Source organism: Shewanella sp. T24-MNA-CIBAN-0130 (assembly GCF_040310185.1).
Classification (GTDB): domain Bacteria; phylum Pseudomonadota; class Gammaproteobacteria; order Enterobacterales; family Shewanellaceae; genus Shewanella; species Shewanella psychromarinicola.
Map to the genome: position 1 here is coordinate 1 of NZ_JBEOPP010000003.1, position 115,343 is coordinate 115,343.

The 115,343-nt window shown below is 42.1% G+C and carries 97 protein-coding genes and 2 pseudogenes (1 of these 99 running past the window's edge); 66 read left to right on the top strand and 33 right to left on the bottom strand.

What is annotated here, in order from left to right:
• Window positions 1–75 precede the first annotated feature (75 nt).
• Window positions 76–294, bottom strand: a pseudogene (arfB, locus tag AAEZ02_RS01775) (alternative ribosome rescue aminoacyl-tRNA hydrolase ArfB); the annotation flags it as partial.
• A 373-nt stretch (window positions 295–667) separates the two neighbouring features.
• On the opposite strand from arfB, the gene AAEZ02_RS01780 reads away from it, so the two are divergent.
• The 11 genes from AAEZ02_RS01780 (at window position 668) to AAEZ02_RS01830 (ending at window position 12,233) form a co-directional block, all read left to right on the top strand.
• Window positions 668–1,033 carry a SpoIIAA family protein gene (locus AAEZ02_RS01780; protein ID WP_101033952.1) on the top strand — a complete coding sequence of 122 codons (366 nt, stop codon included), beginning with the start codon at window positions 668–670 and terminating at the stop codon, window positions 1,031–1,033.
• Between the two features lie 33 nt (window positions 1,034–1,066).
• Window positions 1,067–1,243, top strand: coding sequence for a DUF3012 domain-containing protein (locus AAEZ02_RS01785; RefSeq protein WP_124012584.1), 177 nt, complete (start codon window positions 1,067–1,069; stop codon window positions 1,241–1,243).
• Between the two features lie 537 nt (window positions 1,244–1,780).
• The gene (locus AAEZ02_RS01790) at window positions 1,781–2,854 is read left to right on the top strand and encodes a CsgG/HfaB family protein (protein WP_124012583.1); all 1,074 of its coding nucleotides are present in this window, start codon (window positions 1,781–1,783) and stop codon (window positions 2,852–2,854) included.
• 227 nt (window positions 2,855–3,081) lie between these two features.
• Window positions 3,082–3,708 (top strand): hypothetical protein, encoded by a 627-nt coding sequence (locus AAEZ02_RS01795; RefSeq protein ID WP_124012582.1) that lies wholly within the window; start codon window positions 3,082–3,084, stop codon window positions 3,706–3,708.
• Window positions 3,705–4,514 carry an ETEC_3214 domain-containing protein gene (locus AAEZ02_RS01800; protein WP_351074530.1) on the top strand — a complete coding sequence of 270 codons (810 nt, stop codon included), beginning with the start codon at window positions 3,705–3,707 and terminating at the stop codon, window positions 4,512–4,514. The genes AAEZ02_RS01795 and AAEZ02_RS01800 overlap by 4 nt, the downstream gene beginning before the upstream one ends.
• Window positions 4,515–4,536: 22 nt before the next feature.
• Entirely contained in the window at window positions 4,537–5,895 is a 1,359-nt protein-coding gene (locus AAEZ02_RS01805) for a transglycosylase SLT domain-containing protein (RefSeq protein ID WP_351074528.1), read from the top strand.
• A 10-nt stretch (window positions 5,896–5,905) separates the two neighbouring features.
• Window positions 5,906–6,481, top strand: a complete 576-nt coding sequence (locus AAEZ02_RS01810; protein WP_124012579.1) for a hypothetical protein — start codon at window positions 5,906–5,908, stop codon at window positions 6,479–6,481.
• A gap of 266 nt (window positions 6,482–6,747) precedes the next feature.
• Window positions 6,748–6,936 carry a transposase gene (locus AAEZ02_RS01815; protein WP_351121727.1) on the top strand — a complete coding sequence of 63 codons (189 nt, stop codon included), beginning with the start codon at window positions 6,748–6,750 and terminating at the stop codon, window positions 6,934–6,936.
• Between the two features lie 199 nt (window positions 6,937–7,135).
• A complete protein-coding gene (locus tag AAEZ02_RS01820) occupies window positions 7,136–7,546 on the top strand; it encodes a hypothetical protein (RefSeq protein ID WP_124012691.1) in 411 nt (136 codons plus the stop codon).
• A 180-nt stretch (window positions 7,547–7,726) separates the two neighbouring features.
• Entirely contained in the window at window positions 7,727–9,025 is a 1,299-nt protein-coding gene (locus AAEZ02_RS01825) for an efflux RND transporter periplasmic adaptor subunit (RefSeq protein ID WP_351121730.1), read from the top strand.
• A gap of 16 nt (window positions 9,026–9,041) precedes the next feature.
• Entirely contained in the window at window positions 9,042–12,233 is a 3,192-nt protein-coding gene (locus tag AAEZ02_RS01830; RefSeq protein ID WP_124012578.1) for an efflux RND transporter permease subunit, read from the top strand.
• Window positions 12,234–12,312: 79 nt separating this feature from the next.
• Here AAEZ02_RS01830 and AAEZ02_RS01835 read toward each other — a convergent pair whose 3' ends face one another.
• Window positions 12,313–13,539, bottom strand: a complete 1,227-nt coding sequence (locus AAEZ02_RS01835) for a potassium/proton antiporter (protein ID WP_124012577.1) — start codon at window positions 13,537–13,539, stop codon at window positions 12,313–12,315.
• Between the two features lie 296 nt (window positions 13,540–13,835).
• On the opposite strand from AAEZ02_RS01835, the gene AAEZ02_RS01840 reads away from it, so the two are divergent.
• The 7 genes from AAEZ02_RS01840 to AAEZ02_RS01870 all read left to right on the top strand — a co-directional run bounded on the left by AAEZ02_RS01840 (window position 13,836) and on the right by AAEZ02_RS01870 (window position 24,589).
• On the top strand, window positions 13,836–14,210 hold the full coding sequence (locus AAEZ02_RS01840) for a hypothetical protein (RefSeq protein ID WP_101033957.1): 375 nt from the start codon (window positions 13,836–13,838) through the stop codon (window positions 14,208–14,210).
• 228 nt (window positions 14,211–14,438) lie between these two features.
• Entirely contained in the window at window positions 14,439–17,273 is a 2,835-nt protein-coding gene (locus AAEZ02_RS01845; protein ID WP_351074522.1) for a beta-helix domain-containing protein, read from the top strand.
• Between the two features lie 84 nt (window positions 17,274–17,357).
• A complete protein-coding gene (locus tag AAEZ02_RS01850) occupies window positions 17,358–20,042 on the top strand; it encodes a TonB-dependent receptor domain-containing protein (protein WP_351074520.1) in 2,685 nt (894 codons plus the stop codon).
• 475 nt (window positions 20,043–20,517) lie between these two features.
• Window positions 20,518–21,150, top strand: coding sequence for a DUF6795 domain-containing protein (locus tag AAEZ02_RS01855; RefSeq protein ID WP_351074518.1), 633 nt, complete (start codon window positions 20,518–20,520; stop codon window positions 21,148–21,150).
• Window positions 21,147–22,298 carry a lipase family protein gene (locus AAEZ02_RS01860; RefSeq protein ID WP_101085091.1) on the top strand — a complete coding sequence of 384 codons (1,152 nt, stop codon included), beginning with the start codon at window positions 21,147–21,149 and terminating at the stop codon, window positions 22,296–22,298. The genes AAEZ02_RS01855 and AAEZ02_RS01860 overlap by 4 nt, the downstream gene beginning before the upstream one ends.
• A gap of 673 nt (window positions 22,299–22,971) precedes the next feature.
• Entirely contained in the window at window positions 22,972–23,505 is a 534-nt protein-coding gene (locus AAEZ02_RS01865; RefSeq protein WP_351074516.1) for a hypothetical protein, read from the top strand.
• Window positions 23,506–23,695: 190 nt separating this feature from the next.
• Window positions 23,696–24,589: a hypothetical protein gene (locus tag AAEZ02_RS01870; RefSeq protein WP_124012571.1), complete on the top strand. Its 894-nt coding sequence runs from the start codon at window positions 23,696–23,698 to the stop codon at window positions 24,587–24,589.
• A 601-nt stretch (window positions 24,590–25,190) separates the two neighbouring features.
• Here AAEZ02_RS01870 and AAEZ02_RS01875 read toward each other — a convergent pair.
• Window positions 25,191–25,829, bottom strand: coding sequence for a protein tyrosine phosphatase family protein (locus AAEZ02_RS01875; RefSeq protein ID WP_124012570.1), 639 nt, complete (start codon window positions 25,827–25,829; stop codon window positions 25,191–25,193).
• Between the two features lie 723 nt (window positions 25,830–26,552).
• On the opposite strand from AAEZ02_RS01875, the gene AAEZ02_RS01880 reads away from it, so the two are divergent.
• Complete coding sequence (locus AAEZ02_RS01880; protein ID WP_351088886.1) at window positions 26,553–27,122, top strand: hypothetical protein; 570 nt, start codon at window positions 26,553–26,555, stop codon at window positions 27,120–27,122.
• A 303-nt stretch (window positions 27,123–27,425) separates the two neighbouring features.
• On the opposite strand, the gene AAEZ02_RS01885 is transcribed toward AAEZ02_RS01880, so the two are convergent.
• The 3 genes from AAEZ02_RS01885 to AAEZ02_RS01895 form a co-directional block, all read right to left on the bottom strand.
• Window positions 27,426–29,360, bottom strand: a complete 1,935-nt coding sequence (locus AAEZ02_RS01885) for a B12-binding domain-containing radical SAM protein (protein ID WP_335687249.1) — start codon at window positions 29,358–29,360, stop codon at window positions 27,426–27,428.
• A 316-nt stretch (window positions 29,361–29,676) separates the two neighbouring features.
• The gene (gene mtgA / locus AAEZ02_RS01890) at window positions 29,677–30,354 is read right to left on the bottom strand and encodes a monofunctional biosynthetic peptidoglycan transglycosylase (protein ID WP_124012568.1); all 678 of its coding nucleotides are present in this window, start codon (window positions 30,352–30,354) and stop codon (window positions 29,677–29,679) included.
• A 441-nt stretch (window positions 30,355–30,795) separates the two neighbouring features.
• Entirely contained in the window at window positions 30,796–31,437 is a 642-nt protein-coding gene (locus AAEZ02_RS01895) for a DsbA family protein (RefSeq protein WP_124012567.1), read from the bottom strand.
• Window positions 31,438–31,615: 178 nt separating this feature from the next.
• On the opposite strand from AAEZ02_RS01895, the gene AAEZ02_RS01900 reads away from it, so the two are divergent.
• From AAEZ02_RS01900 to AAEZ02_RS01915, 4 genes are all read left to right on the top strand, one after another.
• Window positions 31,616–32,893 (top strand): glycerophosphodiester phosphodiesterase family protein, encoded by a 1,278-nt coding sequence (locus tag AAEZ02_RS01900; RefSeq protein WP_351121734.1) that lies wholly within the window; start codon window positions 31,616–31,618, stop codon window positions 32,891–32,893.
• 332 nt (window positions 32,894–33,225) lie between these two features.
• Complete coding sequence (locus AAEZ02_RS01905) at window positions 33,226–34,179, top strand: TAXI family TRAP transporter solute-binding subunit (RefSeq protein WP_101033967.1); 954 nt, start codon at window positions 33,226–33,228, stop codon at window positions 34,177–34,179.
• A 103-nt stretch (window positions 34,180–34,282) separates the two neighbouring features.
• Window positions 34,283–36,340 carry a TRAP transporter permease gene (locus AAEZ02_RS01910; protein ID WP_206191829.1) on the top strand — a complete coding sequence of 686 codons (2,058 nt, stop codon included), beginning with the start codon at window positions 34,283–34,285 and terminating at the stop codon, window positions 36,338–36,340.
• A complete protein-coding gene (locus AAEZ02_RS01915) occupies window positions 36,340–36,741 on the top strand; it encodes a DUF1850 domain-containing protein (protein WP_101033968.1) in 402 nt (133 codons plus the stop codon). Before AAEZ02_RS01910 ends, AAEZ02_RS01915 begins: the two co-directional genes overlap by 1 nt.
• Window positions 36,742–36,854: 113 nt before the next feature.
• Here AAEZ02_RS01915 and AAEZ02_RS01920 read toward each other — a convergent pair whose 3' ends face one another.
• Together AAEZ02_RS01920 and AAEZ02_RS01925 are read right to left on the bottom strand one after the other, a co-directional pair.
• Entirely contained in the window at window positions 36,855–37,778 is a 924-nt protein-coding gene (locus tag AAEZ02_RS01920; RefSeq protein ID WP_101033969.1) for a manganese-dependent inorganic pyrophosphatase, read from the bottom strand.
• A gap of 361 nt (window positions 37,779–38,139) precedes the next feature.
• Window positions 38,140–38,601 carry a NanQ anomerase/TabA/YiaL family protein gene (locus AAEZ02_RS01925; RefSeq protein ID WP_124012565.1) on the bottom strand — a complete coding sequence of 154 codons (462 nt, stop codon included), beginning with the start codon at window positions 38,599–38,601 and terminating at the stop codon, window positions 38,140–38,142.
• Between the two features lie 635 nt (window positions 38,602–39,236).
• Here AAEZ02_RS01925 and AAEZ02_RS01930 point away from each other — a divergent pair.
• Both AAEZ02_RS01930 and AAEZ02_RS01935 read left to right on the top strand, forming a co-directional pair.
• Window positions 39,237–39,815, top strand: coding sequence for an LON peptidase substrate-binding domain-containing protein (locus AAEZ02_RS01930; RefSeq protein ID WP_101033971.1), 579 nt, complete (start codon window positions 39,237–39,239; stop codon window positions 39,813–39,815).
• Window positions 39,816–39,929: 114 nt separating this feature from the next.
• Entirely contained in the window at window positions 39,930–40,910 is a 981-nt protein-coding gene (locus AAEZ02_RS01935) for a pseudouridine synthase (protein ID WP_124012564.1), read from the top strand.
• Between the two features lie 84 nt (window positions 40,911–40,994).
• On the opposite strand, the gene AAEZ02_RS01940 is transcribed toward AAEZ02_RS01935, so the two are convergent.
• The 5 genes from AAEZ02_RS01940 to metJ all read right to left on the bottom strand — a co-directional run bounded on the left by AAEZ02_RS01940 (window position 40,995) and on the right by metJ (window position 46,092).
• Entirely contained in the window at window positions 40,995–42,389 is a 1,395-nt protein-coding gene (locus tag AAEZ02_RS01940) for a tetrathionate reductase family octaheme c-type cytochrome (protein ID WP_124012563.1), read from the bottom strand.
• Window positions 42,390–42,445: 56 nt separating this feature from the next.
• The gene (locus tag AAEZ02_RS01945) at window positions 42,446–44,158 is read right to left on the bottom strand and encodes a DUF3373 domain-containing protein (RefSeq protein WP_124012562.1); all 1,713 of its coding nucleotides are present in this window, start codon (window positions 44,156–44,158) and stop codon (window positions 42,446–42,448) included.
• 150 nt (window positions 44,159–44,308) lie between these two features.
• Entirely contained in the window at window positions 44,309–44,638 is a 330-nt protein-coding gene (locus AAEZ02_RS01950; protein WP_124012561.1) for a c-type cytochrome, read from the bottom strand.
• A gap of 317 nt (window positions 44,639–44,955) precedes the next feature.
• Window positions 44,956–45,702, bottom strand: a complete 747-nt coding sequence (locus tag AAEZ02_RS01955) for a sulfite exporter TauE/SafE family protein (protein ID WP_124012560.1) — start codon at window positions 45,700–45,702, stop codon at window positions 44,956–44,958.
• 75 nt (window positions 45,703–45,777) lie between these two features.
• Window positions 45,778–46,092 carry a met regulon transcriptional regulator MetJ gene (gene metJ / locus AAEZ02_RS01960; RefSeq protein WP_101033977.1) on the bottom strand — a complete coding sequence of 105 codons (315 nt, stop codon included), beginning with the start codon at window positions 46,090–46,092 and terminating at the stop codon, window positions 45,778–45,780.
• 209 nt (window positions 46,093–46,301) lie between these two features.
• On the opposite strand from metJ, the gene metB reads away from it, so the two are divergent.
• From metB to AAEZ02_RS02020, 12 genes are all read left to right on the top strand, one after another.
• Window positions 46,302–47,471: a cystathionine gamma-synthase gene (metB, locus tag AAEZ02_RS01965; RefSeq protein WP_124012559.1), complete on the top strand. Its 1,170-nt coding sequence runs from the start codon at window positions 46,302–46,304 to the stop codon at window positions 47,469–47,471.
• A 152-nt stretch (window positions 47,472–47,623) separates the two neighbouring features.
• Window positions 47,624–50,017: a bifunctional aspartate kinase/homoserine dehydrogenase II gene (locus AAEZ02_RS01970; RefSeq protein ID WP_124012558.1), complete on the top strand. Its 2,394-nt coding sequence runs from the start codon at window positions 47,624–47,626 to the stop codon at window positions 50,015–50,017.
• Between the two features lie 538 nt (window positions 50,018–50,555).
• Entirely contained in the window at window positions 50,556–51,143 is a 588-nt protein-coding gene (locus AAEZ02_RS01975; protein ID WP_124012557.1) for a 3'-5' exonuclease, read from the top strand.
• Between the two features lie 402 nt (window positions 51,144–51,545).
• Window positions 51,546–52,031, top strand: a complete 486-nt coding sequence (locus AAEZ02_RS01980) for a VOC family protein (RefSeq protein ID WP_101033981.1) — start codon at window positions 51,546–51,548, stop codon at window positions 52,029–52,031.
• Between the two features lie 497 nt (window positions 52,032–52,528).
• Complete coding sequence (gene metF, locus AAEZ02_RS01985; protein ID WP_101033982.1) at window positions 52,529–53,413, top strand: methylenetetrahydrofolate reductase; 885 nt, start codon at window positions 52,529–52,531, stop codon at window positions 53,411–53,413.
• A gap of 214 nt (window positions 53,414–53,627) precedes the next feature.
• Window positions 53,628–54,215, top strand: a complete 588-nt coding sequence (locus AAEZ02_RS01990; RefSeq protein ID WP_164839541.1) for a c-type cytochrome — start codon at window positions 53,628–53,630, stop codon at window positions 54,213–54,215.
• A gap of 10 nt (window positions 54,216–54,225) precedes the next feature.
• Entirely contained in the window at window positions 54,226–55,344 is a 1,119-nt protein-coding gene (locus AAEZ02_RS01995) for a c-type cytochrome (RefSeq protein WP_124012556.1), read from the top strand.
• A gap of 252 nt (window positions 55,345–55,596) precedes the next feature.
• Window positions 55,597–55,875: a cysteine-rich CWC family protein gene (locus tag AAEZ02_RS02000; protein WP_206191828.1), complete on the top strand. Its 279-nt coding sequence runs from the start codon at window positions 55,597–55,599 to the stop codon at window positions 55,873–55,875.
• Between the two features lie 19 nt (window positions 55,876–55,894).
• On the top strand, window positions 55,895–56,260 hold the full coding sequence (locus AAEZ02_RS02005; RefSeq protein WP_351079173.1) for a cupin domain-containing protein: 366 nt from the start codon (window positions 55,895–55,897) through the stop codon (window positions 56,258–56,260).
• A gap of 221 nt (window positions 56,261–56,481) precedes the next feature.
• Entirely contained in the window at window positions 56,482–56,655 is a 174-nt protein-coding gene (locus AAEZ02_RS02010) for a hypothetical protein (RefSeq protein WP_233768616.1), read from the top strand.
• Window positions 56,656–57,217: 562 nt separating this feature from the next.
• Window positions 57,218–58,582: an alanine/glycine:cation symporter family protein gene (locus AAEZ02_RS02015; protein WP_101033986.1), complete on the top strand. Its 1,365-nt coding sequence runs from the start codon at window positions 57,218–57,220 to the stop codon at window positions 58,580–58,582.
• 120 nt (window positions 58,583–58,702) lie between these two features.
• Window positions 58,703–59,101 carry a hypothetical protein gene (locus AAEZ02_RS02020; RefSeq protein ID WP_101033987.1) on the top strand — a complete coding sequence of 133 codons (399 nt, stop codon included), beginning with the start codon at window positions 58,703–58,705 and terminating at the stop codon, window positions 59,099–59,101.
• Between the two features lie 127 nt (window positions 59,102–59,228).
• On the opposite strand, the gene AAEZ02_RS02025 is transcribed toward AAEZ02_RS02020, so the two are convergent.
• A complete protein-coding gene (locus tag AAEZ02_RS02025) occupies window positions 59,229–60,581 on the bottom strand; it encodes a flavohemoglobin expression-modulating QEGLA motif protein (protein WP_101033988.1) in 1,353 nt (450 codons plus the stop codon).
• 235 nt (window positions 60,582–60,816) lie between these two features.
• On the opposite strand from AAEZ02_RS02025, the gene AAEZ02_RS02030 reads away from it, so the two are divergent.
• The gene (locus tag AAEZ02_RS02030) at window positions 60,817–61,794 is read left to right on the top strand and encodes a PDC sensor domain-containing protein (protein WP_351079180.1); all 978 of its coding nucleotides are present in this window, start codon (window positions 60,817–60,819) and stop codon (window positions 61,792–61,794) included.
• A gap of 92 nt (window positions 61,795–61,886) precedes the next feature.
• Here the strand turns inward: AAEZ02_RS02030 and AAEZ02_RS02035 are convergent, their stop codons facing one another.
• The 5 genes from AAEZ02_RS02035 to AAEZ02_RS02055 all read right to left on the bottom strand — a co-directional run bounded on the left by AAEZ02_RS02035 (window position 61,887) and on the right by AAEZ02_RS02055 (window position 65,248).
• Window positions 61,887–62,063, bottom strand: a complete 177-nt coding sequence (locus tag AAEZ02_RS02035; RefSeq protein WP_164839435.1) for a PA3496 family putative envelope integrity protein — start codon at window positions 62,061–62,063, stop codon at window positions 61,887–61,889.
• Window positions 62,064–62,408: 345 nt separating this feature from the next.
• Window positions 62,409–63,095 carry a TorF family putative porin gene (locus AAEZ02_RS02040; protein WP_101033990.1) on the bottom strand — a complete coding sequence of 229 codons (687 nt, stop codon included), beginning with the start codon at window positions 63,093–63,095 and terminating at the stop codon, window positions 62,409–62,411.
• A 388-nt stretch (window positions 63,096–63,483) separates the two neighbouring features.
• The gene (locus AAEZ02_RS02045) at window positions 63,484–63,756 is read right to left on the bottom strand and encodes an HU family DNA-binding protein (protein ID WP_101033991.1); all 273 of its coding nucleotides are present in this window, start codon (window positions 63,754–63,756) and stop codon (window positions 63,484–63,486) included.
• Between the two features lie 157 nt (window positions 63,757–63,913).
• The gene (locus AAEZ02_RS02050) at window positions 63,914–64,711 is read right to left on the bottom strand and encodes a response regulator (RefSeq protein WP_101033992.1); all 798 of its coding nucleotides are present in this window, start codon (window positions 64,709–64,711) and stop codon (window positions 63,914–63,916) included.
• Between the two features lie 138 nt (window positions 64,712–64,849).
• Complete coding sequence (locus AAEZ02_RS02055; protein ID WP_232772135.1) at window positions 64,850–65,248, bottom strand: hypothetical protein; 399 nt, start codon at window positions 65,246–65,248, stop codon at window positions 64,850–64,852.
• 66 nt (window positions 65,249–65,314) lie between these two features.
• On the opposite strand from AAEZ02_RS02055, the gene AAEZ02_RS02060 reads away from it, so the two are divergent.
• Together AAEZ02_RS02060 and AAEZ02_RS02065 are read left to right on the top strand one after the other, a co-directional pair.
• Window positions 65,315–65,824, top strand: a complete 510-nt coding sequence (locus AAEZ02_RS02060) for a DUF4240 domain-containing protein (RefSeq protein WP_124012550.1) — start codon at window positions 65,315–65,317, stop codon at window positions 65,822–65,824.
• A 228-nt stretch (window positions 65,825–66,052) separates the two neighbouring features.
• A complete protein-coding gene (locus AAEZ02_RS02065) occupies window positions 66,053–66,577 on the top strand; it encodes a DUF3016 domain-containing protein (RefSeq protein WP_351079186.1) in 525 nt (174 codons plus the stop codon).
• A gap of 232 nt (window positions 66,578–66,809) precedes the next feature.
• Here AAEZ02_RS02065 and AAEZ02_RS02070 read toward each other — a convergent pair whose 3' ends face one another.
• Window positions 66,810–67,118, bottom strand: a complete 309-nt coding sequence (locus tag AAEZ02_RS02070; RefSeq protein WP_351079189.1) for a prephenate dehydrogenase — start codon at window positions 67,116–67,118, stop codon at window positions 66,810–66,812.
• A 52-nt stretch (window positions 67,119–67,170) separates the two neighbouring features.
• Between AAEZ02_RS02070 and AAEZ02_RS02075 the strand changes: the two genes are divergently transcribed.
• Both AAEZ02_RS02075 and AAEZ02_RS02080 read left to right on the top strand, forming a co-directional pair.
• The gene (locus AAEZ02_RS02075; RefSeq protein ID WP_124012548.1) at window positions 67,171–68,079 is read left to right on the top strand and encodes a TraB/GumN family protein; all 909 of its coding nucleotides are present in this window, start codon (window positions 67,171–67,173) and stop codon (window positions 68,077–68,079) included.
• A 304-nt stretch (window positions 68,080–68,383) separates the two neighbouring features.
• Window positions 68,384–69,217 (top strand): MaoC family dehydratase, encoded by an 834-nt coding sequence (locus AAEZ02_RS02080; RefSeq protein WP_198554835.1) that lies wholly within the window; start codon window positions 68,384–68,386, stop codon window positions 69,215–69,217.
• 99 nt (window positions 69,218–69,316) lie between these two features.
• Here the strand turns inward: AAEZ02_RS02080 and AAEZ02_RS02085 are convergent, their stop codons facing one another.
• Window positions 69,317–70,207 carry an aldo/keto reductase gene (locus tag AAEZ02_RS02085; protein WP_124012547.1) on the bottom strand — a complete coding sequence of 297 codons (891 nt, stop codon included), beginning with the start codon at window positions 70,205–70,207 and terminating at the stop codon, window positions 69,317–69,319.
• 315 nt (window positions 70,208–70,522) lie between these two features.
• Window positions 70,523–72,163 (bottom strand): mechanosensitive ion channel family protein, encoded by a 1,641-nt coding sequence (locus tag AAEZ02_RS02090; protein WP_124012546.1) that lies wholly within the window; start codon window positions 72,161–72,163, stop codon window positions 70,523–70,525.
• A 124-nt stretch (window positions 72,164–72,287) separates the two neighbouring features.
• Here AAEZ02_RS02090 and AAEZ02_RS02095 point away from each other — a divergent pair, with 124 nt between their 5' ends.
• A complete protein-coding gene (locus tag AAEZ02_RS02095; protein WP_198554782.1) occupies window positions 72,288–72,617 on the top strand; it encodes a hypothetical protein in 330 nt (109 codons plus the stop codon).
• A gap of 5 nt (window positions 72,618–72,622) precedes the next feature.
• Here AAEZ02_RS02095 and AAEZ02_RS02100 read toward each other — a convergent pair whose 3' ends face one another.
• Window positions 72,623–72,748: a hypothetical protein gene (locus tag AAEZ02_RS02100; protein ID WP_267898634.1), complete on the bottom strand. Its 126-nt coding sequence runs from the start codon at window positions 72,746–72,748 to the stop codon at window positions 72,623–72,625.
• A gap of 228 nt (window positions 72,749–72,976) precedes the next feature.
• Between AAEZ02_RS02100 and AAEZ02_RS02105 the strand changes: the two genes are divergently transcribed.
• The 6 genes from AAEZ02_RS02105 to rraB all read left to right on the top strand — a co-directional run bounded on the left by AAEZ02_RS02105 (window position 72,977) and on the right by rraB (window position 77,629).
• A complete protein-coding gene (locus AAEZ02_RS02105) occupies window positions 72,977–73,267 on the top strand; it encodes an ABC-type zinc uptake system zinc chaperone (protein ID WP_124012545.1) in 291 nt (96 codons plus the stop codon).
• Between the two features lie 87 nt (window positions 73,268–73,354).
• A complete protein-coding gene (locus AAEZ02_RS02110) occupies window positions 73,355–74,551 on the top strand; it encodes a porin family protein (protein WP_124012544.1) in 1,197 nt (398 codons plus the stop codon).
• Window positions 74,535–75,440: a metal ABC transporter solute-binding protein, Zn/Mn family gene (locus AAEZ02_RS02115; RefSeq protein WP_164839436.1), complete on the top strand. Its 906-nt coding sequence runs from the start codon at window positions 74,535–74,537 to the stop codon at window positions 75,438–75,440. Before AAEZ02_RS02110 ends, AAEZ02_RS02115 begins: the two co-directional genes overlap by 17 nt.
• A gap of 4 nt (window positions 75,441–75,444) precedes the next feature.
• On the top strand, window positions 75,445–76,233 hold the full coding sequence (locus AAEZ02_RS02120; protein ID WP_124012543.1) for a metal ABC transporter permease: 789 nt from the start codon (window positions 75,445–75,447) through the stop codon (window positions 76,231–76,233).
• 140 nt (window positions 76,234–76,373) lie between these two features.
• Complete coding sequence (locus tag AAEZ02_RS02125) at window positions 76,374–77,108, top strand: 1-acylglycerol-3-phosphate O-acyltransferase (protein ID WP_101034004.1); 735 nt, start codon at window positions 76,374–76,376, stop codon at window positions 77,106–77,108.
• Between the two features lie 101 nt (window positions 77,109–77,209).
• Window positions 77,210–77,629, top strand: coding sequence for a ribonuclease E inhibitor RraB (rraB, locus tag AAEZ02_RS02130; RefSeq protein ID WP_351121739.1), 420 nt, complete (start codon window positions 77,210–77,212; stop codon window positions 77,627–77,629).
• Between the two features lie 83 nt (window positions 77,630–77,712).
• Here rraB and AAEZ02_RS02135 read toward each other — a convergent pair whose 3' ends face one another.
• Together AAEZ02_RS02135 and AAEZ02_RS02140 are read right to left on the bottom strand one after the other, a co-directional pair.
• Window positions 77,713–78,669, bottom strand: a complete 957-nt coding sequence (locus AAEZ02_RS02135; protein ID WP_124012541.1) for a GGDEF domain-containing protein — start codon at window positions 78,667–78,669, stop codon at window positions 77,713–77,715.
• A gap of 15 nt (window positions 78,670–78,684) precedes the next feature.
• Entirely contained in the window at window positions 78,685–79,680 is a 996-nt protein-coding gene (locus tag AAEZ02_RS02140) for a response regulator (protein WP_101034007.1), read from the bottom strand.
• A gap of 670 nt (window positions 79,681–80,350) precedes the next feature.
• Between AAEZ02_RS02140 and AAEZ02_RS02145 the strand changes: the two genes are divergently transcribed.
• Window positions 80,351–81,157 (top strand): crotonase/enoyl-CoA hydratase family protein, encoded by an 807-nt coding sequence (locus AAEZ02_RS02145; RefSeq protein ID WP_124012540.1) that lies wholly within the window; start codon window positions 80,351–80,353, stop codon window positions 81,155–81,157.
• A 34-nt stretch (window positions 81,158–81,191) separates the two neighbouring features.
• Here AAEZ02_RS02145 and AAEZ02_RS02150 read toward each other — a convergent pair whose 3' ends face one another.
• Together AAEZ02_RS02150 and rapA are read right to left on the bottom strand one after the other, a co-directional pair.
• A complete protein-coding gene (locus tag AAEZ02_RS02150) occupies window positions 81,192–82,064 on the bottom strand; it encodes a DUF3530 family protein (protein ID WP_351121742.1) in 873 nt (290 codons plus the stop codon).
• A gap of 165 nt (window positions 82,065–82,229) precedes the next feature.
• Complete coding sequence (rapA, locus tag AAEZ02_RS02155; RefSeq protein ID WP_124012538.1) at window positions 82,230–85,136, bottom strand: RNA polymerase-associated protein RapA; 2,907 nt, start codon at window positions 85,134–85,136, stop codon at window positions 82,230–82,232.
• Window positions 85,137–85,462: 326 nt separating this feature from the next.
• On the opposite strand from rapA, the gene AAEZ02_RS02160 reads away from it, so the two are divergent.
• The 3 genes from AAEZ02_RS02160 to AAEZ02_RS02170 all read left to right on the top strand — a co-directional run bounded on the left by AAEZ02_RS02160 (window position 85,463) and on the right by AAEZ02_RS02170 (window position 93,640).
• The gene (locus AAEZ02_RS02160) at window positions 85,463–86,857 is read left to right on the top strand and encodes a PhoH family protein (RefSeq protein WP_351088404.1); all 1,395 of its coding nucleotides are present in this window, start codon (window positions 85,463–85,465) and stop codon (window positions 86,855–86,857) included.
• Between the two features lie 634 nt (window positions 86,858–87,491).
• Window positions 87,492–91,202 carry a response regulator gene (locus AAEZ02_RS02165; RefSeq protein ID WP_351121745.1) on the top strand — a complete coding sequence of 1,237 codons (3,711 nt, stop codon included), beginning with the start codon at window positions 87,492–87,494 and terminating at the stop codon, window positions 91,200–91,202.
• 41 nt (window positions 91,203–91,243) lie between these two features.
• Window positions 91,244–93,640 (top strand): zinc-dependent metalloprotease, encoded by a 2,397-nt coding sequence (locus AAEZ02_RS02170; protein WP_351121747.1) that lies wholly within the window; start codon window positions 91,244–91,246, stop codon window positions 93,638–93,640.
• 99 nt (window positions 93,641–93,739) lie between these two features.
• Here AAEZ02_RS02170 and AAEZ02_RS02175 read toward each other — a convergent pair whose 3' ends face one another.
• Window positions 93,740–95,584, bottom strand: coding sequence for a serine/threonine protein kinase (locus AAEZ02_RS02175; RefSeq protein WP_124012534.1), 1,845 nt, complete (start codon window positions 95,582–95,584; stop codon window positions 93,740–93,742).
• A 298-nt stretch (window positions 95,585–95,882) separates the two neighbouring features.
• Between AAEZ02_RS02175 and AAEZ02_RS02180 the strand changes: the two genes are divergently transcribed.
• Entirely contained in the window at window positions 95,883–96,230 is a 348-nt protein-coding gene (locus tag AAEZ02_RS02180) for a hypothetical protein (RefSeq protein WP_124012533.1), read from the top strand.
• A 98-nt stretch (window positions 96,231–96,328) separates the two neighbouring features.
• Window positions 96,329–96,988, top strand: a complete 660-nt coding sequence (locus AAEZ02_RS02185) for a thiopurine S-methyltransferase (RefSeq protein ID WP_351075083.1) — start codon at window positions 96,329–96,331, stop codon at window positions 96,986–96,988.
• An 82-nt stretch (window positions 96,989–97,070) separates the two neighbouring features.
• Here the strand turns inward: AAEZ02_RS02185 and AAEZ02_RS02190 are convergent, their stop codons facing one another.
• Window positions 97,071–97,319 (bottom strand): hypothetical protein, encoded by a 249-nt coding sequence (locus AAEZ02_RS02190; protein ID WP_101034017.1) that lies wholly within the window; start codon window positions 97,317–97,319, stop codon window positions 97,071–97,073.
• A gap of 156 nt (window positions 97,320–97,475) precedes the next feature.
• On the opposite strand from AAEZ02_RS02190, the gene AAEZ02_RS02195 reads away from it, so the two are divergent.
• Window positions 97,476–98,354 carry a radical SAM protein gene (locus tag AAEZ02_RS02195; RefSeq protein ID WP_351075085.1) on the top strand — a complete coding sequence of 293 codons (879 nt, stop codon included), beginning with the start codon at window positions 97,476–97,478 and terminating at the stop codon, window positions 98,352–98,354.
• A gap of 82 nt (window positions 98,355–98,436) precedes the next feature.
• On the opposite strand, the pseudogene AAEZ02_RS02200 reads toward AAEZ02_RS02195, so the two are convergent.
• Window positions 98,437–98,544: pseudogene (locus AAEZ02_RS02200) on the bottom strand (helix-turn-helix transcriptional regulator); the annotation flags it as partial.
• 271 nt (window positions 98,545–98,815) lie between these two features.
• Here AAEZ02_RS02200 and AAEZ02_RS02205 point away from each other — a divergent pair.
• Window positions 98,816–99,790 (top strand): nucleoside hydrolase, encoded by a 975-nt coding sequence (locus AAEZ02_RS02205; RefSeq protein WP_124012517.1) that lies wholly within the window; start codon window positions 98,816–98,818, stop codon window positions 99,788–99,790.
• Window positions 99,791–100,212: 422 nt separating this feature from the next.
• Here AAEZ02_RS02205 and AAEZ02_RS02210 read toward each other — a convergent pair whose 3' ends face one another.
• On the bottom strand, window positions 100,213–101,046 hold the full coding sequence (locus AAEZ02_RS02210) for a mechanosensitive ion channel family protein (RefSeq protein ID WP_124012516.1): 834 nt from the start codon (window positions 101,044–101,046) through the stop codon (window positions 100,213–100,215).
• Window positions 101,047–101,404: 358 nt separating this feature from the next.
• Between AAEZ02_RS02210 and AAEZ02_RS02215 the strand changes: the two genes are divergently transcribed.
• Window positions 101,405–102,580: a type III PLP-dependent enzyme gene (locus AAEZ02_RS02215; RefSeq protein ID WP_124012515.1), complete on the top strand. Its 1,176-nt coding sequence runs from the start codon at window positions 101,405–101,407 to the stop codon at window positions 102,578–102,580.
• A 744-nt stretch (window positions 102,581–103,324) separates the two neighbouring features.
• Complete coding sequence (gene udp, locus AAEZ02_RS02220) at window positions 103,325–104,083, top strand: uridine phosphorylase (protein ID WP_101034022.1); 759 nt, start codon at window positions 103,325–103,327, stop codon at window positions 104,081–104,083.
• A 126-nt stretch (window positions 104,084–104,209) separates the two neighbouring features.
• On the opposite strand, the gene AAEZ02_RS02225 is transcribed toward udp, so the two are convergent.
• The gene (locus AAEZ02_RS02225) at window positions 104,210–104,962 is read right to left on the bottom strand and encodes an outer membrane protein OmpK (protein WP_101034023.1); all 753 of its coding nucleotides are present in this window, start codon (window positions 104,960–104,962) and stop codon (window positions 104,210–104,212) included.
• Window positions 104,963–105,434: 472 nt separating this feature from the next.
• Here AAEZ02_RS02225 and AAEZ02_RS02230 point away from each other — a divergent pair, with 472 nt between their 5' ends.
• The 6 genes from AAEZ02_RS02230 to AAEZ02_RS02255 all read left to right on the top strand — a co-directional run bounded on the left by AAEZ02_RS02230 (window position 105,435) and on the right by AAEZ02_RS02255 (window position 112,065).
• Window positions 105,435–105,896: an NfeD family protein gene (locus tag AAEZ02_RS02230; RefSeq protein ID WP_124012514.1), complete on the top strand. Its 462-nt coding sequence runs from the start codon at window positions 105,435–105,437 to the stop codon at window positions 105,894–105,896.
• 102 nt (window positions 105,897–105,998) lie between these two features.
• On the top strand, window positions 105,999–106,928 hold the full coding sequence (locus tag AAEZ02_RS02235) for an SPFH domain-containing protein (RefSeq protein ID WP_124012513.1): 930 nt from the start codon (window positions 105,999–106,001) through the stop codon (window positions 106,926–106,928).
• Window positions 106,928–107,866: an SPFH domain-containing protein gene (locus AAEZ02_RS02240; RefSeq protein WP_124012512.1), complete on the top strand. Its 939-nt coding sequence runs from the start codon at window positions 106,928–106,930 to the stop codon at window positions 107,864–107,866. The genes AAEZ02_RS02235 and AAEZ02_RS02240 overlap by 1 nt, the downstream gene beginning before the upstream one ends.
• Window positions 107,867–107,971: 105 nt before the next feature.
• Window positions 107,972–109,021, top strand: coding sequence for a glycosyltransferase family 4 protein (locus AAEZ02_RS02245; protein ID WP_124012511.1), 1,050 nt, complete (start codon window positions 107,972–107,974; stop codon window positions 109,019–109,021).
• 213 nt (window positions 109,022–109,234) lie between these two features.
• Window positions 109,235–111,409: an LruC domain-containing protein gene (locus tag AAEZ02_RS02250; protein WP_233768617.1), complete on the top strand. Its 2,175-nt coding sequence runs from the start codon at window positions 109,235–109,237 to the stop codon at window positions 111,407–111,409.
• Between the two features lie 71 nt (window positions 111,410–111,480).
• Window positions 111,481–112,065 carry a hypothetical protein gene (locus AAEZ02_RS02255; RefSeq protein ID WP_233768618.1) on the top strand — a complete coding sequence of 195 codons (585 nt, stop codon included), beginning with the start codon at window positions 111,481–111,483 and terminating at the stop codon, window positions 112,063–112,065.
• A 38-nt stretch (window positions 112,066–112,103) separates the two neighbouring features.
• Here the strand turns inward: AAEZ02_RS02255 and AAEZ02_RS02260 are convergent, their stop codons facing one another.
• On the bottom strand, window positions 112,104–112,985 hold the full coding sequence (locus tag AAEZ02_RS02260; protein ID WP_124012510.1) for a LysR family transcriptional regulator: 882 nt from the start codon (window positions 112,983–112,985) through the stop codon (window positions 112,104–112,106).
• A 433-nt stretch (window positions 112,986–113,418) separates the two neighbouring features.
• Here AAEZ02_RS02260 and uvrD point away from each other — a divergent pair, with 433 nt between their 5' ends.
• Window positions 113,419–115,343: the 5' portion of a DNA helicase II gene (uvrD, locus tag AAEZ02_RS02265; RefSeq protein WP_124012509.1), read on the top strand. It continues 259 nt past the right edge of the window; only the first 1,925 of its 2,184 coding nucleotides appear in the window; it begins with the start codon at window positions 113,419–113,421; its stop codon lies off the right edge, out of view.

Here is a 115,343-nt window from a genome sequence, read left to right on the forward strand (position 1 = left end):
TCATAGCAAATCTCACTTCTAGTCTTGATTTATACTATAAGAATAAGCCAAAACTGACTCAGATGCATAGGCATGTTTTATAATGACTTTGCCGCTTTTAGTAATGCGATGATCGGCTTTTTCAAGCAGCTTTTGTTGATAAAATTCGGGTAACGATGATGAGGCAATATCAAAGCTGAGTTGAGCGGCGGTCGACACTTTATTGATATGTTGGCCACCCGCACCACTTGAGCGGACAAAGTGCCATTCAATTTCATTGTCTTGCAATATGACTCGTTGAGTAATTTGTATCATTGGGTTGTGATAGCCCCCTTCATTGACTGTCGATAAACCTATCGTTGTGCTTAAATGTCGCTAAGGCATGAGTGTTGATGTTGGGTGATGTAGGACTATTCTACCGCAGACGCGGAAAATTTTCAGAGTTGTCTTATGGTGATATCTGTGTTGATGTTTCAATGACCCGTTAGCCTTTAGCCGCGGGGGCGTTAACCCTTGGTCTTTAACTATGGGCTTTGAACTAAAAAGCCTGACTGGCCTCTGAGTTATTACATATTTAATGAAATGAATAGAATAGTTTTGCTATCATAAGCGCCATTGTCGCTTTACACGATAACATCACCGTATAAAGTCTGTTCTATGGCCTGATTATAAGGCTGGAGTTGCCGTTATGTTATGTCAAATCCCCGATATTACCAAGGGTGTCATTAGTTTATTTGTCAGCGGCCGTTTATCGGCCCAAGATTACCGAAGCCGTTTACAGCCCGCCATTAAGAGTTATCGTAAAGACTGGGATCAAGTGTGTCTTTACATTGAAGCGGATGTGTTATTAGAAGGCTGGGAATTTGCTTCATTAACCGGCAGTGGTGAAGTACAGTTACCTGCGTTTGATGCCTTAGTGTTTGTGGGCGGCCCTGATTGGGTCGGTAATGCTGTTAGGTTAATGGGGCCGTTTATGCAAGGTGAAGTCGCCTGGTTTCCATTAGAACGTAAACAAGATGCGGTTACTTGGATCACCAAACGATCGCAATGTTAGTATTGATGTTATTACTTTAGAACAGGATAGCTTATGTCATTATCAAAATTATTTGCCGTATCAAGTGCGTTATTGTTAACCCTTAGTTTAACGGCATGTGCACCAGAAGTCGGTAGCGAAGCATGGTGTAAGCAGATGAAAGAAAAACAAAGTGGTGATTGGACTGCCAATGAAGCAGCCGATTATGCCAAATACTGCGTCTTTAAATAAATTTATATCTGGTTTTATTTAAAACAGGGGCATTTGTTATTAAAATGCCCTATTTTAATTTTCAGTTTTTTGCAATAGTACTAAATTAATATAAAGAAAAATAATCCTTAAAGTATACACCCTCTCGAGATTTTCCTTTGTTAGCACTTGTACATAACCCTTCTAATTAATTTAATGTTCATCTTTAAATATGATAAGCAGTACATTCTGGCTAATTAAGCTAATTAAGCTAATTAAGCTATTTAAGCTATTTAAATGAATATTATTTTATTCTAATAACTTTTTGGTTGTTATTTATTGATTTTAATATTTTTAAGTAATATAAACACAAAAAATTGAATAAACATTGATCAGTTTGTTTGATATTTATTCTATTTTTTAGTGCCACCAAATTCATTGGATAATAAGTGATGTTAATGTGAGCCAAACCACTTCTCATTAATAATAATTAATGTATATTGAGCGAATCGCTAGAAACAAATCTCTGTTATATCTTTATGTATTTTAAAGGTTTATAAACTATTTAGGATGGAATTTATGAAGAAAGGACTCTTTGCGGCAACTGTCGCATGTGCAATATTATCTGGTTGCGTTAGTATCGAAAAAACCATTAATGATAGCATGAAGACTTTAACTAACGCATTTAGTACACCTCAAATTCCAGTATCTGAATTAAAACCAGCACGAGAATCTAGCGCAAAAAACATGAAGCGTATTGCGGTGATTCATGATCAACGCAGGCCTACGGGTGGTTCAATTCTAGAGACCAACCTTACCAACATTAAACTTAATAACTCCCCATACTTCACTTTAGTCGAGCGTTCTCAAATTGATGCTATTGTTAAAGAACAAAAGTTGAATGATGGCATATTAACTAATTCAGCGACTCGTATTAAATTAGGTAAGTTAACGGGTGCTGATACATTAATCAATGCAGGTTACTCTACTACAGTTGATTCATCTCGTTATTCAGAAAAAAGAAGTGAATGTACGGAAAAAGGTGATAATTGGTATAAGTGTAAAAAAAGTCGAAAATATACCGTTAGTTGTACCAAAAAAACTGCTGTTGTTATCTTGGAACCGAAAGCGGTTTCTGTAGAGTCTGGTCAAATTATATTTTCAAACCATTATAGCGAAATTGCTGAGAGTAAGGTGTGTAATGATTCTAACGATGCACAACCAACAGATGAAGAATTAGTTGGCAGAGCTTTGGCTCGAGTTACTCATGAATTAAAAATTGATTTAGCGCCATTTACATTAACAACTGATGTCGACCTTATGGATGACGACAATTCTGACATGCCTGATGATGCTGAAAAAATGTTTGATATGGGCATTGAATTTACACAAGAAGGTATGTATAAAAATGCCTGTCAAATGTTTGCTAAAGCACAAACTAAATATTCATCATCTATTGCAATCACCTATAACAATGCAGTTTGTGCAGAGTTTCTAGCGGATGTTGAAATGGCTGACGCTTTCTATTCTAAAGCAACAACTATGACTGATGAAATTGATGAATTGAAATTAGTTATGGAAGGTGAAACCCGTATTAAACAACGCTTAATTGATACGGAAGTGTTGAATAAGATAATCACAGAGCGTTTGTAATAATGGTTTCCTTTATTAATAAAGCACGACATCGTCGTGCTTTAAGTCTATCTATATTAACATTGGTTTTGGTTTGGCCGACGTCAGTAGTCGCTTGCAGCTGTGCTCAATATTATGCAGAACGCCCTCAGCCTGATTGGGTTACCTCCCAAACAGCTGATGGAATAACCTATATTGCAGCTGGGTCATCATTGTGTACGGGCCTCAAAAATTTAGATGAACGAAGAGTGGATAATGACGCTAGAGCGTCACTGACCAAAATGTTAAACACTTCGGTATCTACTCGCGAGAAAACATCTATTGGTGCAGTTGGTGATGCGGGTTACTCACGATATAAATCAAATACTGAATTAACAAGTGAACACATCTTAAAAAATGCCACTATTTTTGAGCGTTGGACTGATAATCAAAACTGTATTGTTTATGCAGGGATTATGTTAAAACAAGCTGATCTCGATAAAGGTAAAACTGAACAACTAGAGGCACAGCAACAGCAGTTGGTGGCCCAAAATGCTTGTGTTGAAAGTTCTGGTGAGAATCGAGTCCATGTTAAAGAATGGATGATTGAACGCTTGTTACAGCAAGGGTTCGCATTTAATCCAGACAAAACTTGTCAGGTAAAATATAGGCTTACGAGTAAGATTGTCAGTGCGCGTATCGATATGGTTAAAAATAATCTTATCGTTAAAGTGAGCAGAAATAATCAACCTATTTGGCATAAGACCTATTCAGGTAAAGCCATGAGTTACAGTCAAAGAAGCCGAAGTGAATTAACTCAATTAGCAATAAGCGACAGTTTAGATAGTTTCTTTGTTGATTTATCTTCGCTAAAACATAAAAAAATTACTCCATGACCAAGATGAAAAAAGCGGTAGCGCAGTTACTTACGGGTTCGACCATAGAAGAAGATGAAGGCCAAGTTGGTTTTTTTGCCAAAATGTCTCGTTTATTTATCTATATTGCATTTATTTTAATGGGGTTAGGTAATTGGTCTGATACTAAAGAGTTACTCACCGAAGGTTATCAAGGGTTTATTACTCATTTTACTGACAGAGTAGAACAAAAATCGCTTAATACCATCAGAGTGGGTAATTATCTAGCACATGTTGAAGCCAACATTGGTATGCCAACGATAATAAAAAGCTCAAGCATCAATAGCGCTTTAAAGTATCGATACTATAAACAAGATAAGTACTTACTAACTTTAATTACAGAGCAGCAAAGAGTCTCTGGCGTTGTGGTTCATAGTTTATTTAATGACAGCGTAATATTAGATCGCTTTGCGCCGCAAATCCCCTTTACGGACTTACATTTGCTAACCGATAGTATTGAATCAATTACGCAGCGAAGTAATGACTTTTTCTTTGATAGTAATAATTTAATTTACTTTATGACCACCACAGGTCTTGGTGCTGCTGGGATGCAGTTACAACTAGCGGCTGGTTTTACAGAGTATGACGGACAACAAGATCATTTCAAATCTACTTTAGATGAATTAGGCCAGGTGTTGATGTTAGATGAAACTGAAAAGGTAGCACCGTTAGCTAAAAAACTCACAGTACAAGCCGCTAATTTTTATGCTGTATATGAGATAGATGAGCAAATTATTGCCGACAGTTTATTAACTCGCTATGAATTTAATGCTTATTTCAAGGATTGATGTTTTCAAAGGATGAAGAAACATGGGCAAACGTGTGATATTAAATAAAGCCAAACCGATTCTAATAAGCCTTTGCTTTATTGGTGTTGGCTTATCTGTCGGCTCACTGGTTGATGCTGCAGATAGTGATTTTGAGAAATTTAAACAACAGCGTAAAGCTGAGGTTTCACAATTTAATCAATCTAAAAAAGCGGAATTTAAAAAATTCCGTGATGAGTACTTAGCTGAGTATGACGCCTACCGTGGTGAATTGCTGAAATTTTGGAGTGTACCAGAACAAAGCTCTTCCGAAGTAGAAGTTATTTATACACAAGATAAACAGACGCGCGTTAAAATTGATGCGTTAACTCAACAAGTGGTCATCGAAAATCTAACTGATGAAGTTATAGATCAAGACGTTATTATTAGTAAGTTGAAAGCCGACCCTAATACTCGCGTTTTATTAACCAATATAAATAACCAAGCTTCGCTAACAGATGAAAAAAATATTGTTAATACGTTAATTGACCAACCTTCAGAAGTCGTGGCAGAAAAAGTCATTAACGAACAAATTGATACGCAACAGCAACAAATGCTGTCACAGCTTGATGCGCAACAAAGTATTGAAGAAATAGAGATAGAAATTGCGGCTAAAGTTACCCCTAGCAAGGCTAAATCTCTTGAGATAAAAAGTAAACTCAAGCAAGTTAACGAGATTAATAAGCAATCTCAAAAACGTAAAAAAATAGCCGATAAGCAAGTTGAGGCATTAGTTAAAATCAATCCTACGTATAAAAAAATTCAAGTAAATACCATGCGTTTACCTGAAGATTATTTGTACAAATTATCCAAGGATTATTTAAGTTTCTATCAAAAGCAATCTTCAGAAATGAATATTCCCTTATCGTTATTACTTGCTATTTCATATGCTGAATCAACTTTTGACCCAAAAGCAAAATCTCATATTCCTGCATTTGGATTAATGCAAATTGTGCCAAGATCTGCAGGTATGGATGTTGCTAGAAAGTTTTATCGTAAAAATCAAGCTCCAACTTCGATAGAGCTGTATCAGCCTAATATTAACATTCGTTACGGCGCGGGTTATTTGTCCATTTTAAATGAACAATACCTTGATGGTATTGACGATCCAACAAGCAGGCAATATTGCGTTATAGCCGCTTACAATACTGGCGCAGGTAATATTGCAAAAACCTTTAATGGTGGAAATAATCGCTCTATAAAGCAGGCTTATAGCAAGATTAATGCGTTATCGCCCGATCAAGTCTATAGCAAATTAATGAAGCGTTTACCTTACCCCGAAACTCAAAAGTATTTAGCCAAAGTGTCTAAACTTGAAGCTAAATATCAACATCAAATTAATCAATGGAATTTATCCGAATAAGGGAATAATGATGAAAAAAGTGCTACTAATTTCTGCATCTGTTTTAATGCTAGCGGCTTGTAACAGTACGCCTCAATCACAATCTACATCTCTTGCGGACAATGATTCAGTGCCAAGTTGGGTATTTATGCCAACAAGTGAAAAAGGCTTAGCTTCTTCAAGTTGTGTTGCTTGGGGTGGGAATATGTCGGCAGCAAGAGCTCAAGCCATTGCCAATGCTAAAGCGGACCTTGCGCTACAAATTGAAACTCGTGCAAAAGTCATGGATAAAACCATGAACTCACAATCTCAACAAGGTACTGAAGTTCAGAATAAATCGACGTTTAGTCAAGTGAGTAAACAAGTAGCCGAGCAAAGTTTAATTGGTGCCATTCCAAAAGAAGTGGCTTTTGCCTTAATCGATAATCAGAAACAACTTTGTGCATTGGTTGAGATGGAAAATACCCAACCCTTATTTGATAACTTATTGGCTTCCGCTGGTGTGTCGCTAGACCCGTCTTTAGAAGCGAATTTATACAAAGATTTTCGCACTACAAAAATTACTGAAGAGCTACAGGCTGAGTTGTCTGGAAAAGAATTTGACTAAAATTATCTGTTAAATAGGCCTGTAAATCAGTTAATTTATTGTTTTATACCTTTATAAATTAGGGGGCTGTTGATCTTTGTTTGAATTTTGTGCGAAGAAGGTAATCTCGTATAGTTCACTTCGCCAAAAACAAATACAACGAGATTACCATGCCCCGATTAATGCTTGCTGATGAGATGTGGTCGAAGCTAAAAGCTATTCTGCTTGACGATAGCGTTTATAACAAGCGAGAGCATAGATATACGATGGAAGGGAGCCTCTATTGATTGCGTGTCGGCTGTCCTTGGCGCGATTTACCTGAATATTTTGGCTTATGGAATACGGTTTACCGTCGTTTTTTACTGTGGTCAAGAAAAGGTATTTTACTCAGATTGTTCAAGGCATTATCGACTGATAGCGATACAGCGTGGGAATGTCTTGAGGGGAGATATATTAAAGCACATCAACACAGATAGCAGAACAACGAGCAGTTTGATAAACGTTTATTATTTCAAGTTGAGGTTTCTTAGCAAAGAATAGGTTACAGGGGCAAAATCTTGTGTAAACTATTCTAGATTTTAATAAAAAGTGTGTATCATTACACTTTGTTGTTGTGGATTTCTCGTTGCTCAGGATTCTTTTATATTGTTGTCCAATTTACTTTCTCGCTTTTCAATGGCTGGGATATCAAGATTACTAATTGCTATTGTGTTACTGCAATTTATGGGCGCCAATATGGGGGCGCATCAACTGCATGTGGGCAACAGCAACGAAGAGCAAAATAATCATTCACATCTGCAATTTACTACCGAAGTGATTACCCTTGCTGAATGTGTAGACTGTGCTTGTGCGCTAGACGGTTCACGTATTCATTCAGCTAATGATGATCATCAGCATGCTAATAACATCACCGAGATTGAGCAAGTTGATATCTGCTTAGATTGTCAGTGTCATGGTGGCCATGTGGCACTGGTGACGCTTGGTGATAATGTTATCCGTGAACATTTTCATGATGCTTATGGCAATGTTAGCTTGCACTATATGGCGCCAGCGCCTTTCCCTGCTTATCGTCCTCCTACCGTTTAATCCTTTTAAACACTTTTTTACTGTTTAGAACCCCCTCTTGATCCGCTCACATTGCGCCAATGAGTGCTGCTTTTGCATTCTATTATGACGTTATGTGAAGCTTTTAATGGCGGTGGCTAAACTTATTACCGTTGATGTCATATGTGGCTATCGACGGTCTAGATTGTTTTAGGATTAACCATGAACACCAAATTAGTACCGCCTCTGTCTTTGCTGGCAGCATTAAATGCCAAATCTCTTGTGAATAATGCCGTGAGTCGTGTCGTGAGTAATACAGACACTCATGCTCAGTTAACAAGCCTGTTAAATCCCCTATTAAATGCTCGTAGCAATGCTCGTAGAAATAACCAAAGTAACTTAACTGTTTCTCGAGGATTATTGTTCGGCTCAGCGTTACTCGGTTCATTATTAATGTTATCTAGTTTGCCTGCTCAGGCAAGTAGTCAGCCAGCCGAAACTGACCACCAACAGTCGTTACTAAGCTTAAATACTGAGCAGCGCCAATTAGCGGGGATAGAGGTGTCACAATTGAGTCTGCAAGCTTTTAATTTACAGGCTGTCGCTACCGCGCAATTAATCGTTGATAAAGATAAAACCATTACCATTGCACCGCAATTAGATATGCAGGTACTTAAGCGTCATGTGGTGCCTGGAGAGCAGGTGACAAAAGGCCAACCTTTGTTAACCATAGGCGGAGCGGAGATTGCTGCCGCCCAAGCGAACTACATTAATGCGGCGACGGAATGGGACCGAATAAAGCGCATGAGTCCTGGCACCATCAGTGCTAGCCAACGCATGCAAATCGAAGTGAATGCTGAGTTAAAACGGGCCATTTTAGAATCAATCATGATGACCCCAGCGCAAATTGCTGCGTTAGCCAAATCGCCGAGTTCGATTGGCCAGTTTCAGTTATTAGCTTCCATTAATGGCCGGGTACAACAAGATGTCGCGACCTTAGGCCAAGTGCTAATAGCGGGTACGCCTTTGATGCAACTGACAGATGAATCGTATTTATGGGTGGAGGCTGAGGTTACGCCTATGCAAGCGGATCAAGTCAATATGGGCAGCAATGTGTTGGTTCATGTTGGCAGTCGTACTCGTAATGGGGTCATTATTGGCCGCTCTCATGAAATTAATCCGCAAACCCGCACAGAACAAGTATTGGTGAGGATGGCTAATCCAGGCCATGAATTACATGCAGGTGAGTTTGCCGAATTATACCTAGCAGACGATCAGCAGGCGAAGTCTGCTGGTTTTATTGTGCCTGATGCGGCCTTAACTCGCGGTGGTGATGGCGACTGGCAAGTGTTTGTTGAGCAAGAGGGTGGATTTAGCGCAGTAGAGGTCACTGTGGTTGAACGCCAACGTGGGTTGAGCTTTATTCGCGGTTTAGCTCCCCAAACACGAGTGGTTATTTCTGGGGCTTTTTTCTTAGCCTCAGAGCAAGCCAAAGCTGGTTTTGACATCCATAACCACTAAGCGCTAGGACATCATCATGTTATATAAATTAATTGAGATTGCCGTTGAAAAGCGGTTATTGGTTTTACTTGGCTTACTCGCGACAGTGGTGGCTTCAATATTAATGCTGCCAAAGCTAAACTTAGATGCGTTTCCAGATGTGACTAACGTGCAGGTGAGCATCAACACAGAAGCCGAGGGCTTGGCGGCTGAAGAGGTTGAGAAGCTGATCAGTTATCCGGTTGAATCAGCCATGTATGCCTTGCCTGCTGTGACTGAAGTGCGTTCATTATCGCGCACGGGTTTGTCGTTGGTGACCGTAGTGTTTGCCGAAGGTACCGACATTTACTTTGCTCGCCAGCAAGTATTTGAACAACTACAAGCGGCAAAAGAGTCTATTCCCGCAGGTGTTGGTACGCCTGAAATTGGCCCGAATACCTCTGGTTTAGGGCAAATTTATCAATACATTTTGCGCGCCGATCCCGAAACCAATATCAGTGCTTCTGAACTGCGTAGCTTAAATGACTACTTGGTGAAGTTGATATTAATGCCGGTGAGCGGCGTGACTGAGGTGTTGTCATTTGGCGGCGAAGTGTTGCAGTACCAAGTGCAAGTCGACCCCAATAAACTGCGCAGTTATGGCTTGTCGATGACCCAGGTTAGCCAAGCACTGGAAAGTAATAACCGCAATGCGGGCGGCTGGTTTATGGACCAAGGCCAAGAACAATTAGTGGTCCGTGGTTACGGTTTATTGCCAGCAGGTGACGCTGGCTTGCAAGCCATTGCCGACATTCCGTTAACCGAAATCAATGGCACGCCAATCCGCGTGGCCGATATTGCTAACGTGGTATTTGGTAGCGAAATAAGAGTGGGCGCGGTGACCATGTCTCGCAGGCAGGCATCTGCTGATACTGACTCATCATCCGATGTACAAGCATTGGGTGAGGTCGTTGCCGGCGTGGTGCTTAAGCGCATGGGCGCTAATACCAAAGCCACCATTGATGACATCAATTCACGAGTGAGTTTAATTGAACAATCCTTGCCAAAAGGCGTGTCATTTGAAGTGTTTTACGACCAGGCGGAGTTAGTTGAAAAAGCCGTGACCACGGTCATTGATGCGTTATTAATGGCATTTGGTTTTATTGTAATTATTCTGGCGCTGTTTTTGGTCAATATACGGGCGACATTGTTGGTATTGTTGTCGATCCCGGTGTCGATCGGTTTGGCGTTATTGATCATGTCTTACTATGGTATGTCGGCTAATTTAATGTCGTTGGGTGGTCTTGCGGTTGCGATTGGTATGTTGGTTGATGGCTCGGTGGTGATGGTTGAAAACATCTTTAAGCATGTCAGCGGGCAATCTGTGGCAAGTCAGCAGCAAGATGTCAACGCTAGCGATACGAGTGAGCCCAGCAGCATTGCGATTAGGATCATGCTGGCGGCAAAAGAAGTTTGCAACCCGATCTTTTTTGCCACGGCGATTATTATCGTGGTGTTTATGCCGTTATTTGCCCTTGAAGGCGTAGAAGGCAAGTTATTTCAGCCAATGGCGATCAGTATTATTTTAGCCATGATGGCGGCATTGGTGGTGGCGTTATTTGCGGTACCTGCATTAGCGGTATTCTTATTTAAACGCGGTATTGTGGTACGTCAAAGCAAAGTGCTAGCGCCCATTGATGCGGTTTATCGACGTATTCTTACGCTGGCGTTATCAAGCCCAAAATGGGTGATGATAGCCGCGGTGTGTTTGTTTGGGTTAAGCATGTTATTGCTGCCCAAGTTAGGTACTGAATTTGTGCCGGAACTCGAAGAAGGCACCATCAATTTGCGAGTCACTCTTGCGCCCACGGCAAGCTTGGCTACTTCTATCAGCATTGCGCCTAAAATTGAAGCCATGTTGCTGGAGTTTCCTGAAGTGGAATATGCCTTAAGCCGAATTGGCGCGCCAGAGCTTGGCGGCGATCCTGAACCTGTGAGTAATATTGAAATCTATATAGGTCTTAAACCGATAGAACAATGGACGTCGGCAAGTTCGCGTTATGAACTACAACGCTTGATGGAGCAACGTTTAGCAATATTCCCAGGACTGTTGCTGACTTTCTCACAGCCCATTGCCACCCGTGTCGATGAACTGTTATCAGGGGTTAAGGCGCAGTTAGCGATTAAGATATTTGGTCCAGATCTGACGATATTGTCTGAAAAAGGTCAGCGGTTAACGGACTTAGTCGCTGCCATCCCCGGGGCGGTTGATGTGTCGTTAGAGCAAGTCAGCGGTGAGGCACAATTAGTGGTTCGGCCTAAGCGCGAGGTGCTTGCTCGTTATGGCATCAGCGTCGATGAAGTGATGAGTTTAGTCACCCAAGGTATTGGGGGTGCCAGTGCAGGCCAAGTGATTGATGGTAACGCCCGTTATGACATCAACCTGCGATTAGCGAAGCAGTATCGTAATGCCCCAGATGCGATTGAAGACTTGTTACTCAGTGGTGCTAATGGCGCGATTGTGAGGCTGGGGGATCTCGCCGATGTGGTGACCGAAATGGCGCCGCCGAATATTCGCCGTGATGACGTGCAACGCCGAGTCGTGGTGCAAGCTAACGTGGCGGGGCGCGATATGGGTTCGGTCGTCAGCGATATTTATGCCATAGTGCCGCAAGCTGAATTGCCCCCTGGATATACCGTGGTGGTGGGCGGTCAGTATGAAAATCAACAACGGGCACAACAAAAACTCATGTTGGTGGTGCCAATTTCCATCGCACTGATTGCGTTATTGCTGTATTTCTCGTTTGGTTCAATCAAACAAGTTACCTTGATTATGGCTAATGTGCCGTTAGCATTAATTGGCGGCGTGGTGGCCTTGTATGCCACTGGCACTTATTTGTCGGTACCCAGTTCAATTGGTTTTATTACCTTATTTGGCGTTGCTGTGCTCAATGGTGTGGTGCTGGTGGACTCGATTAATCAGCGCAGACAATCAATGGATGAAAGCCTATATAACAGTGTGTATGAAGGCACTGTTGGGCGATTACGTCCGGTGTTAATGACCGCGTTAACCTCTGCATTAGGGTTAATTCCAATCTTGATATCGTCCGGCGTTGGCAGTGAAATCCAACAACCATTAGCGATAGTGATCATCGGCGGCTTATTTAGCTCAACAGCCTTGACCTTACTGGTGTTGCCGACGGTGTATCAATGGTTGTATCGAGACAAGGTTTTAGTTAACCCGAGTTGAGGCTAACGAAATAAAACCTCATTAGCTCAATAAACCCAAAAGCCTAATCATCTGATTAGGCTTTTTTAAACCTTAAACCTTAAACCTTAGGCAGTTTAGGCGGTTTAGGTGGTTTAGGCTTTAAGTTGAGCTTGAGTTTATTGGCTAACGGCTCGATAGCTGCACCTTGAACTATGACCGAAATCAGTACAATGAAAAATACCATGTGGATCATTTCACGTGATCCCTCAACGCCGGCAGCGGCTGGAATAAGCGCAAACACGATTGGGGTGGCGCCTTTGAGGCCGATCATCGACACAAACAAGCGCTTGCGCCAATTAACTTGTTTAAAAGGCAGGTAACACAACTGTACTGCTAAAGGGCGTGCCACTAAAATCAACAAGATTGCGGGCAATAAAGACACCATCAACACAGGCAATAATTTTTGTGGGAATATCTGTAAGCCTAAAATGATAAACATCAACGATTGTGCTAACCAAGATATGCCATTGAAGAAATGTTTACTGACTTCAGCGCCTTTCTTCAAATAGTTGCCTATTATTACCCCTGCAATATACACAGCAATCAGTTCATTACCGCCCAAGATTTCGGTACTCGATACTGTGATGGCAAAGGTTGCCAAAATAAATACCGGAATAAGCCCAAATTCTGGCAACTTGATGCGATTAAGTGCCCAAACGGCCATCTTACCCATTATTAGTCCTACTACCACCCCAACACCAATTTGCTGAACTAGGCTAGAGAGTATTGACAATGTAGTGGGTGCACCGTTGGCACTATTGATAATATAGTCGGTTAACATGACAACCATCAGTAGGGCGACGGGGTCATTGGTAGCAGATTCGAATTCTAAAATAGTGCCAGTGCCATGTTTTAATTTAAGCTTTTTGGATTCTAAAATAGAAAATACTGCCGCAGCATCAGTCGATGACACTACCGCTGCAAACAGCATGCAAGTGATGAGGTTAAAATCGAGTAACGCATTCAAGATAAAGCCAAAAATAACCGTTGTAAAGATCACTCCAGCGGTGGATAACATGCCGCCTTCTTTCCAAGAAAATTGAATGTGTTTCATTGGGGTATTCAGCCCACCCACAAACACTATGGTGTTTAACGCTAGGGTACCGATAAGCGAGGTAAGCTTCAGGTCGTCGTATACAAAACCAAATTCACCATTACCAAAAGCAAGGCCTACGCCCATGAAAATGAGAAGCGAGGGTAAGCCTAATGTTTTAGAAGGATGATGGAGCAAAATGCCAATAGCAATAAGAATGGAGATCCCTAAAATAATAATATCAGATGGCATATAGGCACTCCTTGGCTAGTTTAAATTGCACTAAATGGCTATTTTAGCATTAAATTAGCCTAAACTCGTTTTATGAGTATTTATTAATATTAATTCATATCCCATCAGTGGGTTGCAATAAAGACCATGCATTATTGGCTTGTGGAAATAGAGATATAAACAGGATGAGTCTGTTTGTTTTAGCTTTAATCATAATGGATAGATCGTTTACTCGCGCAATAATAGCAGTCTAACAACATTTTTATTACATTTTAAACTGCTAATATCAGTTCATAAAAGTACATAGTGGAAACATCATGGCCATATTCATTAGTGTTTGGGGCGTTATTACCTGTGGTGTTGGGCTGTTTATGCTGCTTAAGCCCCAAGGTTTTGCTGATGCTATTGTTCTATTTAGTCGCCAAGATTATTTTCATTATGTCGAAATCATTTCTCGGTTAGTGATTGGCGCAGCATTGTTACTCGATGCGCGTAATACCTTATATCCGTTAGTGTTTGAAGTAATAGCTAAGATTTTGTTTGTAGTCGCTATTATTTTAGTTTTTATGACTGAAAAACACCATAAAACATTTGCGTTATGGGCTGTAAAACATTGCCTTAGTTGGTTTAGACCAGCAGGATTTTGCGCCTTAATATTGGGTCTTTGGACGTTATACGTCAGTATCGATTAAAGACTCAGCTTTGTTGTATAGGCAGTGAAACCGTTATTTTGGCTAATTTGTTAAAATTTTATGTCAAGCTAAACTCCCCTTAAGCCGCAGCACCATTGGACTTGCATATTTCTGTAATGTTAATGAAATGTGAGTGTCATGTTTACGCAGTCTTTTTGTCATTTTTGCAGGTTAGTTTGTAATCCAACCAACTTACTCACACGCTTACATCCGTCTTCGGAGATGACAATGGAACTGAAAAACATTTTTAAACTTACTGCACTTGCTACCGCCCTTGCTGCAACATTAGGGCTTGCTGGTTGTGGTGGTGATATTAATATCAATGCGGGTAGCGATACCGTTACCCCTACTACGCCAACAACTCCAACAACGCCAACTCAGACAGATCAAGAAAAATCATACAGTGGCTTTGCAACTAAAAGCACCACAATGACAGCCGTTGATGGTAAAGAAGTTTGGGTATTAAAAGGTACGTTAGCCCCTTCAACAGCAGCATCAACCATTACCACCGGTGGCCAAGATGGCGACAAAATAGTGTTAGGTAATGATGTTGTATGGCAGCTTGATGGCGCGGTGATTGCCGGTGGCGATAATGCCAATGCAGTTGAGTTATCGATATTACCTGGCACCAAAATCTTAGGTGGCAGCGATTCTTATTTAGTGATTAGCCGTGGTTCAACAATTATGGCTGATGGTACTGCAGCTGCACCTATCGTATTTACGTCTGTTGAGACGGCTTTAGGCCAAGAAGGTAAAGCGGGTCAGTGGGGTGGTTTAGTGTTATTGGGTAATGCGCCAGTAAACACCTGCCCAGATTTAACCAATTGTTCAGCGTCTTTTGAAGTGGGTAACCACAGCTATGGCGGTAATGACACCGAAGACAATTCAGGTTCAATCAAGTATGTACGCGTTGAGTTTGGTGGTTTCAAAATCAATGACACCCAAGAAATGAACGGTATTAGTTTTGCCGGTGTGGGTGCGGGTACTGAAATTGACCACGTACAAGTTCACATGAATAACGATGACGGTTTTGAATTCTGGGGCGGTAATGTTTCAGTAACAAATATCGTACTAACAGAAAACTTTGATGACTCGTTAGATTGGACTAACGGTTGGCAAGGTAGCGCGCAGCACGTTTATATCCGTCAAGCTGACAATGCTTCTAACCGTGGTATTGAAGCTGACAGTAACAGTGATGCCAGCGCTGTACCTATGTCAAAACCAGTGTTAGCCAACTTTACTATTCAGGTTGCTAATGGCACCAACAGTGGTGGTGACGATGCGGAAGGTATTTTATTCCGTAAAGGCACTGGCGTGAATACTTATAACATTCTTGTTAAAGGTGACGTTGATTCTGGCGAATGTTTAGAGGTTAACGACGACAATACCGTTAACAACGCCAACACCGCTGAATTGACCATGCAAAACAGCTTAATTGACTGTGTTGAACCGTTTAAAAATGCTAAGGCAGATGCTGCTGAAGGCCGTACTTTAGCGCTAGATGTTGAAGCCTGGTACACAGGGCAAGACGATAACTTAGTTGCCGCAGCTGATTTAACCGATTACATGCCTAATTCATCATCTGTTGCCTTAACGGCTGGTAAGGCTGATTTGGCTAACCTTGATGCGCGTTTAGTTAATGCTAACTATATTGGCGCGTTTGATGGATCTAATGATTGGACTAAAGGCTGGACTACAGCTATTCATGACGATGTGACGCCAACGCCAACAGCATTACCAGTATTAACCTCTTGTCCAGTAGGCACAACAGCTTCAGCAGCGGCAACAGGGTTATATAAAGATGCATCAATCACGTTAATTTGTACCCTTGAAGGCAATGTTTTAAGCAACACGACGCTTCTCGCTGGCCAAAACGTAATGTACAAAATTGATGGCGGTGCGGTAGTCGTCGGTGGTGATAACACCACGCCTGCAACATTGGCTATTCAAGCGGGTACTAAGCTATTCGCGACATCTAACAGCTTTATCGCAGTGAGTCGTGGCTCAAAAATTATGGCTCAAGGTAGTGCAACTCACCCAATTGAAATGACCTCTGAAGAAGATGTTATTGCGGGTGCAAGTGGCGAACGTGGTCAATGGGGTGGTTTGGTTATTCTAGGTAATGGTTTAACCAATACCTGTCCTGATCATAATGCTTGTTCAGCGTCGTTTGAAGTCGGTGACTTTCCATACGGTGGTAACAACAACGCTGATAACAGCGGTCAAATCAGCTACGTAGTGATTAAGTATGCTGGCTTTAAAGTGAATGATACTCAAGAAATGAACGGTATCTCATTTGCAGCAGTGGGCAGCGGAACTCAAGTAGACCATATTCAAATTCACGCTAACGGCGACGACGGTGTTGAGTTTTGGGGTGGTGCAGTTAACTTGAAATATGTGTACTTAACAGCCAACTTCGATGACAGCTTAGATTGGACTAACGGTTGGACAGGTAAAGCACAGTTTGTGTATATCACTCACGAAGACGGTAATGCTAACCGTGGTATCGAAGGTGATAGCCATAAAGGTGCTACGGATACTCCAGTGTCAGCGCCTAAATTAGCTAACTTCACTATTTTACCGGGTACAGATATTGCTAACGCAAGTGGCGATAAAGGTGAAGGTATCTTACTACGTGTGGCTACTGCTGGTGAGTTATACAACGTGTTAGTTCAAGGTCGTAAAGGCAGCACTGCTGAAACTGAGTCTGGCGAATGTTTAGAGTTAGATGGCTCTTACGCTGGTTTAGTCGACAACGTAAACAGCAAAACGCTGACGATGTCTCATTCAATTATCGACTGTAACGAGCCCTTTAAGTACAGCTCTGATAATGCAGCAACAGCAGACGCTGTCAATGTTGAAACCTGGTTCATGGGCCAAGAAGGTAACTCAACAGCTGCAGTGACTCTCACCGACGGTATGCCAGCAGCTACAGATACAACGCTACTTGGCAAAGGTAAAGACTTAAGCACAGATGATAGCTTCTTCGAATCAACCAACTTTATTGGTGCATTCGATGGCCAGAATGACTGGCGTCAAGGTTGGGCTTACTTTCCACAGTAATCACCTCGATAACATTAATCTGTGACCTATTAATAGCCGCCCGCAAGGGCGGTTATCTCTGAACCGCATACAGGATAGTTAAGTATGAAAACCAAGCCGAGTTTTACCGTTAATAAGTTAAGTCTTGCCATTATCTCTGTGATTTCTGCGGCGGCACTATTAACAGCTACCCCCGTATACTCGCAAGAACCAGCGCCTGCGCGCGATCCTGGTGAAGTGATCCCAATTGAACCGATAGAAGTGATTTCAGTTACCGGGCGTTTACGCAGCTCTGCATCAGAAGCAACTGAAGAACGTCGTGAACAAATTGCTGTAGCTGATATTATGGGCTCAGAACAAATTTCAAGAACCGGTGACAGTGATGCAGCCGCAGCGCTTCGTCGTGTGACAGGTTTAACCTTAAAAGATGGCAAATTCATTTATGTTCGTGGTTTAGGTGAGCGTTATTCAAGTACCTCACTGAATGGCGCGACAGTGCCGTCACCGGATCCAACCCGTAACGTGGTGCCTTTAGATATGTTTCCTGCATCGATCATTGAATCGTTATCGGTGCAAAAGTCAGCCTCTGCCAATTCTCCAGCCGCATTTGGTGGCGGACATGTGGATATTCGGACTAAATCTATTCCAGCAGATTTCTTTTTTAAAGCCTCTGTGGGCGGTCGTTATAACACCAATGATTCAGATGACAGCTTCACCTATAATGGTGGTGGCGATGATTGGACCGGCCAAGACGATGGCACTCGCAGCATGCCAAGCAACATTAATAACACCATTAATCAATATGGTGGAATTAGCCCAATTGATATCGTCAGCAATTCTAATGGCGCTATAAGTTACCCCGCAGCACAACAAGTTAACCGCGAATTGGCACTAGACATGTATCGCGATATGACGGTACAAAGTCAAAGTACTGATCCTGCAATGCGCGGTGATATCGCCATTGGTGATCGTTGGGACATTACTGACGACATCATCTTTGGTGCATTATCAGCGGTGTCGTACAAGCAGCAAGCCGAAAACTACACTAAACGCGAAGTTGAACTGGATGGTGATAGCAGCCAAGTACAAGTTGAAAACCAAAAAGACATCGTCGGCACCGACTCGATTGTGCAAGTGTCTGGCATGCTGAACTTAGGCTTAGAAATTGGTTACAACCATAAAATCGAAACCTTCACCACTTATCTGCAAGACACCTCTGATGATGTGTCTATAGGGCTTGAAGAAACCATCGATACTCTGGGTGAGCCTAATGCATTGCAAGTTTATGCTATTGATTACGAGGAACGTTCGTTAATCAGTAACCAAATAAAAGGTCATCATTTTATTGAGCTGTTAAATGATGCTGAAGTGAACTGGAAGTTTTCTGATGCCCGCTCAGAGCGTTATGCTCCTAATGAAGTGTCGTACACCTATAATGTGATTTTAGATGAAAACAACCAGTTATTGTCACGTAACCTCAACACTCAAGATGCGCCAAAGTATGTCTACAGCCGCTTAGAAGATGACAGCCAAAACTATGCCTGGGACTTTACTTACCCAATCAATTTAGACGGCGCATTGGTTAAACTGACAACCGGTTATGAATACTTTGAGCGTACCCGTGAAAGCTATGCCACCCGTTTAGGTTTTGATGTCGATTTAAGTCCAACTGATGCTAACGGTGGCATTTTAGCGAGTGACTTTAATGATATTTTTTCGGATAAAAACATTACCGACAATACCTTAGGACTAGAGCTGAAAGACGCGTCAACCGACACTGAAGACTACATTGCTGCAGAGAAAAACGATGCCGCCTTTGTGAGCATGGACATCGACTTTGATGATGTTTGGCGCGTATATGCTGGTATTCGCTACGAAGATTTTCGCCGCGTGACTTTACCTATCGACCCTGATGGTGAAATTTCAGATGAAGGCGGGCGTTACGACTTGACTGATTATGTGATTGCTGAAGATGGTTGGTTCCCGTCGTTGTCATTAACCTGGAAACAAACCGATACTACCCAATGGCGTTTAGGCGCGAGCAAAACCATAGTACGACCAGATCTGCGTGAAGTGTCGCCCGTTCGATTCCAAGATCCCGTTACCGGTTTTGATTTCTTCGGTAATCCAGAACTTAAAAGCTCCGACATTGTTAACCTCGACTTACGTTGGGAATACTACTCAGATTCGGGCAATAATTTCAGTATGGGCGCATTCTATAAGGATGTAGACGCACCGATTGAACCTATTCAACGTATTTCAGAAGCGGGGCGTCAGCTTAAATTTTATAACGCCGAGTCGGGTTATGTGTACGGTCTTGAAACCGAGTTTTTGCAAGAGCTTGAGTTTTTGGGTAGCGATGGCAGTATTTGGGAGGACTTCTTTGTCGCAGGTAACTTAACCCTAGGCGACTCAGAAATCGATATCGCTGCTAACGGCGAAATCGACCCAACCAATAACACGCGCCGCATGACCGGACATTCACAATGGGTGGCTAACTTACAGTTAAGTTACGACTCGCCAGACAGTTATCACAGTGCCACATTAGTTTATAACGTGTTTGGTGAACGCATTGCCTATGGTGGCCGTGGTGGTTTAGATGACGTATTTGAAAAGCCATTTCATAGCCTTGATTTTACCTATAGTTTCTTTCCGACAGATAGCGTTACGGTAAAAGTAAAAGCGAAAAATATCTTAGGTGAAACCACTGAATACGAACAGCAAGATCTTCAAGTGTACGCTAAAGACCCTGGCACAGAGTTCACTTTGCAATTTAGCTATGAGTATTAATAGGTTTAATCGTTACGTGTAATAGTGTGTTCAGAGTCACGTATAAAAGAGTACTTGTTTTTAGCGATTTTTATTCATCATTTCAATCGCTAAAAATGTGCATGGCCACTTTCTTCGGAACAAAGAAAGTGGCCTTTTTTTGTTTAAGCATATTATGAAATTTATGCCGGTAATGCGCTTATATACATCCAAAAGAGCAGGTCAACAGCATGAGTGTGCGCTTTTTACTCACAATGAATGATTTAAATATAGAATCACTTCCAATCATTCATGAAGAGAAAAAGTTATGAGCAAATGTAGTTTGAAAAATATACTGAGTCTGTTCGTAAAACGTTCGTAATCTCGCCCAGCCCAAAAGAGTCACTAATTGATAAAACCCATTCTATTGGATAATAGTAATTTGCAATCGAATGGGTAAAATAAACAGTGAGTATTTTTAAGTAAAATCGAAATTACTATTTAGCAGGGATAGCGAATGAACAATCGTTTACAGTGGCCCCGTCGTGTCATATTACTGGTTTTTTTAGCGCTTGCTTACCCTATTCTAAGTCATGGAGTTGATATGTTTGGTTGGTTTAAAAAAAAGGAAGTCTTTTTAAGCTCAGAAGTTAATGGTGTTATTACCAAAAATGGTAATCCAGTGGCTAATTTAGAGGTGACGCGTTCATTAATGTATATTGATGAAAAAGATCATCTTGATGTGGCTATTACCGATAGTAAGGGTCATTTCCATTTTCCTCAAAAAAGCATTCGTTCATCTATTCCTAATAGACTTTTCTCTGAAGACAGAGTGTCACAACAGATTACTGTAGTTTACGATAATGAGCTGCTAGCAATATGGTCTGCTAACCATATTGGTATTGAGGAAGTGCCAGAGTTTTCTAAAAAGCTATCTTTTATGAATTGTGAATTGACCGATAAGCGTGTGAGTTTTCAATTTAACAATACCAATAACGAACATCTTGATCATATGGCTTCAAGCATCTGCCGCTGGGGTGAGGATTATACTCCCGTATTAGTTTATGATGGTGACAAGGAATATATTGTTGAAGATGGTGATTTTAATAAACTAACGGATCGTTTTACCGGCAAGGAAGTCGAATTATGAGTAACACAATTTCACCTAGCACAGCAGCTAGTATAGCCTCAAGAGTATATGATACTAGGAAAAATAAAAGTTTTCAGAGTGACTTTCATCTTGATTTTATTAAAAATTTTAAAATAACTAATAGTCAGATCCAAGGCGTTAGTGGTGGCTTAGTTAACCAACTCTTGAATCGCAGTACTGGCTTTGCATTAACGGCACAAGGGATCTCGCCACAATTTAAACAGCATCATATTATTAGTGTTCGTGGCACTGTTTTTACGTCATTTGCTGACTGGTTAACTAATGGCAATATTGCTATAACAGTTGGGCCTAAAAGTCTTGAAGTACACTCAGGATTTGAAAAAGCTTTTAGCAGTATGCAGTCTGAATTTAATGATTATGTAGCACTGCATAAACCTCATTGTTTACATGTTGTGGGTCATAGTTTGGGTGGGGCTATTGCGCAATTAACAGCGCTTTGGGCAAGTGAGAAAGGGATTGACACCAAGTTATATACCTTTGGTGCGCCAAGGGTTGTTACTGAGAGATTTGTTCACCAAGCATCTACTAATATCGAGCATTATCGTGTTACGCATGGTGCGGACCCTGTACCAGCAGTTCCGGTATGGCCCTTTAGTCATACTGTCGGTGAGTACCAAACAGCAATGAACAGTGGATCTTTTTTCTCGATTGGTGCGCATTCTATGGAAAAAGCCACACCTGGTTATGTCAATACCGTTGCATCATATAAGAGCTATAGCGCGATGAATAGAGCTCTTAAAACGCTTAACCATAAGCATACGGTACTAAAATATGATCAACGTCATAATGCATCATTCTCTCAACGCTGGCAGCAAATCATTACCGATGCTTTAATCACTCTTTTGAAAAAAACAGGTCAGTATGCATTAATTGTCGCCCAAGCCTCTTTAAGTCATGGTTTGCAGTTTTATGACATATTAGCTCGCTGCCTGCATGGTATCGTTGTTAAGTCAACTGATGAAATAGCTGAGGAGTTAAGAGGTTTATTAGGTCACATGCTAGTTTTTGCTGGAAATAGAATACAAACGGTTAAAGAAATGAGTGTGAAGTTTATTCGCTGGGTTTTAGGCTTGATGATAAAAACACTATATACAACCGCAAAACAAGCTATTGAGCTGGTATCTTAAACCTAGATTGACGATGAAATTCTCAGTGAATAGATTAGTGGCCGAGTGCTCTGCGGCCTCAACGGCTGACGTGAGTCGTGGCGTTGAGGCTACACCAGATCAAAGGGGCAAAGCGTTTGTATCCCTTTTAAAATCCTCTGCACCCCAGACTAAAAATGCTGAAAAGCGCATATTTTCGATGGGGAACTATCCCGCTTTAAAGCGTATCTGTAGTCAGCTCCGGCCATTGTCGTCTAATACAACAGTACCTCATGGTTCCGACGGGCCGCCCTTGGCCTAATGAAAGCTAGCGCAGCATACATGCCAAACTCACGGAATTTTCTCGATATCCTCAATTCATATGGATCATGTAAAAAAACTAAAACTACTCACCTATGGATTTATTTCAATATTTTTGCTTTTACAATTTGCTATAAATGAAGCTAAATCGAAGAGACAAAATTTCAGGTGCAGATAAGTCAGCGAGTATCAAAAATATGAGTATCGTGGGAAATAAGGTTATAACCGTCGTGATATTATTATCGCGATAAAAAATCAAGATAATTATGAGCTTGCGTTAGGCAATAGAGAATGTATTTCATTCGATAATGAAGATAGCGGTGTTTAATCAAACTGAAACAATTGCAGTTATGTAAATGTTAAGATCTGAAATCTACTCAAAGGAGAGGTTGTTTTGGAAATCAGTCCACTATGGTTGCAAAGTAAAATGAAGATATTATCGTTTTTATTCTTTATCTTAACTACCTCATCTTCACAAATTTCAGCTGATGAGTACTTAGATTTTGGTATGAATTTATTGGGTGAGAAATTTACAGCCTTTGAAGTCAAACATAATAAATGTTTAATCATGTCAAAAAAGAATCAATTATCTGATAGCAGCATTGCCACTCTAAAACAGTTACCCATTTCAGTTGGTGAGGCTTTAGGCTATTTACATCTTAAAGCGATACGGATGTGCGTGGGTGATGAATACACTGAGTTACTCCAAGTGTTTCTAGATTTAGAAAATGAAAATAAGACAGAACAGAATACTTTTGTCACTCAAGAAATAGATAAAATCAAATTGTTAATTTTTTCTACTTCGGAGTTAAGAGCTCAGAAGCAATATGATTCTTTACCTGTTGAGTACAAAAATAAACTACAGCTAGTGGAAGGTATTCATCAGCCATTTGATATGATCAATGCATTTGAACGAGCGTGGTTATAATTAATTAGTAATCTTTATAAAGTCGATTAACATAGGTTAATCGATTTTTTATCTTTTTAGTAATAGTCTCTGATGTTGTTAGAATACACCTACCTTTTGCAAGCTGCAGTCCGAGTTAATAACCATTATGTTTAACCGTCTTTCTCTATTTTTGTATTTAATCTTAGCTATATCGATCAGCGCATGCGCCATGCCACTGGGGATGACACAAGCGGGTAGCATTACCGCCCCGTCTATTGACGAAGCCAGCGGTTTGGCGGTATCGAGGCTCAATGACAAGATATTGTGGGTACATAACGACAGTGGTGATTCGGCAAGGATTTTTGCCATTGATACCCAAGGTCATCAACTCGCGACAGTAAACATTACTGGTGTAAAGAACATTGATTGGGAAGACATAGCCTCGTTTGTTTACCAAGGTGAAGCGTACTTATTGATCGCCGATGTGGGTGATAACCAAGCGAAGCGATCGCAGTATCAATTACACCTGATCAAAGAGCCAGATTTAAGCCAACTGAATGGACAAAAAACACTGTCGGTTAAACCCAGTTGGAGCATGACATTTACCTACCCAGATGGCGCACACGATTGTGAATCCGTAGCCGTTGATGTGGCTAAGCAAAAAATACTGTTACTGACTAAACGCGATAAGCTGCCGATATTATACGAGTTACCATTAATCGCTCCTTCGGCGCAAAGCGTATCAAAGAATGTATCGGTTCAAATGATTAACAAACAAGCCAAAAGGTTGGGCGAAATAGCGCCATTACCAACCGCGATGCTCGATTATGCCAGTATCTATACTTGGGCCGGTTTTGCCGGAAAGCCCACCGCAATTGATATCTCCGCGGATGGTTTATCGGCTGTAGTATTAACCTACACTCACGCGTTCTATTTTACCCAATCACAGCCTGGCGATTGGTTAACGCTGTTTTCTACAGCGCCACAAGAGATTGCTCTGCCAGCGATAAAACAAGCTGAAGCGGTTAGTTTTAGCCAAGAGGGTAGCAGCATTTTTATTACATCAGAGATGCTGCCAGCGCCTTTGTATAAAATGGATTTGAAGGGTTTTCATACTCAATAGTAGGTTTTTTTCTTTATTTTTTAGATATGGCCTGCGGCCACTAAGGTCGTGGCGCTTCACCCACACCAGACCAAGAGGAAACCAACGGCTGTTTCCTCTTTACTTTTTATTCAAAGAATTGGCCCAGCCGCCACATCAACATTATCCCAATGTGATTTAAGCAATAGAAGCGATAATTTCGCGACGTGGTACGATCCAGCTTGTGACTTCGTTTGTAGACTGCTTCGGCCCATCTTGCAGTAAAGAGTGAAAATGCTAACGCTTCCGATGGGGATCTGATGTGAATGGATTCACGAATGTTGTGGTGGCATGGTCAATAATGTTCCCGACATCAAATGACATTCCCCATGTCCATATGGGTCAGATGCCAAAGAACGACCTTTCCCCGCGAAAGCTAGCTGGCATCTGATAGGCAGGATGCCTGAATGCCTTGGAGTATATGGATATACGTGAAAGGCCATGGTCAGCTCACGCATTCTTTTATAAAGAGTCTTCAACGGCCTCAATTTATTGGATACTGAAGGTTTCAAAGTAAAATACGCAAAAGTCGCAAACAAAAAAATTGTTAGTTTCAGCTAATGCGATAGCTGTATTTACATTACTATTGCTTGGTTTGATATTGCAGTTTTGTGTCTTCTATCAGTTGTTGCCACTGAGGGTATTCAGCAAAGCTTTGTTGTAAGTCGCCCCAAGGGGTGAGTGCTTCGGCCATCGTCGGTGCTTTGTTTTGGCGGGTTTGGTATAAATAATAAAAGGCTGACGCTCGATAATTAGCCGCGCAATGGACTAGCACAGGGGCATCGCCATTCTGGTCCATCAGGCTAAAAAATTGCTGTAGATTTTCTGGTGTAGGCTGCTGCCAGTCCACGCTAATATTGTGATAGTTCATACCGAGTTGAGTGACGATTTGCTGCTCATTTTGTAAGGCGTTTGGGTTGTCATTGGGAATGAGATTAATCACCGTTTTGATACCAGCTTGAGCGAGTTGTGCAAATTGTTGCTCTGTGGGTAAACCTGCAGTAATCACTTGCTGGTTATTAAATTTAACTGCTTTTATGTCGCCAAGTGTGTTGGTGTCAATATTCGCCATGCTGCCTGTACTGTTCACATCGGCACTATTCACTTCCGAGCTATTCACTTCCGAACTATTCACACCCGAACTAAATACTCCCGCACTAAAAAAGAAACAACACATTAATATGCTGGTGGACAGCAGGTTATAACGTTGCAGTATATTCATGTAATCCCCTTGGTTTGTGTGATACCTAATAACGTATGACGTATTTTCGCTAAGCTCAAGTTAAGCATACTATTGTTAAGTTTTCATATAAAAGTTACGTGTTGAAAGTTACATTCCGCACAGGCCAAACCCACCGTCGTTCAGGTAATGTTGTTGAGCCGGAATCCAGCGCTATTCTTTGTATTTATGGCCTGCGGCCACTAACGTCGTGGCGCGTCGCCCACACCAGACCAAGAGGAAACCAACGGCTGTTCCCTCTTGGATCTCCCAGCCGCCCCGCAACATTTTCAAACAGCGAAAAGGTCGCCATGGGGTCAAGTTTAACTTTGACCTGCATTTGTGTCTGCTTCAGCCTTATTCGAAAATGCTATCGCTTCCGATGGTACATCCTGTACCGCGAAAGCTAGCCAGACATCCATGTCTGGACCCACGTCATTTTCTTCAACGACCTCAATTCATGGAACCCTGAAAATGTTAAACCAAGCATCATAATGAGATTCTGTGATGAATGGTAAAAATCGGCTGAATGACTAAAAAATACATCTTAAAAGGTGTAATTAGAACAATCGATTAGCAGAAAGATTGTACAAAAAATAACTACCGCAAAAAAGAAAATTCCGATAGCATGTTATGTTAATAGTTACCGATTAATATGGATGTGGCATCGGCCAAGTCCAACAAGCAATTTATACTTTGCAAATAGTGCAACTTATTAGAGGTTTTATGTTTAGTTTCAATCCCCGAGGAGAAAATCTCAGAGCCTTAGAGCAAAACATATTAAAGTTTAGAGCTTTTGAAATGGTAATGATTTTATTCTATGTTGAAGAAATAAAATCTATTGCATTAAGGACTATCAAGGTTACTGATAAGTGGAATAATTTACTGTCAAATAAGGAAGAACGATTTCCTGATAACACAAAAAAAATATATAAAAAACTTTGGAAGTTATTAGTTACAGAGAATATTTTATCTACAGAAGAAAAAGATGATATTGAAAGTATTATTGATTACAGAAATGATATAGCACATTCAATTGAAGAGCTTGTTTTTGATCTGAATGTAGACTCATATTCAAAAAGTCATGTTAAATTCGCGGGTAAAAAATATGAGCATGGTGTACTTGAACGTTTAAAAAAATATAAAGAGTTAATGTATAAAAGATTCTCTGGCAAATATGTTTTTGAAATTAATATGAATAGCGTATTGTTCGCTCAAGCAGAGCGAACTTATCTAATTGAATTAGCAAAAATAGATAAAAAAATACGTCGATTACTTGAGTTAAGAAAAGTGTAAAATAAAAAAATAGAGTGTGAAGTAAAGCAGTTGAATGAGTTAGATATAACTAAGCTTCAACCATGGCATCCAAAAAACTTCAGACCTAACAGACAGTTATCACCTCAAGGTATAAAGTGTATGCATATGCTTTTTAGTTTAAATGTAAGTAATATTACAGTGAGTTATTTGATGCGTATTTCACTAAAATCAATTAGTAAAAGAAAGAGGATTTGGCTAAAATAAAATACAAGCTTTCAAATAACCTAATCTGCAATCCACTTGTCCAAAACAGCTCTCATTGAGCTGTTTTGGTTGCATCAATTATTCTTCACTGCTCAAAATAAAATTGCTAATCGCTTTTGAGATCAGGTCTTTCTTCATCGTAGTGCGTGCGAGAGGCTGGTTAAACCAAAAGCTCATTGGTTGGTCAAAGCCGATACCGTGCATATAATTGTAGAGCGCCTTACGCAGTCCTTCGCCCAGCATGTCATGATCGGTGCCGGTTGGGTCGGTGAAATCCACATCGTTTTCAGCGAATAAGATCTCTGGGCGTTCAGCAAGGGTGATACCAAACTGCTCTGGGTTCAAGCCAATAGGGCTGTGGATGGTGGCCACAAAACGATGCCAGTAGGCGGACTGGAAACAGCCTTGCTGCATCAATTGGCGCACCATTTCCAGCGAATCGATAGTCTCTTGTTCGGTTTGTGTTGGAAAGCCATACATTAAATAGGCATGCACCAAGATACCGGCATCACTAAAGGCTTTGGTGACATGGGCGACGCGCTCAACACTCACGCCTTTTTTCATTAGTTTCAATAGTCTGTCTGAAGCCACTTCAAGGCCGCCACTGACTGCGATACAACCCGAGTCTGCCAGTAACTGGCAACGCGCTGGGCTAAACGTTCTTTCAAAGCGGATATTACCCCACCAGCTGATCACTACGTTGCGTTCAATGAGGCGTTTTGCAAACGCAAATAAGGTTTTTGGCGGTAGGGCTTCATCGACAAAATGGAAACCTGTTTGTCCGGTTTCTTCAATAAGCGCTTCGATGCGGTCCACCAGAATATCCGCGCCAGCAGTATCGTAGCGGTCGATGTAGTCCAAACTGACATCGCAAAAGCTGCATTTACGCCAGTAACAGCCATGGGCTATGGTGAGTTTATTCCAGCGGCCATCACTCCAAATACGGTGCATAGGATTGAGCATTTCACATAAAGACAGGTATTCGCCCAATGGCAAGCCATCGTAAATGGGCGCGCCAACGTCGACCTGTGGAATGTCGTGTAGCAGTTCGTTTTGATTTAAGTGGACGTAGGCTTGACCATTTTCATCTTCTGCGAGGAAATAGGTTCGCACTAACTCGTCTATCTCGCGCTTGCCTTCAAAGTATTCCAGCAGGGTGATAAGTGGGCGTTCGCCGTCGTCAAGACAGATAAAGTCGACAAACTCAAATACGCGAGGGTCTTTGAGTGCGCGCAGCTCAGTATTGACAAAACCACCGCCCATGACGATGGGAAGCTCAGGATTGATGGCTTTACAGGTTTGCGCAATACGCAAAGCGCCGAGCATGTTACCGGGAAAAGGCACGGTTAACGCGACCACGCTAGGCTGAGTTTCTTCTAGATACTGCTCGACCAACTGTTCCAAAATTTCCGAGCTGAAACTAGGGTCTCCCATCAAGGTGTCGTAGAGGTTGTCAAAGCTTGGGTTGGCCGACGCTAATTTTTCGCCATAGCGGCTGACTTCAAAGTAAGGATCAACCCCCTGAGTAATCACGTTCGACAGATCATTAATAAACAGGGTGGTGAGATATTTGGCTTTATCTTGTACGCCTAAATTGCCAAAGGCCGCTTGCAACACATCGCCAGATATCTCTTCCATCTGGGCTATAGTGTCAAATGCTGGGCCTTCTGGTAAAAAACGCCGTGAGTTAATCCGCATTGCTAGGCTTGGATCTTTACCCTGCAAAAAGCGAATGGCAGGCTCAACGGCTAGATGGTAACGATCGTATTCGGCTAGAAAATTAAAGATCACATCAGGTAGCTCATTGTCTTCAAAATGCTCGAAGTTTTCTTCCACATGCTGACGGATAATCTCCAGCGCAGGCGCCGTCATCATCTCAAGGAAAAGCTCAATAGCAGGATCTCGCTGAACCGCCTCATAGCCTCGTGAGCGTAAAAAACCAGTCAAATACGCTGTTGCCGGATACGGCGTATTCAGCTGGGTCATAGGTGGAGTCATTAGAAGAACGGTCATAACCTGCCTTTAAATAGTAAAACCTGAATGCTTATTGCGAAACAGAATAATGGCAGCAAATGCCGCTGCCATAAAATAATAATGAATTCTAACAAATGACCTGTAAAAAATCCCAGTAGATTAGAAAATGGTTGATTGATCACCGGTTGATTGCGCCGTCTGGATTGATCATATGCTTCGCCATTTGAGGCGGAATAGTCGTCAGTGTCGACTTTATGCTTTTTTAACAGTGCGATCAGGACTGCGAGGCACGCTGATTAAGCGGTCGAGTAAGTCGAGTCAGATGGACTGAATTTTCATCTGACCCTGCTAATGCTTAATTAAGGATGGGCGCTAGATAACCAGTGCCAAGTTGTTGCATTTGCTGTTCAACCCAGACTACTCTCTGGCGAAAATAAGGGCTTAAATTACGAGGATCGCGATTGCGAGGGCTGGGCAATAGCACGGCTAGGCGCGCGGCTTCATTACGGGTTAGATAGCGAGCCGATTTATTAAAATAATGCTGGCTAGCCGCTTCTACGCCGTAAATCCCTTTACCAAACTCTGCCACGTTGACATACACTTCTAAGATACGTCTTTTGCCCCAAATCGCTTCAAGGCTGACGGCCAACATGGCTTCCAGACCTTTACGAACAAAGCTTTGCCCCGGCCATAGTAAGAGGTTTTTTGCGGTTTGTTGGCTGATGGTGCTGGCACCACGAAGACCTTCACCGTCGTCGTACTGGTTAAGGGCTTTACTGATGGCGGCAAAATCGACACCGAAATGCTCTGGAAACAGCTGATCTTCTGAGGCAACCATGGCTAGCGGTATCTGCGACGGCAACTCATCAATACTTATCCAGTGTTGGGTAACCGGATAAGGGCTTTGCAGCATAAATGACGTAGTCGGTGGCGCCACAAATCGAAACACCAGTAACAATAGCGCCAGTAATAGCAACAACCGCCACATAACAAACCATGTCCAACCCAAAAAACCTCGTTTACGATTTGCCATTCACTGCCTCTGGTTATGTCAGCCTTTGAGGCTTTGTCGTCTTCGATGTGCAAGAGTATAGGATATTGAGCATCAAGACCAAACGCTAATAAACGTCGTTCAAACTTTATTTCTCAAGGGAAGTTTACCTCATATCGGTATACAGATTCATTAAGCCGCAATAATGCCTAAGGTGGTCACAATGTGATACTCATTTTTCAACGCGTTAGGGTTATCATTAAGGGTTAAGTTGATTACAGTCATGCCCCCCAGGTTTGGCGATTATTTTAAATGGGCAATCCTGCGGTTATCACTTGCTCATTATTAAACGTTAATGGCGTTAATCTCGGCAAGTTTGCCACTATCTATATTGGCCATATGATTACTACTTCAGGTTAAGTTAACCAACAATAAGCTGCTCAACAGTAATCCATAGCGATAAAATCTTTTCATATAAGTTCCTCAACAAGGTTTGATATTTGACAAGATAGTGCGGATGTCTGCCAAGCTGGTTTGCCATTGATGATAATCAAGCCTAATAGAATAGGCGTTGTTATCGACCATCAATACCAATGATGGAAACCCTTGAATAGGAAGTTGACCAGCAAGGTTAATTTCTTGCAACAGTTGTTTGTCTATGTCATTAGCGGTTAATTGTTCAACGAAAGGTGCTTCAGGGATGCCAACTTGAATCGCGATAGCCACTAAAGTATCGAGATCCGATGGGTTTTTCGCATTCAAGTAATACGCCTGTTGAATCGCATTAATCATTTGTTTTTCAAGCCCATATTGACGAGCAATGATACTGGCTCGACATGCTGGATAAGTCGATCGCCTGGGTTGGCAGAGATGCCAAAAGTCATGATTAAATTTAGTGCCCAGTTGTTGAGTAATTTTTTGCCACGTTTGTTGTAACATTTGCTGCATGGGTCGTGGCATTGGGAGATCTGAATCTGGCGCCAACCCCCCGACCAAGTATTTGATGGTTAACTGTTGGCCCAATTGCTGCTGCAGTTGAGCTTGCAGCGTGTCCCATGTGGGGCGATATCCCCAACACCAACTGCACATAGGGTCGTGAACATAATAGAGTGTTGTGTTAGGCATTATGGACCTCGTTGTTAAGCGTTAAAACGCTACTGCTGTTATTCGTTTTATCTATTTAGGGTTATTATTGTCATATTAATTCTATATTTTAGTCATATTCATTGCGTAAGCTGGTGGCGATAATGAGTCAATCAACCCTGCATTACAACAGGCATGCATGACAATATGGAGCAAAAAGATGACAAGGAAAAACAGTGTCACACTGGGTATTATTTCGATTTTGACCAGTATGTTATGGGTCTCAGGCTGTAACAGTAACGATAATAATACCAGCGTAGCAACAGAATTGAATAAAAGTGTCAGCGCTCAAGTGGGCCCTAGACCGCTATTTTTAGTCGGTCAAATGCAAGACAGTGAGTTAAAAGATCAATTAGCGCAATGTGCTTCAAATTCATTTTACCGGACTGATTTCTCGATTGGCCACCGTGGTGCATCGATGCAATTCCCTGAACACACCAAAGAAGCCTATCAAGCAGCCATCGATTCCGGTGCTGGTATTGTTGAATGTGATGTGACCTTTACCGCAGATAAAGCGCTCGTGTGTCGTCATTCACAGTGTGATTTAGCCACTACCACCAATATTCTGTCCATTCCAGCCCTAGCCAATAAATGTTCAGTGCCATTTTTACCCGCCGATGCTGTTAACGGTGTCAGCGCTACGGCGACTTGTTGTACTAGCGATATCAGTTTAGCTGAATTTAACACCTTAAAAGGCAAAATGGACGGCTTTAACCCCAATGCCACCACAGTCGAAGAGTTTATGGACGGCACGCCAAATTGGCGCACCGATTTATATGCCGGTAATGGCACTTTAATGACTCATGCTGAAAGTATTGCCTTATTCAAAGCTGCTGGAGTAAAGATGACTCCAGAGCTTAAGTCGGCTAGTGTCAGCATGCCCTATGATGGCTTTACCCAACAAGATTACGCTCAGAAAATGCTAGATGAATATGCCGCAGCAGGTGTTGATGCATCGCAAGTATTTCCGCAGTCGTTTAATTTAGACGATATAAAATATTGGATAGCCAATGCGCCTGAATTTGCCGATCAAGCGGTATACCTCGATGGCCGTGACGAGCAGGCTGGATTTGACCCGCAAAATAGCGCGACTTGGTCACCGAGTATGGATACCTTGGCCGCTGATGGCGTAAAAATTATCGCGCCACCGTTATGGATGTTAGTCACTTTAGATAATAACAAGGCCATCGTACCTTCTGAATATACTAAAGCGGCTAATGCAGCTGGCTTAAAAATTATTGCATGGTCACTTGAGCGTTCAGGCCCACTGAGCCAAGGTGGTGGCGGTTGGTACTATCAAAGTATTGCCGACGTGGTTGATAACGAAGGTGACACTTTTGAGCTGTTAGATGTACTGGCAAAAGATGTTGGCGTAATCGGTGTGTTTTCCGACTGGCCCGCTACCGTGACCTATTATGCTAACTGCATGGATATGTAACGATTAACAGTATTATTGTCCCTTATTTAGCTGGGATAAACTGAACTTATCAAGAAGGTGCTGACATTGTTGGCACCTTTTTTTATTCTATTCACTATACTCGTTGTGATAGAAGACTAATTGCTCACGGCTCAACCAAGCTTCGAGCGAGTGGGCGATGATAAACGCTAATGTCACTTGTTGATGTATTATCGAAGCGACCGAAATAGTGACATAAATGAGGTTTATAGCGATGTGGCTAGCCTTTAGTCTATATAGCTCGCAGAGGATGTCAGTGGTAGTGTTATAGCACAACAAGACCTATAACCATATATAAAATAAGGATATTTAGGATGAAGTTAACCAAACGTTTTTGCATGATTGGCGCGGCAGCCGCGCTGTCTATTAGTACGGCTGTTATGGCGGCACCGACATTTATTAATATTCTTACTGGCGGCACCAGTGGTGTGTATTATCCTATCGGTGTTGCTCTTTCACAACTGTATAGTAATGGTATTGAAGGCTCTAAAACCTCTGTTCAAGCGACTAAAGCGTCTGTTGAAAACCTTAATTTATTACAAGCTGGACGTGGCGAATTAGCACTTGCGTTAGGTGATTCGGTATCGGCTGCATGGGCGGGTGATGCTGAAGCAGGTTTTAAGACACCGTTGAACAAATTACGTGTCATTGCCGCAACATATCCTAATTTTATCCAAATTGTCGCCAATAAAGATGCAGGGATTAATAGCCTTGCCGATTTAAAAGGCAAACGTATTTCTGTGGGGGCGCCTAAATCTGGTACTGAGCTAAACGCTCGCGCTATTTTTAGTGCTGCAGGCTTAAGCTATGACGATATGGGGAAAGTGGAATTTCTGCCTTATGCCGAATCAGTTGAGCTAATTAAAAACCGTCAATTGGATGCGACCTTACAATCGTCTGGCCTAGGTATGGCGGCCATTCGTGATTTAGCCGCCACCATGGCGATTAACTTTGTCGAGATCCCCGCAGATATCGTGGCTAAAATTAATAATCCCGCTTATCAAGTAGGGGTGATTACTGCCAATACCTATGAAGGTCAAACTACCGATATTAGTACGGTGTCGATTCAGAATTTATTGGTAAGCCATAGTAAGGTCTCTGATGAAATCGCCTATCAAATGACTAAACTTATGTTTGAAAACTTGGATCGTTTAGGTACGGCACACTCTGCCGCTAAGGCTATCAGTTTAGACACAGCGACCAAAAATCTGCCTATTCCAATGCATCCAGGTGCAGAGCGTTACTACAAAGAGGTGAATGCATTGTAATCTCATTTTTACTTTGCGAGCGCTTGCTTAACCTAAGCAAGCGCTTATGTGTTTTTGTCTTTCGGCATACCATTTTTAGCTGTAGTAAGGGTAGAGGTATACCATGAGCGAGCCATCCAATAACCAGACTATTATGTCGCAACAAGGCTTAAGTGCTGATACCCGAGATTGGCCAAAAGCCCTATTTTTCGTGGCACTCATTTTTTCTATTTTCCAAATTACCACCGCAGCATTTCATCCTGTTTCAACCCAAGTGTTACGCGCTGTGCACGTGGGTTTTTTATTATTAGTGGTATTTATTAGCTATCCAGGTATCGGCAAAAGCCAGCCATGGCAACCCTTAGCCTGGATACTCGGCTTAGCGGGTATGGCTACCGCGGCTTATCAATGGGTATTTGAAGCTGACTTAATTCAACGTTCCGGTGACTTAACCCAAAATGACATGATTATTGGTGTGGTATTAGTCGCTCTAGTGTTTGAAGCGGCAAGGCGAGTGATGGGCATTGCCCTGCCGATCATTTGTGGTTTATTTCTGGCTTATGGTTTGTTTGGTGAGTATTTGCCCGGAGAACTGATGCACAGAGGGTATGGTTTTGATCAAATTATTAACCAGTTAGCCTTTGGCACAGAAGGCTTATATGGCACGCCAACCTATGTATCAGCGACGTATATTTTCTTGTTTATTCTGTTTGGGGCCTTTTTAGAGCAAGCTGGGATGATCCGCTTATTTACCGATTTTGCCATGGGATTATTTGGCCATAAAGTCGGTGGACCCGCAAAAGTATCTGTGGTGTCATCGGCACTAATGGGCACCATTACTGGATCCGGTGTGGCTAATGTGGTGACCACTGGCCAGTTTACGATTCCGTTAATGAAGCGTTTTGGTTATCGATCTGCTTTTGCGGGCGGGGTTGAGGCCACGTCCAGTATGGGCAGCCAAATTATGCCGCCGATTATGGGCGCAGTAGCCTTTATTATGGCTGAAACCATTAACGTGCAATTTATTGAAATTGCAAAAGCAGCGATGATCCCCGCTGTACTGTATTTTTGCTCGGTGTTCTGGATGGTGCATTTAGAAGCTAAACGCGCCAATTTATCGGGCTTACCCAAAGATCAGTGTCCTGATCCGTGGGCAGCGATTAAGCTACGTTGGTACTTACTCATCCCGTTATTTATTTTGATTGGCTTGTTGTTCTCTGGTCGCACGCCACTGTTTTCTGGGATGGTGGGGTTAGCACTGACTGCTATTGTGATTTTAGGTTCGGCCATTATTCTCAATCTATCATCAGCTGCGATGCGGTTTGTTTTTTGGATAGCGCTAGGGGTGTTATGTGCTGGTTTCTTTCAATTAGGCATCGGGGTGATGTTTGGGGTTATTGCGCTGCTGGTGGTTATTTGTTGGTTTGTTAAAGGCGGTAAAGAAACCCTTCAACTGTGCTTACATGCCTTGGTAGAAGGTGCTCGTCATGCAGTACCCGTTGGAATAGCGTGTGCATTGGTTGGAGTGATTATTGGCATTGTGTCACTTACGGGTATTGCCTCTACCTTTGCCGGTTATATTTTGGCGGTTGGCCAAGATAACCTGTTTTTATCGTTAATACTGACCATGGTAACGTGTCTCATTTTAGGCATGGGGATCCCAACTATTCCTAACTACATTATTACCAGCTCAATTGCTGCGCCAGCGTTACTGGATTTAGGCGTGCCGTTAATTGTGTCGCATATGTTTGTGTTTTACTTTGGCATCATGGCAGACCTTACCCCGCCGGTTGCGCTAGCGTGTTTTGCGGCAGCGCCAATAGCGAAAGAGAAAGGCTTAAAAATCAGCTTGTGGGCTATTCGTATTGCTATCGCTGGGTTTATTATTCCCTTTATGGCGGTATACGAACCAGCGTTAATGCTCCAAAGTGGTGGCGTGTTGGATACCCTTTTTGTGGTGCTTAAAGCGACGGTTGCAATTGGGATTTGGGGAATTATCTTTACTGGGTATTTATTCCAAAACCTTTATTGGTGGGAGCGTATTTTAGGCTTTATTGCCGGTGGTTGTTTAATTATGGCGACGCCATTAAGTGATGAGTTAGGTTTTGGTTTGGCACTGGCGTTTATGTTACAGCACCTGTGGCGTGCACGTAAGTTACAACGTTTAGCACAGGACAAATAATGCTAGGATTATGTTTAGGCCTAGCGGGCACAATATGGGCTCAAGTACCTGCTGAGAAAATGACTTTATCGTGGACCCACACGATTGAAAAAATTCGTTGGGCAGAAGATTATCGCTTGCAGCCTGACGGGTTTATCTTAGAGCAAGCAAGGGTAAAAGGCAGTGGTGCAGGGATGGAGATACCGTTGGATGCCGTGTTAAACAATGGCAGCTGGCATTACACCCCCCATTTACCTATCTTGCCGATGCTAAAACTTGGTCGTACCCCAGAAGCAGGTGATTACCAGCTGTGTGTTTCATCTGCTCAGCGCGAGCAACAATGTCACCCAATGAGTTTTTGGGTCGGAGAGCCGACAGTTGAACAGCCATTGATAGAGTTATGGGGTTGCGATATAGGGTAGTGACATTGTGACGTCAGTTCGCATAATGCATCATGTTGTTTGCCTCGTTTTAGACATAAAAAAAGCTGAATCAAGGATCCAGCTTTTTCTTTATGAAGCGTTTTGACAAAGACTTACTTTGAAAAAATATCTTGCAGTGCGGGTACTACTTGTTTCTTACGGCTTAATACGCCGTCTAACCACACTTTACCATCGACGGTAGGCTTACCGTAAGCGCGCTCAGTTAAGTCTGCTAAGTCAGAAATTACCAACATTTCTGAGCCTTCTTTCATGATATCGGTTAGCAGTAATAATACGCTGTGACGATTACCTTCGGCTTTCAGTTTAACGATATCCGCGGCTAAATCCGCTTTGATTGAGTCAAATACAGATAAGTCGATCACTTCTAACTGACCAATACCGACCAAGTTACCGTTCATGTTAAAGTCTTTAAAATCACGCATAACTAAGTCGCGCGCCGGCGTGCCTTCAACCGCTGATTTGACTTTAAACATGTCCATGCCGAGTGCTTTAAAGTCTTCAATACCGGCGATTTTAGCTAAGGCTTCAACACAACGAATGTCTGCGGTGGTGCAGGTGGGTGATTTAAAAATGACCGTGTCACTTAAAATGGCGCACATCATAATACCAGCGATGTTGGCAGGGATTTCTACTTGGTAAAAATCGTACATCATTTTAATCACTGTGTTACTGCAACCCACGGGGCGGATCCAACACTCTAGCGGAGTCGAAGTGGTTAGGTCGCCTAATTTATGGTGATCAACAATCCCCACAATAGTCGCTTGAGCGATATCATCTGGTGCTTGAGTAACTTCTGAATGGTCAACAATATAGACTTCTTCGCCAGCATAACTGGTTTTATATTCTGGCGCTTCAAAACCAAATTTCTCTAGAATAAATGCGGTTTCTGGTGATAACTCGCCTAAACGGGCCGCAATGGCCGGTTCATCGATTTGGTTTTTTAAATATGCTAATGCGATAGCACCACAAATTGAATCTGAATCAGGGATCTTGTGACCCACTACATACATTGCCATTGAAACACTCTCCTATAAAGTTGTGATGATTTTAACAAGGATTAATCTTCATCGCATTAAAAAACAACACTTGATTGATTCAACTTACCAGATCAAGCTTATCGTTGATGATATGAGCTATCAATGGCTCAAAAAAAAGCCCCAAGCGGAGAGTCTCGGGGCCTTTCTATCTTACCAAGGGTAAATGCACATTCGTCATTAGCTCAGGTATGACACATTTGTCTCTAGCTCATATATGACAGGGATGTTGAGAGATATGGTGTGCATGGATTAACTTTAGCAGACTTTGGTTAGATAGCGATATTTTGCCATAATATCCATAGTTGGACTGAGCTGAGGCTATCTTGCTCTCGCTATTTTGTTATAGCCGAACTTTAATCACCACTTTACGGACTTTTTGTGGTGTTGCACTGGTGCCTGGCATATGTATGTCGCCGGGGAAAAACAGCGCGAACATGCCCGCTTTTAGAGGAATAAATGCCGCGTCATCTTTGTTAGATTGATAATCGTATTCAGCATAGTCATGTTTGTCAAAATAGGGCTTAGAAGGCGTTTGATTGGCCAAGGGTAAATAACCAAATTCTTCTTCACCGCTGACCACATATTGCACATCAATGTATTGTTGATGAACTTCAAACGGCTCTATTTCTTTGGGTTTGGTTTCATAATCATTGACGATAACGAAAATATTTTTGCCTTCAAGCGGGTAGGTTCCCACTTCAAGCTGACTAAAGTCTGTGTCGGCGAGATGGGTTAACGCTATGGCTAATCTCGGGTTGAGCGGTGTATAAAGGTGACGATTGGCTAAAGTATCAACAATCATAAAAAATTCCGTAAAGTAAAAGCCACAAAAACATCATAGCGTGTTAGCGCTAAAGCATACTGTTTTACAAACACAACAGCATTAAAAATATAATAAGAATTGTAAATTACCTGCACGACAGAGCTGAGTTAATATCCTCATTTTATCCATACATGAGCCTTGATTGGTTTTATACATCCCTGTTATGGCGAAAAGCCTAAGCCAACCTCAGCGCGGCAATAAGGGGTGAGTAGACTCGACAAATTAGCTTGGGAGTGAGTCTTTCAAATCAAGCTTGCTCTATGCCTTGATAGCGGGGTGAATTCATGGGTTAACAGCCGTATTGTTTATTGGCTGCAATGTGCAATAAAGCCAGATATTGTTACCTTTGGCACCATAATGGATCGTATCGAGCGTTTATAGCGCCTTAGCATATTGGATGTTTTTTGTTCTTTTTTTGTTCTTTTTTTGTTCTTTTTTGAAATACAGTCGTATTGAACAAGGTCTATTGGAGTAGAGCGTAGCGAGTTTAGTGGTGATGTCGTTAGTTCGCATTATTTAACCCGCTTAAGTTGTTGAATTATTAACCACTGCTACACTTATTTTATTGATTCGACTTTGGTTCAGTAACGTCACCTATGGTGTTGGAGGCTGTTATGCAAACAAAAGAAGTGGCATTACTCATCCAAGATGCAGTGCTGTTGCCCGGTGGGCGACTTGAAATTCGAGTCGTGACACCTAGCGATTTATGTATGGTTGCAGATGTATTAAAAGGCCACTATGACCTAGCATTTGCGCCATTGAAAGTGAATAGCGAACTTCCTTGTTATATTGCGGCAACCCAATGCAATATTATTGACTTCAATCAGTTGGAGGATAGTTCGTTAAGCATTGTTATTGAAGGTTCACAACGTCTTAAAATCTTATCCGCCGCCAAAAAACGTGATGGTTGCTGGATTGCTCGTGCGCTACCTTGCGCTAATTGGTGCGATGAGCCCATCGCGGGTGAGTTTGAAATTATCAGCGCCGCACTTGAACAATTTTATCAAGTGAATCCGGATTTGCTTGAGTTGTACTCACAAGTACATTTAGAAGATGCCACTTGGGTTAGTCAACGTTGGTTAGAAGTTTTACCTATGTATAACCGGGATAAGTTGATTTTAGTTGAACAACCTAATTGCCATAAGACCATGGATTTTGTGCTGCAATTACTCAAGTCGCATGTGGATGTATAACGCTTATATTGTGTTATTTTCCTAGCGATAATTAAGATACAATCTAGATTCGGCCTGATAAGATAACACTAACATTTTGTCTTTTATCGTTATCTTTATATAGCCAAGTTATTTATGCCTAATTCATCAAATTATATCGCGGGTCACGTTCTGTCTTCTTGCCAAACATCAAGCGCTGCCATTGCTGCTCAGCCATCCTATATTGTGTTGCCACGTACTAATGAGTTAGCAGGCAAGCAATACCACACTGTGATTGATTTTTTGATCGATCATTTTAAACAAATTGATCCCAGTGTGTGGCAACAAAGGATCGAAGCAGGCAAAGTACATTGGCAGCATGGCGGGTTAATTGGTATTAATACTGCCTATCAAGCGACCCAAAGAGTGTATTACTATCGGGAAGTGGTGGCTGAAACTAAAGTGCCGTTTGTTGAGCAAGTGCTGTATCAAGACAGCAACACTATTATTGTCTATAAACCGCATTTTTTACCTGTGACCCCAGGCGGTAATTACGTTAACGAATGCTTGGTACATCGATTACGTATCGCCACGCAAATTGACACTGTAGCACCCGCCCACCGGCTAGATAAAGATACGGCAGGGGTGATGTTAATGACGCTGGATCCGCAAACGCGGCATGCATATCACCAGTTGTTTTTAGATAACAAGATTACCAAAGATTATCAGGCCATCGCCAAGTTAACTCCACAGCTATTAGCACAGTTAGCCGATAATACTTGCACCTTGCCCATGCATTGGACCGTTAAAAATCGTATCGTTGCGGCTACCCCCAGCTTTACCATGCAGGTGGTTGAAGGTGAGGCTAACAGCCATTCTGAAATCAGTTTAGTGGCGGTAATGGGTGATTTAGGCTTGTTTACATTAAGCCCAATCACAGGTAAAACTCACCAATTACGAGTGCATATGCAGAGTTTAGGTATGCCGATTTTAAACGACCGCTTTTATCCGATATTACAGCCTAAAGGGCCTGATAATTTTGGCAAGCCGTTGCAACTATTAGCGAAACGGTTACGGTTCACCGATCCTATTAGTGGTATTGAACAAGACTTTGAGTGCCAAGGATTGGATTTTTAGCTGACTTTTTAGCTAATAAAAAACCGCCATCGTAAAAGTCGATGGCGGTTTTTTTGTTTCAGCTTATCGCATTTCTAGTCTGTTCTAGTCTGCTTTAGTGTGTTTAATACCTTTGCGGTTTTTCATTGGGTCGCCATCATAACCAAGGGCTTTCCAGTCTAAACGCTCGCCTTTGTTATGACAGTCATTACATTGTAATGCCTTGTCTTTTGGTGACACCATGTGGTTGACACGCCACCACATTACGGTTTCAACAAAACCATGATTACCACTGTACTTGAGTCCTTTCTCTATCATGGTTGGGTTAGCTTCCATTCCCAGTTTTGCGGCTAAGTCCCAATCAAATTCACTCCAGTAGCCACCTTCACCGTAAATTTTAGGCGTCAGTAAGATGTTGAGTTCAGTGTCATAAATTTGTTTGCCTGTATGCACTTTAAATGGGTAGATTTTGGCTTTAGGATCGTTAATATCACCTAATGGATAAGCTAATTTAAGCACTTTAGCTGGGTCCATTTTGTCGCCAGGCATGTAAGCATCGGCGTAGCCATTAAACCAAGCATATTGTGGTTTCACGTCTTTTTGCCAAATAAAGCTACCTTTCTTTTTCATATAGGTGTGCTTGCCGTATTGATCTGTCGTTACAGGAATATCTTGACCTGCGGTTGACCAATCCCAACGCATTTTGGTGGTTAGATTTTTAGCAAATGATGGAATATGACATGTCTGACACGCCACGGCTGCTGTATGAGTGTTCAGTCTTTTATTTTGATGTGGAGCTGCATCATGGCAGTTTTCACAACCAATATGATTTTCACCACCTGGCGATACTCCCATCGCATTACCGGTAATTTGATGATTTTCGGTGACATGACAAGTTTGGCATTGGAAATCGTTACCATCGGTGTCCATGTGCACATCGGTGGCTTTGTCTGGGTAAGACATGGAGGAGTCTAAATCGCCATGTTTAACACCATCACCGCCGCCGCCGTAAAAGTGGCAACTGCCGCAATTATCGCGCACTGGTGCACCCACATTTTGTGCTACGCGGGCTAAATTGACTCTTGCTAAGGCCTCGCCGGCACCAACAGGGTCTTTTATGTAAGTACCAGTCGTGTCGTGACAGACTAAGCAGTCCACTTTGCTCATGTCTTTAAAGTCGAATGTAGAATCTTTCCAACCATAACCCGCATGACAACTGGTGCAGCGCGGTTCATTACCCGCTATCGACACACAAAAATTGTTGATGCTGTTTTTCTTTCCTCTCTTAACGGTGCGACCAGGTAATTCTTGTTCCAATTCCCAAGTCCAATGTGAAGACTTCATAAACTCTTCAGCATGTTCTTTATGGCATGTTAAGCATTGTGTCGTCACTTCAGGGCCATTGGCAAAAGGCCCTTTCAGCGCCTCTTTATGGTCAAATGCAGCCTGCGCGCTACTGCTTAATAACAGTAATACAGCCAGTGCTGATAATAGTTTCATGATGTTTATCCTTACCCCTGAGCTTGTGCTCAGGGGGGCCAAGTTAGAGATTTAAGTTAGAAGTTAATCGTTAGTGAAGCATTAACGTCATAGGCGGTGTCGACCACTGGCAGCATGGAGTAAGCGTTACCGGCAATCACATCGTCAACTTTCAGAGGTGAACCTACTGGTGAGCCACTTCCGGTATATTCATAGTCGTAATACAAACCGGCTAACTTGATAAACATTTTTGGATTAATATCAAAGATATAATAGGCTTCGGCAACATGACCACGGGTGGCTAACTTACTGCCAATAGGGTCATCTTGAGCTTGGGTGAAGGGACTCCAGTATTTAGAACCGTAGTTATACTCCAAGCCGAATTTACCGTATGGTGCAGGTATTTGCATACCCACATAAATGCCATAGCCATCTTTGGTGTCACTATCAACCGTTTCTTTTGGTACCATAATAATTTCTGTACCCGTGCTGTTAAGTTCTGCTTCAAATACTGCATCGCTTAACATGCCACCGAACAAACCTGCATTACCGTTAGGTTCTGCACGAGTCCAACCGAGTGAAGCAAACACTTTCATGTCGTCATCGGATTCATAGGCATAACCTAATCCACCTAAATATATATCTCCAATTACACCACTAGGCTGTACTCGGGTGACGAAGTTAAAGTTGTCAAACTTTTGCATGTCTTGATACATGGTTGGGGCAAAGATACCCGCGAGTTGAGTTGGGAATGCCATGGTGCCTGTGAAGCCATCATTGACATCTTTAGCGCCGAATAAAGTGAACTGCAAGAAGTGGTTACCGTCGTTGATAACGTCGATATTAAAACCACCGAGGTGAGTGTCTTTGGTGATGATGTCACCAAACAATTCGCCATTGCCGTATTGCGACTCAAAGCCTTGACCATAGCAAAAACGCACGGTTTGGCCTTCAATGCCGGTGATATCACCCAGATTGTAACCTAAGGTTAGGCCATCGAAGTTGAAATTGACTAAGTGACCTGATGGCGTGCCGCCTCTGAGTTCATTTTCACGATAATGACTTGGTGGGCCGTACGTTGAGGGGCGACGTCCGATAGAAAGGTACGTGCCGCTACCGTTAATGTCTTTCCAGTTAAAATAGGCGCGTTCTACTTTTAATTCATCACCACTGGTGCTGCCGCTACTGGTGCCGTCCATGGTGAATGAGTTCCACGAGTCAAACACTTTAACCCCGCTAGAGTCTCCCCAGCTCTTAAACATGGTCAAGCGTCCGGCAAAGCTGACGTTATCCCATACTTTGGCATTAATGTTTAGGCGCAACCGCGTGGTATAAAATATATCGTTATCAATATCTTGTTGAGTTTTTTGACCTAACAGCATTGGCATAACGCCATTTAGCGCACCGCTTTGAAACGCGCTGGCTAAATCAGGGTTAGCCATCATCATTTGGCCTAATGGTGAAGTGGCACTATTAGGATCGCCAAATACTCCTGACATGGCTTTAGCGCCAAAGTCAGAAAAATTGACATTCATGGCTGGGTTCCAAGTGACATTTTGATAATGTAATGAATGTGCTTTGGTTCTAAAATCACCTGTGATTGCGACTCTATCTAAGGCAGTATGACGCTCGGTTTTGTCAACCCGCGAGCTTAAGTAGTCAAGATCATCGGTAACGCTAGCAAGCTGTTGTTTCAGGTCGGCAATTTTTTGTGAATCAGTGTCTGCCGCTAGACTTGCACTACTCATAAAAAGAGCGTTGGCAACTAATATTGAGATGAGAGTTCTCATGGTATTTCTCCCCGTTAATTGCCAAATGGTCAGTTCAATTTGGCAATTTTTTGGTGTAAGTTTCCCTGAGGCTAAGCCCCACTATTTTTTTCGGTTTGTTTATTGGCTGATATTTTCGCTTAGGACGAAAAGGTGCTCAGCATTGATGATTTAACCGCAGGTTGCTGGTTGGTCTGAATCAGCTGCGTGATCATACAAAAACTGTTGAATGTCTTTCAGGTCTTTTTCTGATAAGGCTTCAAAAATGGCGGGTTTAGCTTTGTGCATATCACGGGTAAAAAATCGATCCCACTGGCTCATGGTTTTTGTCATTGGAGTGAGTTCTACGCCTTCACTATTGACACTGTGGCACGCTTTACATTCTTTTTTGTACAGGTGTTTGCCTTTTTTAGGGTTACCACCATCGGCTGCCATTACTTGGCTACCGAGTGATAATGCAATGGCGATTGCGATACCAACTTTAACGTATGTGTTCATCATTTTATCCTCTATAGAGCTTTTTTATGGTTGAAGCATTAGCAACATGTGATCATTTCTTTGCTGTAAAGAATGTTACCTAAAAATAGGTATTGTTAATTTGAAGTAGATCATATTCATGAGAAAAATCTAATTGAAAAAAAGTTAATTGAAAGAAATCTAATGAACAACTGTGATGCAGATCTATTGTGCAGAGGATAAAATTTTGTTAGGTAACATGGTACTAGGTAGTGATAGATGTTCGGCCACATATAAGAATGTGTTGTTGTTTATGTCTGAATCGTATGCGATAAAAAAAAAGGGCTGTTAATAGGCAGAGATTAATTAGCAGAGATTAATGTGTTGACCGACATGATGACCAATATTGTTGCGCTAATGCTACATAATATTAATGTCGCCATACGGGTTTTTTCTTTATCGATGCGGCCAATTAATCGGCCAGCGACAAGGTAGCCCGCAATCACTGAAGGCAATAACAACAGTGATAACCATAAGTGCTTGAGCTCAACTAAGCCAACAACAGCTAGAATAGCTAGCGCAATTAATGAGCTAAAGACAAAGAAGGCTGATAATGCGGCTCGAAATTGACTGGCATCTTTGCCTGCAAGCAATATAGCCATTGGTGGACCTCCAATGGCAGCGATATTAGCAAATATGCCCGAAAATACCCCGGCGATAAATAAACTGCTGCGATTTATTGGTGCGGTAACGCGATAGGTACTCAGGATCACGGCAATAAACACAATAGCCGCAATAATTAAGCCTAATATGGGTTGGGGCGCAAACAATAATAATCCAGCACCTAAGAATCCCCCAGGAATACGGCCTAATAGCGCATATTGCAGACCATTAAACTGTAAGTGTCCGCGCTCTCGAAAAAGTGTCATGGCAGAGATAGCAAAACCCATGGCAATAATGGGCACTGGGACTAATTGAGGATTAACAATGTACAGCAGCGGGCTGGCAACAACGGCTAACCCAAAACCAATTAAGCTTTGGGTTAGTGCGCCAAAAAACACGATAACTGATGCCAGTATCAAGGTTGTTGGATCGATAAATGGCATCATAAATTCTCGTTAACAACATCACTGCTTCTTAAAAGGGCAGTTTAACAGTTTGTGAGGTAATCACTAACCAGTGAATTATTCGAGCTCTTCCCACTCGATCCCCATATCATCCATTAATTTTTTCGCTTCACTTGGAATGCTGTCAGGTTGATCTTTTGATAAATCAATATCATAAGGCAAAGGTTGACCTGTGTACGCATGCAAAAATGCTTCGCACAGCAGTTCACTGTTGGTTGCATGACGCAGATTGTTTATCTGGCGTCTGGTACGCTCATCTGTCAGTATTTTTAGTACTTTTAGAGGTATAGAAACTGTTATCTTTTTTACTTGTTCACTTTTTTTGCCGTGTTCGGCATATGGGCTGATATATTCGCCATTCCATTCAGTCATTAACTTACCCTTAACGATAAATACGGTGCAGATTTTAAACCGTTACACTCTCTAGTCAAATTATTGCGAATATTTAATCTCGATGCAAATAGATTTCTTGATGTTTAGACGTCTAAGCGTCTATTTTTGTTGACGGATGAAGATCTCTTCGGTAGATTTAGACGTCTAGACATCTCTTTGTGTGTTTGTGACATTTTTAGGAGTCAATTATGACTAAGCATCAAAGCGCCACATTGGCCGTTCGCCAGGGTATTGAAACAGACACACAGCATGGCGCCATAGTGCCCCCAATTTATTTATCAACCAATTATTCCTTCGATGGTCACAACAATCCGCGCGAGTTTGATTACAGCCGATCGGGTAATCCGACCCGCTGTATTTTAGGTGAAGCGCTGGCCAAACTTGAGCAAGGCGCTACAGGTGTAGTGACCTGTACTGGCATGGCCGCCATTACCTTAGTGACTAGCTTACTTGGTCCAGATGATTTATTAGTGGTGCCGCATGATTGTTATGGTGGTAGTTATCGCCTATTTACGCATTTGGCTAAAAAAGGTCAATTTAAGTTGTTGGTTGTTGATCAAACTGATGCACAAGCATTGAACCAAGCCATTGCCCAAAAACCGAAAATGGTCTGGTTAGAAACGCCATCGAATCCACTGCTGCGGGTGGTCGATATTAGTGCTATTAGCCGAGCCTGCCATGACGTCGGTGCGTTAGTGGCGGTAGATAACACCTTTTTATCGCCAATATTACAACAACCCTTGTTATTGGGTGCTGACATCGTTATTCACTCAACCACTAAATACATTAATGGTCACAGTGATGTGGTGGGTGGCGCTGTGGTGGCTAAAGATGCTGAAGTGGGTGAATTATTGCATTGGTGGTCAAATACGTTAGGGTTAACGGGATCTGCTTTTGACAGTTACTTAACCTTGCGTGGCTTGCGCACTTTAGCGGTGCGAATTCGTGAGCATCAGCGTAATGCGCAAAAAATTGTTGCGTTATTGAGTGCCAGTGCTGTGGTGTCCAAGGTGTATTATCCGGGATTAAAAGACCATCCTGGTCACGACATTGCGGCAAAACAACAACAAGGCTTTGGCGCGATGTTAAGCTTTGAGTTGTTCGGTGGTGAAGCTGAAGTGGAGGCATTTTTACAGGCATTATCCCTGTTTAGTATTGCGGAAAGTTTAGGCGGAGTGGAAAGCTTAGTCGCTGTTCCGGCCACGATGACCCACAGAGCTATGGACCCACAAGCAAGGAAAGAGGCTGGTATTAAAGAGACTTTATTGAGATTATCGGTTGGCATTGAAGATGCTGAGGACCTTGTGGCCGACATTAAAGCTGGCTTAGCTGCTGTTAACGCGATTAAATCAGCTTAATTTGGCTTAAATTAGCTTAATTCGAGTTTAAGTTAGCTGTGGTTTTGCCCAAATTAAGTAAAATAGTAAAAATATGCACTTGCAACACTATTCATTTCAAAATAGAAGTCTAGCAGTCGCAACACAAGTCGTAGTTGTTTAAGGAGTCAGTAATGGCGCGAAGTCATTTACACAAGTTTGGTGGTTCAAGTTTAGCGGATGCAGATTGCTATCGCCGTGTTGCACATATTCTTCTTACACATGGTCAAAGTGATGATTTAGTGGTGGTATCCGCCGCCGGAAAAACGACTAACTTTTTATACAAATTACTCAGCCTGCGTGACAGTAGTCAATTGTGGCAAGAGCAACTACAAATTCTGATTAGCTATCAACAAACGTTAATTGAACAATTATTATCCAATGAACAAGCGCGAGACTTGCGCGAACGTTTGTCTTCTGACCAATCTCAGTTAGTCAGTCTGTTATCCTTAGAGCAACGCAATGATTACCAATTTAATCAAGTGGTGAGTTTTGGTGAACGTTGGTCCGCGCGCCTGATGGCGGCTTTGTTACGAGAAATGGGGGTGGCAGCCAATCATGTTGATGCTTGCTCTATTCTTGTCGCTGAGGAAGGGGCTGTACCTAATATTTTAGTGCCGCAGTCGCGTCAGAAAGTTCAAGCCTTATTGGCGCAGCATCCACAACAACGTTTAGTTATTACCGGTTTTATATGTGCTAATCGTCAGGGTGATACCTTATTATTAGGCCGTAATGGTTCAGACTTTAGTGCGACCTTGATTGCCAGTTTAGCCGACATAGAAAGAGTGACAATTTGGACTGATGTTGAAGGGGTATTTAATGCTGACCCGAACAAAATTAATGACGCAAAATTACTAAAGAGTATGTCATTAGCGGAAGCGGATCGCTTAGCGCGATTAGGTTCGCCAGTATTGCATTCTCGTACCTTACAGCCATTGTTTAATACGGCAGTGAGTTTAGCTGTACGCTCTAGTTATGCCTCACACACAGATTTTACCTTAATTGCGCCACTGAGTTCATCAGCGAGCGCACCGGTAATCACCAACTTAAATGAAGTGCTGTTGTTTAGTTTTAAAATGAACTCAGATATTGAGCCATTACTGACGATTTTAGATAAAGCAGGCATCACGCCGTTAGCTTATTGGTCGTTGGCACAGCATAAGTTTGAACTCGCCCTTACTCTTGAAAGCCAGAAACAAGTGCAATCTTTGCTTACTCGGTACCGCAGTGAATTTGCGATTGAAGAATTGAGTACCCAAACTGATTTAGGCCTAGTGGCGTTAGTCAGTGCTGATGCTCACCACTTTAGACGCAGTTTTGCCCGACTACTGAGTCGTGATGCGAAACCTATTTATCAAGATGCGTTAAGTTTAGTGACCTTAGTGCCGCAAGCTCAAGTGAGTTTATTAACCCAGAAAATACATCGCCGTTGTGCCGGTCCAAGAATGCGCATTGGGGTGTTATTGCTTGGGGTGGGTAATATCGGTGAGGCGTGGATTGATTTATTTAAACGGGCTAGCCCAACATTAAATAGTGAACTTGAAGCCTCTGTTGAGTTAGTGGGTCTAGTGGGCTCGAAAAAAGCGTTAATCTCCAATGACGGTATTAACCTTGAACGGTGGCAACTCGATTATCAACAGCAAGGCATTGAATGGGATTATGACAAACTGTTTGAGCAGTTAGCACTATTATCATGCGATGAAATTGTTGCATTAGATATCAGTGCTAGTGCCGCCTTAACCTTACAATATCCACAGCTGTTTGCCCATGGTATCCATGTGGTGAGTGCCAATAAATTAGCCGGTTCTGGGCCATTGCCATTTTATCGTGAATTAAAGCAGCAATTAAGTAATCGTCGATTATTTTGGCGTTATAACGCCAGTTGTGGTGCAGGTTTACCTATTCAGCATGCGTTAAATGACTTACGCAATAGTGGCGACACTGTTGAGGCCGTTGGTGGTATCTTTTCTGGCACCTTGTGTTGGTTGTTTGAAAATTATGATGGCACTAAACCCTTTTCTGAATTAGTGCTTCAAGCTCGCAGTTTAGGGATTACCGAGCCGGATCCCCGTGATGACTTATCGGGCCGTGACATGCAACGGAAACTGCTTATTTTGGCCCGAGAAATAGGCTTGGCGGTAGAGTTAGACTACATTAGCCTTAGTTCTTTGGTGCCTAAAGCATTAGCTGAGTTGTCACTTGAGGATTTTTTGGATCGTATCAGCGAGTTAGATGATGATTTATTGCAACAATATGTAGCCGCTGCCGAGCAAAACAAGGTACTGCGTTATGTGGCTTCACTGGATAAGGTCGAAGGCAAACTACAAGCGGAAGTAGGCTTACAATGGGTTGATAGCAATCATCCTTACGCTAACTTAACCCCAGGTGATAATGTGTTTGTTATTCGCAGTGCATTTTATCAAGGTAACCCTTTGATTATCCGCGGTCCAGGGGCTGGGCGTGAGGTGACTGCAGCGGCGGTACAGTCGGATTTGGTGCATATTTGCAAAGACCTTTTGCAAGAGTAGGTTTGTTGAGGAAGACCATTGTTAATGGTCTTTTTTTGTCATTCTTTATGATTTAGCTTTGATGGCCTGCGGCCACTAACGTCGTGGCCCTTCGCCCTATCTTATTACAAAGAGTGAAAATGCTAACGCTTCTGATAGGCAAAATGCCTGAATGCCTTGAAGCACATGGTCAATGATGTTCCCGACATCATAATGACATTTCCAATATCCATATAGGTCAGATGTGCGAGAAAGGCCTGTCAGGCTCACGCATTCCTTTATAAAGAGTCTTCAACGGCCTCAATGTTATTGAGTCCTGCAACCTTTAGATAAAACACCTCAAAACCAGCCTTAAAAGCTCTAATCAGAACAAGCAATTAGCATAAATATTGTACAAAAAAATAACTACCTTAAAAAAGTGAATTCCTATAGCATCTTAGGTTAAGTAAAGCGTTACCTAATCATTTGGATGTGGCATCGGGCAAATCCAAGAAGCGATTTATGCCTTGCAAACAGCGCAATGGATGAATACTGACTCTGTGGAAAAGAAGGATACTCAATGGAAAGGCCAACAAAGGAGAAAATTCGAGATTTACCCATTTATGAAGGTATTAGTCTAGAGAATATAATCGTTGTCACAAACAAAGCAGACTCGATAAGTGCAATAGCGGAGTTGAGATCACACTCTTGTTTAGGGTTTGATACAGAGAGCAAACCTTGTTTTATAAAAGGTGAGGTAAGTGATGGACCTCATCTAATTCAGCTAGCCACAAAATCTAAAGTATTCTTATTTCCTACAAAATTTTATGAAAATTTTACTGCAATCTCAGAAATATTATCTGATCCAACAATAAGGAAGGTAGGTTTTGGATTGAAAGAAGATAAAAAAATTCTTTTTAGAAAATTTGGAATTAAATTAGTAAATACAGAAGAACTATCTTCAAAAGTGATGCGTTTTGCGCATGTGAAACAACGCGTTGGCGCTAGAGTTGCAGTTGCAATGTTTTTTAATCAACGGCTATCGAAGAGTGCACAACAATCAAATTGGTCAATATTTCCTCTACACGATCATCAGAAAAGATACGCAGCAAATGATGCACATACAGCACTATTAATAGAACTAGAAATAGAAAGACAGAGCCATTAATCTCCCTAAAGCATATGAGCCTCTCACCAATCAAGAGACAACATTAGCTTATTTGACCAAGTAAATATGCCTGCTGACAATTAGTTAGGTTCATCAAACTCCCTGCACTGCCTCTGCACTTACCAGCCATTTATAAAACCCGTTACTGCATTTCTACCTGATTGATCTCAAGCTTTATTGCTGTGCTGGACTTGTCTAATTGTCTCAGGCTGAGCCATTGCTTGATTAACTTCTATTTTTTCAACTAACCAAAAAATCATAAATTAAAATCATAAATTAAAATCATAATTTAAAATTATTAATTTAATAATATTTGATAATTTTTATTTATGCCTCGTTCGCCGTAAGATTACTCCATCGAAACAAATGACGAATTAATAAATAGTTTTTTAGGAGTAAGTTATGAAAATGAATCACGTAGGTTTGATGGTTGGCGACATGGATAAAGCGGTTGAGTTTTACACTAAAGCGCTGGGTCTAAAAGTGGTAATGGGTAACACTAAGGTTCAAGAAGAACGTGAAACTGCGATTGGCAGAATGTGTGTGGCCGTTTTTGGTGAAGGCTTTAAAGGCTTTAACATTGCACACTTAGTCACGACTGACGGTATTGGTGTTGAGATGTTTGAAATGAAAGATCGTCAAGAACGTCATGAAGTTGATTTCACCCGTATTGGTATCTTCCACTTTTGTTTGCAAACAGATGACTTTGAAGGTGCAATTGCACGTACTGTGCAATATGGCGGTAAAGCACGTATGGATATCACGCGCTACCACCCAGAAGACGACAACAATCTAACCCAAATGGTGTACTTAGAAGACCCGTTTGGCAACTTGTTTGAACTTTACTCGCACACCTATGAAGAAACTTACTCCACTGATTACGAGTAATTTCTTAAGGTTATCCGCACTGCTTAAAAGCTACCTAAAGGGTGGCTTTTTTATGCCTGACGATAAATTTTCTCGGCTGCGTTGGTTCATTGTCAACTTACAAACTCAGTTCATGTTAACCCATCAAACAAGTGGTAAAGCTTGATCAAGGTAATGCTTAGCTTCTCATCAATCGCATACGAAACTTCCTTGATGTTAGCCCCTTAGTATTAGTCCCTTAGTATTAGTCCCATGGTATTAGTCCCATGGTAGTTCTTCATGGTGTCATAAAGACTTGCCGACACACACCGATGTCTGCGTAACCCACTTAGTTAGCGCTATCTGTATTGCCTGCAATTTAGGCGTAGACTTAAATTGACCGCATTGATGGTTTTTTAGCTTGACTTAGAATACAGTTAAACTAGTATATGGACATACAGACGTCCAAACGGCTAAATAATGTAAGTTTGCTGATTGGTATAGACTCCGAAGTTTTACAGAAGTTGAAGGAACACATTATGGCTTTTCATCATGCACAACATGCCCAATCGTTAAACCAGAGCTTGTCTGAGCTAAATGATATTAATGTGTCTTTTGAGTTTTTTCCGCCTTCAACGCCAGCGATGGAAGAGATCTTGTGGAACTCTATTCGTCGCTTAGAACCGTTAAACCCTAAATTTGTGTCAGTAACTTATGGTGCCAATTCAGGCGTCCGCGACCGAACTCATAGCGTGATTGAGCGTATCCAGAAAGAAACCAACTTAGTTGCCGCGCCGCATTTAACTTTGGTTGATGCCAGTGATGAAGAGTTAGTTGAATTGGCGAAACATTATTGGAAATCTGGCATTAAAGATATTGTTGCCTTGCGGGGGGACTTACCTGATGGCAGTCCAAAACCAACGCGTTTTGCTAATGATTTAGTGCGCTTATTACGCTCTGTTGCAGACTTTGATATTTCGGTTGCTGCTTATCCAGAAGTGCATCCCGATGCGCGTAATGCTCAAGCTGATTTAATCCACTTAAAAAAGAAAATTGATGCTGGCGCCAACCGTGCGATTACCCAGTTTTTCTTCGATGTTGAATCTTATTTGCGTTTTCGCGATCGCTGCGTCACGGCTGGCATTGATGTGGAGATTATCCCGGGGATATTACCTGTGACTAACTTTAAGCAGACCAAGCGTTTTGCTGATATGACTAACGTGGCCATTCCGCATTGGTTACACCGCCAGTTTGAAGGCCTCGATGACGATGCTGCAACGCGTCAGCTTGTCGGGGCTAATGTTGCGATTGATATGGTGAAAGTGTTGTCTCGTGAAGGGGTTAAAGATTTTCATTTTTACACCCTAAACCGCGCTGAGTTAACTTATGCTATTTGCCATACCTTGGGTGTGCGTCCGAAGTAACAGAGTGTAGCGTTTACTCAAATTACCCCCCGTTAATGGTCTCATTAGCGGGTTTTTTGTTTAATATTAACGGTTTTTTGTTTAAATATTAGACGTTTGCCGTATTCTTTTTTCAATTTTTTTGGCCTATGGTGGTATGACAATAATTAATGACTAAAGAGGTGTGATGATGAAAACATCCTTTTACGTGCTCAGTGTGTTGGCTGGCATAACGATGGTTAATGTTATGCAAGCTCAAGCCGCAGAAACATCTTCCCCACAACAAGCTATTCCGGCAGTCGCGCAGTTGTGTGCATCCTGCCATGGCGCTCAAGGTCAAGGCATCGATATTATCGGCCCTCGTTTAGCGGGGTTGTCGGCTGAATATATTAGCAATCAACTGAAGTTATTCCACGCAAATAAACGTCAAAATCCGATCATGTTAGCCATGGCTGCGACGGTGCAGGGCGACAATATCGCCGTGGTAGCAGATTATTTTAGTCACCAGCCAGTGGATGAGATCCAGCTGCAATTTCGTGGTGATAAGGTGGCCATTAGCGATCCTTTTGAAGCAATAGCCTTTCAAGGTGATTGGTCGCGGACTATTCCGGCTTGTACCAGTTGTCATGGTCCATCGGGAGTGGGTGGCGGGCAATTCCCTCGCTTAGCCGGTCAGCAAGCCAGTTACCTTAAAACCCAGCTATTAGCCTGGCAAGATGGCACTCGCAGTGGCGATGTAGACAATATGATGGGCAATATTGCCTTGAAATTAACCGCAGCCGAAATTGATGGTTTATCTCAATATTTTGCCAATTTAAAATAAGGACATGGCTATGAAATTATTATTGCTAATGACCGTTGGTGTCCTGTTTAGTGTGCCTTTACAGGCCAATGAGCTGTCTACCGATCCTGCGCCCAAGCTGACAGTAAAAGCTACTGAGGCCACAACCACATTGCCCGATCGTCAAACTGCCTTGCCATCGGTAGACAAAAAATCGGCTGATATCTATCTACAACCTGCGCCATTAACTGATATTCCTGCAGGTGATTTTGGTGACAAAGTTCGACTGGGTTACCAATTGTTTGTTAATACTCAGCAACTGCGCGATAAGTACGTTGGCAATCAACTTAATTGTGTTAATTGTCATATGAATGCAGGGCAACAAGCTAATTCATCGCCATTATGGGCGGCCTATTTTGCGTATCCTGCTTATCGTAAGAAAAATGATAAGGTAAACAGTTTTCAAGAACGTATTCAAGGCTGTTTTACTTACTCGATGAATGGTAAAGCGCCAGCATCTGGTTCGCCCGAATTAGTGGCAATATCTGCTTATTCGTACTGGCTCGGTATGAGTGGATTAATGCAACAATATAACCTCAGTGGCCCTGTGCCTGAATTGTCTGATGCTGAGCTGGTTAAAGGCGCTAAGCGGGATGATTTTCCTATGCCAGCCTCCATCACTAAACATCTAGATATCACAGCGTTAAGCCAGCTACCTGGGCGTGGTTTTCCTAAAGCACCTCAACCAGAATTAGCTTATTCTCCAGAACGCGGCGTGGCAGTATATCAAGCACATTGCCAAGCATGTCATGGTGGCGATGGCCAAGGACAAATAATTGCAGGTGTTGCAGCATTACCACCATTATGGGGCCCTCAAAGTTTTAATTGGGGGGCCGGCATGCATAGGGTCAATACCGCTGCTGATTTTATTTATGAAAATATGCCTTTGGGTAAAAGTGTGCAACTCACTGTTCAGCAAGCTTGGGATGTAGCCGCCTATGTTAATTCGTTTGATCGGCCACAAGATCCTCGTTTTGACGGCGATGTGAGCAAAACGCAAGCTACTTACCATAAGCATCAGGGGTTTTACGGTCAATCCGTTGCAGGTAAGCCTGTTTTGGGGACTGAGTCGTATCCTGTTTTTCCGCTTAAAAAGAGTCTTACACCTTGATATTAGTTGTTCGTAAGCTTTGAGCTATATAGGCTTTAATTTATATAAGCTTTGATTTATATAAACTTTGATTTACAAACAATGAATCGCTGTAAATGATGCCCATTGAGTTAACGCTTGGTGGGTATTTTTGTAGGTATTCAATTTATTTACTCTAATGTCATGCCCATAGCGCTTATTGAGCATAATGATGCTAAATGTCATTATAGTCACTCTACCTACTCATTTATTCTCACCATCATAGGCAGGGCGATGACATTACTAATACCCACAGCGCAGACTTGTCCATTATGCCAGCAAACCAATGGCTGTGCGATGGAGCAAGGATTAGACATCAATGCTTGTTGGTGTGCTAAGCAAGCGCAGCATGTGCCATCTGTCATTGCGCAGTATAAAGCAACATCCACTTTGCCTACTTTAGCGGATAACCAATGTATTTGTCAGTCATGTATGGCTAAGCTGGTGCAACAATTCAATATCGATCCCGTCGAAACTTACTTGCCATCGCAATCGCCAGAACCAGAATCATAACTCATTAGGGGAAGCCGCTATGCAAGCAAAAGTCATCAACTTCAACGATAAGTTTAACCAGTTTAGCCAACATTGGTCGCCACGTGTTATTGCACAATTGAATGATTATCAATTTAAATTAGTCAAGGTGGCGGGTGAGTTTGTTTGGCATAAACATCTTGATACTGACGAAGTATTTATAGTGATTGAGGGGACCTTGCATATTGCTTTTCGTGACAAGGATATTACGCTTCAGGCAGGTGAGATGGTGGTTGTTCCCAAAGGTGTTGAGCATAAACCTATGGCGAATGATGAATGTAAAATCATGATTATTGAACCTCAAGGTGTGGTCAATACGGGCGAGGTTAAAAGCGATCTTACTGGGTTAAATGATCAGTGGATATAGTGGTGGCTGGCGCGGATCATTTAAGACGCTTCTTAGCCAATACAATCGCACTTTTAGTATTACTCGTTGCAGGAACTTAAGCGGCTTGTTTAATGATATAGTACTGTTAAATCGGTGTTAATTTTTGTTGTTAGCCTGCTGTTAGTCGGTATACTGAGATTATTAGTTTTTGGCGAAGCCTTAAAGACTGACCTATATCTTATGTACACCAGTGGATATTAATGCTGAGAAAAACGCTCGTTATCGCCGCGGCTATTATTGCGATACCTTTTGTTGTCGCGCTATTTATTCAAAAAGATTATTTAGTCACCCGCACTCTTACCATAGATAGGCCGATTGCTGAGGTTTTTGATTATGTTAACTATCTAAAAAACCAAGATAACGTTAGCAAGTAGGCGCAAAAGGATCTCGATATGGTGAAAAGCTATCGTGGTACGGATGCGACAGTGGTTTTTGTATCAGCCTAGGCAAGTGAAAATCCCAATGTAGGTTTGGGCGAGCAACAAATTATCGCCATAGATGAAGGTAAACGTATCGACTTTGAATGACGGTTTTTTTCACCCTTTGAAGCGACTAAACCTGCTTATATGACCACCGAAGCCGTTAACACTAATCAAACAAAAGTTAATTGGGGTTTTAGTGGTCATTGTGCTTATTCAACAAAGGTAATGTTTTTATTTGTCGACGTTGACACCTTGATAAGTGCTGATGTAAAGCAAGGTCTGGATACGTTAAACGTCGTTCTAGAACAATAAACTATTTATGTTGATCATAGCCAGATGTCGCTACAGCGTTGTTAAGTTAACGATGATTACTACCTGTGCATGCACAGTTGCTATGGTTAACTAATATAGGGGTCATCTAAAGGTTATTATATTCCAACGCAATTGAGCCGTTTAAAAAACAATAATAATGACAACTTTCGACATAAGTCGTTACTCAATAAGAGGTTTTTACATGGAAGCAGTTACACAATTTGTCAGTATGATTAATAGTATCGTATGGGGTGTTCCCATGCTGGTTATGATTTTAGGCGTCGGGTTGTTTTTGTCGATTGGGCTAAAGTTTATGCCTATTTTGAAGCTAAACCGAGGCTTTAAATTATTATGGTCGGGTCGTCAGGTCACTGATGAAACTGAAAAAGGGGATGTTAGCCCGTTTAACGCGTTAATGACGTCTTTATCTGCGACCATCGGAACCGGTAATATTGCCGGTGTGGCCACGGCCATTTTTATTGGTGGTCCAGGGGCATTATTTTGGATGTGGTGTACAGCGCTTGTCGGGATGGCGACCAAGTTTTCGGAAGCGGTACTGGCGGTGAAATTTCGTGAGACAGACGCTAATGGTAACCACGTTGGCGGTCCGATGTACTACATTAAAAATGGCTTAGGCAGTAAGTGGGCTTGGTTAGGTACTGCATTTGCCATTTTTGGATCTATTGCTGGTTTTGGTATTGGTAATACCGTACAAGCTAACTCTGTTGCCGATGCCATGAGCAGCAACTTTGGCGTACCTAATTGGGTCACAGGCGTGGTGTTGATGGTGCTGGTTGGTGCGGTGTTAATGGGCGGTATTAAGCGCATTGCTGAAGTGGCCGGTAAGCTGGTGCCCTTGATGACAGTGTTTTATATCACCGCGGGTTTAGCGGTATTGATTGTGAATGCTGATCAAGTACCGGCGGCATTTTTATTAATTATACACAGTGCGTTTAATCCAGTCGCGGCTCAAGGTGGTTTTGCGGGGGCGGCTGTGTGGGCTGCGATCCGTTTTGGTGTGGCTCGAGGCGTGTTTTCAAATGAGGCAGGCTTGGGTAGTGCGCCAATTGCTCATGCCGCTGCACAAACCAATAACCCAGTAAAGCAAGGCTTAGTGGCGATGTTAGGCACCTTTATTGACACGCTTATTGTGTGTTCAATTACCGGTTTGGCAATTATAGTCTCTGGTGCGTGGACCTCTGGTGAAAACGGCGCGGCATTGACTTCACTTGCTTTTTCTCATGCATTGCCCATGGGTAATTACATTGTGGCAATCGCATTGGCTGTGTTTGCTTTTACCACTATTCTAGGGTGGAGTTTTTACAGCGAAAAGTGTGTTCAGTACCTTTTAGGTGATAAAGCGATAAAACCATTTCGTCTTCTTTGGACCTTAGTTGTGCCATTAGGCGCCGTCAGCTCATTAGAGTTTATTTGGCTACTAGCCGATACATTGAATGCGATGATGGCGATCCCCAACTTAATTGCGCTAGTGTTATTAAGCCCGGTCGTGTTTGGCTTAACCCGTGAGTATTTTATTAAGCAACGTGGATTAAAAGCCAAAGCCTAGATGTTGAAAATAGTTCGGCAAAATAGCTGTGCTATCTAGTTCGTTAATCTAGTTTAACAATAGTGACTATGAGCATGTTCATCAGCACATTGATGAGTATGCTTTTTAAAAAGGATTTTTATGAGGCAGATTGTTTTTACGGTATCAAGTGCTGCAATGTTGATCGCGGTGCTAGTGTCGGGTTGCTCTAACCTGTCACTGCGAACCAATGCGGGTACACTTGCTTTAGGCAACGCTACGATAGCAGGGGTTGATACCTATACCTCTACAGGAATATCCAGGTTCAAAGCGCAGTTTCTTGGCGATGTGACCACTTCATATTGTGAAATTTCATCGAATCCTGAGAAGTTAGATGATCTCCCAAGTACGTCTTCAATGATTAAGTCACTCAAATTACAAGTGACCCAACGAGGCGGTAATGCCATTGTGTTGAAGCAATGCGGCAAAGTTAATTACCCATCTTGTGCTGTTTATTTAGAGTGTAACGGCGAGGCGTATGTCATCGACCGTGGTTTTTAGCGCGATGAGTTTTTAACGTTTATTACAGCCATGCAATAGGCGTTAGTTCAACCTTTACTAAGTGCTCTTTGTTTAACAGGCTAAGTGCGACTATGTCACATTTAGCCTGTTAGATTTCCAGTGTGGTTTATTCGAAGTTGTTGTCAAACTCTGAATCTTCAAATAAGTCGACCGCGGAGGTTGGCGTAACATTTTTGAATTGGCGGGCAAAATGACGCTGGACCCCTTTTAAATCGATGTTGCCAATACCCGAGGAAAAACCAAACCAAGCATAAAGGCCACTAATATCTGCAAACATACGCGGTAAATATTTCGGTTGAGCAATAATGCCTTCTTGGTAGGCCTGATACAGTACCGGAATATCTTCGATGGCGAGTTTACCTAAAAATAGCATTGGGATTAACTCAGGTAATCCGGTGCTAATCGCACTTCGAATAAAGTTAATGTTTTCAACATAACCGCGCACATAAGAAATATCTTTGGTGAAAAAACTACCGCCGCTGACCATGCCACCACGAAACACCCGTTGAGTAACCCGATAGCTGTCTTTTGAGCTTAGATTAAGGTTTCTAAAGTAGCGATAGACCTCAATAAAGTCAGCTCCTTGTTCAGCCATGTCGACGGCGGATACGCGGTCACTGATACGCCGAGCACGTCCAGGATTTGAGCTAAGCGTTAGCATCTCCATTAATACTGCTAAACCTTCTTGCGACGCTGTCACACGTGGCGAGCCGACACTGAGCCAAGTTGCATGGGGTTGAGCGCGACCGTTAAGTGTGGTGCCCACATGAACCCAGCCTTCATGTACCTCATATACATTAAGATCCGACTCACTAAACATGGCGCGAGTGTTCAGCTTTACGGTATCGCCACCCACCGACGCATCAGACACAATACCATCACTCAATTGAACGTGAATCTCGTCGTCGTGAAAATACTTTACTAAGCGTTCGCTCAATACATTTACCGCTTCTGGGGCGGTAACAATCTTAGGATGACGGCTACTCATGTGGCGCGCGGCTGGCAACGAAAAGATATGGCTTAAGCGATCGCCAAGTTGGCGTAAAGTGTGACGATCGCCATGTAACTTGTGGCTCGCACTGCCGTATAGCTCTTGGCTAAGTTTACCAAACATGGGGTTTCCACGATTGTGGAGCATGTCTATCACGATCCGATATTGATCAATGTTTGCCAGTAGAATTTTAGCTAATTTATCGCGTTTACCTAAACCACGCTCAACGGCACTTTTTAAGCCTTGCAGGTCGGTTTGGGTTTGATCTGCATTAAATGCCAGAGGAATAGACTGATAGAAATCATTGCTGACATTGGGCAACGTTTTACTTTGTTTCGCTAAAAAATCATCTTCAATTTGTCTTGGCCATTTTATCGAGTCTAAAATTTTAATGGGTGCTTGGATGCGAATCAATTCATCAGAAAAACGACGAATATCTTGTTGATAACGCAATAAAGAGTCAGACATTGTCTTTTCCTAATCTAGATAAGGTTGTAAGCAGTATTAGCACCCATATTAGCAGATGTTGATCACAAAACGGCAATGATAAAAGACAGCATATTCAGCACTGTTTTAGTGCAATTTATCACTGTATTTCGCCTTTTCTCGCTGATAGTTTTTTTAAGTGTCTGAAAATAATAGTTTATTATTTATGGCATTAAAACTGCTTTGTCTAAAGTAATCATAATTAAAAGGAATATTTATGGCAGCGATGAGCTATTTAAGTGTGATTGAGCGTTATCATGAATATGAAAATTTGGTACACGAATTATTAGAGTCTATTTTGATCGGTGTGGGAGATATTAATTTATTCGAACAACCCATATCGGCTAAAATTTTTGAAGATATGGCAATAAGCTATCCCTTCGTGGATCTTATCTATTTACTTGATAAAAAAGGGATACAAATGTGTCCTAATATCAGCGTCATTAATCAGCAAGTTAAGTTAATGACCTGCGGTCATCATGCTGATCGAAGTCAGCGACCTTATTTTACTCAATTAGCTGCCATCGACACAGTCCATATTACCCGGCCCTATTTATCTAATTCCGGTGCGGGATTGTGTTTGTCGGCATCGCAAATGATTAAATCGACCTCTGGGCAAGTGGTTATTGTGGTTATTGATGTTAACTTAACACGATTGATCGAGTTTATGATGGGTGACAGCGCTAGGCGCAAAATTTCGCCCTTTTTTAAAAGTATTTATACTGCGATTGTACTGTGCCTTTTTGTATTGGTTAGTGTACTCATGTGGACAGTGATCCGTGATATTTACACGTTATTTAGTCAAATATCTGCAACTCATGACCCGCTAGAGCCTTTTGGTATTATCATTTTTCTTACGTTGGCATTAGCGATTTTTGATTTGGGTAAAACCATTTTAGAAGAAGAGGTGCTGATGCATAAAGATATCTTCCGCCACAGCTCCACCCGAAGAACGATTACTCGATTTATTTCAACCATTCTGATTGCGATTTCAATTGAAGCCTTATTGACCATGTTTAAAGCGTCTCTGGGAGAACAACAATATATTGAGCCGGCAATTTTAATGATGTTGGCGGTGGTGGGATTATTGGTGGGCTTGGGTATATATGTGTATTTAGGCGCAAAAGCTGAGTTGTTGCTCACGCAAACACAAGTTGGTAAACATACGCGCAGGATACAGGCTAATAATGAATAAGGTCTTACGAGTGCATTAAGATTGCTACTCACTGACTTAGTTACTCATTTAAATAGACAGGGATAAACGATACGAGCGTTTATCCCTATTTTTTAGAAGAAGTCGTCATCGCCAATTGCTTTACGTAATTGAGCTTGTTCGAGGAAATCTTCTAATCTTCGTTTTACTTGGCGTTTATGTTGTAATGCTTCAGCGGATTTAACGTTTCTAGGCGTTGTCATCGCGTCCATCTCTGTGTCATCAGGCACTCTTTCAGTAAGATTAGCCATAACAAAAACCTCAGGTTGAATAAAAGCGTGGTATTAATTCAATGAGCATTTTCTAACTAAAAAAACGTAAATAGGGAAGTAAAATATTTTTCCTCAATTGGACAGCTATTTTTACCTTTCTCTCTGAGCTTAGCAGTAAATGTATTTCTTGCTAGTAAAATATATAACCTTGTAGGTGCAGTGTATTTATCGCTAAATATTTTTGATGTTGTGATGTGATGTTGTGATGTGATGTTGTGATGTCCTGAGATAATGACTCCAGATCAATACAGATAAAAAAACGCCACCTTTCAAGTAGGTGGCGTCGATATACGCAAAAAAGTGAGTGTGGGAGAGTGTTACTCGTTATAGCGTAAACCCGTACGAGTAGCCTAGAACTACTTTTGCATCATTGTCTGGTAAGTCAGTGTCAGACGCCATAAACGATACTGTACCGATATCGGTTTCAGCACTTAATGTGACGTTGTAATCTGCATAAGTGTCACCGAATAAATCTTCAACCACATCGCCTTGTGAATAACCGTAGTGGAATGCGACGCTGAGTTTTTCTGTTAACGGAAAACTGGCATTGGCTTGAATATAGTTCCAGTCAGTTTCGTCATCTGCACCTGACACACCATTATCAGCATTGATCACTTGAGAATAGCCGACATCTAACCATTTCCAACCTAATACCAGAGAGACTTCACCAAAGTCAATGCTGCCACCGGCATCTGGATAGGCATAATAAAGGTAGCTGATGTCGTAAGTTAGGTCTTCAGTAAAGTTACCACCATAACCGCCGTAAAGATCTAACTCGTAGCTGGTTTCATCACCGAAATCGACATTAGATGCCCAAGTACCAGCATAAAATCCAGAGTCATGAGCATAGTCAATGCCACCTTGAATGGCTGCTTCATTATTGGTTTGCGTGGTGCCACGCCATAAATAGTTTGATGTTGCGCCAATATTGCCAGTGACTTCAGCAAGGGCAGAGCCGCTTAGTAATAAGCCAGTTGATAATGCAATTGCTTGATATAGTGATTTTTTCATCTTCATCCCTTAACGTTTTATTATCACAGAGGCATTTATTTTTATTAAATGAACTCAATGTTGGTTTATCTGAAGATTAAATAGCGAATCGCGTGCCAACTCTGTTTTTTTAAATTAATCATAAACTTATATATTTATGGATCATTTTGTTGCATCTTTGTTGCGGCTTAATGATGCAGGGTTGCACTTTTTTTGTGCAACAATACCTTGAGGTGTAGCTATTTGCTTATGTTGTGTAGGTTCGTTTTTTTCTCGATACGATAGGGTTAAGGATGGGATCTTTTATAGTGTGTAGCTCAGGCTCTCGCAGATAATCAACCTTGGGAAATGAGCAATAAAAAACCTCCATTGAGGAGGCTTCTATCAAAAAAAGTACTACACGTAAAAATTAATTAACGCTGTCTTTTAAGGTTTTGCCAGCTTTAAACTTAGGTACTGTAGCGGCTGCAATTTGAATTTCTTTACCCGTTTGTGGGTTACGGCCAGTACGAGCAGCACGTTGAGTGGTTTCAAAAGAGCCAAAACCAACAATAGAAATCTTGTCACCATTTTTCATCGCTTCAGTAACCGCTTGTTCGAAAGATTTTAGAGCGCGGCCAGCTTCAGCTTTAGTTAACTCAGCATTTTCAGCAATTTTTGCAATTAATTCACTTTTGTTCATATTGATATTCTCTGCTTTCCATAGAAGTGATTTTGTAAAACATTATTAACATGCCACAAGCTATGCTGGTTTAAAAGCACTTTATCCCATAAATTCAGTATCTGTAATAGTTTTAAAGCAAATTATGTTGAAATAATGGCTTTATTTACGCTGTCAGTTACTCATCCAGTAGTTGGTAAAGTATTTTCTTGACTAACTTTGGTTCAAAAGGCTTATCACATAAGGCGTTAACTCCTGCACTAAAGACATTACTTAAGTGAGTTTCATTGGCTTCAGACGATACCATTAGGATCGGGATATGTGATTGATGACTTTGATTGCGGATATATTGGGTTAATGCCAGTCCGTCTACTGAGGGCATGTTGTAGTCGGTTATCACTAAATCATACATATTATCTTGCATTAGGCTGATGGCTTGTTCACCGTCGACCGCTTCGGTGATCAGTTGCATCCCTAAGTTGCCTATGGTGCGTTTGATGACATTGCGCGCCATACGGCTATCGTCGACCACTAACACCCTGATGTTATGCACATCAAAATGGCTTAAATCTAGCTCGTCGTGGCTAAGTAAATCAATGGTTGAATTAAGCGCCGTCGCTAAATGTTCGGCATTAAATGGCTTAGGCAAAATAGCGACAACGCCTGACTGCCTAAATATGTCGAGTTGTTCACGTCGACACTCACTGGAAACGAGCATAAATTGAATGTCATTTAATGCTGGGGTGCTGTTGATGTACTGCAGTAGTTCAGTTGCTTCACCATCGACAAAATGCAGCGCGCTAGCAATTAGGTCGGGTTTATGGCGTTGGATAATCTCTTTGGCTTCGGTAATCGTTGCGGCAGTTTGAATACTGGTCACACCCTCTTGCTGAAGACGAGTAATAATAATTTTGCGTTGAGTCTCTGAAGGTTCAAGTAATAGGATGGATAACTCACTCGGGGATAAACTGGTCATATTTTACGTTCCAAAAATATATTTATTATTATATTTATTATTATTCTAATGTAGCATTTATGGGTAATTTATACCCTCAAAATACTTTAAGGATGACAATCAAACCTGAGTAATATCGTCTTATATTTATGTTTGTATTTACTTTTTAATAAGATAGTCTCGAGTCACATTCGACAGCCCTACCCACCATTGAAATACCACTAGGCTCAACAGTAATAACCATAGAGGGATCAGTGGAATGTTATAACCTTGAAAGACAAGTTTTACGTCATCAGGGGTGATTTGATAGGCAATCACCGCTGTCGTTGTCATGGCGGCAAGCCCGAGTGTTTGTAAGCTGACATAGCTGAGTAACAATATCTTTGTCCATGCCGCACGTTGCACTATACCGATTAACATCGGGATCACGCCCAGTGTTAATAAATCAAATGCTTGAAAGGTTATCGCCCGCCAAATTGCAATAAGGGTGAGTACAACATACAGTGAGATGAGGAGCATGACTCTAATTGGCATACGTGGGGCAGTGTTTTGGTTCATATTAGTCATCGAGTGGGACAATTTGAGGTAGAATATCGCACAAAATAGAGTGATGGGTACATTTAGATGACAGAAACACATTTTTGGGCGCTAGTGACCCGTGATCATGCTGAGCAGTCTTCTGCTGAACTCGAGCTGCGTTTACGCCAACAATTACAAACGTTAGACGATGAAGCGCTCAAATCATTCGATAAAATGTTAGGCCAACAGTTACGTCGTAGTTACTTATGGTCAGTCTGGGGCGCGGCATACATTGTTACTGGTTGCGATTCTGATTATGGCTTTGCTGAATTTAGGTGTTTTGTATTATCACTAGGTCAACAATGGTATGAAAAAATACTGGTTAATCCTGATAGTTTGGGTGAGCTTGAACAGTGGCCTCTAGTGGATCATTATGCCTATCCGTTTGTGGAAGATTATGACCTAATCCCAGGGCAGATTTATGAAGACCGCACGGGTCATGAATTACCGTTTGTCCCTTCAGGACAAAACTCGCCTGTAGGCAAAAAGTTTAGTACCAAACCTAAAGTGATGCGCCAAACCTATCCATTACTGAGTGCACGGTTTCCTTTTTAGTCATATGAGTTCCATGAAACGCTAATTATGGGACTATTAAGTGTTGGTTCAGCTTGAGAGGGCTATAGTTAATGTATAAAGATGATAGTACTTATCGCTAACATTTATGTTAATCATCAAAATGCGTATTGCAGCATGACAAAAAGTTGTTCTAACGGGGTGTAACTATCAAGATCACGGCTTAAATAAGTTGTAATGAAAGCATTTTAAGTCCTTTGGAGGTGTATTATGAATGTAAAATACTTACTGCTTGCTTCGGCATTGATGTGTCCAGTTGCGATGGCAGAAGACGTGCCAGAACCTAATCCGGTTACCGAAGTGGGTGTGGTTAAAATTGAATGGCAAAACCCAAAAGATTTCCGTGATATTAAAACCTCAAATGAACTCCAATCACGATTCGAAACCCGTTTATTTGAAACCTTAACCAAAAATATCAACAAACAAGCGCAAAAAATCTTAAAGCCGGATCAGAAACTTGACATGAAAGTGACTGATTTTGATTTAGCAGGAGATATGCGGCCTACTTTTGGCGCCGCACCAGGTGATTTGCGTATAGTAAAAGATCTTTATCCACCACGCGCAACATTCAGCTACACCATTACCGAGAAGGGTAACGTCGTTATCGCTGGTGATGAAAAAATTACCGACATGAGTTTTATGCACAACACGCGTCGTTTCAATAACAGCCCCTTTCAATATGAAACCACCTTGTTTACCGATTGGTTACAAAAGAGTGTTGCGCCAAAACTATAAACCTTGGCTATTGAGCACTAAGTACGGCAAATATACAGACAAAGGTGGGTTAACATACGTGTTGCCTGTTTTTTATTAAGGCTTGAATTTCATCTTTAGTGGTTTGATGAGACATTGCTGATAGCCAATTAGTTTGGCCATTGATTGTCGTCAATGATGTTAGTAAAAGCATGGCGAGAAAAGTCAAACAAGGAAGGTTGCTCCTGCATGAGGCTCAGCAGGAGCATAAAGATTATTTGGACAGTTTAAACACTTGCAGCGTTTGCAATAAGGTTGCAAGTTTTTTGACAAAGGCTTCGAGTGTTTCTGGTGCCACATGAGTGCTATTTTGCATGGCATCAAATTCTGCTACCAACTCTTGGACATAGGGTAAGAAGCGGTTGCTATTTTCTGTAAAACCTTGATCTTCTGCGAAAATCGCCACAAACTTACCGTGACCGGCCTTTCGTAACTCGTCTAGCCGAGCATCTGAATCAATGGCTTGTCTATAGGCTATTTGCAGGTTTTCTTTTATCTGTAGAAAAACATTTGTGTACGACATAGTTGCCTCATAGTGCATGTGCAAAGAATAACGTTAATTATAAGGAGCTGCTATGCCGGCAACAAGCAAAAGTCCGCTTATTTTCAATATCAGTTTGATTTATCATCGCTTACCGCGAGATTGCTACGCTTTAGCCGCGCTTATGCTGTGGTTCATGTCGGCACCAGCAGCTGCGTTGGATTCTCCGGTATTTTATAAGATTGACTATCAACAACAGCAAGCGTACTTACTGGGCTCAATTCATATTGGCCGCCAAGATTTTTATCCTTTGGCGCAGCATATTGAGTCAGCATTTAGGCAATCGGATGCGCTAGTGGTTGAAGCGGACATCAGCCAAGGGGATACCGGCGCGCTATTGCAGCAATACGGCGGTTTGTCTGCCGATATTGCTGCAGATGTTAATGCTAGCAGAAGTGTTTTTTGCCAAAGTAATCAGACCCTGTGCCAGGCATTATCACCGTATGCACCTTGGCTGCAGTCGGCGCAAATTAGTATGGGCCGTTTTGCTCAGTTAGGTTACAGTCCAGAGCAAGGCGTCGACGCTTATTTTATGGCAAATCGTCATGATAAAGCCTTGGTTGAGCTAGAAAGTATTCAGTTTCAATTTGAATTAATTTCGTCATTTTCAACGGCGACTCAGTTGCAAATGCTCGACGATTCGATTAACGCTAGCGATGGTGAAATGCTTGATTTAATTTATGCTTGGCGACAAGGGGATGACAGTGCGCTGGCGACTATTATGGAATCACAACCAGGCGATGCTGATGAATTACTCGAAAAGTTGCTGTGGCAACGTAATCACACCATGACGCAAAAAATCATCCAGTTGTTACAACATAAAACCCACAAGCAATTATTTATTGTGGTTGGCGCCGGACATATTGTCGGTCAACAAGCCATTCCTGACTTACTAAAACAACAAGGTGCAACGGTCACTCGTTGTAGCTTGTTACAATGCTAATGTCGTTGTCGCGAGGTAATATTTCAACCCCATTAGCTCAAAATAATTAGCTCAAAACAGTTAGCTGAAACAATTAGCTCATGGTGATGCCGCTTGGCCAGTAAAGTGCCGGGAAATAGTGTGTTAGTTAAGTCAATATAGGCCTTAACGACACGCTGATTTAAATGAATTAAGTAATTAGCGGTTTAGCAACACCAAGACTCTAAGGTATAATGATCCACTAACCGTTTTGCAGCACATGCTTTTTGCTGCCAATTAAGGGTACAACATTGTGAGTCACGACTACACTATCGAATTAAAAGCGATGCCTTCGCTTTTGTCTTTGTATCGCAAAATCCTGTTTGGACGTAAACCGGGATGGGACCAACAACCGCTTCCCAATATTTATGTGCAAGCACAGAATGTGGTGTTGTCTCAAGATAAAACTCGCCAATATGCTGCCGTGTGTGGTTTTGAATACGATGGAGTGCTGTTGCCGCCAACGTATTTGTATGTCTGGGCATTTCGTTTACATGCGATGATCTTTACCCATAAAGCAGTTACATTTCCGTTACTTGGAATGATCCACTTAAAAAATAGTATCCGTATATTACGCCCGGTGCGAGTCGATGAAACATTGACAGTACAGTGTGAGCTCACTGCAAGTCGCACTACCGATGCAGGACTTGAGTTTGAGCTGGCGTCAAAGGTGTTTGTCGGTGAAGAGTTGGTATGGCAAGCATTATCAACTTATTTATATCGTATTGAGTCGACAGGGCGCCGCGCTCGCCCCCCAAAAGTCTCTGAGATGGCATGGGAAAACGTACAGCAATGGCGGTTAACTGATGACTTAGGTCGTCGTTATGCTAAAGCTTCTGGCGATTATAACTTAATCCATTTACACCCTTTGTTGTCAAAACGCTTTGGTTTTGAGCGAGTGTTGGCCCATGGTATGTGGTCTAAAGCGCGTGCGTTATCTCAGTTAATGACCTTTATTGGCGAGAGACCTTTTCAGGTTGATGTTGAATTTAAATTGCCGGTGTTTATGCCGTCGGATGTAACGTTTGCATTTGAAAGTATTGAGAACGGTAAACGTTTTGAAATGCGTGACGTTAAAGGTCGTCGATCGCATTTGCAGGGTAAAGTCACCTATTTATAAGCTGATAAACCTCAAATAGAGGGGATTAAGCGTAAGTGGTTATCAAATAACGATGATAAAAAAGCTCAGGTTAATTCCTGAGCTTTTTTTATGGCAGACTTAAGGTACCGAGTGGCCCATTGCCGCTTGCCAAATACTAAACCATTGTTGGCGGTCTAGCTGAATGTTAGCTGAATTTACCGCGCTGGTTATACGTTCTAGATTGCCACTGCCGATAATGGGGGCAGGGCGACTCGGATGCATACGAACCCAGGCGTAAATGACTTGGCTAATGTCTTGTGCGCCAACTTGCTGAGCAATATCGCGCAAAGTATTGCGAATTCGAAGTGCTTGAGGCGTGTTTGCTGAAAAGATCTCCCCACCGCCCAAGCAAGACCATGCCATTGGGGTTATGCGGTGTTGTTGACACTGATCAAGTACCCCATCATGCAAGCTTTGCATGGTTAAAGGCGATATTTCTACCTGATTGGTAATCAACGGAGCGTTGAGGCGTGATTGCAATAAATCAAATTGGCTGGTGGTAAAGTTAGACACACCAAAATGACTGACTTTACCTTGCGTATGCAATTGCTCAAAAGCTGCTGCAATCTCGTCTGCATTCATCAATGGATCAGGGCGATGGATGAGTAATACATCTAAGTGATCGGTTGTTAACTCGGTGAGTGAATTTTCTACACTTTTAATGATATGCGCTTTACTGGTGTCGTAATGATTAACATAACGGCCATCATAACCATCAAACGCTGGCTTAATACCGCACTTACTGATCAGCTGCATTTGCTGACGTAATGATGGTTTTAGGGTTAAAGCTTCACCAAACAGCGTTTCACATTGGTATATGCCGTATATATCGGCATGGTCCATACAGGTTACACCAAGCTCAAGATAATGTTCAATTAAGGCAAGTCGTTGCTGTGGTGACATATTCCAAGCATCAATACGCCAAAATCCGCCAATGAAATCTGAAAAGGTAAAGGTAGGTTGGCTCATAGTTTACTGTTTAACCTCAGCTCGGGATAATAAACGCTTATCAAACCGTTCTTTGCCCTGCTATCTGCGTTGCATTGACTTGCAATAGTCCGCTATTGGCGCAGTGACTAATACGTGTGGGCGCCTTGTTAGCAAAACAAATGGCAAGTTTGATGTGAAATGGATGAACTACGCTGATTTCTAACTATTTACCTCATCTCTTAACCTGAGTTGAGGCTATTTAATCATTGTTGAATCGCACTATAACAAAATGTATGACTAAATCAGACTGCATATGGATCTTGCTGATTTAGCCATAATTAACTTGGCAGCGAGTTACTTTTGATAAATATGCACATCGCGTTGTGGGAAGGGAATGCTAATACCTTCGGCATCAAAGCGTATTTTTACTTCGCGAGTGATGTCCCAGTAAACTTCCCAGTAATCATCGGGGGTGACCCAAGGCCTTACAATAAAGTCGACTGACGATTCGCCCAATGTGTGTAGTTTAACCATCGGTTCTGGATGCGCTTGTACTTTTGGATGTTGCTCGACAATACTTTTTAAAATGGTTTCAGCATGCTCAACATTGTCGCTGTAACTAATGCCAAAAGTCATGTCGACCCTGCGTTGATGCTCGGCGGTAATATTATTGATGGTGTCGCCCCAGATTTTATTATTAGGCACAATAAGCCGTTGATTATCTAATGTTTTAATTGTGGTTGATACTAAGCTCATGTGGCTGACGCGACCTGTGACATTAGCGGCATTGATTAAGTCACCAACATCAAATGGGCGATAAATTAAGATCATCATGCCAGAGGCGAAGTTTGACAATGTGTCTTGCAGTGCAAACCCGATAATCACCCCCGCAATACCAAAACCAGCGAGCAAGGGCCCAAGCTCAAACCCAAGCTGTGATAAGGCAATTAACAACCCTACAGCAAACACCACTTTACTGGACAGCGAGATAAAGAACTCTTGCAGCAATTGACTAAACTGTAATTTAGATGCTCGCACCGTTTTAGCGATAATTTTGGTGACAATTTTGGCCACTAGACTGGCCACAAATAGAATGAATAGAAAAACTACAATTTTAAACGTTAAACTGGGGCCATTATTAATCGTTTGATCTTTTATCACTTTAGCCCAACCTTGTAGCAAGTTAGATGCGACGCTAAAATTCAATACATCCTGGGTAATATCACCTGACACGCTAAACAATGTTTGTTTAAATTGCGCCACATCTTGGCCTAATGTTTCCAGTATTGCCGCTGAAACCGCTAAGGTAGAGCTGCTGTGCTCCAAGCGCTCTTTTAACGCCATCACATTGGCCTTTTGTTCGGGCGTAATGTCGACTCCAGCACTTGATGCTTCGGCAACGGATTTTTGTAATTTATGTTGAGTGTAATGCACCAAACTGTCGAATTGGTCGGCCCGTTCGAGCATAAATTCAGTCAATTTCTGCAGTTGAATACTGACATCCATATCCAGCGTTTCTGCCCATTGCAGTGTGGTTAGTTGCGCCTTAAGGTAATGGTCGCGTTCAAATTCACGTTGTGAAATAGCTAAGATAATTTTACTGTCATCTTCTTGGCTCACGCCAAGACGCATAGCCATAATTTGGTCGTCTAAGTAAGTCTCGACTTTCTCTAAAAAGGCCATTTGGCTTTGCACTAAGGCTACTAGGTATTGTTGGTCTGCGTCTGGTGCAGCAATTAACTGACCAATTTTGTCGTGTAATTCAGATGATTTATCGTTAATACGATACTCAGTAAATGCACGCTGTTCACCTTTTGTCTGCAGCAATAATAGGCTTTCTTGCTCGATAGTTTGTTGTAAGCGGCTTATTTTATCTTGAGTATTGGTTAGCTGACTCACGGCGACAATTGGAACCACGACGTCTTGTTCAGCACGAAGAGATGGCGACGTAAACATTGCCAAGGTGAATAATAACGAAAGTAAAATCCGTAGCATATAAGGTCGTCCTTTGACGCTGAGTTTTGCATATAATAGTCGAAAATTCCTGTTGGAGCCAAGTACAGTAATGGGTCGGTTAATTTGTTATACTTGCCGCCATTATTGAACCGAGGGAATTCTCATGTCGCTGCAATGTGCTCATTGCTATAAATCTTTTTCAATTGCGAAAGTGACTGGCAGTCGCGGCAAAGGTTTGTCGGTAGAAGTGCAATGTCCGCACTGTTTGGCTTGGCTTGGGCATAATAAATTACTGGCAATTGCCAAAATAGTGGGGTTTTATGGTGGCGTAATCTCAGCCGCAGTAGGTTATTTTGTTGAGGGTGTTGGATTTATCACCACGCCATTGATTATTTTGGCCGTTATCATGGTTGGTATCTCGCACGTTATGGACCATTTACTGCTGATTGAAGCCCCTGAAAATGATCCAAATCTAGCGCCTACTGTTAAATAAAAGCGTTATTTAACCTCAATAACTTGGCTTTCGAGTGATGCTTCAACGTAGTAAATCCCGCCTAGCACGACCGTTGCAACAATAAGCATCACTAAAATAACCCCGATGTTTTGACGAATAAATTGTGGCATGGTGTTTGTCCTGTAATGGTGATGTTTTACACATGCTTTATGGTATGAGTAATAGCTTAAGCATATCTTAAAAATAACGCTTTAGTTACTCATTATAGTCGTTAATGTTATATGTTAATTATGACCATAGTGAATATGTCACATGAATTGTCACAATCTAAAGGTTGCTTTTCGGCGACGGTCTTTTACACTTGGGCTCACTTTTATTAACCTGATGGAGTTGTGCTGGTGAGTTCCCGCATCAAAATAAGACGAACTATCGCAATCTGGCTTAGTGCCATCTTGATTGTGTTGTCTATTGCGGCGTCTGCGCACTCAGTAAAACATCTCGATGACGGCGTACAAAATCATTGTACTTTGTGTTTTCATCAGCATCAGCTTAATAAAACGCTTCACTCTTCTCCTTTTGTGTTTGCCATTATTAAGCAAACGTTCGAGCGTCAGCAATATACGCTGCCTTTTTTATTCAGTGTATTCCAATCTTACTACCACAGCCGTGCCCCTCCCGCATCTCGTTAGTCCAACATTGTAATTAATTAATTTCCGTTATCTGCTGGTTTATTTTAAACCCAGGTAGGCGGCTACTTGTTGTATTTTGGAGATATTATGTCTGCGTTAAACACACGTGTTTCGTTACTGGCACTGGCTTGTGCTGTGAGTTCTTATTCTGCAATGGCAGAAAATTCTAGTCTAACTAATCCTAGTATTAGTGCGGTACTCGATGGTTATTATCAAACCGGCGATCGACCATTGGCTGAACGTGCCGAAGGTTTTGGTTTAGGCGAAACTGAATTGGCCTTAAGCGCCAATATTGATGAGATGTTTTACGGTAAAGTAACTGCAGTGGTTGAGTCTCATGATGGCGAAACAGAGCTCAATTTAGAAGAAGCCTTTATCCAAACGTTAGCTATGCCATACGGTTTATCGGTTCGTGCGGGTCGTTTCTTATCGGATATTGGTTACTTAAATAACCAACATTTACATACAGATGCATTTTCGGAACGTCCTGCCGCATATCGTGCATTTTTAGGTGGTCATTATTTTGATGATGGTATTCGTTTAAACTATGTTGCCCCAACGGATCTTTACTGGACCATGGGTGTTGAAGCATTTAAAGGTGAAAGCCTACGCGCTACAGATGAACACGGTGAGCGTGATTTTGATGATGTTGGCGTTTATACCGCCTTAACCAAGATCGGTGGCGATATCGGCATTGAAAGTTCTTGGCTGCTAGGCTTGAGTTACCTTCGCAATCAAAATGGTCAAGCTTATGCAGAGGATGAGCATGAAGATGCCGTGGTTGATGAAGAAGGACACACTGAACATAGCCATAGTGCGTCATATACAGGTGAAAACACCTATATTGCAGACTTTGTCTATAAGTGGGCACCCAATGGCAATTACAAGTACCAAAATTTAACCTTGAGTGGTGAATATTTTAGAGTGACTGATATTTTTGCTGCAGAGCCAGGGCATATCCTTGATGCTGATGATGAGGAGATAAATTCTGATGATTACCATCAAGGTTGGTATGTAAGCAGTGTGTATCAATTCTCGCCAAGTTGGTCTGCTGGTGTTCGTTATGGCCAAATTGATACTTATGAGAATCACGAAGATCACCTAGAACCACAGAAATTAAAAGAGTCTGAAGTGAGCCTTGCTTGGCATAGTAGTCATTTTTCTACCGTGCGCTTGCAATACACTCATCAGACTGGGACCAATTTCGATGGTTTTGAAGATGATAATATCCTTACTCTACAATATGTTATGTCATTAGGAGCTCACGGTGCGCATCAATTCTAAATTGCTTTTAGCAGTGACTTCAATGTCGTTGCTGTTTACCGCGACAGCCAAAGCGGAACTTAACGTGTTTGCTTGTGAACCTGAATATGCAGCATTAGCGCAAACCTTAGCACCTGATGCGAGAGTCTATTCGGCGACCACAGCGATGCAAGACCCACATCAAGTGCAAGCACGACCTAGCTTGATTGCCAAAATGCGCCAAGCTGATTTGGTCGTCTGTGCTGGGGCTGATTTAGAAATCGGTTGGTTGCCTATGCTACAAATGAAGTCTGCTAATCCGAAGGTTAACTCAACGGATAAAGGACTGTTTTTTGCGGCCGACCAAATTGATACCCTTGATAAGTTAGCCAGCGTTGATCGTTCAATGGGCGATGTGCATGCAAAGGGCAATCCCCATTTGCATTTAGATCCCGAGCGGATGTTGACGGTTGCACAAGCGCTGAGTGCTAAGCTCGCTGAAGTCGATCCTGATAATGCCAGTCGTTATACCCAGTCATTGAGCGACTTTAGTCAACGTTGGCAAGCTAAAATACCCCAATGGCAACAGCAAGCTAAAAACTTAGCCGGTAAAAAGGTCATTGCGTACCATTCTAGCTTTCGTTATCTATTTAATTGGATCGGCATTGAACAAGTGGCCGACCTTGAACCTAAACCCGGTTTAGCGCCGACCAGCAGTCATTTAGCTAAATTACTCACCCGCGCTGAAAAAGGTGATGTGATGGCAGTGATCGTGGCGTCATACCAAGATGAGCGGGGGGCTAAATGGTTAGGTGAACGTGCCAATCTGCCGGTCTTGGTGTTGCCTATTTCTGTGGGGGGCAACGATCAAAGTACCGACTTAATTAGCCTCTATGACAGCTTGCTTACATTATTGAATGGAGTGAAATAACACTATGTTTGATGTTGAGTTACTGTCTATTCTATTGCCTGCGTTAGTGGCAGGACTATTAGTGTTATCAACCCATGTGTTGTTAGGTCAGCAAGTGCTCAAGCGTGGCATTATCTTCATCGATTTGGCTATCGCTCAAGTTGCTGCGTTGGGCGCAATCGTATCGCACATGGATCATAGAGTAGAAGCGTTACCGTTTGCTCATGTGTGGATGCCAGCCTTGTTTGCATTAGCCGGTGCAGGCGTTATCGCTTGGATGGCAAAGCATTTAGTTGGTGAGCTTGAAGCCTTTATTGGTTGCTTTTATGTACTGAGCGCAGTGGCGGCAATGTTGCTACTCGCCAATGATCCTCATGGTGCTGAGTTACTCAAGCAGTTAATGTCTGGTCAAATCTTGTGGGTCAGTTGGTCTCAGTTAGTGTTACCAGCCATGGTTTCAGCGGCTATAATTGGGATTATTATCGTTAAACCACGGGTGTTAGATGGCGGCGGTTTTTACTTTTTATTTGCATTAGTGATTACCTTGTCGGTAGAGTTAGTCGGCGTGTATTTAGTGTTTAGCACGTTAATTTTACCCGCGTTGGCATTAAACAAATATCAAGGTAAAACCAAGCTTGCTTGGGCTTATGGGGTCGGAGTTGTTGGGTATATTGCTGGGCTTGTATTGTCTGCTAGTTATGATTTACCCAGTGGTGCAGCCATTGTTGCGACATTAGCGTTAAGCGCATTGTTGTTTAGAACCTTTCTGAAATTGCGCTCATCGACAGCGGTTGGTCAACCTGCTAATAGCTAATAGCTAACCTGTCATATAAACGAGGTTATTCTGCCCCACATCACAGGGGCAGAGTATTTCAGCTTACATATGTAAACAAAACGTTGAGTCCCTAGACTGGCGTCGTTATACTGTCGCCAATTTTATTGCAGGAGTATGTTGTGCTGCTTATCGCTCGTTTAATTATTCTCGCCGTGCTGTTATTTTTAGCCTTTGTATTTGCAATTGTTATTTGCCTTTTTCGGCCAATGCATCGCGACAATGTACATCTGGTTGCCCGTTTTTTTGGTTCGGTTGCACCGGTATTAGGTATTAAGGTCATTAGACGTGCTCATCCAGTCAGTGCAACATCGCAACCGTGTATTTATTTAGCCAATCATCAAAATAATTTTGATTTATTTACTCATACGTCAGTTGTGCCTAAAGGGACTGTCAGCTTAGGTAAAAAGAGCTTGGTGTGGGTACCCTTATTCGGGCAAATTTATTGGCTATCAGGCAATATCCTTATCGATCGTAACAATCGTCATAGTGCATTTGATACTATGGCTAAAACCGTTGATAAAATGAAGAATAAACTCCTGTCAGTGTGGATATTTCCTGAAGGGACTCGTTCACGTGGTCGTGGATTATTACCATTTAAAGTCGGCGCATTCTATACTGCTGTTGCGGCTCAGGCGACGATAGTGCCAGTATTGGCTTCTTGTCAGAACCACATTAAGCTTAATCGTTGGAACAACGGCGTGGTGATTGTAGAAATGCTTGAGCCGATTGCAACGACAGGCTTAAGCAAGAGTGATGTGAAAGCGTTAAGCGCTAAGGTGCATCAAGTGATGTCAGCGCGTTCGGTTGAATTAAACAAAGAAGCCAAAGCATTAACGCTGCAAGCGAGAGCATAACACGGTTATCGGTCGCCAAAGATCGGCCATAAGCTCGCAACTTGTGTCAGTTTGGGTATAATTGACTAAATTTTTTACCAGTCTTATTTACGGAGTAATCCATGTCTGTTGAGCGTCAGTTAAAAGAACAATTTGCTGAAAATCTCGAAATTGTTGATGCCTTACTTGCTGATGGTTCAGAGCCTGATGCGGAATATACTATTGAGCATCATTTTTCGGCGACTAATTTTGATCGCCTAGAAAAAGCCGCTGTTGATGCCTTTAAGCTTGGTTTTGAAGTGAACGATGCAGAAGAAATGGAACTTGACGATGGCTCAGTTATTTTCTGTTTTGACGCCATTGCCAAGCATAAGTTAGAGGTTCCATTACTGGATAAAGCCTGTGAACAGTTGATTCTATTAGCGGCCAAGCAAAAAGTGGATTATGACGGTTGGGGCACTTTCTTTGTCGGTGATGATGAAGACGACGATGAAGACGACGATGAAGACGATGACGATGAAGTAGATGATAAATTTCATTAACAAATCGATTATTTAATAAGATAAAAAAACGCCCATCAATGATGAGCGTTTTTTTTTGGTTATAGGCTATCGTTGATAGGCGATTATTTATAGATAATACTTTTATTACGGCCTTGTTGCTTAGCGACATATAGGGCTTTATCAGCACCAGATAACCAGTTTGAGCTACTGTCTATTGCTGAGTCTAAATCGTTAATCCCTAAACTTACCGTCACTTTTATAAGCCGATTTTCGAATGTCACTTCAGACGCTTCAATGCGTTTTCGTAAACGTTCGGTAAAGTTCAGGGCATCTTCTGCTGTCGTTTTAGATAACACCACCCCAAATTCTTCACCGCCATAACGGCCAGCACAGTCTGTTTCACGTAACGCTTGCGTTAACAAATAGGCAATATGTTGGATCACTTTGTCACCGGCAGGGTGACCATATTCATCGTTAATACGCTTAAAATTATCGATATCAATCATCACCAATGACGCCGCATCACCGTAGCGTGAATAACGATCGAATTCTTTTTCCATGCAGCTTTGCCAATGGCGACGATTATACAATTGGGTTAACCCGTCGATTTGGCTGAGTTGTTCAAGTTGCTCGTTGGCTGATTTTAGTTGCAGTTTGTTGACCGCAATGTCTGTTACATCATAGACAATAATGCTGATATGAGTGATTTGGCCGGTTAATGACGCTAATGGTAATAAGGTAATGTTTTGAAACATAAAATCGGCTCGACCCGTTACTGGACGATAGTTTTTAAATTGGAATACATAGGGACGTTGTTCCCAACTAATAAACGTACGATTTTTAAGTAAAAAAACCGATTCCATTTTTTGTTTTAACCAACTGGCCGGTAAACCTGGAAACTTTTCAAAGAGATTATCACCTTTAATCGAATTGGGTGACACGCCACTGTGGTTTTCCATAAAACCGTTCCAAAGTTGGATGTTATAGTCGCGATCGAGCACCACTAAACCCACCTCGATGGTTTGTACCATATCGATTAGCCAGTGGAGTTCGTTCATCGCACTTTGGTCATTTGACATAAAAAGTATCCAAGGTTAATCGAGTAAATAGCCAAGCTTGTAGTTTAGCGTTGGAATTGAATCCTCAGTAAACAGCAGCAGAAGATCACATTCAATATTGTAATCTTCTATCCGATATTTGATTTCCATCGCCAGTGTTCGTTGCCATTTGTCTGAGTTGTCGTGAATGAGCTCATTGACACTACAGTGTCGGCCAAGTACGACCGGATGTGACTGACTGAATTTCATATCGAGTTGTTCAGAAATGCCATTTAAAAAGGCCCCAATGAGCACATTGCCGGTGTCCATCATCACTTCAATTTCAGTATTAATGTCTTCTGGATTCTCTAATCCCATTAGCTTGGCCATATCTTCAAAGCTTGAGTCATGGAACAGTAGCAGTGCTTCGCCCGCAATTCCTGCGCCAATAAAGCCTTGGCATAGGCCTGAGACGGTTGAATTTCGTTCTGTGGCTTTTAAGGCCATGGTCAATTCACTGACTTCAAGCACATTAACGTTAGGGATAGGTAATACAACAAATACATCAAGAAGCTTAGCGAGTAAGTCTGCTGCTCTGCCCATCGCGACGTTGGCTATTTCTTGGCATGCATCACGCATATCCACTTTCATCATTGGAGTGTCGTTAGCTTTATTGCCCTGGGTAAGGGTTAAAATACCGTACTCTTGAAGAATATGACTGATAGCCTCTGCACTCACGGGTTTTTGAATGAAGTCCAGAGCACCTAAGGCTTTGACCCGTTCGTGAGCCTTAATTTGAATATCACCTGAGACCACAATAATTAATGCAGGTAAATCTTGTTGTTGTACCGCTTGCAGAACTTCGTAGCCATCCATAACCGGCATATTGAGGTCAAGAAAGACAATCTCACCTTTACCTGCGCGAATAACATCAAGGCCTTCTGCGCCATTGGTAGCGTAGCTGATCTCGACATCCCAATCTTTGGGGAGTGTTCTTGCCATTTGTTTTCTAGCGAGTGCTGAATCGTCGCATATTAATATTGGGATGGTCATTGTTGCTGGTTTTCCTTCTTTCGCCTTAATAAAAGAAACTCATGAATGACCCACGAGTGTACAGGCGGGCAGATTATTATAAGAATTTAATACAGCGATTTTAATCTATTGGCGCATTATACGTATTTGCTAATAATATTGGTAACTTAGTTTTAACATTTGCTCGATTGGGTATCATGTTAAATGCTGTATTTCAGCGCCTAACTGCAACTAGGTTGGACTGATTTTATCGTCGGTACATGAGCATACAAGGCTTTATATACCCAAGCCACTCCAACATGCGCGTTTCAGTGCTCCCGTAGGATAACTGAATCAGGCAGTGATTGAAGAGAATGGTTACTGCCTTTTTAATATCACTATTCCTAGGTTCTAGGTCGCTACGCTACTAGGAACTCGCAAGCTCGCCAGAGGGCGGTGCTTCGCTCCTTCTAGGTGCTAGGTTTTAGGTCCTAGGATCTAGAAGCGTAGCGTCCTCGAAGACCGCAGGTCGTCCTAGCAGCCGTAGGCGCCCTATTCCTAGACCCTTGAACTCGGTCACTGGATAACATTTTACTCAAAAAAACCTGGTAATATTTTGACCTGCATCGATTATTGGTCATGTTATTACTATTCGACAGAGAGTACAGATATGTTAGTCTAAAAACTGGACTGACCAGTAAAAGGATGTTTCATGGAACGAGAGTTAATTAAATTCACGGTAGATAATGGTATTGCACATGTTTGCTTGAATCGACCCACTAAGATTAACGCGCTCAATGTTGAGATGTTTACCGCGATTGATAAGGTCATTAAACAGATCCGTGCTAACAAGCAGATTAATGCGGTGATTTTATCCGGCGCCGATGGGAACTTTTGCTCTGGTCTTGATGTGAAAAGTGTGGCTAATTCCCCCACTAATGTACTGAAACTATTATTCAAGTGGTTGCCTGGTAATGCAAACTTAGCACAGCGCGTGTCTTTGGGCTGGCAACGTTTACCTATTCCGGTTATCGCGGTATTAGAGGGTTGTTGTTATGGCGGCGGAACTCAAATTGCCTTGGGCGCCGATATCCGTATTGCGACGCCAAACTGTCAGTTGTCGATAATGGAAGCAAAGTGGGGACTGGTGCCAGATATGGCAGGTCTGGTGGCGTTAAGACAAATAATGCCGAAAGATAAAGCATTAATGTTGACCTATACCGCGGATATTTTAACGGCTGAGCAAGCACTCGATCTAGGCTTGGTGACTCAAATAAGTGACAACGCTTATGAGTGTGCGACCTTGTTAGCGCAAAAAATCATGCTTACTTCACCCGATGCGAACGCTGCGATCAAACGCAGTATTAATCAAAGTTGGACGGCTTCTGTGCGCAGTTTATTAGCGCGAGAGTCGCTGAGTCAAATTCGGTTATTATTGGATAAAAATCGAGTGATAGCAGCGATAAGACAAACCAAAAATCCTGACAAAGCCTATCGCGCCCGCCAATCTTGGTGGTAGCAGAGTGTTGACCGAGATCTTATATTCGCAAATATTATCTACCGATAATGGTTCTGGCGAAGCCTTCGATTTGATCGAGGGTTTCTTCCCAGCCACTGGGGTTGCTTAAATCTAAACTCATCTGATATTGGCGATAATATCGAGCCGATTTAACTTGGTTCAAGTGAAGCCGAGTCGGTGCTTGTTCCATTGAATTAGGATGCGCATCCGATGACTGAATATCGAGGATTGGAATAGACATGGCGACTAATTGTTCTGCAATCGATTTACGCTGACTTTGCGGATCAATTAAATATTCATATTCACGATAAGGGTTGATCAACACCAACATATCAGGCGTGGGAATTTTTTTATCATAAAGTAAATTGGTGATCATGCCTGCACTGTCATCAATCACGATCAGAATTTGGGCTCCTGGAAATAAACCTGTGGTGGAGCTTAACTGATTAAGGGCTTCATTTAGACTAGCTTGTTGAAAATTTCGTAGTTCAAGTAACTGAGATGAATCATATTTTGGTGTGCTTTTATTGCTACTAAGTTGTAACTGTTGGGTACCTGCCTTGGTGATATCTTCAGGTTTTGTGGCATAGTTGGGCCGGTATAGCCCTTTTGCCGGTGTTAAGCTAATACTTGCCCAGCCACGGCTATTAATTGTTGTTCTTAGGTAGCTGGCTAAACCTGCGGCATCAGCATCGGTGTCGGATGCGGCAATAATGGTTACTGAACCGAAGTGTTTTTTGCTCTGCCAAGACCTAACGAGAACTTTACTTTGCTTGCCGTCGATAGTGACAAATTTAATTTCATCAGCAGACAGGTGAGCATATTGTTGCTGCGCCTGTGTGAAGGGCATCGTCGCCAATATGCTTATCGATACGATTAATAACTGACTAAGTCGACCTAGTTGCACGATAACCTCGAGCGAATAACATCATAATATGATTAGCTTAATGTATTTTGGTGGCAAAAAACAATGCCCTGATAAACAGGGCATTGTTGATACAAGATTGTTGCTACAAAATTGTGTAATGCTAACTCACCCCCACGGTTAATCCGAGTGGCGGTGAGCGAGTTGTTATACGTGGCTGACAAGCACCATGCGTATTGCATCAAGTTGTAATTGACTGTTGTCCATGTAGCCCGTTAACTCGACCATTTGGTTGCGAATATGTTCTAACTCGTCTTCGCGAATGTTCGGGTTTACGGCTTTTAGGGCTTCAAGTCTTGCTAATTCACCCGTTAATTGCAGTGTCATTTTGCTGCGAGCATCGATCACCAGTTGCGTTAGCGCTTGTTTTGCATATTCTTCACCTTTGGCGAGTAACGGGTGCAAAATAGGCTGAGAGGCATTCACCAGCTTGCTGGCAATATGACGGTTAATGGCACTTAGCTGCTTGTCAAAACTGGCGTAATCAACTTTATCGGCCATATTTAAGCCATTTTTATCCAGCAATACTCGGATGGGTGTTGGTGGTAAATAACGGTATAGCTGAGTGGCTTTAGGTGCAGAGGCATCGGCCATGTAAATCAATTCTAAAAACAGCGTACCAGCAGGTAATGCCTTATTTTTTAGAACCGCGACACTGGTGGTGCCGGTTTCTGAACCGGTAATTAAATCTAAGCCCGTTTGTACTAAAGGATGCTCTTGGGAGATAAACGCAATGTCGTCACGTGCCAAAGCCGTTTCACGATCAAACGTCACCGTAATACCGTCTTCATTTAATCCAGGATAAGTAGGGAACATCATGTGTTCACTAGGGCGTAAGATGATTGAGTTTTCACCGCGATCTTCTTGATCAACACCAATAATGTCCCATAAGCGGATCACCGACCCGATTAGATGAGTATCATTATCGCTGTCTGCTAACCGCTTGATTAACGCATTGGCACGCTCGCCGCCATGGGAGTTTATCTCTAGCAGTTTATCTCGGCCTTGTTCCATTGCCTGTTTAAGCTCTTTGTAACGATGTTGAGTATGGTTGAGTAATTGGATCATTACCTCTTCATCAGCGTCGCAAAGCACATTGATCAGCTCGTCGGCAAATTCATTGAACAACACATGACCGCTAGGGCAGGTCAGTTCAAATGCGTTCAATCCTTGGTGATACCATCGCATCAATCTTTCTTGCGCAGTACCGCGCAGGTAAGGTAAATGAATTTGGATGTCATTTTGTTGGCCAATACGATCTAAACGGCCAATACGCTGCTCTAATAAGTCAGGATTTAGCGGTAAATCAAACAGAATTAAATGGCTAGCAAACTGGAAGTTACGTCCTTCAGATCCAATTTCAGAACAAATTAATGCTTGGGCGCCGCCGTCTTCTTGAGCAAAGTAAGCGCCGGCTTTATCGCGTTCGATAATCGACATATCTTCATGGAATACCGTAGCTTGAATACCTTCGCGGGTGCGCAGCGCTTCTTCAAGGCTTAATGCGGTTTCTGCTTGGCTAGCAATAATCAGTACTTTTTTACTGCGATGCGATTTTAGAAACTCAATTAACCAGTCTACCCGTGGATCAAACTTCCACCAACTGGCGCTGTCGCTTTCAAAGGCTTGATACAGTTTTTCAGGGCTTAATGCCTGGGCGGCTTTTTCTTTTGGTTGTTTGGCGCTGCCCATCATGGCGTTAACGCGTTCAGCAGTAACGTATTGTGGAGGCATCTCATGAGGGTAAGCATTAAATAAACGTTTCGGAAAGCCTTTCACTGATGCGCGGCTATTTCGATAAAGAACACGGCCTGTACCATGACGGTCGAGTAATTCTTGGAGTAATTCCTGTCGTGCTGCTTGTTGTGCTTCAACGTCAACCTCTGTTGACTGGATTAAGCGAATGCTTGGCTGTATGTCTTTTTCGCTAAGCAATTCGGTTAAACTATTAATGGCACTGTCGGGTAATTTAGTGTCTTTAGTTAATGCTTCAGCCGCTTCTGCTACATCTTTATAGCCTGATTCTTCAGTTAAGAAAGCGTCGTAATCGTAAAAACGATCGGGATCGAGCAGGCGTAAACGAGCAAAGTGACTTTGATGACCCAGTTGGTCTGGTGTTGCGGTTAGTAGCAATACGCCAGGGACCACTTCACTTAAGGCTTCGACGGTTTTATAGGCGCGACTAGGTGCCTCTTCTGACCACTCTAAATGGTGAGCTTCATCGACAACCATTAAGTCCCAATCGGCATCTAAGGCTTGTTCAAGACGCTTTTTCTTACGCAGTAAATCAAGTGAGCAAATGATCAACTGTTCGGTGTAAAAAGGATTGTCATTGTCGGCATAAGCTTCAACGCAACGATCTTCATCAAATACTGAAAAACGCAGGTTAAAGCGGCGCAGCATTTCAACTAACCATTGATGGCGGAGTGTGTCTGGCACTATCACCAAAATGCGTTCAGCACGGCCAGTGAGTAATTGCTGATGAATAATTAAGCCAGCCTCAATGGTTTTACCTAAACCGACTTCATCGGCCAGTAGTACGCGCGGGGCGTAACGGCTACCGACTTCATGAGCGATCCACTGTTGATGCGCAATTAAGCCTACTCGTGGGCCTTGCTGGCCGAGTAAGTCTGAGGTGGCTAATTTGTGGCGTAATAACTGACATTGGTAACGCACACCAAAGCGTTCTAAGCGATCAATTTGCCCAGCGAACAAACGGTCTTGGGGTTTATTAAAGCGAATGTTGTGATTCAGCATTGTCTCACGAAGACTGACTTTTTCTTGAGTTTCGCTATGAATACCATGGTAAATCACCAATTGATTTTTTTCTTCAAGCTCTTCAATGGTGATACTCCAACCATCACCGCTTTCAACAGTGTCACCTGGGTTAAAAATAACCCGGGTTAAGGGAGCTTCACTGCGGGAAAACATCCGGTTTTCTCCAGTGGCAGGGAATAGCAGCGTAATCATGCGGCCTTCAACTTGAACGACTGTCCCTAATCCGAGTTCTGACTCGGTATCACTTATCCAGCGTTGACCTAAGGCAAACGACATCTATTACTCTCATTTATTGCGTGAAACAAAAAAGGGGGCGTATGTTAAACCAAACCCATCCAGATTGAAATTCTAGCATTGATTTATCGTTCAGATATTCATTTTTACATCATATTGACATGTTAGCGTCATATTGACGTCATAGTGTGAAACAAAGGCGATAGTGATGATATTGAGTTCTTACTCGACAAGTGGCATATTTTATTGAGGCAAGCATTGCGCATGGCAATGGCCTGTTTTCAAAGAGGCTTTAATTATTCCTTTAATGTTATACGTTTAGCTAAGTGATATTGATAACTTTTCATTGAGAGCACTCTGGAGGCACCATGGAACAAAACGACAGAAAGTTGTTTGTACTGGATACCAACGTGTTACTGCATGAACCTTTAGCGATATATTCGTTTAAAGAACATGACGTAATTATTCCCATGACTGTGTTAGAAGAACTCGATAGCATCAAGGATAGGAAGCGAGATGTCAGTCGTGATGCACGGGTTGCCATACGTGCATTAGAAGATATTTTGGGTGGTCCCACGACTCCGGAGCAAATTTTAAAAGGCGTTGCGTTGCCCACTCGTGAAGAACATTCAGACGTTTCTGGTCATTTGTCGATTTTCCCAGATCACCAAATAGAGTTTATTATCGGCTCACTACCCGGTGATAATAACGATAACCGCATTATCAACACCGCGCTGCATTTACAAAAAATCCATTCTCCCCGCACCGTGGTGTTAGTTACCAAAGACATTAACATGCGCTTAAAAGCCAAAGGCGCGGGTATTGAGCGAGTAGAAGATTACCGCAGAGATCAGTTGATTGATGATGTGCGATTTCTCGCCAAAGGCTTTTATCAATTCTCCGGAGATTTTTGGCAAAATGTCGATAAAGTGTCGACGGATCGTAAAGATCGTCATACGGTTCATCAAGTGCCATTGGAGCATCTTGGTAATGAAAACTTTTACCTTAATCAGTATTTAATTGACGACAGTTCTGATTTTTGTGGCCGTGTTGCCAGTAAAACTGAGCAACATTTGCAGATAATTGATCGCGGCCGTGATCGCTTATTACATCATCAAGCGTGGGGGGTGAAGCCGAAGAATATTTATCAAGGCATGGCGTTGGATGCTTTGCTGGACCCTGACATTGAATTGATTATTTTGACTGGCCCCGCGGGGTGCGGTAAGACGCTATTAGCCATGGCGGCGGCATTAGAACTGGTGGTTGAACGCAAGCGGTATGACAAAATTATTGTCACCCGTAACACTCCCGAAATTGCTGAATCGATAGGTTTTTTACCGGGCACCGAAGAAGAGAAAATGACCCCTTGGTTAGCCGCTATTACCGATACACTTGAAGTGCTGCATAAAAATGATGTTAATCCCAGTGGCAGTGTTAATTACATTATGGAGAAGGCTAACATTCAGTTTAAGTCGATTAACTTTATGCGTGGCCGCTCTATTCAAAACTCGGTGGTCATATTGGATGAATGCCAAAACTTAACCGCATCACAAATTAAAACCATGATCACGCGGATGGGCGAAGGGACTAAATTGATTTGCAGTGGTAATTTAGCCCAAATCGATTCGACTTACTTAACCGCGGTTACATCGGGATTAACCTACATGGTTGAACGTTTTAAAGACTTTGAAGGCAGTGCCAATATTTACCTCGATGGCGTGGTACGGTCGCGTTTAGCCGAGTTTGCTGAGGAACATTTGTAACCGTTTAACCGATTGAGATAGTGGCCACAAAGAGGGTTCTATATCCCGCCATATAATAAGGTTACATTGTGTAACCTTATTAACTTTCTTATCAATGGTTTAAAATCAGTCTTAATATTTGTTGTCTGTATTATAGCCATCGTATTCATTATCGCCGCTTATCGCGGCGATTCACATTGCGCGAATCAAGGCGAAGCCTTGAAGGCATAGTGTTGTTCAGCAACCACTGCTGCGTTGTTCTACCTCCTGCGTCAGACCTCCCTGGAAGGTTATTTTTTATGGCACAAAATAGACCATGCAATCGTACGTTTAAAAACGTCAACGCAGAGTCAAGTGATTTGAAACTTGGCCATTGAGCGGCTCAAGCGTTCCACTTCTGCGCTGGATTAACGTAAATGGCAATCGCCACTCTAGGATTAATTCACCTTAAACTGAAAGCTTGAGTGGCTCTGAATTGTTCAGATAATTAATGTGATTGGTATCACTTGCAGGTTGGACAAGTGCCTAAGGAGCCATTAATACATGTGCTTGAGCTTATCTTCCTGATATCATAATCATTCGTTTTTTATTGCCGATTATTTGGTGTTATTCGTTCGACAGCGAGTCTTCCTTTACGCTGTATCAAGGGTGGTTAATGAAACCGACTGAGCCAGACTTACAATTAAAATCTCCTATTCAACGTAATTATAACCGAGCGGTGTTTTACACCTATATCGGCGTGATTGTGATGGCCTTATTGACGGCAGGCATTATGTTTGAACGTCAAAAAGAGCAGCAAATTCAACAAAGAGAAGAACAAGTTGCTCGTCATGTTATGCAAATCGATTTATTGCTTGAGTCGAGTATTCGCGCGGTGAAAAGTTTGCGTGATGTGGCGGTGGATCATTTACGCTTGGGTGAATTTGTGCGTAAAGAGCGATTACCTCAATATGAAAAATTTAACGAAGATGGTCAGTATTTTACCTTAGAACCCAATTATGCCAACAGCGGCGTGCCGTTTACTAATATGGGGCGTATTACTGGCGCTGGATCGTTAGATAATCGCAGTGAGAGCTTTTATCAAGAGCTTGAAATGCTATTTGAGCTATCATTATCCTTCCCTGTCGCCAAAGAAGCCGCCCCTAAAGCCTCATCGATTTATTATATTTCTAAGCGTCGAATGATGTCATTTTATCCATGGGAAAGTAATGACTTACGCTTTAGAGACGAACTGCTCAATAAGAAACAATTTCAACTATCAACGCCTTCAATGAACCCACAACGGAGTGTCTTTTGGAGCGAGGCATATATTGATTCGGCTCATCAAGGTTTAATTACTACGCTTGGGTTGCCAGTGTATCTAGCTGATGAGTTTATCGGTTCAATTAACCTCGACATGACCTTATCGTCGCTAGATAAGCAAATTCGCACCTATTTTAAAATGCCTGGCACAGTTATTTTGCTTGACCAGCAAAATAATATTTTATCTCACAGTGATTTCGACTCCAGTGAAATGAATAAGGTTTACCACATTAGTCAGCGTATTCCGGCTGAGTTACATTCATTATCTGAATCTGAGCTATTTGATGCCCACGAAGGCATTTTGCGAAACGGTTATTACATTCATAGTGTGGCACTGCATAACGCGCCTTGGCGATTACTGTATTTACAAGATGAAGATGATTTATTTAAAGACTCGTGGGACAAACTGCAACTGAGTTTTCTGTTCGTGGTGCTGGCCTTGTCTCTGTTAGTGACCATAGTGCATTGGCAGACTCGCCGTGCATTCGTCAGCCCTGCTTCTCGGTTGTTAACACACTTAGAAGCATGCTCACAAACACCGATTAGACCGCCTGAAAAAATAACCCGTGGTTGGGAACCGTGGTTTGCATTAGTGAGCCGTATTTTTGAAGAGAACCGCCAGTATACTCTCCACTTAGCTGAACAAAATAAACGTCTGGACAACTTAGTGGCGCGGCGAACTCAGCGTTTTCGCGAAACCACCGAACGACGCGAACGTGAATTTGCGTTATTGCGATCACTCATTGATTCGATCCCTGAAGCGATTGTGTTTAAAGACAAAGAAGGCAAATATTTAGGCTGTAATAAGTCAGCTGAACGAATGCTGGGCTACAGCGAAAATGAGATTATTGGCTTAACGTCATCAGAAGTGGTGAGCCCAGAGAAAGGCTTGCGCATTGGTGAAGAAGACAAGAAAGTACTGAGTCAGCAACATTCATTACGTTACCAAGAACGGGTCAATATTGAAGGCAAACCGGTATTACTCGATACCTTTAAACTGCCGTTTTATAATCGCCGTGGCGAACTATTAGGCTTGATTTCAGTTTGGCGCGATATTACTCGTGAATACGATGCTGCTGAGCAATTGCGTTTGTCTGAGCAGCGTTATCATCTTGCCATGGATGCGGTAGAAGATGGTTTGTGGGATTGGTATATTGATTCCGAACAAATCATTTGTAATCCAGCCTTTTATTCGATGTTGGGTTATCAAGCCAACGAATTTCCACCATTACTGGCATCCATTGATGAGTTGTATCACCCAGATGATCGTGATCGAGTGCAAGAATACCGCGCTCAGTATGTCCGCGATCCGGTTGGCACTTATGAAATTGAATTTAGAATGCGCGGTAAAAATGATCTGTATTACTGGGTGTTATCCCGTGGTCGTGCAGTTGAGTTCTCTGAGGACGGTTGCAGCAAGCGCATGCTAGGTACTCATAAAGATATTACTCGCCAGAAGAGTAATGAAGTTGCCTTACTTGAAGCAAAACAAGAAGCCGAATTAGCCAACATGTATAAGAGTGAGTTTTTGGCCAATATGAGTCATGAAATTCGTACTCCAATGAATGCCATCATTGGGATGTTGCAGTTGGCGCAACGCACAAGTTTAACCGTGCAGCAGCAAGATTATCTTAATAAAGCAGGGTTTTCGGCCCAATCGTTACTGCGAATTATTAATGATATTTTAGATTTTTCGAAAATCGAGGCTGGCAAATTAGAGCTAGAAAGAGTCGCTTTTCCACTGGATAAAGTGCTTGATCATGTGATTGATATTAATGCCATTAAAGCCCAAGAAAAAGGCGTTGAACTCTTGCTATATGCACCGGTAACGGCGGGATTAATTTTAAACGGTGATCCGCTGCGTTTAGGCCAAGTTTTAGTCAATTTATTGTCCAATGCGGTTAAATTTACCCAAACGGGTGAGGTTGAGCTGGGTTGTGAAGACGTGGGTGAGCGTGACGACCGTATTACGCTGAAGTTCTGGGTGCGTGATACCGGTATTGGTATTAATAAAGATCATCAAGCAATGCTGTTTGATGCCTTTTCGCAAGCCGATGGCTCAACCACGCGTAAATACGGCGGTACAGGCTTAGGTTTGTCGATTAGTAAACATTTGGTGTCCATGATGGGCGGCACTATGCAAGTTGAGTCTGAAATGGGCACGGGCAGTAAGTTCAGTTTTACGATTAGTTTTGAAATTGCCGAGGAACAAGTCGTCGAACCACTTGTGGTTCCAGAACAATTAAATAATCTCACTACACTGGTGGTTGACGATAACCCAAGCGCATTACAAATATATTCAGCATTGATGAAAGATTTTAGTTTTGGGGTGAACTCAGCTAACAGTGGCCCAAAAGCACTGGATATGTTGCGTAAAAAACCGGTCGATTTATTGTTGTTAGACTGGATGATGCCAGAAATGAACGGCAGCGAGGTTATCACGGCGATTGATAAAATGGTCGAAGATGGTAGCTTAGCAAAACGGCCGATCATTATGTTAATGACCGCTTATGCCGCAGAGCCATTAGACCATGAGCTGCAAACAAAGTCGGTTTATGCGGTGTTACAAAAGCCGTTTAAAGCGTCGGCATTATTTGATGAGATTATTAACGCCTTTGCCAAAGAGCCTAAGCTTAATTCCATGCCGGTGATTATTGAAGCTGAACCTACTAAGGCATCGGGTTTGATCTTGTTGGTCGAAGATAACGTGATCAACCAACAAGTGGCATCTGAATTACTCAAAAGTGCCGGGTATGAAGTGGTGATTGCTGATAATGGTCAAGTCGCATTAGATATGATTGACTCTCAGCCGTTTGATGCGGTGTTAATGGATATTCAAATGCCGATCATGGATGGATTAACCGCTACTGCTGAATTACGCAAACGTTACAACAAAGAACAGATGCCCATCATCGCCATGACAGCACATGCCATGTCGGGTGATAAAGAAAAAAGTTTAGCCGCAGGTATGAATGCACACATTACTAAGCCGATAGTGCTTAGCGAATTATTTGAAACTTTATCTCATTGGATTAATTATAAAAATAATCATAAAGACGATTAGTATTTTTCGACGATAGGGTATTAACGACAGGGAAATTAATTATGATCCGCCGCAGTATTTCATTGGCATTGTTGCTGGCTATTACACCAGTAACGTTACTTTCTCACAGTGCGATAGCGGCCAGCGATGCCGCTCGAAAAATCATTAAGAGTGCTGAAGCGGCAAAAGGCTTTATTAATCTGTTTTATGACGCCAAATCTGCAGAGTTGTACCTGCAAGCGGATAAGCTTAATCAACCCTTTCTATTGATCACAAGCTTACTCCATGGCGTCGGTTCAAACGATATTGGCTTAGACCGTGGCCAGCTAGGCCAAACTCGGATGGTACAGTTTGAGCAACATGGCCCCTATGTCGTGTTAAAGCAGCTTAATACCCATTTTCGCGCCTCCAGTGATAACGTTGCCGAACGTCAAGCCGTAACACAAGCTTTTGCCGAGTCGATTTTATGGCGGGGTAAATTAGTGCAAGGTAAAACGGCGATAGTCGCAATTAATGACTTAGTGATCGATGATTTACATGGGGTGTCTGATGTATTAGCGGCAACCAAACAAGGTGAGTACAGCTTAGACAGCAGCCGCTCAGTGATTTTACCCCAAGGGATTAAGTCGTTTGAACGTAATGCCGATATTGATGTTAATTTAACCTTTAAGGCCAACAAAGCGGGCAAACAAGTGGCGCAAGTTACTCCAGACGGTAAATTGTTATCGGTGCGGGTGCGTTATTCATTTGTGCAACTCCCTGATGTTGGCTACCAGCCCCGCCGTTATCATCCCATGAGCGGTTATTGGTCCGATCAATATCTTGACTATTCAACCGCCATCGATCAACCGCTGACGCAACGTTATTTGCTGCGTCACAGATTAGAAAAAGTGACCCCAGGAGACGCGCCCAGTAAGGTGGTGACCCCTATTGTGTATTACCTCGACCCAGGTGTTCCAGAGCCTATTCGAAGTGCATTACTCGAGGGTGCCCGCTGGTGGGAAACGGCCTTTACAAATGCCGGTTTTATTGATGGCTTCAAGGTTGAATTACTCCCCGAAGGCGCAGACCCTCAAGATATGCGCTATAACATGATCCAATGGGTGCACCGTGCCACGAGAGGCTGGTCATATGGCGCCGTTGTTACCGATCCTCGTACCGGTGAGATCATTAAAGGTAATGTCACGCTCGGCAGCTTAAGAGTTCGTCAAGACCATCTCATTGCGCGCGGGCTTACCGCAGGCTGGCCAGATCGACACGCCGCGGATAATGCGGCAATGGCATTATCACTTGCGCGTATTCGTCAGCTAGCTGCCCATGAAGTTGGCCATACATTAGGCCTTGATCATAATTTTGCCGCATCAACAAACGATAATGCCTCTGTGATGGATTATCCGCACCCCTATGTGAGTATTCAAGGCGATAAAATAGATATCTCAGCGCCATACAGGGAAGGGATTGGCGAGTGGGACAAATACACCATAGCCTATGGTTATGGTGACCCTTCACAGGCTGATGCGTTGTTAACCTCGACCTTGAGTAAAGGTTTTCGGTATATTGGCGAAGCAGATTCCCGCAGCGCAAACGCCAGCAATGCATATGCCAGCTTATGGGATCGTGGTAACGATGCTGTCGCGGAGCTACTGCGGTTAGAGGCGGTGCGCCGTAAAGTCATTGACGATTTTAATTCAGATGCTTTATTAGCGGGTGAGCCTCATGGCGAATTAGCGGATGTATTTGTGCCTCTTTACTTGCTCACTCGTTACCAAATAGAAGCCGCCGCAAAGTGGATTGGCGGTGCTGATTACAGCTATCAACAGGTCGGTGCTGGTGTTCGTTGGAATTATATTCGCCCCAAAATGCAACTTGCTGCACTCGATTCATTACTGGCGAGTTTACAAAACTCAAGCTTATTGGTACCCAATAATGTGTTACAAGCATTGGTGCCTAAAGCGGGTAATTATCAAAAAACACGCGAAAGTTTTGGATCAAACTTAGGTGTTATCACCGATCCGGTGGCCATGGCAGAAGTGATGAGTCGCCATATTGTGTCGCAACTATTAACGCCTGAGCGTTTAAATCGAGTCAGTCAGGCCTATATGGGCGATAGTCAGCAGCTGTCGGTGGTTCAATTAATCGATAAGCTTGTTGGCATGAGTTTATACCAAGATTTACCGAGTGGCCAAGGCTTAGCAATACAAATGCGGGTGAATGCGGTGGTTATTGACAGTCTATTAGCGGCTTACCACAATCCTAAAACCGCCCCGGAAGTAAAAGCGCAGTTAGCCGCCAGAGTCGACTATATTGTCAAGCAGCTTAAACGGCGCAGTAATCGTGGTAGTGATTATCAATCGGCGCATTATGATTGGCTGTTCCAAGGTATTACCAAAGGAATGACGGATTCGACCTACCGATTAATTGCCAAGCCTGTGGACATGCCACCAGGTTCGCCAATTTAAGCACTACTAATTTAAGTGCTGTTGATTTAAATGTTGATAATACGCGACCTATAGAGCTCGCGTATTTGTGTGTATCACAGCAATAACCTAGTTTGTGTTTTAAGTGTGTGACACTTTTGTATTGAGCAAAATAGGTTTGTGAGTGATGACTTTAGGATTTTTAGGATAGAAATCATCTGCTTTACGCTCGATATGGCTAAATTGACGGGTATTTTTGTAGGGCAGTTTCATAAACCCCGAAATGCCATGACCTTGAATTTTATTCGCCTGAGCAATAATGCGATCTAAACTAGCTCGGAATGAAGCTTGTTTACGTGGATTTAATAATCGTAAATAACTGTGAATTTTTAAGTGATTAGGTAACGCTTCAAAAATAATACAACCGGTGTGATGGATTTGATTTAACCACCCTAGCTCGGTCATAATTTCTGCTGGTAGTTCCAAGTTTTCTTCCGGATCTTTACCGTCTTCAAAGTACGAGTGAAGGCGAGATTTGTCTTCTAAGGTGGGCACATCGCCGACTTCAAAAGGCATTTGCAGTTCACCGGTTATTTTATATTGATGCTCAGTACTTTTTCGCTCAAGGTGTAAGGTGTCTTTGGCATTAAAGAAGCAAGCTTTAAACACCCCAATTCGTTTAATTCCCCGCGCCATCGTCACCATATTATTAACCGCCAATATTAACGGCGCTTTCGTATCGGGATCGTAGATCGCTAAATTTGAGTCGATATACACGCCAGATTTTTGCCAATGTATCACCAGTCCACCGACAATAGGATATTGTGCCAGACGACCCACTGCGGCAATAAAGCCTTTTTCGGTATCAGCCATGCCCGCCATAAAATTACGATAATATTTATCTAATTGCACATCATCCATTTTGGCAATAGGATCTTGGGTATTGTGCTCTTTTAAAAACGATTTCCGCGAACTGTAACTCACTGTTTCAACTGTTTTTGATCGCGGTTGAGCCCACACCGGAATATCTGGTGTTAACGGAGGGGTTGATAATATCGGTAAATGCATTCTATGGCTGTGGCGCAGACTTTTGAGAAAATAATCACCCGCCAGATTACGGCGTTCAACATCATCACTGAGCATTGCATCAAGTGTTTTTGCCAGCTCGATGGGCAGTCCGATGCTGGTGGCGGGAATGACTTTTTTGCCGAAACGACTAATTTGTCCTGATGCGAGTGCATACAAGGTTGCTGCAGCGCCTTGCTCGTCAAATCGTGGGGTTGATAACGCGCCACTAAGTTGTTCGTCACCAATAAAATACACATCCCCCATGCGCGCATTAGTATGCTGTTGATCGCTTGATAGTAATGACATGACATTGTCATCAACCGCGCGGTTGTGTTCATCTCGCTGAGCAAAGACCGCAGAGCCCCAATCGATTAATGATAATTTGTCGGTTTCAATGTCATAAACTAGGTTAGACGGCTTAATATCGCCATGAACTAACGGTTTACCCTTACGCAGATAATATAAAATATTCGCCAATTGCCTTGCAATACTGACGATCATTATCGGTGGCAAAGCCCCTAATCGCTGGCAAATTTTGTCGAGGTCTTCGCCTTTAGCCCGCTCCATCACTAAAATACCTTGCTTACCGACGCGTTCAAATTTAATCGCTTCGGGTACGTTGGGATGTTTTACTTGGCTAAGCATATAGGCTTCTTCTTCTAGCCTATCTTGGACACTTTGAGGTAAATTTACCCTTGAGAATTTAAACACGTGTGACTGGCCAAACTCATTGATCCCCGCAAAAACAAAACCATAGGCTCCCTTACCAATAAATTCAATGTGCTGGTATCCCAGCTTACTCAACTGTTGCTTACACAGGCGGATCCAAGCCTTATGCTTGCGAGCGTCATTGGCGCTTAGCAGGTAGATAGACTGTTCTTCATTGATATAAAAATGTTGGAGTTGCGGTGTTTGCAAAGTAAACCTCCGTTGACGGTTAGTTCATTAAACCTTGATTAGCCTTACTGCGGCAAGTGCTTCTTATTTAAAACAAGCCATTTTATTCAAACACCAGCGCGGTCTATTTAAATAAAGCCACCTGTTTATCTAAAAACCACCACAGTATTTTCACCAATCAGCGCTTTTTATTTATAAATGGCAGCTTCCTAGCTAAAAAAAACCGATAAGTAAACCTTGACCTATATCAAATCAAAATGGATCTACACTCGGTACTATTACAGCAAGAGTTAATTAACGCTTATGGCGAGAGGTTATTATGAATAATATCAATAAAGCTGAGCTTATTCAGCTATTTAAGTTCCCACGGCAGCGAATTTTACAATCAATGGAAGTGACCCACTGCCCCCATGCGGTGTTTTTTAATGATAGTGATGAGCAATGCATTACCTGTCATCAGGGTGAAGAGTGTTTGTGGATTAATCATAATGATGAAATGGTCGCACTTGAGTTGAAGTCGATTGAGCAATTAACGCAGCAATTATTAATAGCGGTTGATTATATTGACTCTAATTTAAGTCCACATCATATGTCGCGCCGAAAGTGTCAATGTGAAAACTGTCGTTGGTTAAAACAAGTGCAAATGACCCTAGGCGGTAAAGCCTAGTCAGCGGAATGCCAAATCATCACTGGAGGTTGCATCCGGTTTTTTTAGTCTTTAAAGTAGCCAGTATCTCATTAGCAACTTGACTGAAGAATAGCATCATGGAACCCAGCTTTTGGCATGAAAAATGGCAATTACAACAAATCGGTTTTCATCAATACCAAGTGAACCCTTTTTTAGTAAAATATTGGCCGCGTATAGGCTTGGCTGAAAATAGTAAGGTATTTGTTCCTTTATGTGGCAAATCGTTGGATATGTTTTATTTGGCCGAGAAACGTCATACGGTGCTGGGGTGTGAATTAAATACCTTAGCCGTTGAACAATTTTTTACAGATAATGATCTTGCTTATCAAGTTACCCATACCGATGATCACGCGGTATTCTCCACAGATCAAGTGACCTTATATCAAGGTGATATTTTTACGTTGCCCACAAGTGTAACAACATCTATTGGTGGTTTTTACGATCGCGCTGCGCTGATTGCGTGGCCAGAAGCAATGCGTCAACAGTATGTTAAAGCACTCGCTGCGCTTATTCCTGCCAATGTCAGTGGATTACTCATTACCCTTGATTACCCACAAGAGAGCCTAAAAGGGCCACCATTTGCAGTCAGTCCAAGTTGGGTTGAAACCTATTTAAGGCCTTATTTCAATATTGAATTACTGGAGTGCGTGGACGTGTTGGCCGATAATCCGAGGTTTGTTAATAAACAGGTTCCTTGGCTTAATGAAGCTGTGTATAAATTGACTCGAAAGCCATAACATCGACCTAAAAAAACCTACCGATAAGCTCTGTAGGTTTTAATATAACGCTGATGAGCGTTTTAAGCAGCGTCTAGTGAGATTATCTAAGGATTATTTGGGGCCGTAAATCGACTTCACCGTCAGCATAAATAGCAGCAATATCATCTTGCTGGCAAATGACAGCCACAGGTCCTCTGGGCATATGACGCACAAATAATAATCGGTAGCCATAGCGATGTAAGTCGTAAAGTGCGAGTTTTTGATCCGCGGTGGTTAAATCCCAATGCTCGTCGTGATTCAGTACATCCTTGTTACGTCGATCATTTATTTGATATGCAACTTGAGTCATAATCCTTTCACCTAAGTCTTTTAAATTGTTTATTAATTGTTGACTGTATTACTATAACGATAAAACTTTTGAATGATAGTTTTTTGAACAGTTTTAGTATAAAAACTCCGAGTTATGTTAAGGCGAGCTCACATTCACATCAATATGGATATTCAGATGCTTAATTACATTGAACCAGTATTTCGCCCACCTTCAGAGGGGAAGTCATTAATTTTACAGGTCACCAATGGTTGCAGCTGGAATCAGTGTAGTTTTTGCGACATGTATACCCAACCTCAAAAACAGTTTCGAGCACAAAAGCTCGATAGAATTGAACTGGATATACTTACGGCAGCCGCATCTGGTTATCCATTTAGTCGGGTCTTTTTTGCTGACGGTGATGCGATGACGTTACCGTTTAATCGTTTAAAAGCCATTTGCGAACTCATTAATACTCATCTACCTCGAGTGACCCGGATTAGCAGCTATTGTTTACCGCGAAACCTTAATAATAAAACGGTCGAGCAATTATCCGAATTACGGGAAATGGGCTTATCCATTTTGTATATTGGCTGTGAAAGTGGTGATGACGAAGTGCTAAAACGAATTAATAAAGGCGAAACGTTTGCCTCATCCATAGCTGCGCTGCAGAAAATTAACCAAGCAGGCATCAAATCATCAGTAATGATTTTAATGGGCTTAGGTGGGGTGCAATTATCTCGTCAACACGCGATTGCATCGGCTGAATTAATGAATGCTGCTCAACCCGACTATTTATCGACACTGGTGGTGACATTACCGCTGGGAACAGAGCGAATGGATGAGGTATTTGATGGTCAGTTTGTATTGCCAGATCAAAGCGGTTTACTGTTAGAGATGCACACCTTATTAAGTCACCTTAAGCTGGATAAAACGATTTTTCGTTCTGATCACGCCTCGAACTACCTAGTGCTTAAAGGTATTTTAGGTAAAGATAAGTCTGCATTAGTCGCCCAAATCGAGCAGGCATTACACGGAATTATCCCGTTGCGACAAGAATGGCAACGGGGCTTGTAGCGGCGTTTACAATAATATTAGCCAGTTTAATCGAATAGGTGAATTAACTGGCCAGTGTTTTTCCGCTTAGTGACAGCCTTGGCTATTGCTCGTCTTCAAAAATATTTTCAATGGGTAACTTAAACAATCGCGCTGCTTTAAAGGCTAATGGCAAACTAGGAGCAAACTTACCTGTTTCGATTGCATTTGTCATAGCCGGTTGCACACCTGTAAGTGAACCATTAAGTTCACTTACAGGTAAAAGTTTGACGAGCAATCACACTTCTTACGGCACTATTTTTGTATAGTGCCAAGGGCTTTAATGAGTCTCAGGACCCTGTAACAGTTTGTTTGTTGCAGTCGCTAATCATCTTCGAATATCTTGTTGATATGCATTGAAGGGCCTGTGAGTATCATCTCAGGATATTCAGTAACACCTTATAGTGTATCGATTCACTAAATAAAGCAGGACAGTGCTCCCCATGAAAACTAAAATTATATTAGACACAGATCCCGGTATTGATGATGTATTTGCTATTTTGTTTGCCCAAGCACATCCAGATATTGAACTTAAGGCCATCACCACGGTTTATGGTAATGCAACCATCGAAAACGCGACCCGTAACGCGCTATATATTAAGCAGAAATATCAATTACAAGCCGATGTCGTTACTGGTGCGAGTCAGCCCATTATTCGACCTCCGGTAGGTCCAACTGTGGTGGTTCATGGTGAAGGTGGTTTGGGAGATGTAAAAGTACCTGAAAATATTGAGGGCCAAGCAGACCCTCGTCCTGCCTATCAATACATTATCGATACCATTAAGGCAGAACCAGGAGAAATTACCTTGGTGGCCATCGGTCCGTTAACTAACCTTGCACTAGCACTTCAAGCCGATCCCAGCATTGTTGATTTAGTTAAAGAGGTCGTTATTATGGGCGGCGCCTTTGGTGAGAATAATCACCACGGTAATGTGACTCCGTTTGCCGAAGCAAATATTCATGATGATCCCCATGCTGCGGATATCGTGATCACTGCCTCTTGGCCTGTGGTAGTGATTGGTTTAGATGTGACCGAGCAAAGCTTCTTCACCCGTGAGTATCTTGATCAATTGCGCGATGATGCTGGTGAAGTAGGGCAGTTTATCTGGGACATTAGCCGGTTCTACTTGAGGTTTTATAGTGAAAAAGTGGGTCTAGAGGCTTGCCATGTGCATGATCCATCGGCTATTGCCTATGTGATCAATCCCGAGCTGTTCACCCTAAGAGAAGGACCAATACGGGTCGTTACCGATGGTGTTGCCGAAGGGATGACCATTCAGAAGTTGGATAGCCGTGTTTATCCACACGATGAATGGATGGATAAGGCACCACAAAAGGTCGGTGTCGCGGTCAACAATATCGCATTATTGGAATTATACCGTCGCAGTATTATCGATTATGCAACAAGTTTGAAATAATCCATCTGGCTGATTAACCTATATGAATCGTAACCCGAATTCAGATAATAACGAGGCTGCCTACAGCTGCTAGAGCGACCTTAGGTATGCTAGATTTTAGGAATAGAGCGCCTGCGGCTGCTAGGACGACCTGCGGTCTTCGAGGACGCTACGCTTCTAGATCCTAGGTGCCTAAAACCTAGCACCTAGAAGGGGCGAAGCACCGCCCTCTGGCGAGCTTGCGAGTTCCTAGAACCTATCAGTCGCGAAGCGACGCTCTCTTATCTTCAATCACTGCCTTGTTCCATTATCCTATGGGAGCTCTGAAACGAGCATGTTGAAGTGGCTTTGTTATTTGTGCTGGCCACCATGGGAGGCCGCTATAGTGGCCTTCACTGTTAGTGCTATAAATCCTAGTGCTATAAATCCTAGTGCGGTAAATACTAGTGCTGTAAATGAATTTCCTTTACTGGGCAAGGGATAGTGATATTGGCTGCTGTTAACGCTTTAATGATGGCTAAATTAGTTTGGTACTTTTGTTCATAGTAGCTTTTTGTTGGCACCCAATAACGCACGCCAACCTCCATGCCAATAGGATTAAACCCATTGATACCGACCAACGGTTTTTTGTCTTTATAAATAGCAGGAGCAGTGGCAAGTACATGGTTAATTAATTGGATCACATGATCGGCATCAGCTTGGTAATCAATATTAAACTTGTTTTCAACCAGTTTGTAAGCGAATGAATTATGTAAAATCTCCCCGACAATATGTTTGTTCGGGATGCTGATCTGCTCACCTTCTTCATTGCTTAAAATGGTTTGGCCCAATTTAATGATTTCTACTACGCCGCTGACATCTTTAATTTCAATCGTATTTCCTACCACAAAAGGGCGGGTGACAATAATGGTAATGCCGGCGGCATAATTAGAAAGCATACCTTGCAATGCCAAGCCCGCACCCAGTGAAGCAGCACCTATCGCAGCCACCATTGGTGTTACGCTAATCCCCAGTTTACCCAAACAGATCACGGCGACCATCACAATAATAATGATTTTGACCAAGTTGGAGGCAAAGTTACTTAGGGTGATATCAATATGATGTTTTTTCAGTTGCGCGGCGACAATATTGGCAGCTTTGTTTGCAACCCAAAGTCCCAATAAGAAAATGATAATCGCCCCAGCGATTTGAAAGCTGTATTCAATAACAAACTCAGTGATGACACTATAAACATTTTGAAGTTGTTGGAGCTCTTGATCTAAACTGGGTTCGTTCATTCTATGTTCCTTATTGAAACGTATTGAGTCGTTATCAACTTGGATGACAACCACTTTTCACACTTAGGGCTAAATCTTAGCCTACAGTTAAGTGTCGTTAAAGTGAAAGTATTTTCTGTCATTTATCGCGCATTTTTTTCGGTAATGTCTATACTTTTCAAGCGGAGAAACAACTCAATAACCTGGGTCATTAAGCGGGTGATGTGTTGAATGTTATTGATATTCCTTCAAGAATAAAAAAGTACACTTTTTGCATAAAAATTCGTTGCGTATTAGTTGAAAATATCGTTTACTGCGCATGTTTACACCGACGCTTAATGACACTTTTACCGCCCAACTAACAGGAGGCACCGGCCTAATGAGCCAATTTCAATCGATTGATGTTGCAGATTATTATGACAAGGACACGTTTGACCGCATTGAGGCATTTGCCAAAGATAAGCCAACGCCATTTGTAGTTATTGACACCCAAATCGTTGCGAAACAATACGATGATATGGTTAACAATTTTCCTTTCGCCACTATTTATTATGCGGTTAAGGCAAATCCGGCCAAAGAGATTTTAACCTTGTTGCGCGATAAAGGCGCAAATTTTGATATCGCATCCATTTACGAGCTTGAAATGGTGACCTCGATTGGCGTTTCGACTGATCGTGTTAGCTACGGCAACACCATTAAAAAACGTGTCGATGTGCGATCTTTCTATCAGCAAGGCGTGCGCATGTTTGCTTCAGATTCTGAAGCCGATTTACGCATGATTGCAGAAGAAGCTCCAGGTTCAAAAGTGTACTTGCGTATTTTAACCGAAGGCACACACACGGCAGATTGGCCTTTGTCACGTAAGTTTGGTTGCCAGAATGAAATGGCTTACGACTTATTGGTATTGGCAAAAGAGTTAGGCTTACAACCCCATGGCATTTCTTTCCATGTAGGTTCGCAACAACGTGATATCGGTGCGTGGGACTCAGCCATCGGCAAAGTGAAAAGCATTTACGACCGTTTAAAAGAAGAACACGGTATCGTGCTAAAGATGATCAATTTAGGCGGTGGTTTTCCTGCAAACTATATTGATAAAACCAATGAGTTAGGTGTTTATGCACAGCAGATTAAGCATTTTTTAGAAGAAGATTTTGGTGATGAATTACCCGAAATTATTCTAGAACCTGGTCGTTCATTGATTTCAAATGCCGGTGTACTCATATCAGAAGTGGTGTTGATTTCACGTAAGTCGCACACGGCATTAGAGCGCTGGGTATTTACTGATGTGGGTAAGTTCTCTGGTTTAATTGAAACCATGGATGAAGCGATTAAGTTTCCAATTTATACTGATCGTAAAGGTGAGTTAGATAAGTGTGTGATTGCAGGGCCAACTTGTGACAGCGCCGATATTATGTATGAGCAGTACAGTTACGGCTTACCCGTTGATCTTGCTATTGGTGATCGCATGTATTGGTTAACTGCGGGTGCTTACACTACAACATATTCAGCAGTATGTTTTAATGGTTTTCCACCACTCAAAGACTATTACCTTTAACTAATGGATTAGTTTGACGACAACATTATTGACAGGCTCAAAGGACGCGCTAGCGTCCTTTATTTCTATTTGTGGCTAAATTTAGCTTTGTTGTTGATGGTGCTTTAAATCTCAACTATCTGTTATTTAAGATGGAATCTGTCAGTTTGCTTCAATTTCCATCAGTTGCCATCAATTTTCTTAGTTTTAACTCGGTTTCTGTATCACTGCTACTGTGTGTCTCTCGTTCAGTAACTTGCTCATCAAATCTCGCAACTTTGCAAACATAAGTGACTTCTTAACGTTAGTTAGAGGATTGCGACCTCATATTGAACCGATCAATAGCATCATTTCAATCTGCATTTACGCCATGCTATTTCAGTAGAAATGAGTTCTAGTTGTGAATCAATACATTTTAAAAAATGAGACCTGTTTGTTGAATCGAATACTGATTAACTTTATGCTCAGTGATTATGCTTACCTTCAGCCTGAAACCATTTTTGTGAGGTTAACTTGATGTAAATCACGTTAATGGTTTTCGTATTAGATAAATAATTTGTTGTTTTTGTCGGCCTTCAACTATGATGAAACCAATGTGTTATTTATGAATTTGGCGGGATTTGGACATATATTAGTAATAATTTAACGAAAGAATATTAACTATTATGAATATATATGTGATCAAGTTAACCTTATCCCCCTAAATACTAGGTTACAGTCTGGGTTATAAGAATTTAATATTCAAAACTGAAAGGGGTTTTCACAATGTCCGATGTATTTCATTTAGGATTAACTAAAAAAATGTTAGATGGTGCTACCTTAGCAATCGTTCCTGGTGATCCAGAACGTGTTAAGCGTATTGCCGAATTAATGGACAACGCAACGTTCTTAGCAAGTCATCGTGAATATACCAGCTATTTAGCTTATATTGATGGCAAAGCTGTGGTTGTTTGTTCAACAGGTATAGGCGGACCATCAACGTCTATTGCGGTTGAAGAATTGGCTCAATTGGGTGTGACAACTTTCTTGCGCGTCGGTACCACGGGTTCTATTCAACCAAATGTGCATGTGGGTGATGTGATTGTGACTCAAGCATCAGTGCGTTTAGATGGTGCTAGTCTGCATTTTGCACCGCTAGAATTCCCTGCAGCAGCTAACTTTGATTGTACTACTGCAATGGTTGCAGCATGTCGTGATGCTGGCGTGGAGCCACACGTAGGTATTACTGCATCTTCTGACACCTTCTATCCTGGCCAAGAGCGTTACGATACTGTGTCTGGTCGTATTACTCAGCGTTTTGTTGGTTCAATGAAAGAATGGCAATCAATGGGTGTGCTGAACTATGAAATGGAATCAGCCACACTATTTACCATGTGTGCGACTCAAGGTTGGCGTGCAGCCTGTGTTGCGGGTGTTATCGTAAACCGCACAGAGCAAGAAATTCCTGATGAAGCGACAATGAAGAAGACCGAAGTTAGTGCAGTGTCTATTGTTGTAGCAGCAGCGAAAAAATTGCTAGCTTAAGTTAACGCTTTTAACCACGCGTTATAACAAGCGATGTGTTAAAACTGTTAGTGTTAAAAAATAACCATTAAAAAAGGTGCCTAGGCACCTTTTTTGTTAGCTTATTTTTATCAATTGTCGCGCTGATTAGAAATGATACTGCGCAATGATTGAGTAGGTATTTTGGTCGATACCCGCAACGCCATATTTACTCTGCCAGTAATCATATTCAAAACCCACTAATAGCTTGTTTTGTTTGTGATCACCAAACAGCGTTTTGCCTAAGTCATATTTTATTTGCGGGTTGATGTGCAGGTTTTCGTCGTAGCCGTTGTTATCGGCAGAAAATACCCAATCAATAAAGCCATCAAAGATAATATTAGCATTACCAATAGGCATGTCTATTCTAAATACCGGAGTGAACTGCCAGCCATCACTGATGTTACCACTGCTTATTGCATCTCGACGGTAAGTGTTCAATTGTAAGTAGCTAAAAAATGGCACGTCAAAGTCTAAACCGATACCATAAAGCATGCTGTTAACTGGGCCTTCACCTTCTTCGTAAGTTAATGCTAAAGAGACATCTTTTATCGCACCAAAGCTAACGGGCTGACCCAATATTTTGCTAGCACTAAAACGAGGTGAAATTTCGCCATAAGTCGTGCTATCAACCCCGTTATTATTACCGTTAAAGTTAATAAAATCTTGAAACATAAACCAATCACCATACTTCCAGCCACCGGCAGTCTCTAGGGTAATGGTTGTTTGTCTTTCTGATGGGGCTAAGTCATAGTTTTCGCCATGCAGGACAGTAGCGCTAGCATCCCACCATTGGACTAAATCGTCAGCAAAAACATTTTGTGAGAGTACGAGTGTGGCTAAAAGGCAGAGTTTTTTCATTTTTCTTCCGGTTAGTTAGCTGGCCAGATACACCAGTTTTGACAGTTTAAGAGTAAGTTTTAGATCGACCGAGGGTAATTTTATGATCTATTATTCCCGATCGTGCACAATGGGGCGCAATATATTCAATATTTTGATAAAGCACAATTAAAACTGGCAAGAATGTGACGATTTCATTGTTTTCATCATCGATATAATCATGTGACAGGTATTCATACTGTTAATTTGATGTTACACATAATGACTATTAGTTTGTGCTGTTATGTTATATCAATCGTATAGCCGTTATAAATAAGGTGTGACTCAGCAGAAATACTGACCTTGTTAGCGGCAGCTCATTTTCGAGGAAAAGGTAAATTGATGAATCGTTTATCACGTTTATATTAGCTGACTTGTTTGACATAATATGTCGCATTAATAAATAAAGCTGTTATAGTCAATCTACAGACATTGTCATTTTATGGGGGAGAATATGGAGATTGCCAATCCAATCGCAGTCTGGCTAGTACTTGGACTGTTATTGATGCTATCAGAAATCATTATTCCGGGTGGCATTGTTATCTTATTAGGTGCGGCATGCGTTATCGTCGCATCAGCACTGGCTGTTGGTATTATCGATGGCTTGGTGCAAAGCATGACACTATGGTTTATGGCCTCGATGGTGCTGTTGCTGAGTTTTCGTCATGTGACTCAACGTTTGGTGGGGGGAGATTCTCATGTGGATAATACCGATGAAGAAGTGGATCTCTACAATCAAGTCGCTATCGTGAAGCAAGACATTGGCCCAGGCCAACAGACAGGTCGAATTAGCTGCTTGGGTTCTGAGTGGACGGCTTTAGGAGATGGTACTGTGATAAAAGAGGGTACCCAAGTAAGGATCATTTGTCGGGAAAATATTGCGTTTGTTGTTGAACCTATCATTGATCCGGTATAGCTATTTATTGTTATCTAAAATGTTAATGTTATAAATTTAGATTATTGTGTCGTGATGACTGTTAAGCGTTATCTAGGAAAGTCAGATTAAAAGGAAGTAGATATGTTTGTGTTAACAATCGTTTTTTTATTCGTAATGTTTATTTTGTTCAAACTCATGTTAATTGTACCAATGCGTGAAGTTCATGTGATTGAGCGTTTAGGTAAGTTTCGTAGCGTGCTCAACCCGGGGTTTCATTTTCTTATTCCTTTTGTCGATCGCGTCGCTTATCGACACGACACACGTGAAGAAGTGCTTGATGTTCCACCCCAAAGTTGTATTTCAAAAGATAATACCCAATTGGAAGTCGACGGTTTAGTCTATCTTAAAGTGATGGACGGGAAGCTGGCTAGCTATGGTATTGAAAACTATCGCCGCGCGGCGGTTAACTTAGCGCAAACAACCATGCGTTCAGAAATTGGTAAGCTGACCTTGTCACAAACGTTTTCAGAACGTGACAGTTTAAACGAATCAATTGTGCGTGAGATTGATAAAGCCTCTGATCCTTGGGGGATCAAAGTATTACGCTATGAGATTAAAAATATCTCACCTTCGCAGAAGGTTATTCACACCCTTGAAAAACAAATGGAAGCAGAGCGTCGAAAGCGTGCAGAGATCACCTTAGCCAATGCTGAAAAAGCGGCAATGATCAATATGTCGCAAGGCGAACGTCAAGAAGCGATTAATTTATCGGAAGGCCAAAAACAGAAGCGCATTAATGAAGCTTTAGGTACAGGTCAAGAAATCTCGATTATTGCTACCGCTAAGGCTGAAGCCATGGAAATGATCTGTAAAGCCTTAACGGTGAATGGCGGTAATGATGCGATGAATATGTTGCTTAAAGAGCAGTTTATTGGCCAAGTCGGTAAGATCCTCTCTGAGGCTCAAGTGTCGGTTGTTCCTGCAGAAATGGCCAAGTTAGAAGGCTTTTTTGAAGGTATGGAGCAAGTGACTCATGCGGTATCAAATTCATCAGCCAAAGGAGCGCGCTAATGTCGATTAACGGAATTGATACTGATCTTATTGTAATGGCAATTTGGGGTGTTATTTTTGCTATTTTTGTGCTGAAATTATTTAAGTCTATCTGTCTTGTACCGACAAAATCGGCTTATATTGTTGAACGTCTAGGGAAATATCACAGTACTTTAGATGCAGGCTTTCATGCACTGATCCCCTTCTTTGATAAAGTGGCTTACATCCACGATTTAAAGGAAGAGACCATTGATGTACCGCCGCAAGAATGTTTCTCCAGTGATGAAGTGAATGTGGAAGTGGACGGGGTCATCTATATTTCGGTTATCGATCCCGTTAAAGCCAGTTATGGGATTACCGATTACCGTTATGCTGCCATTCAGCTAGCTCAAACCACCACACGTTCTGTGATTGGTACCTTAGATTTAGATCGCACTTTTGAAGAGCGTGATGTGATTTCTGCCAAAGTGGTTGAAGTACTCGATGAAGCAGGCTCTATGTGGGGCATTCGAGTGCACCGCTATGAGATTAAAAATATTACCCCACCTGAAACGGTTAAAAATGCCATGGAAATGCAGGTGAATGCCGAGCGTGAACGCCGGGCATTATTAGCCAAAAGTGAAGGTGATAAGCAGAGCAAAATTAATCGCTCAGAAGGTGTTATGGCGGAAACCATTAACCGCTCAGAAGGTGAAATGCAGCGGCGCATTAATGAGGCAGAAGGTAAAGCTCAAGAAATTCTGACCTTAGCCAAAGCAACATCCGAGTCAATAGAACGATTAGCGGTGGTTATTTCATCTGAAGGTGGTCAAAGTGCATTGCGTATGCAACTCGGTGAGCAATATATGAAACAACTTGATGGCTTAAGTAAACCTGATAGCCGTGTTGTGTTACCTGGTAATTTAGTAAATTTTGAGTACTGGATGGAAAGTATTGGTTTAAAAGAAGATAAACCTTAATATTGATATATCGTCAAAGTGGATCGATGATTATTTCGATCCACTTAGCATTTATCATAAAAGGGTTTAACTCAGGGTTGAACTAAATTAACCAAAAGGGTTTGGATGCGACTAAAAATTTTACATTGTGTCGATGATGCTGAAATGGGTGGCGTTAATTTTGCGTTACAGGCGTTATGCCATTCTCCATTATTAGCAAAACAATGTGATTTTGAGGTGCGATATCTTGATTTAACTGTTCCGACTCGAGTTCGCACAGACGCTGATATTATTTGTTTTCATGGGGCATCAAATTGGCGCAAACTCATTGGCTTAATTTGTTTAAAGTTACAATATCCTCGCACGCCTTTTTTACTTCAAGAGCATCATTACAGCCAACATTTTGTTAATGAGCAAATTGTTTCTACGAAACGTTTTTATCGTATGCTGAAATGGACTTATGCCTTAATGGATACTGTTATTGCCATTTCAACCTCGCAACAACAATGGATGCTCACTCATCATTTAATCAAGCCGGAGTCGATAGCATTGCTAGGACAGGGTCGTGACTTGAGTGCATTTGTTCCCATGGTTTCAAATAATCTTTCAACGCCCGACAATATTACTGCGCCAAGAATACCTATTATCGCCGCATATGGCCGGTTTCATCATCAGAAAGGTTTTGATGTGTTACTGCAAGCTATGGCGAATATTCCAGTCCACAGTTGTCAATTAATACTCGGCGGTGAAGGACCTCAATTAGCACAACTAGAGGCGCTAGCATCGCATTTACCTCACGTTAGTATTGTTGGATGCATTAATGACGTTCCTGCTTTTTTAAGCCAATGTGATGCGGTAATTATCCCATCACGATGGGAACCCTTTGGATTGGTGTTTATTGAAGCCAGTTCCATGGCTAAATGGATAATATCGACTTCTGTAGATGGTTTAGGAGATCAATTAGTCTCTCATTTTCAGCGAGATCTCGGTCCAGCTTGCATAACGATTGAACACGCTAATGCTGAAGCCATTCAACAAGCTATTCATAGGTTTTTACAACAGTGGCAAACCGATCCAGCCCCCCTGACTGACTCTGAAACGTTAGCATTATGGCGTCATACCCAATGGCAGCAATTACAACATCAATGGCTTAATATGATTAATGCATTGATGTAATCTGATGTTTTTAATCGCCTCCCATCATAAATCTAAAATATTACCGAATAAGTTCAGTTTGGCCTCTCGCATGTGTTAATCATTTTCAATTTGCATTTATTTTGCAATTTGCAATTCGAGATTTAATGTAAGTTTTTGAAATATAACAGCTAAAATGTTGGCTTGTTATTTGCTTACTATTAATTACGATAAGTGAAAGATGGGAACACCAATATGAATTTACTTTTTTCTAACATGTTATCTCGTTATCCCCTTTATAGAGGCTTTACGTTAGGTGCTTTGACATTAGCTATGTCGAGTGCTGCACAAGCAAGTGAACCTTTTGAAGCCTGCCCAAACGAAGCGTTTATTATCCAAACGCCAGCATCTAAGCCTATTGTATATGGTGTCGATCTCGGAACCGGTAGCTACCTTACCTTATCCAGCAATATGGGCATTGATGCCGCCTTAAATGGTACGGGTTTTAGTTATAACGACAATTACCTTTATGGCTGGGATTATCAACATCAAACGTTGGCCCGGATAGGTGCTGACTATCAGGCTCAACCTTTGACATTAATTAAAGATTCTGCCGCAACTGCTGCAGGCAATTTTTATGTTGGCGATGTCGCGTTAACTGAAAACGTCTGGTACGGATATAGGAAAAAAGTCGGTTTATTTCGGGTAGATTTAAATGTTGTCCCATTAACCATGGATTTGGTGGCTGGCAGTCAATCAATGGCCAATTACAATATTACCGATTTTGCATTTCACCCAAACAATGGCTTTTTATATGCCGTGACTAATGGCAAATCAGGTGAATTAATTTCAATAGATCCTTCAACAGGAGGGCATGAAAGCTTAGGCATAGTGATTACTTCAGATAGTAACTTTACCTTTGGCGCCCAGTTTTTTGATCCACAAGGTAATTTGTATATCAGTAATAATGGCAACGGAAATGTTTATAAGGTCAATGTTGAACAGCCGCAACCCAGTGCAGAACTATTTTCATATGGCCCATCTTCAACATCCAATGACGGTGCGCGATGTGCATTAGCAGAGGTTCCTGTTGGGGATGCGGTAGATTTTGGTGATGCACCAGTGAGTTATGGCACTCTTATGACTGATAATGGTGCGCGCCATGGCATTGATGGATCAATGGCTTTAGGGTTACTCAATGATAGTGAATCAGACGGTTATCCAGATCCGCTTTCAGACGATGTGAGTGATGGTATTGATGATGACGATGGCATCAGTATGCCAACTGGATTTGAAATTGGTGAAGATGCCATTTTGCTGGTGACTACACAAGGAAAAGCAGGTTTTTTAAATGCTTGGATTGATTGGGCACAAGATGGCCAGTTTGATGAAGAAGATCGCATCGTCTCAGGTCAATCTGTAAGTGCAGGTTCCCATACATTGCTAATATCAGTGCCTAATTGGGCTAAAGCGGGTCCAACTTGGTCACGTTTTCGATTAAGTTCAGTCGCTGATATTTTACCTACAGGTGGTGTCAGTGACGGCGAAGTTGAAGATTATCCTATTACCGTTACCGAAACGGGTATCACCATGACTTACTACCCATCATCTTCAGGTTTTACGACGTTAGCTTATGAAGATTTGTATCCCGACCAAGGCGACTTTGATATGAACGATGTCGTTATGCAGCTCAGGATCACCCAATTTGTTAAAGATAACCAAGTGCGGCGTGTTGGCTTTAACGCACAACTTGTTGCTATGGGAGCTTGGTACCACAATGGTTTTGCTATTCAATTACCCGGTATAGCACGAAATAATGTACAAGAGTCAGCTATTGAGTGGACGGTACAAGGACAGAAACAAACTCACTCGCCTTTAGAAGCGGGGCAAACTAATGCAGTTATGGTGCTGAGTGACGATTTATGGAAACATGCAACTAAAGGCAATGGTTGTGAATATTTCCGTACTGAACTTGGTTGCGGTACCAGTTATCGTGCCAACTGGCAAATGACGGTGCCCTTTGTGAATGCGGTTGATGAAGCCTTAATGCCTGATTTTCCTTATGATCCGTTTATTTTTGCGACACCCAATACTGACCATGGTTTAGCTGCTAAAAATATTAATGGCGGCAAAAATCCCGGCCGATCGCTTGAAGTTCATTTAAAAAATAAACTCCCCACCGATTTATTTAATCCAGCCTTTTTAGGTCAACGTGACGATGCGTCTAATGTTGCACTAGGACAATACTTTCAAGATCAAAATGGAATGAGTTGGGCAATTGAAGTACCTGACACATGGAAACACCCCATTGAACTACAACGACTTGATCATACCTATGTGGAGTTTGTTGATTTTGCTGCCGATGCTAGCGGTAATAGTAACCCTTATTGGTATATCAATGCAGATAGCGAGTTAATTTTTAAAGACTAGTTGTGACGCTGTAATGCAACGTAAAAATAAAATACTGAACAATGATACTAATAAATAGAAGGCGAACTAATATGAGATTTACTTCAACTGTTACCCTGCATATTAAGCAACAGATCAAGATGGCCCTGCAACAAAGTCGCGGGTTAATTGTCACTGGTGCGAGTCTATCTACTTTAGCTCTGCTGACCGCTTGTGGCGGAGGTGGTGGAGATGATGACTCTTCTAAAGCGTCAGTCACGCCGCCAACGACAATCACTACACCGATCACCACACCACCAGCAACTACGATACCAACCACGCCGATAGTTATTCCTGTTGTGGATCCTACTTCACTCGATGACTTAGTCGTTGATCCTGATTATGATTTACAAGCGGCTTTTACTCTTTTAGTGCAGGTGGATCTTGCTACAAGTCAGCGAGGATATTTTTCATTATGTGATGATTATCAACAACAAAATCAGATAATTACGGTTAATTATGAGTCGTGTTTGTTACGTGGGGCGCTTAATAATGGCCAATTGAATGAACAATTACTTGTAGCAAATCATCAACGGAATCTAATGGCGGTGGTGTGGTTTTATGATGGCAGCGCACCGCAATACCAACAATGGCAATATTCGTCAGACAGTGCAGGGCAGCAGTTAGCCATAAACTAGTATCTTGACTTGTTGCTTAGGATTAAGCCAAGTCATGATTATTCAGCCAATGCGACAGCATTAATCATATATTCAACAAAGACTTTGGCAACAGCGGATAAACAACTATCTGTCGGGTAAATGATATTAATGTCTTTGAATCCGGCACTGAGTTCAGGTAATACATTAATTAATTGCTGACTTTCAACGGCCTCGGCCGCAATGATCTGAGGCAATAAGCTAATGCCTGCACCACCTAAACAAAAATGATACAAGGAGTTGTAATCACTGCAAATAATTTTATGGTTGCTGCTAATCTCTGCATGTGGAAATATCCATTTATCTTCTAATACCCCCTCTGCAGAGCGATACCCCAATAATGAGTGGTAATGTAAATCATCAATGGTCTCAATTACCGATGATTGTTCAAGATAAAGGTTGCTGGCATACATTTTTCGTTCAAAGGTCATCAGTTTTTTTGCGCAAAGATTGCCTTTGCTGTCATCACTGACATTGAGCATGCAATCTAGATCTAAGCGCTTTAGGTCTTGGATTTGCCCCTGCACAACAAACACTTCTAACTGTACTTGTGGATAATCATGAATAAAATTAGCAATATATTTATCCATAAGCTTGTCAACAAAAGGCAGTAAACCAATGCGTAATTTGCCTTGAACTTCATCATGGCGATGTTTGAACACATCACTAGCATGATTGAATTGATTAACTAAAGGTTCGATTTGAACAAGATACTGTCGACCCGCTGAGGTTAATGTCATGACTCTTGTCGTGCGGGTAAATAGCGGCGCACCAAGCTGTTTTTCCATATCACCAATACGACGACTGACTAATGCTCTGCGAGTATCTAAAGATTTTGCAGCTTTAGAAAAACTGCCTAACTTTGCTACAGCAATGAATAGTTCTAAATCTTTTATATTCAATATGGCAACCTATACAGCTTAAACTGTGGGTAATAAATGCTTTTCAAATGGAATTTTGAGTATTAATGACATTGAATATATTGATAATAAGCAGGCATGCTCGCGAGCCTTATTCGCCACAAATAACAAACTTAATTCAGTTTGTTTAGCGATGAATTTAATGATTAATCAACTATTAGGTCCCTTACTCAAGGCTAAAATTAATTAATTACTTTATTTTGTATAATAATTTTTGCTTGCTCTTTTGTCAATTTAGGCTCTCATTAAAGCAGTTAGATCATCACAAGTAAGTGATTTTAGTGACTTTGATATTACCTTAGTGAGTAGGTTATCTCTCTTGTTAGGGGAATTGTTGATATAAAATAGGTGAAGTATTGCACGCCATTATCTCGCTATTTAAGATATAATGCCTCGCAGATTTCTGGGAGGAAAAATGGACGTATCATCATTATTAGACGGCCTAAACGATAAGCAGCGTGAGGCAGTCGGCGCACCACTTTCAAATATGTTGGTGTTAGCGGGTGCCGGCAGTGGTAAAACCCGTGTATTAACCCATCGTATTGCGTGGTTAATGCAAGTTGAACAACAAAGTCCATATTCTATTTTGGCAGTCACCTTCACCAATAAAGCCGCAGCAGAAATGCGTGAACGGGTGGAGAAGGTCGTGGGCACTAACATGGGGCGGATGTGGATAGGCACCTTCCATGGTTTAGCTCACCGGTTATTGCGCACTCATTATCAAGATGCCAATTTACCACAAAGCTTCCAGATTATTGATTCAGACGACCAGTTGCGTTTACTCAAACGCATTCTTAAAAGCCTTAATTTAGATGAGAAGCAGTATCCTCCGCGTCAAGCTCAGGGTTATATCAATGGTAAGAAAGATCAAGGTCTTCGCCCTAAGCATATTGATGCAGGCAGCTTTCCGATTGAGCAAAACTTACTCAACATTTATAAGATTTACCAAGAGTCTTGCGATCGTGCCGGTTTGGTCGACTTTGCGGAAATCTTATTACGTGCTCATGAGTTATGGCTTAATAAACCGCATTTACTGACCCATTATCAAGAGCGCTTCCGTCATATTTTAGTTGATGAGTTTCAAGATACCAACGCGATTCAATACGCGTGGATCCGTGTGTTAGCCGGTAAAACAGCCAATGTGATGATTGTCGGTGATGATGACCAATCCATTTATGGTTGGCGTGGCGCGCAAATTGAAAACTTACATCGTTTCTTAAAAGACTTTTCTGAGGCTAAAACGATTCGGTTAGAACAAAATTACCGTTCAACAGCGAATATTTTGAACGCTTCTAACTCTGTGATTGCCAATAATCCTGATCGTTTAGGTAAAGAGTTATGGACTGAAGATAAAGATGGCGAGCCCATTTCAGTCTATTGCGCCTTTAATGAGATGGACGAAGCCAAGTTCATTGTCAGTCGCATTAGCGAGTGGCATGAAAAAGGCGGCAGTTTGAGCGAGTGCGCCATTCTATATCGTTCAAATGCGCAATCGCGAGTATTAGAGGAAGCCTTTTTACATAAAGGGTTAGCGTATCGTATTTACGGTGGCTTGCGCTTCTTCGAGCGTCAAGAAATTAAAGATGCGATGGGCTATATGCGTCTTATCAATAACAAAGATGATGATGCCGCATTCGAACGTGTGGTCAATACCCCTGCTCGTGGTATTGGCGATCGAACGTTGGACATTGTACGCTCAACCGCAAGACAGCATGAGCTAACACTTTGGCAAGCCTGTGTGCGTTTGGTCGAAGAGAAAGTACTCGCTGGGCGTGCAGCTAATGCCATAAATGGCTTTATGGAACTGATCATCTCGATGCGAACGGATACTGCAGATATGGTGCTGTATACCATGACTGATAATGTGATTGATCGTTCAGGCTTGCGTACTATGTACGAGGCTGAAAAAGGCGAGAAAGCCCAAGCGCGAATTGAAAACTTAAACGAACTCGTTACCGCTGCCCGCAGTTTTGAAATGCCTGAAGAGCTTGAAGACATAGGCGAGCTTAATGCCTTTTTATCCCATGCCGCACTAGAAGCTGGCGAAGGCCAAGCGGATGCCTTTACCGATGCAGTGCAGTTGATGACCTTACATTCGGCCAAGGGACTTGAGTTCCCAATGGTGTTTATGGCGGGCGTAGAGGAAGGATTATTCCCGAGTAAAATGGCTCTGGATGAAGGCGATCGGTTAGATGAAGAGCGCCGTTTGTGTTATGTCGGTATGACCCGTGCAATGCAAAAACTGTACATCAGTTATGCGGAGTCGCGTCGTATTTATGGCCGTGAAGATTATGCTAGCCCATCACGGTTTATTAACGAAATTCCTGAAAAGTTTGTTGA

Bases quoted from the DNA above. Each gene is read 5' to 3' on its own strand.
- AAEZ02_RS01780 (WP_101033952.1), top strand. From the start codon at position 668: ATGTTATGTCAAATCCCCGATATTACCAAGGGTGTCATTAGTTTATTT.
- AAEZ02_RS01785 (WP_124012584.1), top strand. From the start codon at position 1,067: ATGTCATTATCAAAATTATTTGCCGTATCAAGTGCGTTATTGTTAACC.
- AAEZ02_RS01790 (WP_124012583.1), top strand. From the start codon at position 1,781: ATGAAGAAAGGACTCTTTGCGGCAACTGTCGCATGTGCAATATTATCT.
- AAEZ02_RS01800 (WP_351074530.1), top strand. From the start codon at position 3,705: ATGACCAAGATGAAAAAAGCGGTAGCGCAGTTACTTACGGGTTCGACC.
- AAEZ02_RS01805 (WP_351074528.1), top strand. From the start codon at position 4,537: ATGGGCAAACGTGTGATATTAAATAAAGCCAAACCGATTCTAATAAGC.
- AAEZ02_RS01810 (WP_124012579.1), top strand. From the start codon at position 5,906: ATGAAAAAAGTGCTACTAATTTCTGCATCTGTTTTAATGCTAGCGGCT.
- AAEZ02_RS01820 (WP_124012691.1), top strand. From the start codon at position 7,136: ATGGCTGGGATATCAAGATTACTAATTGCTATTGTGTTACTGCAATTT.
- AAEZ02_RS01825 (WP_351121730.1), top strand. From the start codon at position 7,727: ATGAACACCAAATTAGTACCGCCTCTGTCTTTGCTGGCAGCATTAAAT.
- AAEZ02_RS01830 (WP_124012578.1), top strand. From the start codon at position 9,042: ATGTTATATAAATTAATTGAGATTGCCGTTGAAAAGCGGTTATTGGTT.
- AAEZ02_RS01835 (WP_124012577.1), bottom strand. From the start codon at position 13,539: ATGCCATCTGATATTATTATTTTAGGGATCTCCATTCTTATTGCTATT.
- AAEZ02_RS01840 (WP_101033957.1), top strand. From the start codon at position 13,836: ATGGCCATATTCATTAGTGTTTGGGGCGTTATTACCTGTGGTGTTGGG.
- AAEZ02_RS01845 (WP_351074522.1), top strand. From the start codon at position 14,439: ATGGAACTGAAAAACATTTTTAAACTTACTGCACTTGCTACCGCCCTT.
- AAEZ02_RS01850 (WP_351074520.1), top strand. From the start codon at position 17,358: ATGAAAACCAAGCCGAGTTTTACCGTTAATAAGTTAAGTCTTGCCATT.
- AAEZ02_RS01855 (WP_351074518.1), top strand. From the start codon at position 20,518: ATGAACAATCGTTTACAGTGGCCCCGTCGTGTCATATTACTGGTTTTT.
- AAEZ02_RS01860 (WP_101085091.1), top strand. From the start codon at position 21,147: ATGAGTAACACAATTTCACCTAGCACAGCAGCTAGTATAGCCTCAAGA.
- AAEZ02_RS01870 (WP_124012571.1), top strand. From the start codon at position 23,696: ATGCCACTGGGGATGACACAAGCGGGTAGCATTACCGCCCCGTCTATT.
- AAEZ02_RS01875 (WP_124012570.1), bottom strand. From the start codon at position 25,829: ATGAATATACTGCAACGTTATAACCTGCTGTCCACCAGCATATTAATG.
- AAEZ02_RS01880 (WP_351088886.1), top strand. From the start codon at position 26,553: ATGTTTAGTTTCAATCCCCGAGGAGAAAATCTCAGAGCCTTAGAGCAA.
- AAEZ02_RS01885 (WP_335687249.1), bottom strand. From the start codon at position 29,360: ATGACCGTTCTTCTAATGACTCCACCTATGACCCAGCTGAATACGCCG.
- mtgA (WP_124012568.1), bottom strand. From the start codon at position 30,354: ATGGCAAATCGTAAACGAGGTTTTTTGGGTTGGACATGGTTTGTTATG.
- AAEZ02_RS01895 (WP_124012567.1), bottom strand. From the start codon at position 31,437: ATGCCTAACACAACACTCTATTATGTTCACGACCCTATGTGCAGTTGG.
- AAEZ02_RS01900 (WP_351121734.1), top strand. From the start codon at position 31,616: ATGACAAGGAAAAACAGTGTCACACTGGGTATTATTTCGATTTTGACC.
- AAEZ02_RS01905 (WP_101033967.1), top strand. From the start codon at position 33,226: ATGAAGTTAACCAAACGTTTTTGCATGATTGGCGCGGCAGCCGCGCTG.
- AAEZ02_RS01910 (WP_206191829.1), top strand. From the start codon at position 34,283: ATGAGCGAGCCATCCAATAACCAGACTATTATGTCGCAACAAGGCTTA.
- AAEZ02_RS01915 (WP_101033968.1), top strand. From the start codon at position 36,340: ATGCTAGGATTATGTTTAGGCCTAGCGGGCACAATATGGGCTCAAGTA.
- AAEZ02_RS01920 (WP_101033969.1), bottom strand. From the start codon at position 37,778: ATGGCAATGTATGTAGTGGGTCACAAGATCCCTGATTCAGATTCAATT.
- AAEZ02_RS01925 (WP_124012565.1), bottom strand. From the start codon at position 38,601: ATGATTGTTGATACTTTAGCCAATCGTCACCTTTATACACCGCTCAAC.
- AAEZ02_RS01930 (WP_101033971.1), top strand. From the start codon at position 39,237: ATGCAAACAAAAGAAGTGGCATTACTCATCCAAGATGCAGTGCTGTTG.
- AAEZ02_RS01935 (WP_124012564.1), top strand. From the start codon at position 39,930: ATGCCTAATTCATCAAATTATATCGCGGGTCACGTTCTGTCTTCTTGC.
- AAEZ02_RS01940 (WP_124012563.1), bottom strand. From the start codon at position 42,389: ATGAAACTATTATCAGCACTGGCTGTATTACTGTTATTAAGCAGTAGC.
- AAEZ02_RS01945 (WP_124012562.1), bottom strand. From the start codon at position 44,158: ATGAGAACTCTCATCTCAATATTAGTTGCCAACGCTCTTTTTATGAGT.
- AAEZ02_RS01950 (WP_124012561.1), bottom strand. From the start codon at position 44,638: ATGATGAACACATACGTTAAAGTTGGTATCGCAATCGCCATTGCATTA.
- AAEZ02_RS01955 (WP_124012560.1), bottom strand. From the start codon at position 45,702: ATGATGCCATTTATCGATCCAACAACCTTGATACTGGCATCAGTTATC.
- metJ (WP_101033977.1), bottom strand. From the start codon at position 46,092: ATGACTGAATGGAATGGCGAATATATCAGCCCATATGCCGAACACGGC.
- metB (WP_124012559.1), top strand. From the start codon at position 46,302: ATGACTAAGCATCAAAGCGCCACATTGGCCGTTCGCCAGGGTATTGAA.
- AAEZ02_RS01970 (WP_124012558.1), top strand. From the start codon at position 47,624: ATGGCGCGAAGTCATTTACACAAGTTTGGTGGTTCAAGTTTAGCGGAT.
- AAEZ02_RS01975 (WP_124012557.1), top strand. From the start codon at position 50,556: ATGGAAAGGCCAACAAAGGAGAAAATTCGAGATTTACCCATTTATGAA.
- AAEZ02_RS01980 (WP_101033981.1), top strand. From the start codon at position 51,546: ATGAAAATGAATCACGTAGGTTTGATGGTTGGCGACATGGATAAAGCG.
- metF (WP_101033982.1), top strand. From the start codon at position 52,529: ATGGCTTTTCATCATGCACAACATGCCCAATCGTTAAACCAGAGCTTG.
- AAEZ02_RS01990 (WP_164839541.1), top strand. From the start codon at position 53,628: ATGGTTAATGTTATGCAAGCTCAAGCCGCAGAAACATCTTCCCCACAA.
- AAEZ02_RS01995 (WP_124012556.1), top strand. From the start codon at position 54,226: ATGAAATTATTATTGCTAATGACCGTTGGTGTCCTGTTTAGTGTGCCT.
- AAEZ02_RS02000 (WP_206191828.1), top strand. From the start codon at position 55,597: ATGACATTACTAATACCCACAGCGCAGACTTGTCCATTATGCCAGCAA.
- AAEZ02_RS02005 (WP_351079173.1), top strand. From the start codon at position 55,895: ATGCAAGCAAAAGTCATCAACTTCAACGATAAGTTTAACCAGTTTAGC.
- AAEZ02_RS02010 (WP_233768616.1), top strand. From the start codon at position 56,482: ATGCTGAGAAAAACGCTCGTTATCGCCGCGGCTATTATTGCGATACCT.
- AAEZ02_RS02015 (WP_101033986.1), top strand. From the start codon at position 57,218: ATGGAAGCAGTTACACAATTTGTCAGTATGATTAATAGTATCGTATGG.
- AAEZ02_RS02020 (WP_101033987.1), top strand. From the start codon at position 58,703: ATGAGGCAGATTGTTTTTACGGTATCAAGTGCTGCAATGTTGATCGCG.
- AAEZ02_RS02025 (WP_101033988.1), bottom strand. From the start codon at position 60,581: ATGTCTGACTCTTTATTGCGTTATCAACAAGATATTCGTCGTTTTTCT.
- AAEZ02_RS02030 (WP_351079180.1), top strand. From the start codon at position 60,817: ATGGCAGCGATGAGCTATTTAAGTGTGATTGAGCGTTATCATGAATAT.
- AAEZ02_RS02035 (WP_164839435.1), bottom strand. From the start codon at position 62,063: ATGGCTAATCTTACTGAAAGAGTGCCTGATGACACAGAGATGGACGCG.
- AAEZ02_RS02040 (WP_101033990.1), bottom strand. From the start codon at position 63,095: ATGAAAAAATCACTATATCAAGCAATTGCATTATCAACTGGCTTATTA.
- AAEZ02_RS02045 (WP_101033991.1), bottom strand. From the start codon at position 63,756: ATGAACAAAAGTGAATTAATTGCAAAAATTGCTGAAAATGCTGAGTTA.
- AAEZ02_RS02050 (WP_101033992.1), bottom strand. From the start codon at position 64,711: ATGACCAGTTTATCCCCGAGTGAGTTATCCATCCTATTACTTGAACCT.
- AAEZ02_RS02055 (WP_232772135.1), bottom strand. From the start codon at position 65,248: ATGAACCAAAACACTGCCCCACGTATGCCAATTAGAGTCATGCTCCTC.
- AAEZ02_RS02060 (WP_124012550.1), top strand. From the start codon at position 65,315: ATGACAGAAACACATTTTTGGGCGCTAGTGACCCGTGATCATGCTGAG.
- AAEZ02_RS02065 (WP_351079186.1), top strand. From the start codon at position 66,053: ATGAATGTAAAATACTTACTGCTTGCTTCGGCATTGATGTGTCCAGTT.
- AAEZ02_RS02070 (WP_351079189.1), bottom strand. From the start codon at position 67,118: ATGTCGTACACAAATGTTTTTCTACAGATAAAAGAAAACCTGCAAATA.
- AAEZ02_RS02075 (WP_124012548.1), top strand. From the start codon at position 67,171: ATGCCGGCAACAAGCAAAAGTCCGCTTATTTTCAATATCAGTTTGATT.
- AAEZ02_RS02080 (WP_198554835.1), top strand. From the start codon at position 68,384: ATGCCTTCGCTTTTGTCTTTGTATCGCAAAATCCTGTTTGGACGTAAA.
- AAEZ02_RS02085 (WP_124012547.1), bottom strand. From the start codon at position 70,207: ATGAGCCAACCTACCTTTACCTTTTCAGATTTCATTGGCGGATTTTGG.
- AAEZ02_RS02090 (WP_124012546.1), bottom strand. From the start codon at position 72,163: ATGCTACGGATTTTACTTTCGTTATTATTCACCTTGGCAATGTTTACG.
- AAEZ02_RS02095 (WP_198554782.1), top strand. From the start codon at position 72,288: ATGTCGCTGCAATGTGCTCATTGCTATAAATCTTTTTCAATTGCGAAA.
- AAEZ02_RS02100 (WP_267898634.1), bottom strand. From the start codon at position 72,748: ATGCCACAATTTATTCGTCAAAACATCGGGGTTATTTTAGTGATGCTT.
- AAEZ02_RS02110 (WP_124012544.1), top strand. From the start codon at position 73,355: ATGTCTGCGTTAAACACACGTGTTTCGTTACTGGCACTGGCTTGTGCT.
- AAEZ02_RS02120 (WP_124012543.1), top strand. From the start codon at position 75,445: ATGTTTGATGTTGAGTTACTGTCTATTCTATTGCCTGCGTTAGTGGCA.
- rraB (WP_351121739.1), top strand. From the start codon at position 77,210: ATGTCTGTTGAGCGTCAGTTAAAAGAACAATTTGCTGAAAATCTCGAA.
- AAEZ02_RS02135 (WP_124012541.1), bottom strand. From the start codon at position 78,669: ATGTCAAATGACCAAAGTGCGATGAACGAACTCCACTGGCTAATCGAT.
- AAEZ02_RS02140 (WP_101034007.1), bottom strand. From the start codon at position 79,680: ATGACCATCCCAATATTAATATGCGACGATTCAGCACTCGCTAGAAAA.
- AAEZ02_RS02145 (WP_124012540.1), top strand. From the start codon at position 80,351: ATGGAACGAGAGTTAATTAAATTCACGGTAGATAATGGTATTGCACAT.
- rapA (WP_124012538.1), bottom strand. From the start codon at position 85,136: ATGTCGTTTGCCTTAGGTCAACGCTGGATAAGTGATACCGAGTCAGAA.
- AAEZ02_RS02160 (WP_351088404.1), top strand. From the start codon at position 85,463: ATGGAACAAAACGACAGAAAGTTGTTTGTACTGGATACCAACGTGTTA.
- AAEZ02_RS02165 (WP_351121745.1), top strand. From the start codon at position 87,492: ATGAAACCGACTGAGCCAGACTTACAATTAAAATCTCCTATTCAACGT.
- AAEZ02_RS02170 (WP_351121747.1), top strand. From the start codon at position 91,244: ATGATCCGCCGCAGTATTTCATTGGCATTGTTGCTGGCTATTACACCA.
- AAEZ02_RS02180 (WP_124012533.1), top strand. From the start codon at position 95,883: ATGAATAATATCAATAAAGCTGAGCTTATTCAGCTATTTAAGTTCCCA.
- AAEZ02_RS02185 (WP_351075083.1), top strand. From the start codon at position 96,329: ATGGAACCCAGCTTTTGGCATGAAAAATGGCAATTACAACAAATCGGT.
- AAEZ02_RS02190 (WP_101034017.1), bottom strand. From the start codon at position 97,319: ATGACTCAAGTTGCATATCAAATAAATGATCGACGTAACAAGGATGTA.
- AAEZ02_RS02195 (WP_351075085.1), top strand. From the start codon at position 97,476: ATGCTTAATTACATTGAACCAGTATTTCGCCCACCTTCAGAGGGGAAG.
- AAEZ02_RS02205 (WP_124012517.1), top strand. From the start codon at position 98,816: ATGAAAACTAAAATTATATTAGACACAGATCCCGGTATTGATGATGTA.
- AAEZ02_RS02210 (WP_124012516.1), bottom strand. From the start codon at position 101,046: ATGAACGAACCCAGTTTAGATCAAGAGCTCCAACAACTTCAAAATGTT.
- AAEZ02_RS02215 (WP_124012515.1), top strand. From the start codon at position 101,405: ATGAGCCAATTTCAATCGATTGATGTTGCAGATTATTATGACAAGGAC.
- udp (WP_101034022.1), top strand. From the start codon at position 103,325: ATGTCCGATGTATTTCATTTAGGATTAACTAAAAAAATGTTAGATGGT.
- AAEZ02_RS02225 (WP_101034023.1), bottom strand. From the start codon at position 104,962: ATGAAAAAACTCTGCCTTTTAGCCACACTCGTACTCTCACAAAATGTT.
- AAEZ02_RS02230 (WP_124012514.1), top strand. From the start codon at position 105,435: ATGGAGATTGCCAATCCAATCGCAGTCTGGCTAGTACTTGGACTGTTA.
- AAEZ02_RS02235 (WP_124012513.1), top strand. From the start codon at position 105,999: ATGTTTGTGTTAACAATCGTTTTTTTATTCGTAATGTTTATTTTGTTC.
- AAEZ02_RS02240 (WP_124012512.1), top strand. From the start codon at position 106,928: ATGTCGATTAACGGAATTGATACTGATCTTATTGTAATGGCAATTTGG.
- AAEZ02_RS02245 (WP_124012511.1), top strand. From the start codon at position 107,972: ATGCGACTAAAAATTTTACATTGTGTCGATGATGCTGAAATGGGTGGC.
- AAEZ02_RS02250 (WP_233768617.1), top strand. From the start codon at position 109,235: ATGAATTTACTTTTTTCTAACATGTTATCTCGTTATCCCCTTTATAGA.
- AAEZ02_RS02255 (WP_233768618.1), top strand. From the start codon at position 111,481: ATGAGATTTACTTCAACTGTTACCCTGCATATTAAGCAACAGATCAAG.